The sequence below is a fragment of the Loktanella fryxellensis genome (genome assembly GCF_900110065.1).
GTDB lineage: Bacteria > Pseudomonadota > Alphaproteobacteria > Rhodobacterales > Rhodobacteraceae > Loktanella > Loktanella fryxellensis.
This window is the reverse complement of sequence record NZ_FOCI01000004.1, coordinates 1-111,655: the sequence shown is the minus strand read 5'-3', so window position 1 is coordinate 111,655 and position 111,655 is coordinate 1. Positions and strand designations below refer to the sequence as shown.

102 protein-coding genes, 2 tRNA genes, 1 other RNA gene and 1 riboswitch (1 of these 106 cut by a window edge) are annotated in these 111,655 nt (G+C 67.3%); of the genes, 47 read left to right on the top strand and 58 right to left on the bottom strand.

The annotated features are described in order from the left end of the window. On the bottom strand, window positions 1-377 hold the 5' end (the start) of the coding sequence (locus BMX16_RS04825) for a zinc-ribbon domain-containing protein (RefSeq protein ID WP_089899509.1). It extends 442 nt beyond the left edge of the window; only the first 377 of its 819 coding nucleotides appear in the window; its start codon is at window positions 375-377; the stop codon falls past the left edge of the window. Between the two features lie 172 nt (window positions 378-549). Between BMX16_RS04825 and BMX16_RS04820 the strand changes: the two genes are divergently transcribed. Genes BMX16_RS04820 through BMX16_RS04810 form a run of 3 tightly spaced genes read left to right on the top strand, consistent with a single transcriptional unit; the run spans window position 550 to window position 2,950 of the window. After that, window positions 550-1,221 carry a cell division ATP-binding protein FtsE gene (locus BMX16_RS04820; RefSeq protein WP_089899742.1) on the top strand — a complete coding sequence of 224 codons (672 nt, stop codon included), beginning with the start codon at window positions 550-552 and terminating at the stop codon, window positions 1,219-1,221. A gap of 47 nt (window positions 1,222-1,268) precedes the next feature. Then, complete coding sequence (locus tag BMX16_RS04815; RefSeq protein ID WP_089899738.1) at window positions 1,269-2,162, top strand: cell division protein FtsX; 894 nt, start codon at window positions 1,269-1,271, stop codon at window positions 2,160-2,162. Then, complete coding sequence (locus BMX16_RS04810) at window positions 2,159-2,950, top strand: lysophospholipid acyltransferase family protein (RefSeq protein ID WP_245731332.1); 792 nt, start codon at window positions 2,159-2,161, stop codon at window positions 2,948-2,950. The genes BMX16_RS04815 and BMX16_RS04810 overlap by 4 nt, the downstream gene beginning before the upstream one ends. Before the next feature lie 135 nt (window positions 2,951-3,085). Here the strand turns inward: BMX16_RS04810 and BMX16_RS04805 are convergent, their stop codons facing one another. The 5 genes from BMX16_RS04805 to smpB all read right to left on the bottom strand — a co-directional run bounded on the left by BMX16_RS04805 (window position 3,086) and on the right by smpB (window position 7,995). Beyond that, window positions 3,086-4,048, bottom strand: a complete 963-nt coding sequence (locus tag BMX16_RS04805) for an acetyl-CoA carboxylase carboxyltransferase subunit alpha (protein ID WP_089899507.1) — start codon at window positions 4,046-4,048, stop codon at window positions 3,086-3,088. Window positions 4,049-4,142: 94 nt separating this feature from the next. Further along, window positions 4,143-5,102: an L-malyl-CoA/beta-methylmalyl-CoA lyase gene (locus BMX16_RS04800; protein WP_089899504.1), complete on the bottom strand. Its 960-nt coding sequence runs from the start codon at window positions 5,100-5,102 to the stop codon at window positions 4,143-4,145. A gap of 260 nt (window positions 5,103-5,362) precedes the next feature. Next, window positions 5,363-6,547: an amino acid aminotransferase gene (locus BMX16_RS04795; protein ID WP_089899500.1), complete on the bottom strand. Its 1,185-nt coding sequence runs from the start codon at window positions 6,545-6,547 to the stop codon at window positions 5,363-5,365. A 28-nt stretch (window positions 6,548-6,575) separates the two neighbouring features. Beyond that, window positions 6,576-7,442 (bottom strand): 3-mercaptopyruvate sulfurtransferase, encoded by an 867-nt coding sequence (gene sseA / locus BMX16_RS04790; protein ID WP_089899497.1) that lies wholly within the window; start codon window positions 7,440-7,442, stop codon window positions 6,576-6,578. A 79-nt stretch (window positions 7,443-7,521) separates the two neighbouring features. Next, window positions 7,522-7,995: an SsrA-binding protein SmpB gene (smpB, locus tag BMX16_RS04785; RefSeq protein ID WP_089899494.1), complete on the bottom strand. Its 474-nt coding sequence runs from the start codon at window positions 7,993-7,995 to the stop codon at window positions 7,522-7,524. Between the two features lie 140 nt (window positions 7,996-8,135). On the opposite strand from smpB, the gene BMX16_RS04780 reads away from it, so the two are divergent. After that, on the top strand, window positions 8,136-8,582 hold the full coding sequence (locus BMX16_RS04780) for an ion channel (RefSeq protein WP_089899491.1): 447 nt from the start codon (window positions 8,136-8,138) through the stop codon (window positions 8,580-8,582). On the opposite strand, the gene dapA is transcribed toward BMX16_RS04780, so the two are convergent. After that, entirely contained in the window at window positions 8,579-9,451 is an 873-nt protein-coding gene (gene dapA / locus BMX16_RS04775) for a 4-hydroxy-tetrahydrodipicolinate synthase (protein WP_089899488.1), read from the bottom strand. The genes BMX16_RS04780 and dapA overlap by 4 nt on opposite strands. A 155-nt stretch (window positions 9,452-9,606) precedes the next feature. Between dapA and BMX16_RS04770 the strand changes: the two genes are divergently transcribed. Continuing rightward, window positions 9,607-11,961, top strand: coding sequence for a lytic transglycosylase domain-containing protein (locus tag BMX16_RS04770; protein WP_245731331.1), 2,355 nt, complete (start codon window positions 9,607-9,609; stop codon window positions 11,959-11,961). Here the strand turns inward: BMX16_RS04770 and BMX16_RS04765 are convergent. The 3 genes from BMX16_RS04765 to mnmC2 form a co-directional block, all read right to left on the bottom strand. Then, window positions 11,958-12,983 (bottom strand): sensor histidine kinase, encoded by a 1,026-nt coding sequence (locus BMX16_RS04765; protein ID WP_177174568.1) that lies wholly within the window; start codon window positions 12,981-12,983, stop codon window positions 11,958-11,960. The two genes, BMX16_RS04770 and BMX16_RS04765, sit on opposite strands and share 4 nt — an antisense overlap. A 147-nt stretch (window positions 12,984-13,130) precedes the next feature. Further along, window positions 13,131-14,006 carry a DMT family transporter gene (locus BMX16_RS04760; protein WP_089899483.1) on the bottom strand — a complete coding sequence of 292 codons (876 nt, stop codon included), beginning with the start codon at window positions 14,004-14,006 and terminating at the stop codon, window positions 13,131-13,133. Between the two features lies 1 nt (window position 14,007). Beyond that, window positions 14,008-14,697 carry a tRNA (5-methylaminomethyl-2-thiouridine)(34)-methyltransferase MnmC2 gene (gene mnmC2, locus BMX16_RS04755; protein ID WP_089899482.1) on the bottom strand — a complete coding sequence of 230 codons (690 nt, stop codon included), beginning with the start codon at window positions 14,695-14,697 and terminating at the stop codon, window positions 14,008-14,010. Between the two features lie 49 nt (window positions 14,698-14,746). Between mnmC2 and BMX16_RS04750 the strand changes: the two genes are divergently transcribed. Further along, the gene (locus tag BMX16_RS04750; RefSeq protein ID WP_089899479.1) at window positions 14,747-15,784 is read left to right on the top strand and encodes an NAD(P)/FAD-dependent oxidoreductase; all 1,038 of its coding nucleotides are present in this window, start codon (window positions 14,747-14,749) and stop codon (window positions 15,782-15,784) included. A gap of 11 nt (window positions 15,785-15,795) precedes the next feature. On the opposite strand, the gene BMX16_RS04745 is transcribed toward BMX16_RS04750, so the two are convergent. Continuing rightward, window positions 15,796-16,590: an HTD2 family dehydratase gene (locus BMX16_RS04745; protein WP_089899476.1), complete on the bottom strand. Its 795-nt coding sequence runs from the start codon at window positions 16,588-16,590 to the stop codon at window positions 15,796-15,798. Between the two features lie 105 nt (window positions 16,591-16,695). Between BMX16_RS04745 and BMX16_RS04740 the strand changes: the two genes are divergently transcribed. Then, window positions 16,696-18,333, top strand: a complete 1,638-nt coding sequence (locus tag BMX16_RS04740; RefSeq protein WP_089899474.1) for a thiamine pyrophosphate-dependent enzyme — start codon at window positions 16,696-16,698, stop codon at window positions 18,331-18,333. A gap of 112 nt (window positions 18,334-18,445) precedes the next feature. Here the strand turns inward: BMX16_RS04740 and BMX16_RS04735 are convergent, their stop codons facing one another. After that, window positions 18,446-18,901, bottom strand: coding sequence for a GNAT family N-acetyltransferase (locus BMX16_RS04735; protein WP_245731329.1), 456 nt, complete (start codon window positions 18,899-18,901; stop codon window positions 18,446-18,448). Window positions 18,902-19,163: 262 nt separating this feature from the next. Here BMX16_RS04735 and BMX16_RS17300 point away from each other — a divergent pair, with 262 nt between their 5' ends. Then, on the top strand, window positions 19,164-19,421 hold the full coding sequence (locus BMX16_RS17300) for a hypothetical protein (RefSeq protein ID WP_143057996.1): 258 nt from the start codon (window positions 19,164-19,166) through the stop codon (window positions 19,419-19,421). A gap of 3 nt (window positions 19,422-19,424) precedes the next feature. Here BMX16_RS17300 and BMX16_RS04725 read toward each other — a convergent pair whose 3' ends face one another. Together BMX16_RS04725 and BMX16_RS04720 are read right to left on the bottom strand one after the other, a co-directional pair. Continuing rightward, window positions 19,425-19,883 carry a GNAT family N-acetyltransferase gene (locus tag BMX16_RS04725; RefSeq protein WP_245731327.1) on the bottom strand — a complete coding sequence of 153 codons (459 nt, stop codon included), beginning with the start codon at window positions 19,881-19,883 and terminating at the stop codon, window positions 19,425-19,427. 59 nt (window positions 19,884-19,942) lie between these two features. Further along, window positions 19,943-20,611, bottom strand: coding sequence for an energy-coupling factor ABC transporter permease (locus BMX16_RS04720; RefSeq protein WP_089899471.1), 669 nt, complete (start codon window positions 20,609-20,611; stop codon window positions 19,943-19,945). A 36-nt stretch (window positions 20,612-20,647) separates the two neighbouring features. Continuing rightward, a riboswitch (cobalamin riboswitch) is annotated at window positions 20,648-20,873 on the bottom strand. Window positions 20,874-21,036: 163 nt separating this feature from the next. Between BMX16_RS04720 and smc the strand changes: the two genes are divergently transcribed. Continuing rightward, window positions 21,037-24,492 (top strand): chromosome segregation protein SMC, encoded by a 3,456-nt coding sequence (gene smc / locus BMX16_RS04715; RefSeq protein WP_089899468.1) that lies wholly within the window; start codon window positions 21,037-21,039, stop codon window positions 24,490-24,492. A 168-nt stretch (window positions 24,493-24,660) separates the two neighbouring features. Continuing rightward, window positions 24,661-25,077: a response regulator gene (locus tag BMX16_RS04710; protein ID WP_245731325.1), complete on the top strand. Its 417-nt coding sequence runs from the start codon at window positions 24,661-24,663 to the stop codon at window positions 25,075-25,077. Here BMX16_RS04710 and BMX16_RS04705 read toward each other — a convergent pair. Beyond that, on the bottom strand, window positions 25,057-26,043 hold the full coding sequence (locus BMX16_RS04705) for a glutathione S-transferase family protein (protein WP_089899465.1): 987 nt from the start codon (window positions 26,041-26,043) through the stop codon (window positions 25,057-25,059). The genes BMX16_RS04710 and BMX16_RS04705 overlap by 21 nt on opposite strands. Window positions 26,044-26,276: 233 nt before the next feature. On the opposite strand from BMX16_RS04705, the gene BMX16_RS04700 reads away from it, so the two are divergent. From BMX16_RS04700 to BMX16_RS04690, 3 genes are all read left to right on the top strand, one after another. Beyond that, window positions 26,277-26,873, top strand: coding sequence for a precorrin-8X methylmutase (locus tag BMX16_RS04700; RefSeq protein ID WP_089899462.1), 597 nt, complete (start codon window positions 26,277-26,279; stop codon window positions 26,871-26,873). Further along, on the top strand, window positions 26,870-28,072 hold the full coding sequence (cbiE, locus tag BMX16_RS04695; protein ID WP_089899459.1) for a precorrin-6y C5,15-methyltransferase (decarboxylating) subunit CbiE: 1,203 nt from the start codon (window positions 26,870-26,872) through the stop codon (window positions 28,070-28,072). The genes BMX16_RS04700 and cbiE overlap by 4 nt, the downstream gene beginning before the upstream one ends. A 325-nt stretch (window positions 28,073-28,397) precedes the next feature. Beyond that, entirely contained in the window at window positions 28,398-28,748 is a 351-nt protein-coding gene (locus BMX16_RS04690) for a hypothetical protein (protein ID WP_089899456.1), read from the top strand. 9 nt (window positions 28,749-28,757) lie between these two features. Here the strand turns inward: BMX16_RS04690 and BMX16_RS04685 are convergent, their stop codons facing one another. Further along, entirely contained in the window at window positions 28,758-29,927 is a 1,170-nt protein-coding gene (locus BMX16_RS04685; RefSeq protein ID WP_089899453.1) for a MalY/PatB family protein, read from the bottom strand. Between the two features lie 132 nt (window positions 29,928-30,059). Between BMX16_RS04685 and def (BMX16_RS04680) the strand changes: the two genes are divergently transcribed. The 3 genes from def (BMX16_RS04680) to def (BMX16_RS04670) are packed head-to-tail and all read left to right on the top strand — an operon-like array spanning window position 30,060 to window position 31,569. After that, window positions 30,060-30,581, top strand: coding sequence for a peptide deformylase (gene def / locus BMX16_RS04680; RefSeq protein WP_089899450.1), 522 nt, complete (start codon window positions 30,060-30,062; stop codon window positions 30,579-30,581). A gap of 41 nt (window positions 30,582-30,622) precedes the next feature. Next, a complete protein-coding gene (def, locus tag BMX16_RS04675; protein WP_089899724.1) occupies window positions 30,623-31,078 on the top strand; it encodes a peptide deformylase in 456 nt (151 codons plus the stop codon). Then, window positions 31,075-31,569 (top strand): peptide deformylase, encoded by a 495-nt coding sequence (def, locus tag BMX16_RS04670; RefSeq protein WP_089899447.1) that lies wholly within the window; start codon window positions 31,075-31,077, stop codon window positions 31,567-31,569. The genes def (BMX16_RS04675) and def (BMX16_RS04670) overlap by 4 nt, the downstream gene beginning before the upstream one ends. 187 nt (window positions 31,570-31,756) lie before the next feature. Here def (BMX16_RS04670) and trpA read toward each other — a convergent pair whose 3' ends face one another. Continuing rightward, entirely contained in the window at window positions 31,757-32,548 is a 792-nt protein-coding gene (gene trpA, locus BMX16_RS04665; protein ID WP_089899444.1) for a tryptophan synthase subunit alpha, read from the bottom strand. 102 nt (window positions 32,549-32,650) lie between these two features. Between trpA and BMX16_RS04660 the strand changes: the two genes are divergently transcribed. Then, the gene (locus tag BMX16_RS04660) at window positions 32,651-32,833 is read left to right on the top strand and encodes a hypothetical protein (protein ID WP_089899441.1); all 183 of its coding nucleotides are present in this window, start codon (window positions 32,651-32,653) and stop codon (window positions 32,831-32,833) included. 5 nt (window positions 32,834-32,838) lie between these two features. Here the strand turns inward: BMX16_RS04660 and BMX16_RS04655 are convergent, their stop codons facing one another. Continuing rightward, complete coding sequence (locus tag BMX16_RS04655; protein ID WP_089899437.1) at window positions 32,839-33,252, bottom strand: VOC family protein; 414 nt, start codon at window positions 33,250-33,252, stop codon at window positions 32,839-32,841. A 125-nt stretch (window positions 33,253-33,377) separates the two neighbouring features. Here BMX16_RS04655 and ychF point away from each other — a divergent pair, with 125 nt between their 5' ends. Continuing rightward, on the top strand, window positions 33,378-34,475 hold the full coding sequence (ychF, locus tag BMX16_RS04650) for a redox-regulated ATPase YchF (RefSeq protein ID WP_089899434.1): 1,098 nt from the start codon (window positions 33,378-33,380) through the stop codon (window positions 34,473-34,475). Between the two features lie 31 nt (window positions 34,476-34,506). On the opposite strand, the gene rsgA is transcribed toward ychF, so the two are convergent. The 3 genes from rsgA to BMX16_RS04635 form a co-directional block, all read right to left on the bottom strand. Next, window positions 34,507-35,547 carry a ribosome small subunit-dependent GTPase A gene (gene rsgA / locus BMX16_RS04645; RefSeq protein ID WP_245731323.1) on the bottom strand — a complete coding sequence of 347 codons (1,041 nt, stop codon included), beginning with the start codon at window positions 35,545-35,547 and terminating at the stop codon, window positions 34,507-34,509. Window positions 35,548-35,576: 29 nt separating this feature from the next. Continuing rightward, window positions 35,577-35,674: signal recognition particle sRNA small type (gene ffs / locus BMX16_RS04640), an RNA gene on the bottom strand. A gap of 49 nt (window positions 35,675-35,723) precedes the next feature. Continuing rightward, window positions 35,724-37,652: a 5'-nucleotidase C-terminal domain-containing protein gene (locus tag BMX16_RS04635; RefSeq protein ID WP_177174567.1), complete on the bottom strand. Its 1,929-nt coding sequence runs from the start codon at window positions 37,650-37,652 to the stop codon at window positions 35,724-35,726. Between the two features lie 20 nt (window positions 37,653-37,672). On the opposite strand from BMX16_RS04635, the gene nudC reads away from it, so the two are divergent. Both nudC and BMX16_RS04625 read left to right on the top strand, forming a co-directional pair. Continuing rightward, window positions 37,673-38,617 carry an NAD(+) diphosphatase gene (nudC, locus tag BMX16_RS04630; protein WP_089899429.1) on the top strand — a complete coding sequence of 315 codons (945 nt, stop codon included), beginning with the start codon at window positions 37,673-37,675 and terminating at the stop codon, window positions 38,615-38,617. Window positions 38,618-38,665: 48 nt separating this feature from the next. Then, window positions 38,666-39,133 (top strand): SRPBCC family protein, encoded by a 468-nt coding sequence (locus BMX16_RS04625; protein WP_089899427.1) that lies wholly within the window; start codon window positions 38,666-38,668, stop codon window positions 39,131-39,133. 5 nt (window positions 39,134-39,138) lie between these two features. Here the strand turns inward: BMX16_RS04625 and BMX16_RS04620 are convergent, their stop codons facing one another. Beyond that, on the bottom strand, window positions 39,139-39,984 hold the full coding sequence (locus BMX16_RS04620; RefSeq protein ID WP_089899424.1) for a prephenate dehydratase: 846 nt from the start codon (window positions 39,982-39,984) through the stop codon (window positions 39,139-39,141). Window positions 39,985-40,137: 153 nt separating this feature from the next. On the opposite strand from BMX16_RS04620, the gene BMX16_RS04615 reads away from it, so the two are divergent. From BMX16_RS04615 to BMX16_RS04595, 5 genes are all read left to right on the top strand, one after another. Then, on the top strand, window positions 40,138-40,650 hold the full coding sequence (locus BMX16_RS04615) for a c-type cytochrome (RefSeq protein ID WP_089899718.1): 513 nt from the start codon (window positions 40,138-40,140) through the stop codon (window positions 40,648-40,650). 175 nt (window positions 40,651-40,825) lie between these two features. After that, complete coding sequence (locus BMX16_RS04610; RefSeq protein WP_089899421.1) at window positions 40,826-42,772, top strand: extracellular solute-binding protein; 1,947 nt, start codon at window positions 40,826-40,828, stop codon at window positions 42,770-42,772. Between the two features lie 7 nt (window positions 42,773-42,779). Continuing rightward, the gene (locus BMX16_RS04605) at window positions 42,780-43,859 is read left to right on the top strand and encodes a microcin C ABC transporter permease YejB (RefSeq protein ID WP_089899418.1); all 1,080 of its coding nucleotides are present in this window, start codon (window positions 42,780-42,782) and stop codon (window positions 43,857-43,859) included. A gap of 37 nt (window positions 43,860-43,896) precedes the next feature. Beyond that, window positions 43,897-45,030 carry an ABC transporter permease gene (locus BMX16_RS04600; protein WP_089899715.1) on the top strand — a complete coding sequence of 378 codons (1,134 nt, stop codon included), beginning with the start codon at window positions 43,897-43,899 and terminating at the stop codon, window positions 45,028-45,030. Then, window positions 45,027-46,622 carry an ABC transporter ATP-binding protein gene (locus tag BMX16_RS04595; RefSeq protein WP_089899415.1) on the top strand — a complete coding sequence of 532 codons (1,596 nt, stop codon included), beginning with the start codon at window positions 45,027-45,029 and terminating at the stop codon, window positions 46,620-46,622. The genes BMX16_RS04600 and BMX16_RS04595 overlap by 4 nt, the downstream gene beginning before the upstream one ends. Here BMX16_RS04595 and BMX16_RS04590 read toward each other — a convergent pair. Both BMX16_RS04590 and BMX16_RS04585 read right to left on the bottom strand, forming a co-directional pair. Beyond that, window positions 46,619-47,515: an AEC family transporter gene (locus BMX16_RS04590; protein WP_089899712.1), complete on the bottom strand. Its 897-nt coding sequence runs from the start codon at window positions 47,513-47,515 to the stop codon at window positions 46,619-46,621. The genes BMX16_RS04595 and BMX16_RS04590 overlap by 4 nt on opposite strands. Window positions 47,516-47,630: 115 nt before the next feature. After that, entirely contained in the window at window positions 47,631-48,986 is a 1,356-nt protein-coding gene (locus tag BMX16_RS04585) for a D-alanyl-D-alanine carboxypeptidase family protein (protein ID WP_425434002.1), read from the bottom strand. Window positions 48,987-49,360: 374 nt separating this feature from the next. On the opposite strand from BMX16_RS04585, the gene clpS reads away from it, so the two are divergent. Genes clpS through BMX16_RS04570 form a run of 3 tightly spaced genes read left to right on the top strand, consistent with a single transcriptional unit; the run spans window position 49,361 to window position 51,550 of the window. Next, a complete protein-coding gene (gene clpS / locus BMX16_RS04580) occupies window positions 49,361-49,705 on the top strand; it encodes an ATP-dependent Clp protease adapter ClpS (protein ID WP_089899412.1) in 345 nt (114 codons plus the stop codon). Window positions 49,706-49,729: 24 nt separating this feature from the next. Beyond that, complete coding sequence (locus BMX16_RS04575; RefSeq protein WP_089899409.1) at window positions 49,730-50,707, top strand: class I SAM-dependent methyltransferase; 978 nt, start codon at window positions 49,730-49,732, stop codon at window positions 50,705-50,707. Between the two features lie 30 nt (window positions 50,708-50,737). Beyond that, complete coding sequence (locus BMX16_RS04570) at window positions 50,738-51,550, top strand: SDR family NAD(P)-dependent oxidoreductase (protein WP_089899406.1); 813 nt, start codon at window positions 50,738-50,740, stop codon at window positions 51,548-51,550. Window positions 51,551-51,552: 2 nt separating this feature from the next. Here the strand turns inward: BMX16_RS04570 and BMX16_RS04565 are convergent, their stop codons facing one another. After that, window positions 51,553-51,939, bottom strand: coding sequence for a hypothetical protein (locus tag BMX16_RS04565; protein WP_089899403.1), 387 nt, complete (start codon window positions 51,937-51,939; stop codon window positions 51,553-51,555). Between the two features lie 113 nt (window positions 51,940-52,052). On the opposite strand from BMX16_RS04565, the gene hemF reads away from it, so the two are divergent. Then, window positions 52,053-52,943, top strand: a complete 891-nt coding sequence (hemF, locus tag BMX16_RS04560; protein ID WP_089899399.1) for an oxygen-dependent coproporphyrinogen oxidase — start codon at window positions 52,053-52,055, stop codon at window positions 52,941-52,943. A gap of 1 nt (window position 52,944) precedes the next feature. Here the strand turns inward: hemF and BMX16_RS04555 are convergent, their stop codons facing one another. The 3 genes from BMX16_RS04555 to hemE all read right to left on the bottom strand — a co-directional run bounded on the left by BMX16_RS04555 (window position 52,945) and on the right by hemE (window position 55,193). Continuing rightward, window positions 52,945-53,451, bottom strand: a complete 507-nt coding sequence (locus BMX16_RS04555; protein ID WP_089899397.1) for a cell wall hydrolase — start codon at window positions 53,449-53,451, stop codon at window positions 52,945-52,947. A gap of 90 nt (window positions 53,452-53,541) precedes the next feature. Continuing rightward, entirely contained in the window at window positions 53,542-54,159 is a 618-nt protein-coding gene (locus BMX16_RS04550; protein ID WP_089899394.1) for an FMN-binding negative transcriptional regulator, read from the bottom strand. Continuing rightward, on the bottom strand, window positions 54,159-55,193 hold the full coding sequence (gene hemE, locus BMX16_RS04545; protein WP_089899390.1) for a uroporphyrinogen decarboxylase: 1,035 nt from the start codon (window positions 55,191-55,193) through the stop codon (window positions 54,159-54,161). Before hemE ends, BMX16_RS04550 begins: the two co-directional genes overlap by 1 nt. Before the next feature lie 81 nt (window positions 55,194-55,274). Here hemE and hemC point away from each other — a divergent pair, with 81 nt between their 5' ends. Next, window positions 55,275-56,213, top strand: a complete 939-nt coding sequence (gene hemC, locus BMX16_RS04540; RefSeq protein ID WP_089899387.1) for a hydroxymethylbilane synthase — start codon at window positions 55,275-55,277, stop codon at window positions 56,211-56,213. Here hemC and BMX16_RS04535 read toward each other — a convergent pair. The 3 genes from BMX16_RS04535 to BMX16_RS04525 form a co-directional block, all read right to left on the bottom strand. Next, the gene (locus BMX16_RS04535) at window positions 56,210-57,448 is read right to left on the bottom strand and encodes an MFS transporter (protein ID WP_089899384.1); all 1,239 of its coding nucleotides are present in this window, start codon (window positions 57,446-57,448) and stop codon (window positions 56,210-56,212) included. The genes hemC and BMX16_RS04535 overlap by 4 nt on opposite strands. Then, window positions 57,445-58,857 (bottom strand): FAD-binding oxidoreductase, encoded by a 1,413-nt coding sequence (locus BMX16_RS04530; protein ID WP_089899381.1) that lies wholly within the window; start codon window positions 58,855-58,857, stop codon window positions 57,445-57,447. Before BMX16_RS04530 ends, BMX16_RS04535 begins: the two co-directional genes overlap by 4 nt. Window positions 58,858-59,000: 143 nt before the next feature. Continuing rightward, a tRNA-Met gene (locus BMX16_RS04525) sits at window positions 59,001-59,077 on the bottom strand. Between the two features lie 142 nt (window positions 59,078-59,219). On the opposite strand from BMX16_RS04525, the gene uraH reads away from it, so the two are divergent. Then, entirely contained in the window at window positions 59,220-59,579 is a 360-nt protein-coding gene (gene uraH, locus BMX16_RS04520; RefSeq protein ID WP_089899378.1) for a hydroxyisourate hydrolase, read from the top strand. Between the two features lie 8 nt (window positions 59,580-59,587). Here the strand turns inward: uraH and BMX16_RS04515 are convergent, their stop codons facing one another. The 10 genes from BMX16_RS04515 to BMX16_RS04470 form a co-directional block, all read right to left on the bottom strand. Beyond that, window positions 59,588-60,559 (bottom strand): aldose epimerase family protein, encoded by a 972-nt coding sequence (locus BMX16_RS04515; RefSeq protein ID WP_245731321.1) that lies wholly within the window; start codon window positions 60,557-60,559, stop codon window positions 59,588-59,590. Beyond that, entirely contained in the window at window positions 60,556-62,460 is a 1,905-nt protein-coding gene (locus tag BMX16_RS04510; protein ID WP_089899374.1) for a beta-galactosidase, read from the bottom strand. The genes BMX16_RS04515 and BMX16_RS04510 overlap by 4 nt, the downstream gene beginning before the upstream one ends. A gap of 46 nt (window positions 62,461-62,506) precedes the next feature. Next, complete coding sequence (locus tag BMX16_RS04505; protein WP_089899371.1) at window positions 62,507-63,346, bottom strand: SMP-30/gluconolactonase/LRE family protein; 840 nt, start codon at window positions 63,344-63,346, stop codon at window positions 62,507-62,509. Further along, window positions 63,343-63,951: a 2-dehydro-3-deoxy-6-phosphogalactonate aldolase gene (locus tag BMX16_RS04500; RefSeq protein ID WP_089899368.1), complete on the bottom strand. Its 609-nt coding sequence runs from the start codon at window positions 63,949-63,951 to the stop codon at window positions 63,343-63,345. The genes BMX16_RS04505 and BMX16_RS04500 overlap by 4 nt, the downstream gene beginning before the upstream one ends. Then, window positions 63,948-64,829 carry a 2-dehydro-3-deoxygalactonokinase gene (locus BMX16_RS04495; protein WP_089899365.1) on the bottom strand — a complete coding sequence of 294 codons (882 nt, stop codon included), beginning with the start codon at window positions 64,827-64,829 and terminating at the stop codon, window positions 63,948-63,950. Before BMX16_RS04495 ends, BMX16_RS04500 begins: the two co-directional genes overlap by 4 nt. Further along, window positions 64,826-65,584, bottom strand: a complete 759-nt coding sequence (locus tag BMX16_RS04490) for an SDR family NAD(P)-dependent oxidoreductase (RefSeq protein WP_089899362.1) — start codon at window positions 65,582-65,584, stop codon at window positions 64,826-64,828. Before BMX16_RS04490 ends, BMX16_RS04495 begins: the two co-directional genes overlap by 4 nt. After that, window positions 65,581-67,659 carry an alpha-galactosidase gene (locus BMX16_RS04485; RefSeq protein WP_089899360.1) on the bottom strand — a complete coding sequence of 693 codons (2,079 nt, stop codon included), beginning with the start codon at window positions 67,657-67,659 and terminating at the stop codon, window positions 65,581-65,583. The genes BMX16_RS04490 and BMX16_RS04485 overlap by 4 nt, the downstream gene beginning before the upstream one ends. A gap of 15 nt (window positions 67,660-67,674) precedes the next feature. Further along, window positions 67,675-68,520 (bottom strand): carbohydrate ABC transporter permease, encoded by an 846-nt coding sequence (locus tag BMX16_RS04480; RefSeq protein WP_089899356.1) that lies wholly within the window; start codon window positions 68,518-68,520, stop codon window positions 67,675-67,677. Between the two features lie 3 nt (window positions 68,521-68,523). After that, entirely contained in the window at window positions 68,524-69,441 is a 918-nt protein-coding gene (locus BMX16_RS04475) for a carbohydrate ABC transporter permease (RefSeq protein ID WP_089899352.1), read from the bottom strand. A gap of 62 nt (window positions 69,442-69,503) precedes the next feature. Beyond that, a complete protein-coding gene (locus BMX16_RS04470) occupies window positions 69,504-70,766 on the bottom strand; it encodes an ABC transporter substrate-binding protein (RefSeq protein WP_177174566.1) in 1,263 nt (420 codons plus the stop codon). 142 nt (window positions 70,767-70,908) lie between these two features. On the opposite strand from BMX16_RS04470, the gene BMX16_RS04465 reads away from it, so the two are divergent. Together BMX16_RS04465 and BMX16_RS04460 are read left to right on the top strand one after the other, a co-directional pair. Continuing rightward, on the top strand, window positions 70,909-71,757 hold the full coding sequence (locus tag BMX16_RS04465; RefSeq protein ID WP_245731319.1) for an IclR family transcriptional regulator: 849 nt from the start codon (window positions 70,909-70,911) through the stop codon (window positions 71,755-71,757). Beyond that, the gene (locus BMX16_RS04460; RefSeq protein ID WP_089899350.1) at window positions 71,754-72,815 is read left to right on the top strand and encodes an ABC transporter ATP-binding protein; all 1,062 of its coding nucleotides are present in this window, start codon (window positions 71,754-71,756) and stop codon (window positions 72,813-72,815) included. The genes BMX16_RS04465 and BMX16_RS04460 overlap by 4 nt, the downstream gene beginning before the upstream one ends. Before the next feature lie 202 nt (window positions 72,816-73,017). Here BMX16_RS04460 and BMX16_RS04455 read toward each other — a convergent pair whose 3' ends face one another. After that, window positions 73,018-74,400 (bottom strand): aminotransferase family protein, encoded by a 1,383-nt coding sequence (locus BMX16_RS04455; RefSeq protein WP_089899347.1) that lies wholly within the window; start codon window positions 74,398-74,400, stop codon window positions 73,018-73,020. Window positions 74,401-74,579: 179 nt separating this feature from the next. On the opposite strand from BMX16_RS04455, the gene BMX16_RS04450 reads away from it, so the two are divergent. Both BMX16_RS04450 and BMX16_RS04445 read left to right on the top strand, forming a co-directional pair. Then, a complete protein-coding gene (locus BMX16_RS04450) occupies window positions 74,580-75,194 on the top strand; it encodes an NYN domain-containing protein (protein ID WP_089899344.1) in 615 nt (204 codons plus the stop codon). A gap of 136 nt (window positions 75,195-75,330) precedes the next feature. Next, on the top strand, window positions 75,331-76,416 hold the full coding sequence (locus BMX16_RS04445) for a TRAP transporter substrate-binding protein (RefSeq protein ID WP_089899341.1): 1,086 nt from the start codon (window positions 75,331-75,333) through the stop codon (window positions 76,414-76,416). A gap of 114 nt (window positions 76,417-76,530) precedes the next feature. Here the strand turns inward: BMX16_RS04445 and BMX16_RS04440 are convergent, their stop codons facing one another. The 3 genes from BMX16_RS04440 to BMX16_RS04430 all read right to left on the bottom strand — a co-directional run bounded on the left by BMX16_RS04440 (window position 76,531) and on the right by BMX16_RS04430 (window position 78,776). Then, window positions 76,531-77,922, bottom strand: coding sequence for a TRAP transporter large permease (locus BMX16_RS04440; protein ID WP_089899336.1), 1,392 nt, complete (start codon window positions 77,920-77,922; stop codon window positions 76,531-76,533). Beyond that, window positions 77,922-78,509, bottom strand: coding sequence for a TRAP transporter small permease subunit (locus BMX16_RS04435; protein WP_089899698.1), 588 nt, complete (start codon window positions 78,507-78,509; stop codon window positions 77,922-77,924). The genes BMX16_RS04440 and BMX16_RS04435 overlap by 1 nt, the downstream gene beginning before the upstream one ends. 191 nt (window positions 78,510-78,700) lie before the next feature. Next, window positions 78,701-78,776, bottom strand: a tRNA-Ala gene (locus BMX16_RS04430). A gap of 139 nt (window positions 78,777-78,915) precedes the next feature. Here BMX16_RS04430 and BMX16_RS04425 point away from each other — a divergent pair. After that, window positions 78,916-79,251, top strand: a complete 336-nt coding sequence (locus tag BMX16_RS04425) for a GlsB/YeaQ/YmgE family stress response membrane protein (RefSeq protein ID WP_143057994.1) — start codon at window positions 78,916-78,918, stop codon at window positions 79,249-79,251. A 39-nt stretch (window positions 79,252-79,290) separates the two neighbouring features. On the opposite strand, the gene uvrB is transcribed toward BMX16_RS04425, so the two are convergent. Further along, window positions 79,291-81,501 carry an excinuclease ABC subunit UvrB gene (gene uvrB, locus BMX16_RS04420; RefSeq protein ID WP_089899330.1) on the bottom strand — a complete coding sequence of 737 codons (2,211 nt, stop codon included), beginning with the start codon at window positions 81,499-81,501 and terminating at the stop codon, window positions 79,291-79,293. A gap of 143 nt (window positions 81,502-81,644) precedes the next feature. Between uvrB and BMX16_RS04415 the strand changes: the two genes are divergently transcribed. The 3 genes from BMX16_RS04415 (at window position 81,645) to BMX16_RS04405 (ending at window position 84,487) form a co-directional block, all read left to right on the top strand. Next, window positions 81,645-82,784, top strand: a complete 1,140-nt coding sequence (locus BMX16_RS04415) for a WD40/YVTN/BNR-like repeat-containing protein (RefSeq protein WP_089899328.1) — start codon at window positions 81,645-81,647, stop codon at window positions 82,782-82,784. A gap of 60 nt (window positions 82,785-82,844) precedes the next feature. After that, window positions 82,845-84,083 carry an aminopeptidase gene (locus tag BMX16_RS04410; RefSeq protein WP_089899325.1) on the top strand — a complete coding sequence of 413 codons (1,239 nt, stop codon included), beginning with the start codon at window positions 82,845-82,847 and terminating at the stop codon, window positions 84,081-84,083. 92 nt (window positions 84,084-84,175) lie between these two features. After that, window positions 84,176-84,487: an ETC complex I subunit gene (locus BMX16_RS04405; protein ID WP_089899322.1), complete on the top strand. Its 312-nt coding sequence runs from the start codon at window positions 84,176-84,178 to the stop codon at window positions 84,485-84,487. Window positions 84,488-86,111: 1,624 nt separating this feature from the next. Here BMX16_RS04405 and BMX16_RS04400 read toward each other — a convergent pair. Beyond that, window positions 86,112-87,509 carry a hypothetical protein gene (locus BMX16_RS04400; RefSeq protein ID WP_143057993.1) on the bottom strand — a complete coding sequence of 466 codons (1,398 nt, stop codon included), beginning with the start codon at window positions 87,507-87,509 and terminating at the stop codon, window positions 86,112-86,114. A gap of 224 nt (window positions 87,510-87,733) precedes the next feature. On the opposite strand from BMX16_RS04400, the gene BMX16_RS04395 reads away from it, so the two are divergent. The 3 genes from BMX16_RS04395 to BMX16_RS04385 all read left to right on the top strand — a co-directional run bounded on the left by BMX16_RS04395 (window position 87,734) and on the right by BMX16_RS04385 (window position 92,719). Continuing rightward, window positions 87,734-88,240, top strand: a complete 507-nt coding sequence (locus BMX16_RS04395) for a hypothetical protein (protein ID WP_143057992.1) — start codon at window positions 87,734-87,736, stop codon at window positions 88,238-88,240. A 151-nt stretch (window positions 88,241-88,391) separates the two neighbouring features. Next, a complete protein-coding gene (locus BMX16_RS04390; RefSeq protein WP_177174565.1) occupies window positions 88,392-89,561 on the top strand; it encodes an efflux RND transporter periplasmic adaptor subunit in 1,170 nt (389 codons plus the stop codon). A gap of 35 nt (window positions 89,562-89,596) precedes the next feature. Then, on the top strand, window positions 89,597-92,719 hold the full coding sequence (locus tag BMX16_RS04385; protein ID WP_089899311.1) for an efflux RND transporter permease subunit: 3,123 nt from the start codon (window positions 89,597-89,599) through the stop codon (window positions 92,717-92,719). A 19-nt stretch (window positions 92,720-92,738) separates the two neighbouring features. Here BMX16_RS04385 and BMX16_RS04380 read toward each other — a convergent pair whose 3' ends face one another. The 4 genes from BMX16_RS04380 to rpe form a co-directional block, all read right to left on the bottom strand. Continuing rightward, window positions 92,739-93,350, bottom strand: a complete 612-nt coding sequence (locus tag BMX16_RS04380) for a DUF1190 domain-containing protein (RefSeq protein WP_089899308.1) — start codon at window positions 93,348-93,350, stop codon at window positions 92,739-92,741. Window positions 93,351-93,392: 42 nt separating this feature from the next. Continuing rightward, window positions 93,393-94,586, bottom strand: coding sequence for a glutathionylspermidine synthase family protein (locus BMX16_RS04375; protein WP_089899305.1), 1,194 nt, complete (start codon window positions 94,584-94,586; stop codon window positions 93,393-93,395). Between the two features lie 75 nt (window positions 94,587-94,661). Next, a complete protein-coding gene (gene gph, locus BMX16_RS04370) occupies window positions 94,662-95,348 on the bottom strand; it encodes a phosphoglycolate phosphatase (protein WP_089899302.1) in 687 nt (228 codons plus the stop codon). After that, window positions 95,335-96,024, bottom strand: coding sequence for a ribulose-phosphate 3-epimerase (gene rpe / locus BMX16_RS04365; RefSeq protein WP_089899297.1), 690 nt, complete (start codon window positions 96,022-96,024; stop codon window positions 95,335-95,337). Before rpe ends, gph begins: the two co-directional genes overlap by 14 nt. 187 nt (window positions 96,025-96,211) lie before the next feature. Here rpe and BMX16_RS04360 point away from each other — a divergent pair, with 187 nt between their 5' ends. Continuing rightward, the gene (locus BMX16_RS04360; RefSeq protein WP_089899294.1) at window positions 96,212-96,892 is read left to right on the top strand and encodes a helix-hairpin-helix domain-containing protein; all 681 of its coding nucleotides are present in this window, start codon (window positions 96,212-96,214) and stop codon (window positions 96,890-96,892) included. 27 nt (window positions 96,893-96,919) lie between these two features. On the opposite strand, the gene rimK is transcribed toward BMX16_RS04360, so the two are convergent. Further along, entirely contained in the window at window positions 96,920-98,344 is a 1,425-nt protein-coding gene (rimK, locus tag BMX16_RS04355) for a 30S ribosomal protein S6--L-glutamate ligase (RefSeq protein WP_245731318.1), read from the bottom strand. A gap of 278 nt (window positions 98,345-98,622) precedes the next feature. Between rimK and BMX16_RS04350 the strand changes: the two genes are divergently transcribed. Beyond that, window positions 98,623-100,125, top strand: a complete 1,503-nt coding sequence (locus BMX16_RS04350; RefSeq protein ID WP_089899695.1) for an ATPase domain-containing protein — start codon at window positions 98,623-98,625, stop codon at window positions 100,123-100,125. Continuing rightward, the gene (locus BMX16_RS04345) at window positions 100,122-102,491 is read left to right on the top strand and encodes a hybrid sensor histidine kinase/response regulator (protein WP_245731316.1); all 2,370 of its coding nucleotides are present in this window, start codon (window positions 100,122-100,124) and stop codon (window positions 102,489-102,491) included. The genes BMX16_RS04350 and BMX16_RS04345 overlap by 4 nt, the downstream gene beginning before the upstream one ends. On the opposite strand, the gene BMX16_RS04340 is transcribed toward BMX16_RS04345, so the two are convergent. From BMX16_RS04340 to BMX16_RS04315, 6 genes are all read right to left on the bottom strand, one after another. Further along, window positions 102,481-103,860 (bottom strand): sensor histidine kinase, encoded by a 1,380-nt coding sequence (locus tag BMX16_RS04340; protein WP_089899288.1) that lies wholly within the window; start codon window positions 103,858-103,860, stop codon window positions 102,481-102,483. The two genes, BMX16_RS04345 and BMX16_RS04340, sit on opposite strands and share 11 nt — an antisense overlap. 141 nt (window positions 103,861-104,001) lie before the next feature. Then, window positions 104,002-105,564 (bottom strand): glycerol-3-phosphate dehydrogenase, encoded by a 1,563-nt coding sequence (gene glpD / locus BMX16_RS04335; protein ID WP_089899285.1) that lies wholly within the window; start codon window positions 105,562-105,564, stop codon window positions 104,002-104,004. Between the two features lie 74 nt (window positions 105,565-105,638). After that, window positions 105,639-106,697, bottom strand: coding sequence for an ABC transporter ATP-binding protein (locus BMX16_RS04330; protein ID WP_089899280.1), 1,059 nt, complete (start codon window positions 106,695-106,697; stop codon window positions 105,639-105,641). Between the two features lie 4 nt (window positions 106,698-106,701). Beyond that, on the bottom strand, window positions 106,702-107,478 hold the full coding sequence (locus BMX16_RS04325) for an ABC transporter permease (RefSeq protein WP_089899277.1): 777 nt from the start codon (window positions 107,476-107,478) through the stop codon (window positions 106,702-106,704). Further along, window positions 107,475-108,350 (bottom strand): ABC transporter permease, encoded by an 876-nt coding sequence (locus tag BMX16_RS04320; RefSeq protein ID WP_089899274.1) that lies wholly within the window; start codon window positions 108,348-108,350, stop codon window positions 107,475-107,477. The genes BMX16_RS04325 and BMX16_RS04320 overlap by 4 nt, the downstream gene beginning before the upstream one ends. Window positions 108,351-108,436: 86 nt before the next feature. After that, window positions 108,437-109,492 carry an ABC transporter substrate-binding protein gene (locus BMX16_RS04315; RefSeq protein WP_245731346.1) on the bottom strand — a complete coding sequence of 352 codons (1,056 nt, stop codon included), beginning with the start codon at window positions 109,490-109,492 and terminating at the stop codon, window positions 108,437-108,439. Between the two features lie 263 nt (window positions 109,493-109,755). Here BMX16_RS04315 and BMX16_RS04310 point away from each other — a divergent pair, with 263 nt between their 5' ends. Together BMX16_RS04310 and BMX16_RS17295 are read left to right on the top strand one after the other, a co-directional pair. Continuing rightward, window positions 109,756-110,967, top strand: coding sequence for an acyl-CoA dehydrogenase (locus BMX16_RS04310; protein ID WP_089899267.1), 1,212 nt, complete (start codon window positions 109,756-109,758; stop codon window positions 110,965-110,967). A 185-nt stretch (window positions 110,968-111,152) separates the two neighbouring features. Further along, entirely contained in the window at window positions 111,153-111,638 is a 486-nt protein-coding gene (locus BMX16_RS17295) for a hypothetical protein (RefSeq protein ID WP_143057991.1), read from the top strand. Window positions 111,639-111,655: the final 17 nt, after the last annotated feature.

Sequence of the window (111,655 nt, the reverse complement as noted above, 5' to 3'; positions counted from 1 at the left end):
GCCGACAGCGGCAGCTCGTCCTGCCGTTCGGGCATGTCACGTGTCTCGGCGCGGCGCACAGCCTCTTCACGGGCGGCCTCCTCGCGCAGGATGTCGGCGATCGACGGGTCAAGCTGTTGGCGCATCGCCGTGGGCTGTGGGGGCGTCGGTGACGGCGGCGTTACGGAGGCGCGGGGTGCCGCGTCCGGTGCTGGTGGCGTCTGCGGTATGGCAAAAGGTGTGTCGTCCTGCGCGTCATCCTCGGCGCCCGTCGGTGCATCGGGCGACTCGAACCATGTGTGACCGCAGTTGGAACACTGCACGTCGCGCCCCTCGTCGGGGATGGCATCGTCGGCGACATCGTACTGCGCGCCGCAGTTCGGACAGATCAGCCGCATCGCGTTCGCTCCTTTGCACCAGCCACGGCGCCGGACGGCACCGCAAGCCTGCCTTCTCTATCCCCGTGGCCCGCCGCCGCCAAGGATTTGCGCCGGGTGCGCACGTGATTGCATTGTAACCTGTTGCAGATTTGGGCAAAAGATGGATCAGCGCGCCAAGGAGGACCCCCGGGTGATCGAGCTGCAAGACGTGGCCTACAGCTATGGCGGGGCAGAGCTGTTCGCTGGCCTGACGCTGAGCCTTGCAGCAGGGTCGTTCCAGTTCCTGACCGGGCCGTCCGGGGCGGGCAAGACGACGCTGCTGCGGCTGTGCTACGGCGATCTGCGGGCGACCGCCGGCCGCGTGAACCTGTTCGGCGCGGATGCGCAGGCCATGACCCGCGACGACGTGGCGATGGCCCGCCGCCGGATCGGGGTCGTGCATCAGGACTGCCAGTTCCTGGACCATCTGCCACTGGCCGACAACATCGCGCTGCCCCTGCAGGTCGCGGGCCGCAGCATGGAGGCGCAGGGCAACCTCGACGATCTGCTGGCCTGGGTTGGCCTGACGGCGCAGGCGGCGCAACTGCCGCCGCAACTGTCGGGCGGAGAGCGGCAGCGCGCCGCGCTGGCGCGGGCGGTCATCACCTCGCCCGATGTCATCATCGCAGATGAGCCCACCGGCAACGTGGACTGGGAGATGTCGCAGCGCCTTCTGACCCTGCTGGTGGAGCTGAACCGGATGGGCAAGACGGTGCTGATCGCGACGCATGACATGAACCTGATCCGCGCCGCCAAGGCGCAGGTCAGCGCATCGGTCCTGCGGCTCAAGGATGGGCGCCTGCAGGCGGGGGCGGCGCTGTGACCGGGCGCGTCGACCCCCGCGACCTGGCGATCCGGGCGCTGGGTGCGGTGCAGCGGGCGGCGGCCCTGCTGGTGGGCGATCCGCAGGCGGACCGGACCGTGCCGCCCACGGGCTATACCGCGCGGCTGACGGTGTTCACCGCAGGCGCGATGGCGTTCCTTGCGGTCTTTGCCATCGCGCTGTCGCTGGCCACGGGGCGGCTGGCGGATCGTTGGTCGGCCGAGCTCGCACGCACCGCGACGCTGCGCATTTCCGCACCGGTGGATCAGGCGGACGCACAGGTGCGCTCCGCGCTGACCGTGCTGGAGCAGACCCCCGGCATCGCCAGCGCCCGCGCGCTGACCGACGACGAGACGCGGGTGCTGCTGGAGCCGTGGTTCGGCCCGGACCTGCCGCTGGATGCGCTGGCGATCCCGCAACTGATCGAAATCGTCGAAGATGCGGACGGCTATGACGCCACCGGTCTGCGCGCACGTCTGGCCGCCGAAGTGCCGGGCGCCGTGCTGGACGACCACACCCGCTGGCGGGACCCGCTGGTCGCCGCCGCCAATCGTTTGCGGGCGCTGGGCTGGACCGCGCTGCTGCTGATCGGGGCCGCGACGGCGGCGATGATCACGCTGGCCGCACAATCGGCGCTGACCGCCAATGCGCAGGTGATCCGGGTGATGCGGCTGGTGGGTGCGCGGGACGCCTATATCGCGCGCGCCTTCGTGCGGCGGTTCACCCTGCGGGCGGGGGCCGGGGCGCTGGCGGGCACCGCCGCGGGGATGCTGGCGGTCGCGCTGATGCCGGGCGGGGACGACGCGACGGGGTTCCTGACCGATCTGGGTTTCCAGGGGGCGGGCTGGCTGTGGCCGCTGCTGGTGCCGCCCCTGGCGGCCATCGTGGCCTTCGTGGCGACCCGCAGCGCGGCGCTGCGCACATTGAGGACAGAAGCATGAAACAGTCCGGCCTGGCGTATGGCGTCCAGTGGCTGCGGTCGCTTGCCTTTACGGTCGTGATCTATGCGATGATGGCGGTGGTCGGCGTGCTGTTCCTGCCCTATGCGCTGCTGACCCGCGACGGTGCGATGAATACGTGCAAGATGTATGCGCGCCTCGTGATCCGGCTGGCCCGCCCGATGATCGGTCTGCGGTTCGAGGTGCGCGGCACGCCACCGGTCACCGGCTGCATGATCGCGGCGAAACATCAGTCGTTCATGGACGTGATGTTCATCTATCAGCTGCTGCCGCGTCCGCGGTTCATCATGAAGCGGTTGCTGCTGTGGGCGCCGGTGCTGGGTCTGTTTGCTTACAAGGCTGGGTGCATCCCCGTGGATCGCGGCAAGAAGGGCCGCGCGATCAAGGATATGCTGGCGCGCGTCAAGGCCGGCGACGCGGCCCCCGGACAGCTGTGCATCTATCCGCAAGGCACCCGCGTCGGCCCCGGCCAGATCGCGCCCTACAAGAAGGGGACGGCCGCCCTTTATGCCGACCTTGGCCAGCCGGTGGTGCCCGTGGCCACCAACATCGGCGTGTTCTGGCCCAAACGCGGGATCTATCGCAGGCCGGGCACGGCGGTGTTCCAGTTCCTCGACCCCATCCCGCCGGGCGTGCCGCTGCGGCAGTTCCTGACCGTGCTGGAAGAGGCGATCGAACCCGCTTCCGATACGCTGGCCCGCGAAGCTGGGCTGGCCATTCCAACGCGCCCGGTCGTCGTCATGCCGGACGAGGACGGCGCGCCGGTGTGATGAACGGCGAGGGCAGAGGGGGCGCTGCCCCCCGGCTGCGCCGTCCCCCGGGATATTTATGACCAGAAGAAGCCCGGGGACGGCGCAGCCCGGCTTGCCGTCATGCCAGGGGGCCGCGGCGCAGGCCGTCAGTGATCAGGCCGCGAGACCCTTCTTGCCCAGCGCGAGGTACTTTAGGCGGCGGTCACGGCGGATCTGGTCGGTTGGGGTCTTGTCGAGGTCGGCGAGGACGGCCGACAGCGCCTTGCCCACGGCCGCGATGGCGGTGGCGGGATCGCGGTGTGCACCGCCCAACGGCTCGGGGATGATCCGGTCGCAGACGCCGAGTTCGTGCAGGTTCCGGGCGGTCAGGCGCAGGGCGGCCGCAGCCTCTTGCGTCTTTCCTGCGTCCTTCCACAGGATCGAGGCGCAGCCTTCGGGGCTGATGACGGAATATATGGAGTGTTCCAGCATGAGCACGCGGTTGGCGGTGGCGAAGGCCACCGCGCCGCCGGACCCACCTTCGCCGATCACGACGCTGATCAGCGGCACGTTCAGGGCAAGGCAGGCTTCGGTCGAGCGGGCAATCGCCTCGGACTGGCCGCGTTCCTCGGCGCCCTTGCCGGGATAGGCGCCGGGGGTGTCGACCAGCGTCACCACCGGCAGGCCGAAGCGGTCGGCCAGTTCCATCAGGCGGATCGCCTTGCGATACCCTTCCGGGCGGGCCATGCCGAAGTTGTGGGCAATGCGGGATTTGGTGTCGTTGCCCTTTTCATGGCCCAGCACCACGACACTGCGGCCATCCAGCCGGGCGAGGCCGCCCATGATCGCATGGTCGTCGGCGAAGTTCCGGTCCCCCGCCAGCGGCGTGAACTCCGTGAACAGGGCGGCGATGTAATCCTTGCTATGGGGCCGGTCCGGGTGACGCGCGACCTGGCATTTGCGCCACGGCGTCAGGCCGGCATAGAGGGTCTTGAGCAGGTCACGGCTTTTGCGGTCGAGGGCGGCCGCCTCTTTCTCGACGTCCATGCCGGCGTTGTCGCGCGCCATGGCGCGCAGTTCCTCGGCCTTGCCTTCGATCTCGGCTAAGGGTTTTTCGAAGTCGAGATACTGTGTCATCGGCCTGCCTTGTTCACGGCGCACCTCTGGCGCTGACACCGATATAGGCGGTCCGGGGCGCGGTTTGCAATGGCCGCCCCCCGTGTTGACGCCGTCAGCCGGCGGCGATCATGCGGGACTGGTTCACGATGACCTCGGCCTGCTTGATGCTGGCGATGTCCACGAGGCGGCCCTTGTAGACCGTCGCCCCTTCGCCGCGGGCCTTGGCGGCGGTCATGGCGTCGAGGATCGCCTGCGCTTCTGCCACTTTGGCGTTGGACGGGGTGAAGACCTCGTTGGCGAGCGCGATCTGGCGGGGATGGATCGCCCATTTGCCGACCATGCCCAGCGTGGCGCTGCGGCGGGCCTGCGCGCGGTAGCCTTCGTCGTCGGAGAAATCACCGAAGGGGCCGTCGACGGGCAGCAGTCCATGGGTGCGACAGGCGGCGACGATGGCGGTCTGGCACCAGTGCCACGGATCGCTGTAATGGCGCGCCTCGCCCTGCAGCATGTAGTAGTCGTCCTGCGTGCCGCCGATGCCCGTGGTCTGCATCCCCATGGACGCGGCATAGTCCGCGGCCCCGAGGCTCATGGCCTGCAGGCGGGGGCTGCTGGCTGCGATTTCGTTCACGTTCACGAGGCCCGCTGCGGATTCGATAATGACCTCGAAGGCGATGCGCTTGGCGCGGCCCTTCGCGGCCTCGATCGCGGTGACGAGGGCATCGACGGCATAGATGTCGGCGGCGTTGCCCACCTTGGGGATCATGATCTGGTCGAGGCGGTCGCCCGCCTGTTCCAGCAGGTCCACCACGTCGCGATACCAGAACGGCGTGTCGAGGCTGTTGATCCGCGCGCTGAGGTGCTTGCGGCCCCAGTCGATGCTGCCGATGGCATCGATCACGTTCGCGCGGGCCTGATCCTTGTCGGCGGGGGCCACGCTGTCCTCCAGGTCGAGGTTGATCACGTCGGCGTCCGACGCCGCCATCTTGGCGAACAGTTTGGTGTTCGATCCGGGGCCGAACAGCTGGCAGCGGTTCGGACGGGCAGGGGGCGTTGGCTGCAGGCGGAATGACATGGGAGGGGTTTCTTTGTGTCGTTATGGGTTACCTTTTTGGTATGTTGTTGCGCTGTGGATCGCAAGGCGATTTTGCAGGTGCAGCAGAGGTGGGCGTGCCGCTGCAGGGCGCGCATGTGCGCGGCGGTCCGGCAGGTGGCACGGACGCCTGGGACATGGTGTGAGGGCGCAGGGGGCCAGCCCCCCGGCTGCGCCGTCCCCCGGGATATTTCTGACCAGAGGAAGCCGGGGGACGCGCGGGTGGGCGGAGGTGGGCGGTATCAGATGCCCGCGTCGATGATCGCCTGTGCGAGGATCGGCACGGTGCGGGCGTTGAGGCCCGCGATGTTCATCCGGCTGTCGCTGACCATGTAGATGCCGTGATCGGCGCGCAGCACTTCGACCTTGTCGGCGCTGGTGCCAAGCAGGCTGAACATGCCGCGATGGTGGGCGATGAAGTCGAAGCGGTCGTCGTTGGACAGGCGGCGCAGGTCGTCGGCCAGCGCCTGCCGCAGAGTCAGCATGGTGTTGCGGGTGTCCTCCAGCTCCGCCTCCCACTCCGCCCGCAGGGCAGGGTCGGTGAGGATGGTCGTGACGACCCGCGCGCCGTGGTCGGGGGGGAAGCTGTAATTCTGGCGGTTGAGGAAGTTGAGGTTGGCCTGCGTCAGGGCCGTCTCATCCTTGTCGCGGGTGATACCAAGCAGGATGCCGGTGCGTTCGCGGTAGATGCCGAAATTCTTAGAGCAACTCGCGGCGATCATCAGGTTCGGAAACGCGGCCGCGATGGCGCGGGTCGCCTGCGCATCCTGATCCAGCCCGTCGCCGAAGCCCTGATAGGCGACATCGACCAGCGGCACGGCCTGAACCTGTTGCAGGGTGGCAACGATGCGGGTCCACTGGTCGGCAGTCGGATTGGCCCCCGTCGGGTTGTGGCAGCAGCCATGCAGCAGAACCACGTCGCCGGGGGCGACCGTGCCCAGATCGGCGATCATGCCGTCGATGTCCACGCCGCGCGTGTCGGCGTCGAAGTAGCGGTAGCTGCGCATCGGCAGGCCGAGGAACTTGACGATGGAGGCGTGGTTCGGCCAGCTCGGGTCGCTGATCCAGATGGTGGCACCGGGGGCGGCGAGTTTCACCATCTCCAGCGCCTGACGGATCGCACCGGTGCCGCCGGGGGTGGCGATGGCCGCGATGCGGTCGCGGGGCAGGGTGTCGGCCAAGAGCAGGTCGATCATCGCATCCGCGAACGCCGGATCACCGGCAAGGCCGACATAGGCCTTGGTCGTCTGGTCGGCGACGAGGCGACGCTCCGCCTCCTTCACCGCGCGCATGACGGGTGTGTTGCCGCTGGCGTCCTTGTAGACGCCCACGCCCAGATCGACCTTGGTGTCGCGGGGGTCGGCCCTGTAGGCCTGCATCAAGGACAGGATCTTGTCGGCGGGTTGGGGTTTCAGCGTGTCGAACATGGGGAGGGGTTCCTAGGGAGGTGGCGCGTCAGGCGGCGGGGCCGGTGGCGAGGGGGAGGTCGGCATACATGCCCCATTCGGACCATGAGCCGTCGTAGAGTGCGTGATCGGTCTTGCCGATCCGTTCGAGGGCGAGGTTGACGATCGCCGCCGTCACGCCCGACCCACAGGTGGTGATGACGGGCTTCGTCAGGTCGGCACCCGCATCGGCAAAGACCTTTTGCAGGGCTGGCGCGGCTTTCAGCGTGCCATCCGCGTTCAGCAGCGTGGCGTAGTGGACGTTGCGCGCGCCGGGAATGTGGCCGCTGCGCAGGCCCGCGCGGGGTTCGGGTTCGGTGCCCGCAAAGCGACCGGGGCCGCGGGCGTCGATGATCGTGTGATCGCCAAGCTTGGCCGCGCGGGCGACCTGTGTGACGTCGCGCACCAGCTGGTTCTGGCGGCTGGTGGTCATGTGGCGGTCGCGGATCACCGGGGCGTTGTCGTCCATCGGGTGCCCTTCGGCCCGCCATTTGGGCAGGCCGCCGTCCAGCACCGCCACGTCGCGCTTGCCCATCAGGCGGAACAGCCACCACACGCGGGCGGCGGAAAACAGCCCCGTGCTGTCATAGACCACGACCTGATGGCCGTCGCCGACGCCCATCGCGCGCATCCGCGACATGAACTTTTCCGTGGCGGGTGCCATGTGCGGCAATTCCGACCGCGCATCGCTGATCTCGTCGATGTCGAAAAAGCGTGCGCCGGGGATGTGGTCCGCATGGTATTCTGCGGCGGCATCGCGGCCCGCGTCGGGCATGTGCCAGCTGGCGTCCAGCAGTCGCAGGTCCGGGTCCGACAGGTGGTCTGCCAGCCAGCGGGTGCTGACCAGCGTCTGCGGGTCGTCTGACGTGTCGGCCATGGCGCACCTGTTGCTGAGGATTGGCCCTTGACCTATCGCAGGGGCCGGGGTCGCGCAAGTTGCGCCCCGCGTCGCAGGATCAGTCGTGGGTCTTCATGATCCGGCTCTTCTGCCGGGCCCAGTCGCGCTTGGCGTCGGAGGCGCGCTTGTCGTGGTTCTTCTTGCCCTTGGCGATGGCAATCTTCAGCTTCACCAGCCCGCGGTCGTTGAAATACATCACCAGCGGCACCAGCGTCATGCCCTCGCGCTTGGTGGCGTTCCACAGGCGGGCCATTTCGCGCGACTTGACGAGGAGCTTGCGTTTCGCCCGTGCCTCGTGGCCGAACATGGCCTGTTCATAGGGCGCGATGTAGGAATTGGTCAGCCACAACTCGCCGTTGTCCACGCTCGCATAGCTGTCGGCGATGTTCGACTGGCCGACGCGCAGGGACTTCACCTCTGACCCGTGGAGGATGATCCCGACCTCCAGATCCTCCTGGATCTCGAAGTCGTAGCGGGCGCGCCGGTTTTCGGCGACGACCTTGTAGTTCTTGGTGTCGGATTTGCTGGCCATTGGGCCTAACTATGTCACGGCGCAGCACAGCACAAGGTGACGGCAACCCGCCGCAGGCCATGGCGCCGTGGCGGCTGGCCGGGCGGCCCGTCGCGGTGATAGTATGGGCGCGGGGCATCTGTCGCCTCTTGGAATGACCGATGCTGATCCAGATCGCCTTCGGCAGCGTCCTCGTCCTGACGTCCATCCTGATCGCCGGTGTCAGTTACTGGGCGATGGAGGCGGCGCTGGTCCGCCTGCGACCCTGGCTGGCGCGCAGACCGCATCCGCCCAAGCTGGTCTTCGTGCTTTGCATGACGGCCGTGTGGGTGCTGGCGCAGATGACGCTGGGGGTCTGGATCTGGGCGCTGGCGCTGCGCGGCCTGCACATCTTCGCCACGCTGGAGGAAGCGGTCTATTTCGCGCTTGTCGCTTTTACCACACTCGGGTTCGGCGATGTGCTGCTGCCGATGGAGTGGCGGTTGCTGGCAGGCATGGCCGCGACCAACGGGTTGCTGAACATCGGACTGACGACAGCGCTGATGCTGGACAGCCTGCGCGCGATCCGCGCAGGCCAGCAGGGAGCCCTAACCGGCGCGGGTCCCTAGTTCAGCAGGCCTGCGTGGACCATCGCGGCGCGGATGCGGTCCTTTACGCCGTCGGTCAGGGGGACGAGCGGTGTCCGCACCTCCGGCTCGCCCAGACCCAGCAGGGACAGACCGTATTTCGCACCGACAAGGCCCGGTTCGAGGAAGATCGCCTCGTGCAGGGGCATCAGGCGGTCGGTCAGGGTCAGGGCCGTGGCAAAATCGCCCGCCAGCGTCGCCTCCTGCATGCGGGCGCACAGGGCGGGGGCCACGTTGGCGGTGACGGAAATGCAGCCGACGCCGCCATGGGCGTTGAAGCCGAGCGCCGTCGCATCCTCGCCCGACATCTGCACAAAGTCGGTGCCGCACAGCATCCGCTGTTTCGGCACGCGGGACAGATCACCGGTCGCGTCCTTGACGCCCACGATCATCGGGTGTTTCGCCAGTTCGGCCATCGTGGCCACGGTCATGTCCACGGCGGACCGGCCCGGAATGTTGTAGATCACGACGGGCAGGCCGCAGTCGGCGGCGGCGGTGAAATGCGCGATCAGGCCCGCCTGCGTGGGGCGGTTGTAATAGGGGGTGACGACCAGCGCCGCATCGGCGCCGCTCGCCTTCGCCGCCTCCACCAGCCGCACGGTTTCCACCGTGTTGTTCGAACCGGCGCCAGCGATGACGGGGATGCGACCGGCGGTATGGTCCACCACGGTCTTGACGACCAGATCGTGTTCCGCATGGCTCAGCGTCGGGCTTTCGCCCGTGGTGCCGACCGGCACAAGGCCATGGGTGCCCTGTTCGATGTGCCAGTCCACCAGCCGTTTCAGCCCCGGCAGATCCACCTGTCCGTCCGTGAACGGCGTGACGAGGGCGACGAAGGAGCCTTTGAACATGGGTCTGATCCTGTGGATGGGTAAGCACAGCCGGAGCGGGTCGCGGCGCGTGGCGGACCCTAGACGCCTTTGCCGACAATGCCAAGATTGTGCGTTGCATCAGGGCTCTGTATGGCTAGGTTGCGCAGACCCCATGCCTGACCCGGGACCAGTCGATGCCGTTTCCCAGCTTGCGCCGCCTTGCCGCCGCAGCATGTATGACTGTCTCTGCCGCGCCACTGCTGGCGCAGGTGGATGGCGACGACGTGGCGGCGATCACCTTTGCGGTGCGGCAGGACTTTCTGAACGCCTATGCCCGCGCGGGCACGGACGACGCGGCGATCCGCGATCTGGTGACGTGGCAGCGCCTGCGGTTCGGCGACGCGGTGTTTTCCGATTACGTGGCGTTCGCGCGGGTGCGCGGCGACTGGCCCGGTCAGGACCTGTTGCGCGCCGAGGCCGAGGCGTTGATCCCCGCATCCTATGACCCGCAGATCGTCGTGGACTGGTTCGGCGACACCCCGCCCGTGACCGGGCAGGGGGCGGTGCGGCTGGCGCAGGCCCTGACGGCGCTGCGTCAACTCGACGCCGCCCGCGACGTGGTCCGCAGCGCGTGGTTGACGCTTGAGTTGAGCGAAGCTGGACAGGCCGCACTTCTGCAGGCCTTCGGCAGCGACCTGTCCGACCTGCATGCAGCCCGCGCGGATGCGCTGCTGTGGCGCTGGCTGACGGCAGAGGCGGAGCGGATGCTGCCCCTGCTCGACGACGATCAGGCGGCGCTGGTGCGGGCGCGCATCGCCCTGATCCGCAAGACCGGCGAGCCCGATGACGTGCTGGACGCGGTGCCAGCCGCGCTGCAGGGCGATCCGGGCCTGATCTACGACCGGTTCAACTGGCTGGCCGACAATGGGCGCCAGACCGACGCGATGGCCCTGCTGTCCGCGCAGTCCACCTCGGCCGAGGCGCTGGGTGTGCCATGGCGCTGGGCCAGCTGGCGCCGCAATCTGGCGCGCTGGCAGATGCGCGAAGGAAACGCGCAGGCCGCCTACGATCTGGCCTCTCGGCACTTCGTGACGGCTGACGCGAGTGCGGAATCCTATGCGGACCTCGAATGGCTGTCGGGCTATCTGATGCTGCGGTTCCTCGACGATCCCGCACAGGCGCTGGTGCATTTCGAGGCGATGTCGACGGGTGCACTTGGTGCCATCACGCTGGGCCGTGCCGGTTACTGGCAGGGTCGCGCACTGGAGGCGCTGGGCCGGACCGAGGATGCCCGCGCCGCCTATGCCAGTGGGGCGCAGCACCAGACCAGCTTCTATGGATTGCTGGCGGCGGAAAAGCTGGGGGTGCCGCTGGACCCGTTCCTGACTGGGGCTGGCGATCCGACCGACTGGCAGGACGCGCCCATCCTGCAGGACGATCTGGTGCGCGCGGCCTTCGCCCTGATGCAGGCCGGAGAGCGCGGCAAGGCGGTGCAGTTCTTTGCCGAGATCGGCAGGCGGCTGGACGGACCCGACATCGCCCGCGTCTCGGCGGCACTGGCGGCCAAGGGCCAGACCTATTTCGAGGTGCTGCTGGGCAAGTCCGCCGCCGCACGCGGGATCATCGTGCCCACCGCCTTCTATCCGCTGCATCCGCTGACGACGATGGACCTTCCGGTCGCACCCGAACTGGCGCTGGCGATCGCCCGGCGCGAGTCGGAGTTCAACACCGAGGCCGGCAGCCCCGTGGGCGCGCTGGGGCTGATGCAGCTGATGCCCGGCACCGCGAGCGACGTGTCGCGCGGGCTTGGCCTGCCTTACGACAAGGCGCAACTGACAGCCGACTGGCGTTACAACGCGACGCTGGGTGCGCGGTATCTGGCGGACCTGACAGAGCGGTTCGGCGACAGCCCCGTGCAGATCGCCGCAGGCTACAACGCGGGGCCGGGGCGGCCCCGCGACTGGATGGCCGCGCGTGGCGATCCGCGCAACGGCGACGTCGATGTGATCGACTGGATCGAGCTGATCCCCTTCAACGAGACCCGCAACTACGTGCAGCGGGTGACGGAATCGCTGCCGATCTATGCCGCAAGGCTCAGCGGCGAAACCGGCCCGGTCCGTTTCACCGACCTGCTGATCGGCGAAGGGTCCGTCGTGCGCCCGACCGCCAGCCCCGGCGGTGCGCTGTCGGTTCCGGCCCCCGTGACGGGCCCCACCGCCGAGGTCGATGCCACCGCAGCCTTGCCGCGCCCGGTGGCGCGCCCCGTGCGCGATGCAACCGTGGCGACGGCGGGGCCCGTTGCGACCCCCGGCACCGCGCCGACCGCTGAGGGCGAGACGGTCGTGGCGACGACGGCACCCGCCGCAGCACCCCCGTTCCGCCCCGTCGCCCGTCCCGTGCGGGCGGACGGCGTGCAGACCGTCGCGGCCGATGCAACAGCTGTGCCCGCCGCGACTGTCCCGCAGGCGACGGCGGCTGCCGTGCCCGCGATCGGACCCGCCACGGGGCCGCGTGTCACCTTGCGGCCCATCCTGCGCCCCGGCGGCTAGCGGGCGGGTGTCAGACCCGGCTGCTTTCGACGATGCGCGCAAACGGGCAGACCATGGTCCAGCGGACCCCCCCCGGCGCGATGATCCAGCGCCACATCGGCACACAGCGCGGCCTCTGTCATGGATTGCAGCACGGTCGAGCCGAATCCGCGACGGTCCGGCGGCACCACCGCCAGACCGCCCGTTTCCACGCAGGACAGGGTCAGCGCGTCGTCCGCGACCCGCCATGTCACCGCCACATGGCCAGCCGCGTTGGACAGGGCACCGTATTTCATTGCGTTCGTCGCCAGTTCGTGCAGGGCAAGCCCGATCGGCTGGATCGCGTTGAACCGCAGCGGCACGTCCGGGCCGCCGATGCTGATCCGGGCGGTTGTGCCGCCGGTGAACGGATGCAGCTGTTCGCACACCAGGGCCTCCAGCGTGACGCCAGCCTCGCCGCGCGTCACCAGCAGGTCCTGATTGTGCGCCAGCGCCCTGATCCGTGCGTCGAACCGCGCGATGAAATCGTCGGGCTCGCCCGTCCGGGCCGTCATGCGGGCGATGCTCTGGACGACGGTCAGCAGGTTCTTCAGCCGGTGGTTCATCTCTCGCATCAGGTCCTGCACCTGGCGTTCGGCCACCTTGTGGGCAGTCACGTCCATGATCGCGACCAGACCGCTGACGGGGCGGCGCTGGCCGTCGTCCCCTGTCTCGAACGTCACCTGCTTGCGCGCGCTCAGCCAGCGCGGTGTGCCGTCCGTCGTTTCCACCCGGTGCACCAGATCGACGAAATCCGCACCATCCACGGCCAGCATCGCCGCGATGCAGGCGTCCACGTCGGGGCGGTCGTCGGGATGGATGCACGCGTGCAGGTCGGTGCGCGGCATCGCCGTCATGGCGGTCAAGCCAAAGAGCTGGGCCGCACGGGCGTCCAGCGTGATCGTATCCGCGTGATAATCGATGCTGCCCAGACCCAGACCGGCGACCCGCACCCCGAGTGGCAAGAGCGGTGTCGGATCGGCGACGAAGGGGAGGCTGGACATGGATGCGGACATGAAAATGCTCGGACACTGAATTGTGAAAAAGTAGCGATGCCGCAACCGCGAATCAATCGCGCTGATACGGAAGCATATCAGGACCTGACGCGTTTCGCGCCAGCGCGACGTGTTTCAAACAGGCAGCGGGGCCGGTCAGGATGCGTTTTGCACCCGGCGGTTGCGCAGCAGGGTGAACACACCCGCCGCGACGACGATTCCCGCTCCGACGGCGACATGCGTCTCCAGCACCTCGCCGAACACGAACAGCCCGATCACGGCCGCGAAGGGCAGTTGCAGATAGGCAAAGGGTTGCACGGCGCTCGCCTCTGCCACCTCGTAGCAGCGGATCAGCAGCCAGTGACCAGTGACGCCGGTGACGCAGAGCGCGGCCATCCAGCCCCAGTCGGGGGCGGTCATCGGCTCCCACCCCCACAGGCCGACGCAGGTCATCGCCGCCGCACCGCTGATGCCGGTCCAGAAGAAACTGGTGGCGGTGGTGTCGGCGCGGGCGACGTAACGCGTCAGAAGGCCATACAGCGCGAACATGCAGGCCGCCGCGAAGGGCAGCATGGCTGCGGGCGCAAAGACCCCGAACCCCGGTTGCAGGATCACCAGAACGCCGACGAAGCCCACGCCGATCGCCAGCCAGCGCCGCCAGCCGACGCCTTCGCCCAGCACCGGGCCTGACAGGGCGGCGACCAGCAGCGGATAGCAGGCAAAGACCGCGTGGCTCTCGATCAGGCCCAGCACGACGAAGGCCGCGACCATGATGCAGATCTCGGCCGCCAGCAGCAGCCCGCGGAACGCCTGCAGCACGGGCTGCGTGGTGGCGGCGGCGGCGCGGATCGAGCCTGCCTTCGCCTTGGCGATGGCGATGACGAAGGCCGCAAAGAACCAGTAGCGGATCATCACGATCATCAGCACGTTGTATTCGCTGGCCAGATGCCGGGACAGCCCGTCCTGCACCGCAAAGACGAAGGTGGTGGCGATCATCAGGCCGACGCCAAGGCGGGTGTTGCTGGTCTGCATGTCAGTCCAGCCGCGCCGTGGTCATGTGCCGCTTGCTGGCGAACCCCGGCACGCGGGCCACGGTGAACCCCGCACGGGCCAGGCTGTCGCGCACATGGCCCGCCGCGGAATAGGTCGCCGCCGTCCCGCCCGGCACCGTATGCGCCGCCACCTGCGCGAGGATCGAGGGCGTCCAGAGCGCCGGGTTGCGGGCGGGCGAGAAGCCGTCGAGGAACCACGCATCCGCCATCCCCTGCCACAGGGGCAGGGTGTCGGTGGCGTCGCCGGACACGATGGTCAGGTCAAAATCGGGGCCGCTTTGGTCGGCCACCGCAGGCAGCAGGTTTACCGGCAGGGCATCGGCAAACGGGGTCAGTGCCCGCGCCAGCGCAGTGGGGTCTAGCGGGTAGGCCTCGAAACTGGTGAAGCGCAGTTTGCCGGGGATGCCCGCGTCGCGGAATGCCTGAAGGGTGGTCAGGAAGTTCAGCCCCGTGCCGAACCCCAGTTCCGCGATGTGGAACCCGTCGCGGAAGCGCGCGGGCAGATCGTTGCCAGACAGGAAGACGTGGCGCGTCTCCTCCAGCCCGCCCTGCAGGGAATAGAACGGGTCGTCGAACTGCAGCGACACGGGCACCGGGCCGTGCGTCGTGTCGCGCCAGTCCAGTGGATGATTGGCCAGCGGGTGCGGCGGTTTGGGGATCTGGCCGGTCATGGGGGATTGCCGTAAGGGTCTGGTCAGGTTGTGGAACGCGGGGCGGGGAATGGCAACGGCGGATGTGACGGTGATGGGGGCTGGCGTGTTCGGCCTGTCCATCGCCTGGGCCTGCGTGCAGCGCGGCGCTGTCGTACAGGTCATCGACCCTGCGGGCGTGGCGGCGGGGGCGTCCGGCGGGATCGTCGGCGCACTGGCCCCGCACGTGCCGGAACAGTGGAACGCCAAGAAGGCGTTCCAGCGCGACAGCCTGCTCGCCTCTGCCGATTTCTGGGCTGGCGTGACCGCGGCAGGCGGTTTGCCCACGGGATATGTCCGCAGCGGGCGGGTGCAGCCGCTGGCGGATGCGGCGGCGGTGGCGCTGGCAGAGGCGCGGGCGCAGGGCGCGGCCGCGCTGTGGCTGGGGCAGGCGGACTGGCGCGTGGTGGCGGCAGAGGCGGATGGCTGGACGCCGCACAGCCCCACGGGGCTGATGGTGCAGGACACGCTGTCGGCGCTGCTGCATCCGCGACAGGCGACCCATGCGCTGGCCGCCGCCGTGACCGCGCTGGGCGGGCGGATCGTGGCCGAAGGCACGCCGCAGGGGGCCGTCGTCTGGGCGACCGGCGTGGCGGGTCTGGTGGCGATGACCGACCGCCACACCCGCAGCGTCGGCGCTGGGGTCAAGGGACAGGCGGCGACCTTGCGGCACGGGGCGGCGGGCCTGCCGCAACTGTTCGTGGACGGGCTGCACATCGTGCCGCATCTGGACGGCACCGTGGCGATCGGATCGACGACCGAGCGTGACTACGACGACCCCGCCGCCACCGATGCGCAACTGGATGCGCTGATCGCCCGCGCCCGCGACGCGGTGCCAGCCCTGCGCGATGCCCCCGTGGCCGAACGCTGGGCGGGCGCGCGTCCGCGCAGCCGCAGCCGCGCGCCGATGATCGGGCCGCATCCGTTCCAGCTGGGGGCCTTTGTGGCGAACGGCGGGTTCAAGATCGGCTTCGGCATGGCCCCCGGCGTGGCTTTGGTCATGGTGGACCTGATCCTCGACGGTGTGGACCGCATCCCGGACGATTTCCGGCCCGTCGTCTCGCTCTAGCCCGCCGCGCTCTAGCCTGCCTGGCCGCTCATGCACAGCCGCCCGCCTTCGGCGCGGACCCATGTCGCACCGTCGTCGCGCCAGCAGACGGTCGCAGGTTCGCCAAGGATCAACGGCGCTGTCGCGCGGTAGTCGAACTGCCGCAGCGTGCCCTGCGCCCGCGTCGCCAGCCGCATCATCAGATGTGCCAGCAGCGGGCCGTGCACGACAGGGCCTGCATACCCTTCGACCTGACGCGCATAATCGGCGTCGTGGTGGATGCGGTGTCCGTTGAAGGTCAGCGCGGAGTAGCGGAACAGCAGGGTGGCGTCGGCGACCAGCGGGTCCGACAGGGTTTCGTCCGTGGGGGCGGGTGGCGGTGCTGCGTCTGCCGCGTCGCCCCGGTCCGGGCGATAGACCAGATCCTGCCACTCGGTCAGCGCCAGCGCCTGCCGCTGGCGGATGTCGTGGCGCAGCCGCACGAAGGCAAGCGGCCCGCTGCGTCCGTCCTTGCGGGTGATCCCCTCGATCCGCGTCAGGCGTTCGGCCCGGACCCCCGCCAGCAGGGGGCGGTGGAACACCAGCCGCCCCGCTGCCCACATGCGGCGCGGCAGGCCGAGGTCGGGGATGAACCCCCCCGTCGCCGGGTGCCCGTCGCGGCCGAGCTGCGCGGGCGGCTGCGGGTCCCAGAAATAGACGTGGTGCGCGAAGGGCGGCAGGGGGTCGCCCGTTGCGATCACCGGGTCCTCGCCCAGCGTCGCCTGCAGCGCCCGCGCGCGGGCGGGGTCCATCGGATCGGCACTGCTGTGGCTGTTGTCGGGGATCATTCCACATCCTTGCCTGCAAACCGGGTCGCGCGCAAACCGCATCGCCTTGCAGGGGACGGGTCCGGGGGTCATGGTGCGCGCGACGGACGGGCAGGAGGGCACGACATGCGGCACGGTGGGCAGATCCTTGTGGATCAACTGGTGAAACTGGGCGTGCGGCGCGTGTTCTCGGTCCCGGGCGAGAGTTTCCTTGCCGCGCTCGACGGGCTCTACGACAGCGGCATCCGAAACGTCGTGTGCCGTCACGAGGGCGGGGCCGCGATGATGGCCGAGGCGCATGGCAAGCTGACCGGCACCCCCGGCGTGTGTTTCGTCACCCGCGGGCCGGGGGCCACGAACGCCAGCGCCGGCGTGCACGTGGCGATGCAGGACAGCACGCCGATGGTGCTGCTCGTGGGCCAGATCGACAGCTGCCACACCGACCGCGAGACGTTTCAAGAGGTGGACTACAAGGCGCATTTCGGCGGGTTGGCCAAATGGGTGGCGCAGGTGAACGATACCGCGCGCCTGCCGGAATACATCGCCCGCGCGTTCCGCGTGGCCATGGCGGGCCGCCCCGGCCCGGTGGTGCTGGCGCTGCCCGAAAACGTGCTGAGCGCCTCCGCCGACGTGGCGGATTTCCACGGCGGCTGGCAGGTGCCTGTGAGCCTTGATGCGGGGGTCTGGGACGACGTGCTGACCCGCCTGCGCGGGGCAAAGGCGCCGCTGATGGTCGTGGGCGGGCCGCACTGGTCGCAGGTTGCGGCCGACGATCTGGCGGCGTTCGCGGAGGCCGCAGCGATCCCCGTCGCGGTGTCGTTCCGCCGTCAGGATTACATGGACAACCGCCACCCCTGCTATGCGGGCGATCTGAACGTCGGCGTGAACCCCGCGCTGGCGCAGCGGGTGCGGGACGCGGATGCGCTGCTGCTAATCGGCACGCGGTTCGGCGATATCGAGACGCAGGGCTATACGCTGTGCGATCCTGCCGATCCGCAAAAGACGATCCTGCACGTCCATGCGGACGCGGACGAGATCGGGCGCGTGTTCGGTGCGGACATGGGCGTGGTCTGCCCCGGCGACGTGGCGGTGGCGGGCCTGCGCGCGGCGCTGGGCCGTCAGGCGGACTGGCCCGGCTGGCCCGATGCGGTCGGCCCTGCGCGCGCCGCCTATGACGCGTGGCAGGTGCCGGTCGGCAGCCCCGGCGACCTGCGGCAGGAGGAGGTGATCCGCTGGCTGTCGGACACGCTGCCGGACGATGCCATCGTGACGAACGGCGCTGGCAACTATGCGGCGTGGCTGCACCGCTATTACCGGTGGCGGCAGTATGGGACGCAATTGGCCCCCACCTCCGGCTCGATGGGATACGGATTTCCGGCCGCCATCGCGGCGGCGCTGGAGCATCCGGGGCGGCAGGTGGTGTGCCTTGCGGGCGACGGCTGTTTCCAGATGACCTGCAACGAGCTGTCCACCGCCGTGCAGCATGGGGCCGCCCCCATCGTCGTGGTGATGAACAACGGCCGCTACGGCACGATCCGCATGCATCAGGAACGCAGTTATCCGGGACGCGTGTCTGGCACGGTGCTGGCAAATCCCGACTTTGCCGCCCTCGCCCGCGCCTATGGCGGGTTCGGCGCACGGGTGGCGACGCAAGACGCGTTCGCGGACGCCTTCGCGCAGGCGCAGGCGGCGGGGACGGTGGCAGTCATCGAATGCGTGCTCGACAGCCGCGTGCTGTCGCCGGGGGCGTCGCTGCCGGGGTGAAGGTGCGACGCTGGCGGAGGTCGGGGCGGTGTCCTTGGGGCTCTGCCCCAAACCCCGGGATATTTGCGACCAGAAGAAGGGCTGGACCGGCGTGTGAGAGGAGACAGGCGCGTCAGACCGTACGCCGGTAGGTGATCGTCGTGAGCCTGTCGAAACCCGCATGCGCCGTGCGGGCGATCTCCTCGAACCCCAGGCGGGTGAACGCGGCGTGGTTTTCCGTGAGTTCCACGCGGGTCTGCAGGGTGACGCTGGGATGGCCCAGTGCCGCGGCACGCATCAACGCCTGTGCGATCAGGCGGCGGGCATGGCCTCGTCGCTGTGCCGCTGGCACGACGGCGAGTTTGCCCAGATAGAGCGTATCCGCCCGCGGCGTCAGAACCATGCAGGCCAGTGGCGGCTGCCCGATCACCCAGACCTCGCGGCCCGGCAGGGCGAGGTCGGCGCGCGTCAGGCGATGCACCGAGGACGGCGGGTCGATCCGCCCGTCCATCCCGGCAAATGCGGTGCGGATCAGGTGCAGCACGGCGGACAGGTCGCTGTCTGTCGCGCGGTATGGCGTTTCGGTCACGGTGCCGTCCGCATCGCGTCATGGGGCGGAACCGATCGGCGGCTGCGGCCTTGTGCACGGCCTTCGGTTTTCATGAAAGTCCGCCCCATGCGTCTGTTCGTCCTGTGCCTCTTCACGTGTTACATCGCGACGGCGGCCCTCGCCACGGGGTTGTGACGCCGGCATCGGGCAGGGCCACGGCGTCCGGGGTTTGGTTCGCGCAGGCTTGACCTTTGCCACCGTTCACCCACATGAGAGGCTGAGCGATTCAGGAGCATGACCCATGGATTACGGCAAGCAAGGAGCGGCGAAAGTGGCGAAAAAAGGCCCCAAGCACACCGAGCACAACCAGTATGGCAGTGACAAGACGCCGTTCGGCAGCCGTCCGTCCAAGGAGGAGCTGCTGGCCCGGATGAAGGACGCGCAGGCCAAGGGCGGCGCGTCGACCAAGGATCTCGACCGTCCGGCGGACGCGTCCGAGCATGCCGCCGAGGACGAAGGCCCCGTGCGCGCGCCCGCCAAGCCGGATCAGGTCAACTGATCGCTACAGGCATTTTTGCATGAAGACGGAATGCGGCCCCGCGACGTAACTGCCGAACGGGCCGCACACCACGAAGCCGTGCCGCGCATAGAGCCGGTGCGCCGCATAGAGGTCGTCGCCGGTTTCCAGCCGCAGGCACCGCAGGTTCTGCGCCCGCGCCTCGTCCTCCAACCTGTGCATGAGAGCTGCGCCCGTCCCTGTGCCGCGGGCGGCAGGGGTGACGAACATCGACTTGATTTCTGCGTAATCGCCCATGTGCGCCAATGCGGCGCAGCCCAGCGCTGCACCGTCGGATTGGGCCAGCAAAAAGCGGATGTGCGGTGAGGCCAGCTCATCCGGGTCGAGCGCGAAGATCGCCTCGGGTGGATAGCGGGATGCCAGATGGGCGTGGCTGGCCTGCAGCAGGCCCAACGCGGCACCGTGGCGCGGATCGGCGATCGTTATGGTCAGCGGTGCAGTCACTGTTGTCTCGTCAGGGTGGGCGGAACGGGCCGGTGCGGTGGCCCGTTCCGTGGGTGGCGTCAGCCGTAGACGCGGGCGTCGAGGAGCGGGGTGCCGTGGGCGCGCAGGCGCTTGGCCAGTGCCAGCACCGCCAGATCGACCAGCGGTTCGGCCAGCACGACGGTCATGTAGGCCGCGCCGAACGTGCCGAGCGAGGCCAGCGTCGCCATGCTGGCGCCCTGTCCCCACAGCACCCAGAACGCGACCCAAGCGACGATGCCCGCCTGATAGGTCGTCGACAGCTTCAGCGCCTGCACATAGGTCAGATCGACGTAAGCCGTGCCGCGGGCCACCACGCGGCGGGTGATCCAGTGCAGCGCCAGCAGCGGCATCAGCAGCGTGGTGACGTTCATGCCGTATTGCGGCAGATCGAACGGGGCCATCAGCAGCCCCTGCAGCAGCAGGCCCAGCGCCAGACCGATCGCGGCGGGGGCGGTGCCCAGCATCAGCAGCAGGGTCGAGCCGAGGATCAGGTGCACTTCGGACGGGCCGACCGCGACATGCGGCAGCAGCTCGAAGAACACCACGGTCGCGGCGGTCGCCATCGCGCTGCGTGCCAGAAGGGACAAGGCGCCACGGTCGCGCAACGTCTCCCACGCCAGTTTGGCAGAGACGGTGGCGGCACCGGCGGCGGTGAATGTGCCAAGGGCCAGTTTCGCGCCTGTCACAACGCCCGGTTCGATATGCATGGATCTTCTCCTGTCGCCCGTCGCACCCGACGGGTCTTGGTTACGTCACGCAAGGCCGGTCTCCTGGCTCGCGGATAAAGTGTGTGGCGTCGCCTTCCCGGGGTGGACCCCAGTGGCATCGTGACGCCGCACTCTCCGCTTACAGTCGCGGGGGCGGCTGTGGCGCGGGGTCGTTGCACGTGGCAAGGACCCGTTCCACATTCCCAGTTTCATCCCACGCCACCGGATGGTGCCGCATGATACCTTGCCTCATCCTTGTGCGCCGCGGGCTAGTGCCGGGTCAACCCCGCATGGGGATCGGGATGCCTGCCATATCTTGTGGATAAGCCAGCGGATTGCCGCAGATGCGGTGCGGTTGCGTTGACTTGGGGGTGCAGGGGCCTGCATCATCGAGCGTCTAGGGAATCGACGGATCACCACAGCCCATGCGGTTCACGCGCCTTCGCCTCAACGGTTTCAAGAGCTTCGTCGATCCGACGGACCTGATCATCGCCGATGGTCTGACCGGCGTCGTCGGCCCGAACGGCTGCGGCAAGTCCAACCTGCTGGAGGCGTTGCGCTGGGTCATGGGCGAAAACCGCCCGACCGCGATGCGCGGCGGCGGGATGGAGGATGTGATCTTCGCGGGCACCGCGACCCGGCCCGCTCGCAACTTTGCCGAAGTGGCGCTGATCGTCGACAACGCCGAACGGCTGGCGCCCGCCGCCTTCAACGATGCCGATCAATTGGACATCGTGCGGCGGATCACCCGCGACGCGGGGTCCGCGTACAAGGTGGGAACGCGCGACGTCCGCGCCCGCGACGTGCAGATGCTGTTCGCCGATGCCTCGACCGGGTCGCAGTCCCCCGCGCTGGTGCGTCAGGGGCAGATCAGCGAGCTCATCAACGCGCGGCCCACCAGCCGCCGTCGCATCCTGGAGGAAGCGGCGGGGATCAGCGGCCTCTATCAGCGCCGCCACGAGGCGGAACTGAAGCTGCGGGGTGCGGAACAGAACCTCGGCCGCGTCGATGACGTGGTGGCGCAACTGGCCGGGCAGTTGGCGGGTCTGACCCGGCAGGTGCGGCAGGCCGCCCGCTACCGCGAAATCGGGGCCTTGCTGCGGCTGGCCGAAGGGATGCTACTGCTGCGCCATTGGCACGACGGGCAGATGGGGCTGGCCGGCGCTGCGGCGCTGGCCGACCGCTGCGCCGCCGCAGCCACCGTGACGGAGCGCGCCGCCGAAGCCGCCGCCGCCGCGCGCGCGGAGGCCGAGGCGGCGCTGGCGCCGCTGCGTGACGAGGCGGCCATTGCGGCGGCGGTCGTGCAACGGCTGCTGGCGCAGGGCGAACGGCTGGACGAACAGGCGGCGGCTGCGGATGCTGCGATCCGCACGCTGACCGGGCGCGTCGACCAGCTCGACCGCGACATGGCGCGAGAGGCCAGTCTGAACGCGGATGCCACAGCCACGATCCTGCGGCTGACCGAGGAGCGGACAGAGCTGACTGCGATGGACGACGGTCAGGCCGAGGCGCAGGATCTGGCCGATGCCACAGCCGAGGCAGCAGCCGAGGCGTTGGCCGCTCTCGAGCAGGACCTTGCGGATGGCACCGAATCCGTAGCCCGCCTGTCGGCGCGTCACCAGTCCGCACGACGCCTGCTGGATGACAGCACCAAGGCCGCGACACGGGCAGGTGCAGAGGCGGACCGCGCCCGCGCGGCGATGGCAGAGGCAGCCACCACCCGCGACCGGGCGGACGCCAATCTGGCCACCGCGACCGAAGGCGAGGAGATCGCCGCAGCGACGGCGCAGAACGCCGAGGATACCCTGCGCGAGACCGAGGCGGCCCGCGCCACCTGCCAGACGCGCGAGGGCGAGGCGCGGGCCAGCCGTGCCACCGCCGAAGGCGAGGCAGCGGCCCTGCGCGCGGAAGTGGCAGGCCTGACGCGTCTCGTGACCCGCAGCGCGGGCGCGGGCGATCAGGTGCTGGACCGGATCACCGTCGCGCGCGGGTTCGAGGCGGCGCTGGGGGCTGCGCTGTCCGACGACCTGACGGCACCTGCGGTGACGGAAGCCGACGCCTCGGGCTGGGTCACCCTGCCGGACTATGCCGCACCGCAGGCGCTGCCGGATGGTGTGCGGCCGTTGGCGGGTGTGGTGGATGCACCCGTCGCGCTTGCGCGCCGCATCGCGCAGGTGGGCGTGGTGAATGCCACGCAGGGGGCCGCTCTGCAGGCGGGCCTGCTGCCGGGCCAGCGCCTTGTCAGCGTGGCGGGCGACGTGTGGCGGTGGGACGGTCTGCGCACGGCGGCGGCAGATGCCCCGTCGGCTGCGGCCCTGCGGTTGCAGCAGATGAACCGTCTGGCCGACCTCGGTCGGGATCTGGCAAGCGCCGAGGCGGTGGCGGCCAGCGCCGCGGCGGCGCATGCGGCGCTGGCGGACCGGCTGGCCGCGCTGACGCAGGCCGACCAGACCGCCCGTCACGCCCGCCGTGACGCCGAGGTGCGTGTGTCGCAGGCACAGCGCGCCGCATCGCGGGCCGAGGCGGAGCGGCATCTGGCCGATGGCCGTGTCGAAACGCTGGCCTTCGCCGCGGCGCGCCATGCGGAAGACGCCGCGGCGGCGCGCCTGCAACTGGATGCGGCACAGGCACAGATCGCGGACCTGCCCGATCTGGCACTGGCGCGCGCAGCGGTGGACCGCGCGCGCCTGACGGTCGAGGCGGCCCGTCTGACCCTGATCGCCCGGCGTGCCGCCGCGGACGACCTGCGCCGCGCCGCAACCGCCCGCGACCGGCGTGTGACCGAGATCGCCCGGGACATACAGGCGTGGACCGACCGTCTGGATAATGCCGCGCGGCGCGGTGCGGAACTGGAGCAGCGCGCCGCGACGGCGCGGGTCGATCTGGCGGCAGCACAGGACGCACCCGCCCGGCTGGCCGCCGAACGCGCCGCGCTCGCAACGCAGCTCGACCGGGACCGTGCCCGTCAGGCGGACGCCGCCACGGCGCTGCAGACCGCCGAGGCGTTGCACCGCGATGCCACCCTTGCGGAACGCAGCGCCGAGCGCGACGCCGCCGATGCGCGCACGGCACGCGCCGCCGCCGAGGCCCGCCGCGAGGCCGCCGCCGAGATGGCCGCAGCCGCCGCCCTGCGCATCGGCGAGGACCGCGAGACCACGCCGGAGGCCCTTGCCGCCGACCTTGGCTGCGATCCCGCCGACCTGCCCCCCGTTGCCACGCTGGAGGCGGACATCGCCACCCACCGTCGCCAGCGCGACGCGCTGGGCGCGGTCAACCTGCGCGCCGAAGAGGATGCGACCCGCGTGCGGGACGAGCATAACGCCCTCGTGACCGAAAAGGCCGATCTGGAGGCCGCCATATCCGCCTTGCGGGCGGGTATCGCGGGGCTGAACCGCGAGGGCCGCGAACGCCTGCTGACGGCGTTCGAGCAGGTCAACGCCAATTTCGGCACCCTCTTTCGCAGCCTGTTCAATGGTGGTGAGGCGCGTCTGGAACTGGTGGAAAGCGACGACCCCCTCGACGCGGGGCTGGAAATCATGTGTCAGCCGCCGGGCAAGCGGCTGTCCACGCTGAGCCTGCTGTCGGGGGGCGAACAGACACTGACGGCGATGGCGCTGATCTTTGCGGTGTTTCTGGCAAACCCCGCGCCGATCTGCGTGCTGGACGAGGTGGACGCACCGCTGGACGACGCCAACGTCACGCGGTTCTGCGACCTGCTGGACGAGATGACGCGACGCACCGACACGCGGTTCCTGATCATCACCCACCATGCGGTCACGATGGCCCGCATGGACCGGCTGTTCGGCGTCACGATGGGCGAACAGGGTGTCAGCCAGCTTGTCAGCGTGGATCTGAAGAAGGCCGAGGCGATGGTCGCCTGACGCGCCGATGGCTGCGATTGTATTCGGCCGGTCCGGCCACGCGTCGTGGTTGCATCGGCGCGGCGGTTGCGCCCAGCAAACCGGCGTTCGGCATGGCACCGGGCGAAAAAACGCCGGCATGGTCCGCGACCCTGTGGCTATTTGCGTGGTGTGGGCTACCTTTCGGACATGTCACAACCCTCAGCGCACCCGGACCACGATCAGCTTCTGCACGTCCTGATCGTGCAGAGCCATCCAGAATTGGGTGCCGTCTGGCGCAACCATCTGGCACGTCAGGGTGCCGTCGTCACACTCGTGACGACCGCCGAACGCGCGGTGGCAGCAATCGAGGCCGACCCGTTCCACGTCATCGTGCTGGATATCGTGCTGGACGACGGCAATGCCCTCACCGTCGCAGACATGGCGGCATTCCGGCAGCCACAGGCGAACCTGATCTGCGTCACCGACAACAGTTTCTTCTCGGACGGCTCAATCTTTGCCCACAGTGCGACGGCTAGGTTGATGCTGCAGCGGGCGACGCCGCCAGACGAGCTGGCGGCGATCGTGTCCCATTACGGCGAGCGGTCAGCCGCGTCCGTGCGCTAGGGTAAAGTCCGGCCACGGGTTGATCGGGATGATCCGGTAGGGGTTCACCGTCTCATGGCTGTAGTGATAGTGGCGCACGATGTGATCCATGTTCACCGTATCCGCGACCGCACCATCCGGCGTCTGCCACTGATAGAGCTCTCGCGTGAAGCCCCACAGCGCGGGATAGTCGCTGATGAAGGCGCGGTTGCACTTGAAGTGCGTGTGATAGACGTTGTCGAACCGCACCAGCGTCGTCCACAGCCGCCAGTCCGCTTCGGTAATCCGGTCGCCTGTCAGGTAGCGGTTCTGCGATAGGATCCCTTCCAGCCAGTCGAGGCTGTCGAACAGTGGATGCACCGCTGCGTCATAGGCGTCCTGAGATGTGGCGAAACCGGCCTTGTAGACGCCGTTGTTCACCGTGTCGTAGATCCGCGCGTTCAGTGGCGCGATGGCATCGCGCAGCGCGGTGGGCCAATAGTCGTCCGTATTGCCTGACAGCCCGTCGAAGGCGGAATTGAACATGCGGATGATCTCGGAGGATTCGTTGGACACGATCCGGCCCAGTTCCTTGTCCCACAGCAGCGGCACGGTGACGTGACCGGTCATGTCCGGCGTATCCTTCAGATACACGTCGCGCAGGAACGGCAGGCCGAACAGGTCGTCGCCAGTGGCCCCCGGATAGTCGTCTGACAGCGTCCAGCCGTCCGACAGCATTTCGGGGTGGACGACCGACACGGTGATGTGGTCGCGCAGGCCTTTCAGCAGTCGGAACACCAGCGCCCGGTGCGCCCAGGGGCAGGCGTAGCTGGCATAGAGGTTGTAGCGTCCGCTCTCGGCCTTGAATCCCGCATCGCCCGTGGGCCCTGCGCTGCCGTCGGCGGTGATCCAGCTGCGGAAACGGGCCTCGTCGCGTTTGAACGACCCCCCGGTTTTCTTGGTGTCGTACCACTTGTCTTGCCACGTTCCATCGACCAGCAGGCCCATCGGTTCACTCCCTTTTTGTCTGTAAGTGGAAAGTTAGGCCGTCTGCGGCCCGCCACCACCCAAGGCGGCTGCACGGCCCCCCTGCGCTGACGCAGGGGGGGCGTCACCCACGGGTGCCGCCTTCACAAACCGGGTGCAGTCGCCTATCCCGGCAGCACCGGATGCATCATCTTGCCCGAAATACCCCCCCCTCGGAGGGTCCGACCCCTCACCCTGCCCAGAGGCCCGCCCGCATGAGACCCTTCCGCGACGATCCCGCAGCGATCCGGGTCCAGGCCGAGGTCATCGCCATGGCCGAGGGCCGGCTGGCGCGGTTTCCCGCGGACCAGCGATCCCTGATGGCGCAGGTCATCGCCGCCTGCGGCATGGTGGAGGTTGCCGACCGTCTGATCGTGTCGCCGGCGGCCGTGACTGCGGGGCGCGCAGCCCTCGCGGCGGGTGCGGCGATCCTGTGCGACGGTCCCATGGTGGCCGCCGGGATCGCGCCGCAGCGACCCGCGCGGAACCCGGTGATCGCCCCTGTGCAGGAGGCGGCGGACGGTGCCATCGACCTGTGGCTGCCGCATCTGGCGGGCAGCGTCGTGGGGATCGGCACGCAGCCGCTGGCCCTGTTCCGTCTGCTCGACCACCTCGACCGGGGTGGGCCGCACCCCGCGCTGATCGTCGCCTGTCCCGCCGGATTGGTCGATGCGGCGGCGGCCAAGGCGGAACTGGTCGCCCATCCGCGCGGCTGTGCGGTCATCGTCCTGCGTGGGCGCCGGGGCGGTCCGGCACTGGCTGCCGCCGCCGTCACGGCCCTGCTGGACCCCGACGCACAGGATCACCCATGACATCCCCCTGGCTGCATATCGTCGGCATCGGCGAAGACGGCATGGACGGCCTGACCCCCGCCACCCGCGCGGTGGTCGAGGCGGCGGAGGTCGTCATCGGCGGCGACCGCCACGCCGTCCTGTCGCCCGCCGTCACCGCCGAGCGGCTGGCCTGGCCCGCCACGTTCGACGCGATGATTGCGCTGATCCGTGCGCAGCGCGGGCGGCGCGCTGTGGTGCTGGTGACGGGCGATCCGCTGTGGTTCTCGGTCGGCGCGCGGATCGGGCGGGCCATCGATCCGGCCGAGATCGTGTATCATCCGCAGCTCAGCGCGTTCCAGCTGGCCGCCGCCCGCATGGGGTGGAGCCTTGCTGACGTCGAGACGGTCAGCGTGCATGGCCGCCCGGTGGCGCAGATGGTGGCCTTCGTGCAGCCCGACGCGCGGCTGCTGATCCTGACGACGGGCGCCGACACGCCCGCGCAGATCGCGACCTATCTGACGCAGCGCGGCTTCGGCCAGTCCCGCATGACGGTGTTCGCGGCGATGGGCGGGGCGGACGAGGCGCGGTTCGACGGGATTGCTGCGACATGGGATCACGTGGTCCCGCCCTTCAATACGCTGGCGGTGGAATGCCTCGCCGCCCCCGACGCGGCGCTGCTGCCGCGTGTGCCGGGGCTGGCGGATGCGCTGTTCCAGTCGGACGGCACCCTGACCCGGCAGGAGGTGCGGGCCGCGACGCTGGCCAAGCTGATGCCGATGCGCGGCGCGCTGTTGTGGGATATCGGTTGCGGGTCGGGATCGGTCGCCATCGAATGGATGCGCGCCGCCCGCTATGCCCGCGCCATCGGGATCGAGCCGTTGGGCGATCTGCGCGCCATGGCCGCCGCCAACGCGTTGGCGCTGGGCACGCCCCGGCTGGACCTGATCGACGGGACAGCACCGGAGTGTCTGGCCGGGCTGCCCGCGCCGGATGCTATCTGCATCGGTGGCGGCCTGAGCGACGTGACCTTCGCCGCCGCTTGGGACGCGCTGCGCCCCTTGGGGCGGCTCGTCGTCAACGCGACCACGCCGCAGGCCGAGGCGGGGCTGGCGTCCCTGCACGCCAGCCGGGGTGGCGATCTGGTGCGGATTGCGGTCAGCCGCGCCGTTCGGGAGGAGTCTGGCGTCGTCTGGGACGATGCCATGCCGGTCCTGCAATGGAGTGCCGTGAAGCGGTGACGGGTCACCGTCCGGCGGTGCCGGACCCTCCGGGGGGAGTATTTCCTAAAAAGCGAGTGGTTGGCGGCATGGACGGGACCGGGGCGATTCGGGGCCGGCAGGGGTGTCGGGTCGCGGGTGAGGGCCCCGGGCAGGCTTGCCGCGTGATCGCAACGCCACAGCCGACCGGATGTCTGCGGGGCTTTTCGCCGATGAAATGTCAGTCGTGGCAAGGTGTTGCGGGCGGATGGGGCATTTGCCGCGCCTGCGCTGCCGCAATGCGGCGGATTTTCGCCTGAACAAATACACGATTTGATCGTTAGGCTGTCAGCAACGGAGGACCATCATGACCCATTTTCTGCCGGATGCCGTTTTTCAGGGCCTGCGCGATGCGCGGCGCGCCTCGGTTCAGCGGGGCAATCGTCTGAGCGTGCGCGACGGCGAGACGGTGATCCGCATCCGCAGGCTGTGGGCCGAGGGGATGGCGATGGACGCCGGCGCCAGCGAGCAGCTGCGCGGTCGCGTCGATATCTATGACGGCGTGCGCCACCTGTATCAGGCGCTGATCGTCGGCACGCAGACCGACGGCGGCGAATGCGTCGTCGAGTTCAAATGGCTGCATCTGGTCAGCGAAACGGCGCCCGTCGACTATGACAGGCTGGACGTAGTGCCTGCGGGTCTGCTGCCGCGCGCCTGATCGGGGCGGTTATTGCAGGTCGGCGAAAGCTGCATGAAGCCGCGCCACAGCCTCTGCGACCTGCGCGCGCGGCGCGCCGAGGTTGAACCGCAGGAACGTGTCCCCGCCCGGACCGAAGGTGGGACCGTGGTTTGGAGCGATGCGGGCATCCTGCTGGACGCGGCGCAGGATTTCTTCAGTCGTCATGCCGGTTCCTGCGAAATCGACCCAAGCGAGGTAGGTCGCCTCCAGCGTCATCGACCGGACGCCGGGGATGGCATTCAAGCCGTCGTCGAACAGGCGGCGGTTGCCGTCGAGGTAAGCGCACAACGCGTCCACCCACGCGGCCCCGGCGGACGAATAGGCCGCCGTCACCATGTGCAGGCCGAAGCTGTTCGGCGACAGGCCCAATGCGTTCATCCGCGCGGCGAAGCGGTCGCGCAGCGCGGGGTCGGCGATGATGACGTTCCCCGTATGGCTGCCCGCGATGTTGAACGTCTTGGTCGCTGCCGTCATCATCACCAGCCGGTCCGCGATGCCGTCGAGCAAGGCCATGGCCGTGTGGGTCTGACCCGGCATCAGCAGGTCGTGGTGGATCTCGTCCGACACGAGGATCAGGTCATGACGGCGGGCGAAGGCTGCGACCTTCTCCAGCTCCGCGCGGGTCCAGACGCGGCCACCGGGGTTGTGTGGCGAGCAGAGGATCACCATGCGCTCCGACCCGGTCATCTGGGCATCGTAGGTGTCGAAGTCCATCGTGTAGCGGCCATCGGTGTTGACCAGTTCGCAGGACCGCACCTCTCGCCCCGCGGCTGTGATGACGCGGGCGAAGGCGTGATAGACCGGGGTAAAGATCACGACCGCATCGCCGGGTGCGGTGAAGGCATCAACACACAGGCCCGTGCCGTTCACGAGGCCATGGGTGGTGAAGATGTCGCCCGCCGCCACGTCCCAGCCGTGGCGGTGCCGCATCCACCAGCGGATCGCATCGGTGTAGGGGGTCATGTTGCCGAAATAGCCGTAGACGCCGTGGTCGCGCATCGCCTGCACCGCGTCCTGAATGACCGGCGCCGCGGCGAAATCCATGTCGGCCACCCACATCGCGATTCCGTCCGCCGGGTCGACGCCATAGGCCGCCTGCATCCCGTCCCATTTGACGCAGTGCGTGTCGCGGCGGTCGATGGGCGTGTCGAAATCCATGGGCTGTCCTGTCACGGCTGTTCGGCGCGACTCTAGCAGGCAGGGGCGCGGGGCCAAGGCGAAAATCCGGCCATGAACCCTTGGTGCGGCGGTGTCCTTGGCAAGCGGCGGGGCAGGGGTTACATCGGGCCCATGACCATTCGCCCCATCCTGATCCACCCGGATCCCCGCCTGAAGAAGCCCGCAGATCCGGTGGCGGAGGTGACGCCTGTGCTGCGCCAGCTTGCCACCGACATGCTGGAGACGATGTACGACGCCCCCGGCATCGGGCTGGCCGCGCCGCAGGTCGGCGTCATGCTGCGGGTCATGGTGATGGATTGCGTCAAGGACGACGCCACCCCCGCCCGCCCGATGGTCCTGCTGAACCCTGAGGTGACGTGGGAGAGCGACGAGCTGAGCACCTACGAGGAGGGGTGTCTGTCGATCCCCGAGCAATACGCCGACGTGGAGCGCCCTGCGCAGGTCGAGGTGCGGTGGATGGACCTTGACGGTGTGACGCAGACCGAGAGGTTCGCGGGCCTGTGGGCGACCTGCGTGCAGCACGAGATCGACCACCTGGAGGGCAAGCTGTTCATCGACTACCTCAAACCGCTGCGGCGGCAGATGATCACCCGCAAGATGCAGAAGCTGAAGCGCGAGCGGGCGAGAACATGAGGCGGTGGGCATGAGGCGGTGGGCGTGATGCGGTGGGCGTGATGCGGCCCATTCTGACGGACCCCGATCCGGCCCTGCGCACGGTCTGCGCGCCCGTGACGGCGTTTGACACGGACCTTGCGGTGCTTGCCGCCGAGATGCTGGACGTGATGTATGCCGCGCCCGGTCGCGGTCTGGCGGCGCCGCAGATCGGCGTGCTGAGCCGGGTCTTCGTCATGGATGCCGACTGGAAGACGGGCACGCCCGCGCCGCAGGTGTTCGTCAATCCGCAGATCGTGGCCAGCGGTGAGACACTGGTCGCCTGCGACGAGGCATGCCTGTCGATCCCCGGTCGCACGGTGTCGGTCACGCGGCCCGGTCAGGTGACGCTGCGCTGGCAGGGTCTGGACGGTGCGGTGGCGGAGCGCGTGTTCGACGGGGTCGAGGCGGTCATCGTGCAGCATGAGCGCGACCATCTGGACGGTGTGCTCTGCACCGATCTGGGGGTGGACGTATGACACGGGCAATCCTGCAGTGGCCGCACCCGATGCTGCGCACGGCGGCGGCGGATGTGGCTGCGGTCGACGACAGCGTGCGCGGCCTCTGGGACGAGATGATCGCGGTGATGGAAGCGATGCCAGGCGTGGGCCTTGCCGCGGTGCAGATCGGCGTGCCGCTGCGCCTTGCGGTGGTGGATGCCAGCACGGCGCGCGGGCAGGCGGTGCGGATGGCCAACCCCGAAGTGCTGCATGCCAGTGTGGAGTTCCGCGACCACGAGGAGGCGAGCCCCTGCCTGCCCGGTGTCTCGTCTCTGGTGAACCGGCCCCGCGCCGTGACCGTGCGGTTTCTGAATGCGGAAGGCGTGGTCGAGGACCGCGATTTCGTGGGGTTGTGGGCCGTGTCGGTGCAGCACCAGATCGACCATCTGGCGGGGCGGATGTATGTCGACCGGCTGACCCGGTTGAAGCGCGACATGCTGCTGCGCAAGGCGGCGAAGCTGCGTGGCTGACGCATTTGTTGCATGAGATGACGAAACGCCGGGACTGACGCGGGCGTTGCTGGGGGCGCTGCCCCCCGGCTGCGCCGGCCCCCGGGATATTTTCGACCAGAAGAACGGGGGACCGTGCGGCTGGCGGCCGTCGGAGCGGCGCGACGGGCCGGTCGTGTGGGGGGCTGCTGCGATCAGCCCGGTGCCGTCACACGTCGTGGCATCCATCGGCAAGGGATTTCACGAAGGCGAGGATGTCCTCGACGCTGTCGCCCGCGGCGATCCGGTCCACGATGGCGGACCCGACCACGGCCCCGTCCGCCACCTGTGCGATCGCGCGCGCGGCGTCCGGTGTCTTGATACCGAAGCCCACGATCACCGGCAGGTCGGTCTGCGACTTGATCCGTGCCACCTTTGGTGCCACGTCGGCGGTCTGGGCGCTGGCGGTGCCGGTGATGCCCGTAACCGAGACGTAGTAGAGGAAACCGGAGGTGTTCGTCAGCACGCGCGGCAGACGCGCGTCGTCGGTGGTGGGGGTCGCGAGGCGGATGAAGTTCAGACCGGCCTTCTGCGCGGGCAGGCAGAGTTCGTCATCCTCCTCCGGCGGCAGATCGACGACGATCAGACCGTCGATGCCCGCGTCGCGGGCCTGCTGCAGGAACAGGTCCACGCCGCGCGAATAGATCGGGTTGTAGTAGCCCATCAGCACGATGGGCGTGGTGTCGTCGGTTTCCCGCAGGCTGCGCGCGATGTCGAGGGTGCGGTCCAGCGTCATGTGACCCGCCAGCGCGCGCTGTCCGGCCAGCTGGATCGTCGTGCCGTCCGCCATCGGGTCGGTGAAGGGCAGGCCCAGTTCGATGATGTCCACGCCGGCGGCGGGCAGGCCGCGCACGATCTGCAGGCTTTTGTCGTAGGTGGGATCGCCCGCCATGACATAGGCCACGAAGGCCTTGCGGTTCCGGGCGCGCAGGGCGGCGAAGGTGGCGTCGATACGGGACATGGCGGCAACTTTCATGGATCACCGCTTTCTGCTGCAAGGGCTGCGCGATTGCAATGGTGCGGCGGGGTTTGAAATCCGCGCGTGCGCCCCCATATCGGGGTCATGAATTACATCCTCGCGCTTCTGCTGCCCCCGCTGTCGATCCTGTTCGCAGGCCGACCCATCGTCGCCATCCTTGCGTTCCTGTTCTGGGTGCCCGCCATCATCTTCAGTGGCGGCCTTGGTCATCCGGCGTTCGTCATCCTCGCCTGGATCCTGATCTGGGAAGGGCGCAACCGCGCCTGATGCGATCAGGCCGGGTCGGCGGCGGTGTCGATCATCCAGCGGATGCCGAAGCGGTCGGTGAAGGCCCCGAAGCCCGGCGACCAGAACTGCGGCGCGAACGGCATGCGGACCTCTCCTCCCTCTGACAGGGCGTCGAAACAGGCGCGGGCGCGGTCCTCGTCGGGCAAGGCGATCATCACGTTGCAGCCCGCCATCGCGGGACCGGGTGTGTCCGACAGGTCGTCTGACCCGTTCAGCGCACCGTCACCCACCACGAGGTGGGCGTGCATGATGCCGTTCACGGCACTTGGCGGCAGGTGCTCTTCCATGGGAGAGCCCTTGACCCGCATGAACTGCGGTGTCGTGCCGAAGACCTTGCCGTAAAAGGTGAACGCCTCTTCGCAGGTGTCATGGAAGAAGAGATAGGGGATCGGTGTCATGGGCTACTCCTATGCAACGATGCTCCTGATCCTAGCAGAGGTGCGGCCAGCGGCCAAAGCCTTTGGCTTGCACGACGGGGGCCACCCGTTTAAGGCCGGGCGGACACCGGGACAGGAGATGCGTCATGGGCTTCAAGATGGGGATCGTGGGTTTGCCGAACGTCGGCAAGTCGACGCTGTTCAATGCGCTGACGCGCACTGCAGCCGCGCAGGCCGCCAACTTTCCGTTCTGCACGATCGAGCCCAATGTGGGCGACGTGGCCGTGCCCGACGCGCGGCTGGACAAGCTGGCCAGCATTGCTGGCAGCAAGCAGATCATCCCGACGCGCATGACCTTCGTCGATATCGCGGGCCTCGTGAAGGGTGCCAGCAAGGGCGAGGGGCTGGGCAACCAGTTTCTGGCCAACATCCGCGAATGCGACGCCATCGCCCATGTGCTGCGGTGCTTCGAGGATGACGACATCACCCATGTGGAAGGTCGCGTGGATCCCGTGTCGGATGCCGAAGTGATCGAGACGGAACTGATGCTGTCCGATCTGGAAAGCATCGAGAAGCGTCTGGTCAACCTGCAGCGCAAGGTGCGCGGCGGCGACAAGGATGCAGGCCAGCAGGTCCGCCTGCTGGAAGCCGCACAGGCCGCACTGGAGGCGGGCCGTCCCGCCCGCACCGTAGACGTGGACCCCGAGGACGCCAAGGCGTGGCGGATGCTGCAACTGCTGACGACGAAACCCGTCCTTTACGTCTGCAACGTCGAGGAGGCGGCGAGCGCCACCGGCAACGCCCAGTCGGAGCGCGTGCGCGCCATGGCCGAGGCGGAGGGCAATTCCGCCGTCGTGATCTCCGCCCGGATCGAGGAGGAGATCAGCCAGCTCGACGCGGACGAGGCGGAGATGTTCCTGTCCGAGATGGGTCTGGCCGAGGCGGGTCTGGATCGCCTGATCCGTGCGGGCTATGCCCTGCTGCACCTGCAGACCTATTTCACCGTGGGCCCGAAAGAGGCGCGCGCGTGGACGATCAACGCGGGCACGAGTGCGCCCAAGGCTGCCGGCGTGATCCACGGCGATTTCGAGCGTGGCTTCATCCGCGCCGAAACCATCGCCTATGATGATTTCGTGACGCTTGGTGGTGAACAGCCCGCCAAGGAGGCTGGCAAGATGCGGTCTGAAGGCAAGACCTATACCGTCAAGGACGGTGACGTGCTGCATTTCCTGTTCAACACCTGACGCCCATGCGGGCCGCGATCCGGGGCGGCCGTCAGCGGCCCCGGCGGGCGGGCGGTTTGCCGGACTTCGCGGTGCGCTGCTTGCGCGCCATGGTGGCTGCGATGCTTTCGGTCGATTGCGCATCCTCTGCCCGCAGCTTGCGGTAGCGGCGCAGACGCTCCGGGTCGATGTCGCCGGCATCCACCGCCGCCTGCACGGCACAGCCCGGCTCGCCCCCGTGCAGGCAATCGCGGAACCGGCACGCGCCGGTCAGGGCGCTGATCTCTGGAAAGGTCGCGTCGATGCCGGCGGTGACGTCGGCCACGGCCAGCCCGCGCATGCCCGGCGTGTCGATCAGCCAGCCGCCCGTGGGCAGGGCATGCAGGCTGCGTTTGGTGGTGGTGTGACGGCCACGCGCATCATCCTCTCGGATCGCCTGCGTGTCGTCGTTACGGCCCGTCAGGGCGTTGGCCAGCGTCGTCTTGCCCACGCCGGAGGAGCCGACGAGTGCCACGGTCTGCCCCGGCCCGCACCACGGCGCCAGCAGGGCAGCCACGTCCGGCCCCTTGGCGTTCAGCGCGATCACCGGCAGGTCGGGGCCAAGGGCGCGGGCCTGCGCGATATAGTCGGCGGCATCGGACTGGTCCGCCTTGGTCAGCACGATCGCGGGCAAGATGCCAGCATCATGGGCGAGGGCGAGGTAGCGTTCCAGCCGTGCCACGTTGAAGTCCGCATTGCAGGACGTGACCACGAACAGCGTGTCGAGGTTGGCTGCGATCAGCTGCCGCTGGCCGCTGTGGAACTCTGCCCCGCGCTGCAGCAGGCTGCGCCGGTCGAGGCGGCGGACCAGATGCGCCGACGCGGTATCGCACAGCACCCAGTCGCCGACGGCGAAGCTGGCGGTGGTGATGCCCGGATCGGCGACCAGCGTCAGCGGGCCTGTGGCAGTCAGGGCACCGACGTTGCGGCGGTTCACGGTGCTGATGCGGGCGGGGGTCAGGGCGGCGTCATCGGACGACATCTGGTCCCGTTCGAACGCGGACCAGCCAAGGTGGGTCAGGGCGTCGGCTTGCGCGTCGGTGGTGGGGTTCAACGCGGGACTGCCCTGACTGGCGGGAAATGGGGTGAGAGGCTGACAACGACCCAAGCGGGGCTCGTTATGGCTGCTTCCTTCCGGACCTGACCAGGTTGGCGAGGCGCTCGCCCGCGCCAACCTCTCTCCCCTGATATAGCGGTGGGTGCGGCGGGGTGCAAGGCCGCGCTGTGGCGTCAGAGCGTCAGACGGAACCGGGCATATCCGTCGGTTCCGAGGCCGAGGGGTTCAAGGCCCGCCACGGGCCGCGGCGTGTGCAATGCCGCAGGGCTCGTCTCGAACACCGCGCTGGCGCCCGGCAGGGTGGCGAAGGACCACGGCGGGGGGGCGCCGGGCGGCACGTGGCCGTCCCGTTGCAGGGTGCGGGTCAGCAGGGTCAGCAGGCCGTCCTGCGTCGTGTGCAGCAGATCGGCGTCCGTTGCACGGACCATGCCACCGCCGCCGCGGGCGCGGTAGGTGCTGGTGGCCACGATGCAGCGGTCGGTATCGGCCAGCGGTCTGCCGTCCACGGACAAATCCGCGATGCGGCCCGGTTGGCCCGGTGCCAGCGACAGGTCGATGCGATAGGCGACACCATGCAGCGTGTCGAAATGATAGGGTGGGATGCTGCGGTCGATCAGCGGTTGATCCGCGACGCCCGGCACCAGCGTCCGGTAGAACGCCGACGTGACGTCGAGCCATGTGCGGATCTGTCGGCCGGTCCGCAGCACGGCGCAGATCCGGTTGTCGAAGGGCACCATGGCGGCGCAATCGCGCAGGCGCAGGATGCCGGGGGGAATGCACAGGTAATTCTGCGGGCCGCCGTGCCCGCCGGCGCGGAACGGCGCGGTGCTGGCCAGCACCGGCAGGTCGGCCCAGACCGTGTCCTTCAACGCCGGTTTCACGGCGGCGATCTGCACCTGCGCCAGCAGCAATGCGGTATCGTCGTGGCCGATCGCGGCAAAGTGGCTGGTCAGCGCATGGCCCGCCCGCCCGACAGGGCTGTGCAACCGCTTCAGCGTCGCTGCGTGCGGGGCGGACAGGACGCAGTCCATCTGGCGCGACAGGGCCGAGGGGGCGTGATCGCCACGGTCGGGGGCGCGCAGGGCGGCGTGGTGCCCCGTCACCGTCCAGCGCCGGGCGGCACCGGATGGAGCCACGCGCAGGTCCAGATCCAGCACACCGATCTTCTGGCCATAGGATGCAGCCATGACGGCAGGTGTCCCCGCCAGCAGGCCAGCGGCGCTGTCCGCGTCGGGCAGACCCGCAAAGCAGGGCCCCGGAAAGCTGCCGTGCATGTGGCCCATCAGCAGCGCATCGATGCCCGCCAAGCGGGCCAGCGACAGGGCCGCATTCTCCATCCGCGGCTGGTCGGGACCGGCGACCGGCCCCCCGTGGCACAGGGCGACGATCAGGTCAGCGCCGGCGGCCTGCAGCAGCGGCAGGGTCAGGCGGGCGGCCGTCAGGATGTCCTGCGTCTGCAGCGCCTCGTCCAGGATGTCGGCGTTCCAGTCCACGATCTGCGGCGGCGCGAATCCCATGATCCCGATTGCCAGTGGACGCACACTGTCGTCCGAACACGGGACGCTGCGGTGCAGGACTGTCCACGGCAGGATCAGCGGCGCCGGACCGGTGACGGTCAGGTTGGTGCCGACCACCGGCGCATCCAGATCCTGCAGCACCCGGCCCAGCCAGGGCATGCCATAGTCGAAGTCGTGGTTGCCCAGCGTCACCGCATCGTAGCGCAGCGCGTTGAAGGCCTGCACCATGGGATGCGGCAGCACGTCGGATGCGGCGATGTGATCGGCCAACGGCGAGCCCTGCAGGAAATCGCCGCTGTCGCACAGGATCGTGGCCGCACAATCGGCGCGGGCGGCGGCGATCAGGGGGGCAAGGCGCGTCAGGCCGCCGTTGCCAAAAGGCTCGTCGCGCAGATAGTCGTAGGGTGTCAGCTGCATGTGCAGGTCTGTCGTGCCGATCAGGCGCAGACGTCCCGTGATCGTCGCGTCGTCCGGCACCGGGATACGTGTCGCTGGAACGTCCAATCGCAGGCCCTGATGCAACCGCAGGTTTACCATCTCGTGACGGAATGTTTCCACCGTTGCAAGCAATTGCGCTTTCATCATGGCCGTGCGATGCCCGGTGCATGAATTTGGCGGAAACTGTGACATTTGGCGGTGGCCGCTTGAACCGCGCGGCGCATCTGCGCGGCGATGCGGCCCTGCCGACATCGCCTGATTCGCGCATTATCGTCCTGTGGCGCGGCAAGCCGCTGATCGACCGTGGTGGGCTGGTGCGGCTGACCCCGGATCACCCGATGCTGGCGGACGCCGGACCGAACCGGGTGCTGCTGGGGCTGGTGGACGGCACACCCCTGTCGGCCGCCGACCTGTCCCGCTGGATACCGGACGGCGATGACGCCCCCGTCGACGGCTTTGCCGACACGACGCGGCAGGTGCATCCCACCTTGCCCGAGGGTCCGGCATTCGCTGAACTGCGCAGCGTGATGACCGACCTGTCGCCGCTGGACGCGGAACTTGCTGCGACGGCGCGGGCGCTGGTCACATGGCACGGCAGCCACGGGTTCTGTGCCAACTGCGGGGCGGCCACTGCGATGGCGCAGGGCGGCTGGCAGCGCAACTGCGCCCCGTGCGGACGGCACCATTTCCCGCGCACCGACCCGGTGGTCATCATGCTGGTGACGCACGGCAATTCCGTCCTGGTGGGCCGGTCGCCGGGCTGGCCTGCGGGGATGTATTCGCTGCTCGCGGGCTTCGTCGAACCCGGCGAGACGCTGGAGGCCGCCGTGCGTCGCGAGGTGTTCGAGGAAACCGGCGTCCGCGTCGGCCCGGTCCGGTATCTGGCCAGCCAGCCATGGCCGTTTCCCGCGTCGCTGATGTGCGGCATGGCGGGCGAGGCCACCAGCACCGCCATCACCATCGACCCCGTCGAGATCGAGGATGCCCGCTGGGTCACGCGCGAGGAGATGGCCGATGTGTTCGCCGGACTGCACCCCGACATCCGCCCCGCGCGACCCGGTGCCATCGCGCACCACTTGCTGCACGGCTGGCTGGCGGACAGGCTCGATTAATCCTTACATGCGACAGTGCCGGGTGACCGGATCAGATAGGCGTTCCAGATGAAGTTCAGTGCCCGCGAAGATATCGAAGCTCCGATCCAGCAGGTGTACGCCCGCGTGACCGATTTTGCCGGCTACGAGCGTCAGATGCTGCGCCGGGGTGCGGACGTCAAACGGCTGGACACCGGGCAGCCCGTGGTGGTCGGGTCCGCATGGGACGCCACGTTCACCTATCGTGGGCGCGAACGTCGCGTTCAGGCCCGCATCGCGCGACTCGACGCGCCGACCGATCTGGTCGTGTCGATTGTGGCCAACGGTCTGGATGGTGCGACGACCGTCGAACTGGTCGCTCTGTCGCCGAAACGGACGCGGCTGTCGGTCACCATCGAACTGTCCGCCAGGTCGATTCCCGCCCGCCTGCTGCTGCAATCGCTGAAACTCGCCAAGTCGAATCTGACCGCGCGGTTCAAGAAACGGGTCTCGGAGTTCGCCAAGTCCGTTGAAGGGCCTGCGACCGGCAATCCCTGACCTTATCAGGTGGCGCGTTCGTGGCGGCGCGGGGCTGCGGGGAACACGCCCATCAGCCGCACGTGGTCGGTGAAGTAATCCAGCTCTTCCAGCGCCAGTTGCACGCTGCGGTCGTCGGGATGGCCCTCGACCTCGGCATAGAACTGGGTCGCGGTAAAGTTGCCGCCGACCATGTAGCTTTCCAGCTTGGTCATGTTCACGCCGTTGGTCGCAAAGCCACCCATCGCCTTGTAAAGTGCTGCGGGGATGTTGCGCACGCGAAAGACGAACGCCGTGACCATCGGCCCGCGCCCGCGCCGCCGCAGGTCCGGATCGCGCGCCATGATGACGAAGCGTGTGGTGTTGCGGGCGTGATCCTCGATATGTCGCGCAAGGATCTTCAACCCGTAGATGCCGGCGGCCAGTTCGGACGCCAGTGCGCCTTGTGTGGGATCGCCCCGGCTGGCCACTTCGCGTGCGGCGCGGGCATTGTCGCTGCTGACCACGCCCCGGATGCTGTGTTCGCGCAGGAACCCCGCGCATTGCGGCAGGATCACCACGTGGCCGTGGGCATGGGTCACGTCCTTGACGGTTGCGCCCTGCACCCCCAGCAGGTTGACGTGCACCCGCACGAACGCCTCGTCCACGATGTGCAGACCGCTTTCGGGCAGCAGGGAATGCACGTCCGCGACCCGGCCATAGGTGGAATTCTCGATCGCGATCATGCCCAGATCGGCGTCGCCCTTGCGGACCGCCTCTATCGTGTCCTCGAAGGTGGCACAGGGCAGGGGCGCGTGGTCGGGGCGCGTCTCGACGCAGGCCTGATGGCCATAGGCGCCCAATTCGCCCTGAAAGGCGATGTGCGATGTCATGTCATGTCCCCCCAGACATTTCGCCGGACCTTTGGCCGGGCATTCGGCAGTCGTCACGACACGGCAGTCGTTTCGTCGCGCCACTATAGCTTGCGCAGGGCCGCGCGAAACGGATAGTAGGGCGCAACTGATCCAAGCGGGGTGGAACGCGACATGTTCGACACAATGACATTGACCAAGGTCATCGGCGGCTTCTGCGGCGCGTTCCTTGTCTTCATGCTGGGCGGCTGGGCGGCCGAGGCGATCCTGCATCCGGGCGGGCATGGCGAAGGCGAGCAGGCCTACATCATCGAAGTGCCCGAAGCCGGTGGCGAAGCGGCCCCTGCGGAAGAAGCCGTGCCCTATGACGTGGCGCTCGCCGCAGCCGACGCGACCGCTGGCGAAGGCGTGTTCCGCAACTGCCGGTCTTGCCATGCTCTCGACGGCGCGGACGGCGTCGGCCCGCACCTGAACGGTGTGGTGGGGCGTCCCGTGCAGGCGGTTGACGGCTTCGGTTATTCCGGCGCGCTGATCGAGGTGGCCGATGCCTGGACCGAGGAGAACCTCTACAACTTCCTCGAGGACCCGCAGGGCTGGGCGCCCGGCACGTCTATGGGCTATGCCGGTCTGTCGGACCCCGCCGACCGCGCGAACCTGATCGCCTATCTGGCGACCACCGGCGGCTGATCGCCGCAACCGTGCAATGCCATGAACCGCGTCCCCACCGGGCGCGGTTTTTCGTTGCGCCGGATGGGGTTCACGCAGAGATTACATTTTCGCAACTTGCGGCCCCATCCCCGCTGCGACTAGCGTGATCCGAACGCCAGCGTCCCGCCCCCTGACCCGACCGGAGATTGCACCGATGATCCACGCCCCGCGCCGCCCCATTGCCACCGCGCAGGCGAAAGCCCGGTTATCGCAGGGTCCGTCATGGCTGGCGGGATCGGCGCTGCTGGTGGGGCTGGCGCTGCTGGCCGGGCAGGCACGTGCGCAGGACGCGGCACCTGTCGCAGCACCGGCCGCATCGGACGACGTGGTCGTCACCCACGGCTATTCCTATTTCGGCGATCTGAACTATCCCGCCGACTTTCCCCATCTGGACTACGTGAACCCCGACGCGCCCAAGGGCGGCGAGATGTCCCAATGGTTCGCGGGCACCTTCGACGGCTTCAACCCCTACACGCGCGGCGGCAACGCCGCCGTGCTGTCCCAGACCCCGTTCGAGGCGATCGTGACCACGACCGCCGACGATCCGACCGCGCTCTACTGTTATCTGTGCACGACGATGGAATATCCCGCCGACCTCGCATGGGTGATCTTCAACCTGCGCGACGACGTGACCTTCAGCGACGGCACGCCGATGACCGCCGAGGACATCAAGTTCAGCTACGACACCTTCATGTCGCAGGGCCTGCCTGAATTCCGCGCCGCATTTGACGGGCAGATCACGCAGGTGGAGGTGCTGGACCTGTTGCGCATCCGCTTCTCCTTTGGCGCGGATGCCCCGCGCCGCGACAGGATCGGTCTGGCCGCAACGTTTCCGCCCTTCTCGCAGGCCGAATGGACCGAGTCGGGCCGCCGTCTGGACGAGACTTGGCAGACCCCGCCGCTGGGCACCGGGGCCTACCTGCTGGGCGATTTCGACTATGGCCGCACACTGACCTACGTGCGCAACCCGAACTTCTGGGGCGCCGACCTGCCGATCAACGTGGGCCGCAACAACTTCGACAGCATCCGCATCGAATATTTCGCCGACGGCGATACCGCGTTCGAGGCGTTCAAGGCGGGTGAATACACCTTCCGCAGCGAGAATTCGGCCCTGACATGGGCGACGGGATACGATTTTCCGGGGGTGCAGAACGGCAGCGTGATCAAGACGGAACTGCCCGACGGCAACCTGCCACGGGCGCAGTCCTTCATCTTCAACCTCAACGATCCGGTCTTTCAGGACCCGGCGGTGCGGGCCGCGATCCGGCTGATGTTCAATTTCGAGTGGTCGAACGAGACACTGTTCTATGGCCTATACGAGCGGACGACGTCGTTCTGGGCCAATACCGAGATGGAGGCCACGGGCGTCCCCACCGCGGAGGAGGCGGCGATCCTGCAACCGCTGGTGAATGAGGGGCTGCTGGATGCGACGATCCTGACGGACGAGGCGGCGATACCGCCGGTCTCCTCGACCGGCCAGCTGGACAGGGGCAACCTGCGTGCGGCGTCCGCCCTGCTGGAAGAGGCGGGTTGGGTCGCGGGCAGCGACGGGATTCGTCGCAAGGATGGCCAGTGGCTGGACGTGACCTTTCTCGAAAGCAGCCCGGCGTTCGACCGGGTCATCAACCCCTATGTCGAGAACCTGAAACGACTGGGCGTGAACGCGGTGCTGGACCGTGTCGATCCGGCGCAGGAACAGGAACGCACAAGGTCCGGCGACTGGGACGTGGTCACCCACAGCTTTTCCATGTCGCTGGAACCGGGGACAGAGCTGAAACAGTGGTTCGGGTCGGAGACCGCCGAGGACAGCAGTCGCAACCTGATGGCGCTGCGCGATCCCGCGGTGGACAGCCTGATCGACACGGTCATCGCCGCCGATACGACCGACGACATGCACGCCGCCACCCGCGCCCTGGACAGGGTGTTGCGGGCGAACGGGTTCTGGGTGCCGCAATGGTTCAAGCCGACCTACACGGTGGCCTATTACGACATGTTCGAGCATCCTGCGGACCTGCCGCCCTATGCGCTGGGCGAGACGGACTTCTGGTGGTTCAACGCGGACAAGGCCGAGGCGCTGCGGGCCTCCGGCGCGCTGCGCTGATCCGCTGATGGGCGCCTACATCCTACGCCGGCTGCTGCTGGTGATCCCCACGTTGCTGGGGATCATGGTGCTGAACTTTTCCCTGACGCAATTCGTGCCGGGCGGTCCGATCGAGCAGATCATCGCCCAGATGGAAGGCGGCGGCGACGTGTTCGAGGGGATCGCCGGTGGCGGTGGCGGCGAGATCGTGGATGGCGGCGGTGGCAGCGACTACATCGGCGCGCGCGGGCTGCCGCCCGGTTTCATCGAGGATCTGGAACGCGAGTTCGGCTTCGACAAGCCGCCGCTGGAACGCTTCCTGACGATGATGTGGAACTACGTCCGGTTCGATTTCGGCGACAGTTATTTCCGCAACATCAGCGTCTTCGATCTGGTGATGGAGAAGATGCCCGTCAGCATCACGCTCGGCCTGTGGACGACGCTGATCGCCTATGCCATTTCCATCCCGCTGGGCATCCGCAAAGCGGTGCGCGACGGGTCCAAGTTCGACACATGGACCAGTGGTGCGATCATCGTGGGTTATGCGATCCCCGGTTTCCTCTTTGCGATCCTGCTGATCGTGCTGTTCGCGGGCGGCAGCTATTACCGCATCTTTCCGCTGCGCGGGCTGACGTCGGCCAATTTCGATGACCTGTCGCTGTTGGGCAAGATAGGCGACTATTTCTGGCACATTGCCCTGCCGGTGCTGTCCATGACCATCGCCAGTTTCGCCACGCTGACGCTGCTGACCAAGAACAGCTTTCTGGACGAAATCAAGAAGCAGTACGTTCTGACCGCCAAGGCCAAGGGTCTGGGCGAGCGGACGATCCTGTATCGTCACGTGTTCCGCAACGCGATGCTGATCGTGATCTCGGGCTTTCCGGCACTGTTCATCTCGGTCTTCTTCGGCGGCTCTCTCATCATCGAGACGCTGTTCAGCCTCGATGGTCTGGGGCGTCTGGGGTACGAGGCGGCGGTGGCGCGGGACTATCCGGTGGTGTTCGGGACACTGTTCGCGTTCTCACTCATGGGGCTGGTCGTCGGTATCCTGACCGACCTGACCTACATGTTCATCGACCCACGCATCGACTTCGAGGCGAGAGGCTAGGCCCGTGACCAACATCGACCCCAACACACAGGCCCTGATGGGGGCGGCCAAGCGCCGCGCGCCGTTCCTGTCGCCGTTGAACCAGCGCCGCTGGCGCAACTTCAAGCGCAACCGCCGCGCGGTCTGGTCGCTGTGGATCTTTGCCATCCTGTTCGGCCTGTCGCTGTGCGCGGAGTTCATCGCCAACGACAAGCCGCTGCTGGTCAGCTATCGCGGCGAGTTGCGGATGCCGATCTTTCAGTTCTATTCCGAGGCCGACTATGGCGGCGATTTCCTGACCGAGGCAGGCTATACGGACGTCGAGGTGAAATGCCTGATCGCCACCGGCGGTCTGGTCGATCTGTGTTTCGACGATCCGGACGGCACCATCGCCGCGTCCGATGCGGGCACCCTGAGCGAGGCGGATTACGACAAGGGCTGGATGGTCTGGCCGCTGATCCCCTACAGCTACAACACCATCGTCGACATTCCGGGCGTGGCCCCGTCGGCACCGGACAGCAACAACTGGCTGGGCACGGACGACACGAAACGCGACGTGGTGGCGCGGGTGATCTATGGGTTCCGGCTGTCGATCATCTTCACCCTGATCGTCACCATAGCATCCAGCGTCATCGGCATCATGGCAGGGGCGGTGCAGGGCTATTTCGGTGGTTGGGTCGACCTCGCGTTCCAGCGCGTGATCGAGATCTGGTCGGGCATCCCGTCGCTGTATGTCATCATCATCATGTTCGCCATTCTGGGGCGAAGTTTCTGGCTGCTGGTGTTCCTGATCGTGCTGTTCGGCTGGACGTCACTTGTAGGCCTCGTGCGGGCCGAATTCCTGCGGGCGCGCAATTTCGAATATGTCCGCGCCGCCCGCGCGCTGGGGGTGCGGGACCGCACGATCATGATGCGCCACATCCTGCCCAACGCGATGGTGGCGACGGTGACCATGCTGCCGTTCTTGATCACCGGGGGCATCTCGACGCTGGCGACGCTCGACTTCCTTGGCTTCGGACTGCCGTCCTCGGCACCGTCGCTGGGCGAACTCACGTTGCAGGCGAAACAGAACCTGCAGGCGCCATGGCTCGGGTTCACCGCCTTCTTCACCTTCGCAATCATGCTGTCGCTGCTGGTGTTCATCTTCGAGGGGGTCCGCGACGCCTTCGATCCCAGAAAGACCTTCGCATGACGCCTCTGCTCGATGTGCGCGACCTGACGGTGTCGTTTCGTCAGGACGGCGACGTGACGCAGGCCGTGCGTGGCGTGTCGTTCCAGATCGCCCGCGGCGAAACATTGGCCATCGTGGGCGAAAGCGGGTCGGGCAAATCCGTCACCGCCCTGTCCACGGTGCAGCTGTTGGGCGACAGTGCCACGGTGACGGGCTCGATCACCTACGACGGCACGCAGATGGTTGGCGCGCCCGAACGTGACCTGATGCGGGTGCGCGGCAACGACATCAGCTTCATCTTTCAGGAGCCGATGACCTCGCTGAACCCGCTGCACACGATCCAGCGGCAGTTGGGCGAGTCCATCGAGTTGCATCAGGGCCTGCGCGGCGACGCGGTGCGGACCCGCGTCATCGAACTGCTGACGCAGGTCGGCATCCGCGAGCCGGAGGAGCGTCTGGAGGCGTTTCCGCACCAGTTGTCCGGCGGGCAGCGGCAGCGCGTGATGATCGCCATGGCGCTGGCCAACGGCCCGGAACTGCTGATCGCGGACGAGCCCACGACCGCGCTCGACGTCACCATTCAGGCGCAGATCCTCGATCTGCTGGCTGACCTGAAGGCGCAGCAGGGCCTGTCGATGCTGTTCATCACCCACGACCTGACCATCGTGCGCAAGATCGCCGACCGCGTCTGCGTGATGAAGGACGGCGTGATCGTCGAAACCGGCCCTGCCGCCGAAATCTTTGCCAACCCGCAGCACCCCTATACGCAGACGCTGCTGGCCGCGGAATCGGTGGGGCAGCCGGGGCCGGTCGCGAAGGGTGCCCCCATCATCGCCGAGGCCGCGCATCTGAAGGTCTGGTTTCCGATCCGGCGCGGTCTGCTGAAACGCACCGTGGGCCACATCAAGGCGGTGAACGACGCGAGCTTTACCGTCCGGGCGGGCGAAACGCTGGGCATCGTGGGCGAATCGGGGTCTGGCAAGACCACATTGGCTCTGGCGATGATGCGTCTGATCGGGTCCGAAGGGCGGATCGTGTTCCAAGGGCGGGACATCGGCGACTTCAACCAGCGCCAGATGCGCCCCCTGCGGTCCGACATGCAGATCGTCTTTCAGGACCCGTTCGGCAGCCTGTCGCCGCGCATGACCGTGGAGCAGATCATCAGCGAAGGCCTGACCATCCACCACATCGACCCCGGTACGCCGCACCGCGGCCAGGTCGCCGCGATCATGACCGAGGTGGGCCTGAACCCCGCGCTGATGGACCGCTATCCGCACGAATTCTCGGGCGGCCAGCGGCAGCGCATCGCCATTGCCCGTGCCATGATCCTGCGACCAAAGCTGGTGGTGCTGGACGAACCGACGAGTGCGCTCGACATGACGGTGCAGGTGCAGATCGTGGACCTGTTGCGTGACCTGCAGGCGCGGCACGGGCTGGCCTATATCTTCATCTCTCACGACCTGAAGGTGGTGCGCGCCATGTCCCACACGGTGATGGTGATGAAACAGGGCGACGTGGTCGAGGCGGGGACGGCGGCGGCGATCTTTGACGCGCCGCAGACCGCCTACACCCGTGCCCTGATGGCAGCGGCGTTCGAGGGGCGGACGGTCTAGACCCCCAGCAGCGCCAGAACGAGGGGCAGGGTCAGGGCCGACGCGAGCGTCTGCGCGGTGATGAGGCCCGCCATGAACGGCCCGTCGCCGCCCATCGCCCGCGTCAGCACATAGGCCGTGGTCGCGGTGGGGATGGCGCTGAACACCACCAGCACCTGCAACTCCACCCCCGTCAGGCCGCAGGCGCGCCCGACACCCCACGCAAGCCACGGCATCGCAGCCAGCCGCAGCGCGCTGTTGATCCCCAGCGCCGCCACATCGCGCCGCATGGCCGCGGGCTGCAGGGCGGCGCCCACGCACAGCAGGCCCAGCGGCAGGCTGGCCTGCGCCAGAAACCCGAGGAACGTGCCGCTGCCCCATGGCAGGCCCGTGCCCGTGACGGCCAGTGCCAGCCCGCATGCACAGGCAAGGATCAGGGGATTGCGCAGCACCTGCAGCAGCAGGGGGAGGGGGCGCGCCCCATTGCTGAGGGCCATGATCGACAGCACGTTGACCAGCGGCACGGCGACGGCCAGGAACACGGCGGCGCGCGTCAGGCCTGCGGGCCCCGCGATGCCGCCGACGATGGCCAGTCCCAGATACGTGTTGAACCGCAGCACCCCTTGCAGGGCAGGGCCGAACCGTGCGGGCGTCGCAGGCCAACGCAGGCGCAGCAATGCCAGCAGGCCGGCGGCAACCCCGATGCTGAGCGCCGTGGCACCACCCAGCCGCAGCAGGGCCGGATCATCGACCGGGGCCACCGCGAGGCTGGCGACCAGCAGCGCCGGGAACAGCAGGACATAGTTGATGCGCTCTGCCGCCGGCCAGAACCCTGCGCCCGGAAACCCGCGCCGGGCAAGCGTGTAGCCAAGCACGATCAGGGCAAAGACGGGCCACAGCGTCTGGATCAGCACGTTCGACCGACCGCGTACCCCGGACATGACAACGCCGCCGGTTTCCCGGCGGCGAAGGTCTCGGTTGGCTGACGATCGTCCAAATCCGCCACCCGATCGGCAAGGAGCGAGGGGCTCAGCCCTCGGACCCGATCATGAAACAGGACTGGTCGCGTGCCTGCAACCTGCGGCAGGCGAGGTCGGCGCCTTCCCGCGTAAGTCCCATGAAATTGGCGTCGAAACCGCGCGTGGTCTCGGTCACGCGGCGCACGGCCCCGTCCAGCGTGCTCATCTCGTTCAGCGCGACGCGGAGCAGCACCTTTTCCGCTTCATAGCGGGAATTGAACCGCCCGACGTTCACGCCCCAGTGCCGCCCGCCAGAGGTCGAGATGCGGGTCACGACCTCGGGTGCGGCGGGAACCACGGGTGCGGGGGCCACGGCTGCGACCTGCACCGCCTCTGCCAGCACCGAGTTGATCATGTCCGTGTCCACCGACAGGCCCGCGACGGCTGCGGGTGCCGCCAGTGCGGGCCGCAGCGCCGGGCGCAGGCTGCGGGTCACGCGACCTGACACGCGCACGGTCTTGCCCGCACCGCCGTTGGTGGCGGGCCCGGTGTTCTCGCTTAGCAACATCGGGGCGACGGCGGGGGCGTCTGCGGCGGGCACGTCGGGGCGCTGCAGTGTGGCCGTGCTGGGCGCGCGGTTGAAGCCGAGGTCCATCAGCTCTGTCACCTTGGCGTTGCGCTGCGCGGTGGACGTGCCGCCGAAGACGGTCGCGATGATGCGTTCCTGTCCGCGCTGCGCCGATGCAGTCAGGTTCAGGCCCGCCGCGTTGGTGAACCCCGTCTTGATCCCGTCCGCACCCGGATAGCTGTCGAGGAACCGGCTGTTGGTGTGGCGCACCTCGGCCACGCCCGCATCGGCGGTGCGGCGCGAGAAGAGGTTGTAGTACTGTGGGAAGTCATAGATCACGTGCCGCCCCAGCACGCTCATGTCCCGCGCGGTGGATAGATGCCCCTCTGCCGTCAGGCCGTGGGCATTGCGGAACGTGGTGTTGGTCATGCCCATCGCGGCAGCGGTGCGGTTCATCCGGGTCGCGAACGCGTCCTCGGAGCCCGAGATCGCCTCGCCGATGGCGGTGGCCGCATCGTTGGCGGATTTCACGGCGGCGGCGCGCAGCAGATAGCGCAGCTTGATCCGCTGACCGGCGCGCAGGCCCAGCTTCGACGGGGGTTCATTTGCGGCAAGGCTGCTGATCGTCACTTCGGTATCCAGCGTGATCTCGCCGCGCTGGATCGCTTGAAAGGCGATGTAGAGGGTCATCATCTTGGTCAGCGACGCGGGGTGCAGCCGCGTGTCTGCATTCTCGGCAAACAGGACCTCTCCGGTCCGGGCATCCATGACGAAACCCGCATAGGGCGCCGCAAAGGCCATCAGCGGGGCCAGCATCAGCAGGATCGACAGGAACAGAGCGCGCAAAGCGCGGGTCATCGGACGGTTTTGCACGTCGCTCGCCTTTTTTTATTGGACTGCTTTTCGACTGCCTCTTGGTCCCGGTTTGTCCGGTGACCGCATTGTTGCACAAGTGCTAGCACACCTCTGCCCCTGACGAAAACATCAAAGTTTCAAAGGCTTTGACTGTGGTCTTTGTGCACATTGTCCAGATGTTGTGCACCATTCCGGCCGCGCCCCCACATGTTGAGAAATCATGGCAATATCGTGCGCCGGGACGTGGCGGCAGCCATGTGCAGCATTCCGCTGCCCGTGACGCCGTGGCACGGCGCGGCGGCCCGTTCAGGGGGTTTTCATGCATCGATTTGCCATTATATAGGGGCGATCAAGGACATGGCAGGATCTGGGTCACGATGCGGACGCGACATTACCTCATGGCGGCCAACGACGACGGCGACGGGCAGGACGATGTCGGCGTCGTCCTGAAGACACGCGAGAAGACCAAGCGACCGCCGCTGTACAAGGTGCTGATCCTGAACGACGATTTCACGCCGATGGAATTCGTGGTGATGGTGCTGGAACGCTTCTTCGGCATGACTCATGCGCAGGCCTTCGACATCATGCTGACCGTCCACAAGAAGGGCGTCGCCGTCGTCGGCGTCTACAGCCACGAGATCGCCGAGACGAAGGTCGCGCAGGTCATGGACTATGCCCAGCGGCACCAGCATCCCCTGCAATGCACGATGGAGAAGGAATAGCGCGCCGCGCTGTTCCCCCGACCGATGGCCGCCACATCCCGCCTGCAAACCGTCATCGACGACGGGCTTCTGACATTGCCCGCCGGTCCCGTGACCGTGATGCGGCCAACCGCCGACTACGACCTCTCGCCGCTGGCGGGGCACGAGATCCGTATCGCGCAGGGCTTTGCCCCCGATGCCGCCGCCTTTGCGCAAGCCGGGTTTGCCGTGACGCAGGTGGCCACCGCCGCCCCCACCATGATCGTCGTCGTGCCACGGTCGAAGGCCTTGGCCCGGTCGATGATCGCGCAGGCCTGCGCTGGCGCGGAGCTGGTCATCGTCGATGGCCAGCGCACGGACGGCATCGACAGCCTGCTGCGCGACGTACGCGCCGTGCTGGGGGAAGTGCCGTCGCTGCCCAAGGCCAAGGGGCGGCTGTTCTGGTTTGCGGCGACACCGGCCTTTGCCGATTGGGCGGCCCCTGCGCCGGTGCAGGGCGATCATGGCTTCTACACCACGGCCGGCGTGTTCTCGGATGGCGCGGTCGATCGCGGCTCTGCGTTGTTGGCCGCCGCGTTGCCGGAAAAACTGCCCGCCCGCATGGGCGATCTGGGCGCGGGCTGGGGGTATCTGGCCCATGCGGTTCTGGCGTGTGACGGCGTGAAATCCCTCGACCTGATCGAGGCGGAGGCCCTGTCGCTGGACTGCGCGCGCCTGAACGTGACCGACCCGCGGGCGACCTTTCATTGGGCCGATGCGCTGACCCATACGGTCAAGCCGAAGTGGGACGGCATCGTGATGAACCCGCCGTTCCACACGGGATCCAAGGGCACGCCGGCGCTGGGGCAGGGGTTCATTGCGGCGGCATCCCGCCTGCTTGCGCCGCACGGCAAGCTGTGGATGGTCGCCAACCGCCATCTGCCCTACGAGGCGGCCTTGCGCGAACGGTTCCGCAACGTGGGCGAGTTGCCCGGCGACGGGGCCTACAAGCTGTTCCACGCCACGCGGCCCATCGCGGGCTGAGGCCATCCTGTCCTGACAAGGGAAACCGCCATGTCATTTTCCATCAAGGGCCGCACGGCCATCGTGACCGGGGCTGCGAACGGCATCGGGCTGGCGGTGGCCCGCCATTTCGTCCGCGCCGGGGCGAACGTCATGATGGCCGACAGCGACGAGGCGGCGCTGGACCGCGAGGTGGCCGAACTGTCCGCCGACAGCGAACGGGTGCGCATGTTCGCAGGCGATCTGCGGCAGAAACTGGCGGTGGCGAACCTCGTCTCGGCGACCGTCGATGCGTTCGACGGCGTCGATATCCTGGTGAATGCGGCGCGCCAGATCGGGCCGACCGCGCCGCTGGACCCCGACGACACGTCAGTCGCCGATCTGCTGGAGCAGAACCTGACACTGCCGCTGCGCCTGTCGCAGTCCATCGCAAGGCGTTTCGTGAAACAGGCCGAAGGCCTGTCCGACGACGACGACCGGATCATCGGCACGATCGTCAACCTGTCCTCCATCGCCGGCAGGCGTGCGCATCCCGAATTGCTGGGCTATGGCATGGCGAACGCCGCGCTCGATCAGATGACGCGCAGCATGGCGGTGGCGCTGGCGCCGCACCGGATTAGGATGAATGGGGTCTGCGTGGGATCCGTGCTGTCCAACAGCCTGAACCTGTGGCTGCGCGATCACGGCGCGGCCCGCGCGGCGATCCTCGGCGCGACGCCGATGGGCCGGATCGCCAATGCCAGCGAGGTGCCGGACACCGTGCAATACCTTGCGTCAGACGCATCGGGGTTCGTGACGGGCCAGATCATCGTCATCGACGGCGGCCGCACCCTGCTGGACGCAGGTGCGGTCGCCGCACACTAGCGTCATTCGGGATAGAGCGTCCGGCACTGCGCGGTCGCGGCGGCGGTCCGGCGTTCCAGATTGGCACGGGTCGCCAGCAACTGGTTCAGCGTGTCGCGTTCCACGGTCAGGTTGATGGCCTGCGGCACGTTCACCGTGCGGACCTTCTGGACAGGGCACAGGCGGGTGTCGATGCTGCCGTCGCGGTTCCGCTCGCGGCACATGTCGAACCCCCGGCTGACCCGTTGCTGGCGGTCGATGGCGAAACCGCGATCCAGATTGGCCTGCGTCTGCGCGATCAGAAAGGCATTCACCCGCAGATCCTGCGTCACGTTCGACAGGCACTGCTGCTGCGGCGTGGCACAGGCCGCCAGCAGGACGAGGGGGGACAAGGCAATCAGGAACCGCATGGGCGCACTCTTTCACGACTGGGGACGGACAGGCCACGGGGAGGTCCGCTTGCGTCCACCTCCGCACGGTTCTAGATGATATGCAATAACACGCAGACACGCGGGGGGGCGGCATGACCGATCGGATGGACGACGAGAAGGCACAGGCGAGCGCATGGTTCGAAACCCTGCGCGACACCATCGTCACCGCCTTCGAGGGGTTGGAGGACAGCCAGACCGCCGGTCCCACGGCAGGCCTGCCCGCCGGCCGGTTCGAGCGGACCTTGACCCACCGCAGCAGTGACGACGGGTCGGACGCAGGCGGCGGTATCATGTCGGTGATGCGCGGTGGCCGCGTGTTCGAAAAGGTCGGCGTGAACACGTCCACCGTGCACGGCGTGCTGGGCGCGGCCGCGCAGCGCGCGATGGCCGCCCGCGGCGTGCCCGGCATGGACAGCGATCCGCGCTTCTGGGCGTCGGGCATCAGCCTTGTGGCGCACATGCAGAACCCGCATGCGCCCGCCGTCCACATGAATACCCGCATGTTCTGGACGCCGCATGCGTGGTGGTTCGGCGGCGGGTCCGACCTGAACCCCTGCATCGAATATGCCGACGACACGGCGCATTTCCACGCCACGCAGCAGCGGCACCTCGACCCGCACGGGATGGACCTGTATCCCCGGCTGAAGGCGTGGGCGGACGAGTATTTCTACATCCCGCACCGCAACCGGGCGCGGGGCGTCGGCGGCATCTTCATGGACGACCACTGCACCGGCGACTGGGCGGCGGATTTCACGCTGACGCAGGACATCGGCCGCGCATTCCTGCCCGCCTATCAGCCGCTGGTGGAACTGCGCCGCGATACGCCGTGGACCGACGCCGACAAGGACACGCAGCTGATCCACCGCGGGCTCTATGCGGAATACAACCTCGTCTATGACCGGGGGACAAAGTTCGGCCTGACCACCGGGCACGACGCCAACGCGGTGCTGATGAGCTTGCCGCCGCTGGCCAAGTGGACGTGACCTAGCGCCCGGTCAGCCCTTCCATGTTGGTCAGGGGGACGGGCTGAGTGACGAGGTGGCTCTTGCGGCGCTCGTAGAACGCGTTGCCTCCCGCCGTGACGACATAGTGCATGTTGTCGTAGCCCGCCCGGTAGCTGGCCGCGTGAAAGAATTCGGCCCGACCGACCAAAGGATGCCGTTCGCCGCGCATCACCGCGCGGGCCGCGGCCTGCGCCAGCGGCGCGCCCCGGTCGTCCATGCGCTTGGACAGCACGCCGGAGGCGAACTGGTTCTTCTGGCCCACGACGGCGCAGACGGTGTCGGGATATTGCGGCGACTGCACCCGGTTCATCACCACCGTCCCCACTGCGATCATCCCGTCGCGGCTGGAGCGGTTGGATTCGAAATACATCGCGCGGGCCAGACATTCTTCCGGACCCTGGCGCTTGAAGATGCCGCATCCCGTGAGCGTGGTCAGCGCCAGCCCCGCGCATATGGCAAGCCGCAACCGCACCGTTCCTGTCGTCATGTGATCAATCCTGCTGCCTGCCGCGCCGCCCGTTTGCCGGGCTTGTCACTCCATCCTAGCAGAAAACAGCACGTCTGCTCAACAGGGGTGTCAGACCTCTGGGCGCAACACGCGGGCCAGCGCCGCACCTTGCGGGCCGCTTGCGGCCAGACCCCGCGCGGTGCCGTCGCGGTCGGCCTGCGGTTTGTGCTGGTTGACCTTCCATGCGCCCTCCAGCCGGTCCACGGTCAGGCGCAGGCCGACGATGCCGCGCTGCAACCCGGCGATATAGTCGGCGGGTGCGTCGGACACGGCCCATGGGGCGGGGCGGTCAGCCTCCATCCGGTCACTGATGGTGGTGACATGGGCGTGCAGCCAGTCGGGATCGTCCACGACCCGCAATGACCCGTGGGCATGGACGCTGATATAAGTCCACGTGGGCACGACCTTGCCCGTTTCGGCCTTGGACGGGTAGAACGAGGGCGAGACATAGGCCTGCGGCCCCTGAAAGATCGCGATGCTTGGCCCCGGTGTCCGCCAATGCGGATTGGCGCGGGCGACGTGGGTTTCCAGCACCAGCGCATCGTCCGGGCCGGTCAACAGCATCGGCACATGTGTCGCGACGGGGCCGTCCGCGGTCTGCGTGACGAGGGCGGCCAGCATGATCTGCCCCACGGCGGCGCGCAGCACGTCCACCCGATCCTCGCGGAAGGCGGGCGGCGCGTACATCAGCCGCCGCGCACCGTGTCGATCATCAACTGCACGTTGTCGGGGTGTGCGTCGGGCGTGATGCCGTGGCCAAGGTTGAAGATGTGCGGGCCGTGCGCGAAGGCATCCACCACACGCCGCGTCTCGCGCACCAGATCGTCGCCGCCCGTGACCATGTGGCGCGAGGCGAGGTTGCCCTGCACGCAGCCACCCGGCTGCACATGGGCGGCCGCCCATTCCGGCGTCACGCCGTCGTCGAGTGCGATGCAGTCCGCGCCGATGGCGGCGTGCAGGCCCGCGTATTTTTCGCCCGCGCCACGGGGGAACGCGATGACGGGGACGTGGGGGTATTTCGCCTTCAGCGCCGCCGCGATCTGGCGGGCGGGCTCGACCGCGTATTTTGCGAAATCGTCGCCCTGCAGCGATCCGGCCCAGCTGTCGAAGATCTTGACGACCTCGGCCCCCGCCTCGATCTGGCGGGACAGATAGGCGATGGTGCCCGTCGTCAGCGTGGCCATCAGCGCGTCGAACACCGCGGGATCGCTGGCCTTCAGCGCATGGGCCGGGGCCTGATCCGGCGTGCCCTGACCCGCGATCATATAGGTGGCGACGGTCCACGGCGCACCGGCGAAACCGATCAGCGTCGTATCGCTGGGCAGCTCCCGGCGCAGGATGCGCAGTGTTTCATAGACCGGCGACAGCACCGCGTCGATCTCGTCCACGGGCTTCAGCTTGTCCAAGCCGGACTGGTCGGTGATGGTGGACAGGCGCGGGCCTTCGCCGGTCACGAACCACAGGTCGGCCCCCAGCGCCTGCGGCAGCAGCAGGATGTCCGCGAACATGATCGCCGCGTCGAAGCCATAGCGGCGGATCGGCTGCAACGTGACCTCGGCCGCCAGTTCGGAGTTGTAGCACAGCGACAGGAAATCGCCTGCCTGCGCTCGCGTCGCCTTGTATTCCGGCAGGTATCGCCCGGCCTGACGCATCATCCAGATCGGCGGGGTGGGCAGGGTTTCACCCGCAAGGGCACGGAGGATGGTCTTTTGGCTGGTCATCGGGGGTCCTTTGGTTTGGCCATTTCGTCGCAATGCGCTGGCCTGTTGTCAACCCGGATTGACACCGCTAACACTGCCCTCATGACGCTGACATTGCCCACACCCGCCCAACCCCTGCGTATCGGAACCCGGGGATCGCCCCTCGCCCTCGTGCAGGCGCACGAGACGCGCCGCAGGCTGGCGGAGGCGTTCCAGCTGCCCGAGGCGGCGTTCGAGATCGTGGTCATCAAGGTGCTGGGGGACCAGATCCTCGACCGTGCGTTGAAGGAGATCGGCGGCAAGGGCCTGTTTACGCGCGAGATCGAAGAGGCGCTGCTGGACGGCGGCATCGACATCGCGGTCCATTCGATGAAGGACATGCCGACGCTGCAACCGGACGGGCTGCTGCTGGACACCTATCTGCCGCGAGAGGATGTGCGCGACGCCTTCGTGTCGCGCCACGCCACCCGCATCGCCGATCTGGCGCAGGGGGCCACGGTCGGCTCCTCCAGCCTGCGCCGTCGGGCGCAGCTGCGCGCGCGACGCCCCGACCTGAACGTTGTGGAATTCCGCGGTAACGTGCAGACGCGGCTGAAGAAACTGGACGACGGCGTGGCCGTCGCCACGTTCCTCGCGAAGGCGGGGTTGAACCGTCTCGGTATGGGCGACGTGCCGCATCATCCGATCTCCGTCGACGACATGCTGCCCGCCATAGCACAAGGCGCCATCGGCATCGAACGGCGGGCGAACGACGCCCGCGTGGCCGATCTGCTGGCGGCGATCCACGACAGTCCCACCGGGCAGCGGCTGGCGGCGGAACGCGCGCTGTTGCAGGCGCTGGACGGGTCCTGCGAGACGCCGATCGCCGGTCTGGCCGAGATCGAGGGCGGCAACCTGCGCCTGCGCGGCGAGATCCTGCGCGAGGATGGCAGCCGCGTCCTGTCCGACGACATGACCGGCCCCATCGCCGACGGCCCCCAGATGGGTCGGGAGATGGCGGCGAAACTGCTGGACCGCGCGGGGCCGGGCTTCTTCGCCTAGGCGTCCAGCGGGGCGTTCCTGTCGAGCCACAGGATCGCCACCATCGCCGCCGACATCACCACCGCCCCCAGCACCGCAGCTATGCCGTAGCCACCCAGCGCCGCACCAAGGGCGAATGCCGCGGCGCTGATTCCCTGCGCCGCGATCTGCTGCAAGGCCAGCAGCGATGCACCAGCCCCGGCGCGGCTGCCCAGAAGATCCTGCAGATAGCCGATGGCCAGCGCGTAGACCATCGCACCACCGACGCCCAGCGGCAGCGTCAGCAGCCACAGGGCCGGGGTGCCGACCGCCAGCGGCAGGGCAGCCAGCGCCAGCGCATAGACGAAGGTGCCAACGGCGATGATGTGCAGCCTGCGGGCGAACTGCCGCAACCAGCCGACCGACAACGTGGCCGCGATCTCGAACACGACGAAGATCGCGATGAACATGCCCGCAGCCCCCGCGCCCGCAGAGGCATCCGCGTCCGCACCGGCGCCCGCACCGCTGGCCGCATGCAGCAGCAGCGCCAGCACCACGCCCAGCAGCGCCGATCCGCTGTGCACCGCGCCCACAAGGACGACACGCAGCAGGACGGGACCGTGCATCATCTCGGCCAGTGACGCGCGAAAGCCGAGGCCCGATGGCACGTCGGTCCAGGGCGTGCGGGCATCGTGCGGCCAGCGTCGCAGGATCAGCACCATCAGCACAGCACCGGTCAGCGTCGTCCAGCCATAGACCGACAGCAGCGACACGCCGCGGTCGAACAGCAGGCCCCACAGGGCCAGCATGACCACGAAGGGCACCGCATAGATCGCGCGGACGGTGGCCATAATGCCGTCGCGCTGCGCGCGCGGATAGTCCGCCGTCACCAGCCGCACGACCGCGAACAACTGACCAAACAGCGTGCCCGCCACCGGCAGCAGCAGCACATGCGCCACCACGAAGGCCACGGCGTTGTCGCCCGCCAGCACCAGCACCGCACCCGCCGTCATCGTCACTGCCGCGCACAGCGCCAGCGCCCGACGGCTGGGCCGCTGGTCGGTGATGATGCCGACCCCAATGGACGCCGCCACCGAGACGATCAGGGACGCCACCAGCACAAGCGCATAGGCGCCATCGCTCAGCCCATAGAGGGTGACGGCGATCAGCGACTGGAACGTGCTGACCGAGGCCACGAAGCTGCCTTGCAGCAGCATCGCCACGACCATCAGCCGCAGGCTGGGATCGCGCCACAGCGCCGTGATCGCGGGTGTCATTGGGGTATCGTCTTTCCGGGGTTCAGGATGTTGTGCGGGTCCAGCGCCGCCTTGATGGCGCGCATGGCGTCCAGCGCGACGGGGTCCTTGCGGCGGGTCATGCTGCCCAGCTTGGACAGGCCGATGCCGTGTTCGGCGCTGAACGATCCGGACAGGTCCTGCACCACATCCTCGACCATCTCGCGGATCGCGGCGATCAGGGCGGGGTCGTCCCGGCTGGGGCAGGCGGTGTAGTGCACGTTGCCGTCGCCCAGATGCGCGACGGCGATGTCGGTGGCGGCGGGATCGAGGATCAGGAGGCGGCGCTTCGCCTCCGCCATGAATGTGGCGACATCCGGCAGCGCCAGCGCCACGTCGGTGTCGACGAAGGGCTGCATGGCGAACATCACCTCCGCCGCGGCCTCGCGCCGGGCCCACATGGTGCGGCGCTGCGCCTCGGTCTGGGCCACGACCGCATCGAGGACGAGGCCTTCGTCCATCATCTGCGCCAGCGTGTCCTGCAGCAGCGCCACGACGGGCAGGCTGCCGTCGGCCAAGGGGGTGGCGTCGCGGGGGGCGGTGGCGCCGACCTCGATCAGGATGTTCACGTCGTGGGGGTGTGCAAAGGGGGCCTTCGCCCCGGCGATCACCGCAAGGTGGCGGGCGATATAGGTGGCGGGCATGTACTCGAACGCCTCGACAGCGCCACCCGTGGCGTCCTGCATCCGGTGCAGCAGGGTCAGCGCGGCAGGCAGGCTGGCGGCTGCGACCATGGCCGTGGCATAGGCACGGGGGCGCTGGAACAGCTTCACCGTGGCTGCGGTGATGATGCCGAGGCTGCCTTCCGCCCCGATCAGCAGGTGTTTGAGGTTGAGCCCGCTGTTGTCCTTGTGCAGGCGGCCCGACAGATCCATCACCCGGCCGTCCGCCATGACCGCGGTCAGCCCCAGCACCAGATCGCGGGTGTTGCCATAGCGCAGCACGTTCGATCCGCCCGCGTTGGTGGACAGCACGCCGCCGATCATCGCGGACCCGCGCGCGCCGAAGGTCAGCGGAAAGATCAGGTCGTGGTCGGCAGCCGCGTCGTGCAGGCGGGACAGGATCACCCCCGCCTCGACCGTGGCCGTGCGGGCGGCGGCGTCGATGTCGCGGATGGCGCACAGGCGGTCCAGCGACAGCACGAGGCCGCCCATCGCCGACGCCCCGCCGTTCAGGCCCGTGTGTCCGGACACGGGCACCACGGGTGTGCCGGTTGCATGGCAGGCCGCGACGACGGCGCTGACCTGTGCGGTCGTGGCAGGGCGGGCGACCGCCAGCGGCGTGCTGACATAGCGTCCGGTCCAGTCGCGGACCCACGGGGCCATGTCGACGGGATCGGTCAGCAGGGCGCCGGGCCCGAGGAGCGGGGCGAGCGTTTCGAGGAGTGTCATGTGGCGATCCGAGGCGGTGGGACGCCGCGACCCTGACCGCGACCGCGGCGGGTTGCAAGATGCCGAAAGCCGCGCCGCAAACGATTACGGTGCAGTGTCGCAATGAGGCCGTTCAGCACGCAATGAGGGGAGGAGGAGGTGTGTGGTGGCGTGGGGGAGACTTGAACTCCCGACCTATCGATTATGAGTCGATCGCTCTAACCAACTGAGCTACCGCGCCTTGCCGTGGCGCTTCCGATAAGCGGCCCGGCGGGTGGTGTCAAACCGATTTTTGCAACGATCGCCATCACGGGGTGCCCCGCTTGACAAGCGTCGGGCGTAACCGTTCTGTGGTGCGTCACCGCCAAGAGGAGCGCCGCATCATGTCCACAGGTTTCCTGACCACCCATGTCCTCGATACCGCGCGGGGGATGCCTGCGGCGGGGCTGGTGATCGTGCTCTTAAGGCTGGACGGCGATACGGCGCAGGAGCTGGCGCGCATGACCACGAACGCCGACGGGCGCACCGATGCGCCGATCCTGCCGCAGGGCCGGTTCGCTGCCGGCACCTATGAGCTGGTGTTCCATGCGGGGGATTATCTGCGCGCGACGGGGCAGGACGGCGATGCGCCGCTGTTCCTCGATACGGTGCCGATCCGCTTCGGCATCAGCGACGCGGCGGCGCATTACCATGTGCCGCTGCTGCTGTCGCCCTATGGCTATTCCACCTATCGCGGCAGCTGACGCGCCGCTCAGCTCCGCGTGAAACTGAACGTGGTGAACTGGCGGTAAGGCGCGTCCTCGGTCACGCGGATCGAGGGGAAGCCGTCGTGGGTCGGGGCGTCGGGCCAGTTCTGCGCCTCGAACACCAGACCCTCGTAGGTGCCCTTGCCGAGACGGATCGCCCAGCGGCCGTCGAACAGCTGCATGCCCGGCTGGTCGGTCGCCAGCGTCAGGGTGACGCCGGACTGACCCGTCAGCCACAGCACGTCGCGCAGGGCGGTGGGGGCGTCGGACAGGCAGACGTTGTGATCCATGTCCGGATTGCCGGGCGTCACGACGCGGCCCGCGCGCAGATCCAGCGGCGATCCGGTGATGTCGGCGATCTCGCCCGTGGGCGTGAAATCGGGCGTGGCGGGCAGGTAGCGGTCTGCCGCGACCCGCAGCGTGTGACCCGCCCAGGTCGGGGTGTTGTCGAGGTTCCACATCGCATGGTTGGCGAAGTTCATCAGCGTCGGCTGATCGGTCTTGCCGGTGATTTCCATCGTCAGGGTCGCGGGGGCGATCAGCGTGTAGACCACGCGGATGTGCCGGTCGCCGGGCAGGCCGCAGTCGCCGTCGGGCAGGTGCAGGGTCAGGGTCACGCGGTCAGGTGTCGCCTCGGCGATCTTCCACGGGCGCAGATGCGTGGCACGGCTGCCGGAATGCAGGTGGATGCCGTTCGGCGCATTGCGTTCCAGCTCGTACATCATGCCGTCGATGGCGACGCGGCCGGTGCTGATGCGGTTCACGATGGGGCCGATGACGGACCCGGAATAGCGCATCTCGCCTTCGTAGTCCGCCAGATGGTCGGACCCCAGGGTCAGAGGGTAGTCCACGCCGGACAATCGGACGTCCTGCACCACCGCGCCCCACGTCAGGATGGTGGCGGTCAGATCGCCCGCCCGCAGCGTCACTGCGTCGATATCAAGGCCGTCTGCCGTGGTGCCGAAGTGTGCGATCATGCGAGGCTCTCCCAATGGACCCCGGCCGCCGGGATCGTCGTGCCCTGCCATGTGACAGGCTTGGGTCCGTAATTGAAGACAAAACGATGCCGCGCCGTGTCGCGGATGCGCAATCCGTCCGGCAGTTGCAGCGTGGCAAGGCCCGCCGCATCGCACAGCCCGCCGACGATACCATCGAAGGTCGCATCATCCGGCCAGCCCGCCAGATAGCGCAGGTGATCGCCGCCCATGATCGCAGGCTGGCCGTCCCTGGTGGACAGATGAACGGGCGCGGTGCCTTCCAGGTGTTCGAACCAGTGGCGGAAGCGACCACCGCCCTGCAGCTTGATCTTGTCGCTGGGCGGCAGGCTTTCACATAGGACGACGGTCACGTCAGTGTCGGGCAGGTCGGGGCCCATCGGCACCGGGATCGCCATGTCGCGCGTCTTCAGATCGCTGCGCGGCCCGATCAGGGCGGTGCCCTGAAAGCGCGCGAGCGCGGCGCGGAGGGGATCGGAGATCGTCATCAGGCCGGGGGCGAGGACGAGCTTGTAGGGCGCCAGGTCGGCGGTGTCGGGGGGCAGGATGTCGATGGACAGTCCCGCCCGCCGCAGCGCGCGGTAGGCGGCGAAGGCGAGGCGGAACATCTCGAAATCCGCGCCCTGCGGTTGCGTGTCCCACGCCCATGCGGATTCGTAATCGAAGATCAGCGCCACCTGTGCCGCGACCGGATCGCAGTCGGGCATCGCGGCGATTTCCGCCGCCACCTGCGCCGCCTCGGCCAATGCAGGCGCGGGCTGGCTGTCGGGGCGCAAGAGGCCTGCGTGCATCTGTTCCTGCGCGAAGGGGGCTTGCCGCCAGCGGAAATAGCAGACCGCCTCGGCGCCGTGGGCGAACGCCTCCCACGCCCAAAGGCGGGCCATGCCGGGCAGGGGGGCGGGATTGTAGGGCGCCCAGTTCACCGGGCCGGGCTGTTGTTCCATGACCCACAACCGGCCCTTGCCCACGGCGCGGTAGAGGTCGTGGTGGAACGCCTGATTGTCCGGGTGGCCCTGCCGCAGGAAGGTCTGCTTTTCCTTGGGCGAACCTTCGATCCGGTCCGACAGAAAGCCGATCGGGTAACTGTCCCATGACGCAATGTCGAGGTCGGCCCCTACCGCGTAGTGATCGAACGTCAGCGTGCGGCCCATGTAGTTGTGAATGAGCGGCGCATCGGTCAGCGGGCGCAGCGCATCCACCTGCACCCGGTTGAACGCCACCACCTGATCGGAACTGTAGCGGCGGAAGTCCATGACATGCGACGGATTGGGTTCGGTCACGGTCAGGTTCGGCAGGTCGATCCGGTCGAAGTCGTCGTATTGCATCGACCAGAACACGTTGCCCCACGCGCGGTTCAGCGCATCGGGCGACTGGTATTTCTGTGCCAGCCAGTCACGGAACCCGCGGCGTGCGGCGTCGGAATAGCTGAGTGTGGTCGCATGACAATCGTATTCGTTGTCGATCTGCCAGGCGGCCACATGCGGGTTGCGGCCATAGCGTTCGCCCATCGCCTGCGCGATGCGGCGACATTCTTCGCGGTAGCCCTGATGGCTGAAGTCGTAGTGGCGGCGCGACCCAAAACCGCGCGGGCGGCCTTGCGCATCGACGGGCAGCATGTCGGGCAACTTGTCCAGCATCCAGCGCGGCGGGGTCGCGGTGGGGGTGCCCATCACGACGCGCAGCCCCGCGTCGCCCAGCGTCTGCACCGCCCGGTCGAGCCACGCCCAGTCATAGGTGCCGGGGCTGGGTTCCATCAGGCTCCACGCGAATTCGCCGATGCGGATCCAGGTCAGGCCCGTTTCCTTCATCCGGGCAGCGTCGGTGGCCCACTGCGCCTCTGGCCAGTGTTCTGGGTAATAGCAGACGCCGAGGGTGCGGGGCATGTTGCGCTCTTCTTTTTGAGTATTTGGGGAAAAAGCGAGGACAGGGTCAGAGGATGACGCGGTGTTCCCGCTGGCCGGTATAACGGGTGCGGACCGCATAGGTCGCGCCCTGTGCATCGTCGGGATCGGTCAGGCCTTGCCGGGCGCTGGTGACGTAGAGCGTGTACAGGTCCGTGCCGCCGAACGCCGGGCAGGACGTATGCAGGGCGGGAAAGGCGAAGTGTTCGATGAACGCGCCCCGCGGGTCATAGACCGCCACGCGGCCCGTGCCCCATTGTGCCGAAAACAGGTTGCCTGCCGCATCGACCACGGCCCCGTCCGGGTGGAAGTCGGTGCCGGTCAGATCGATGTGGACCTGCGGGTCGCCAGCAGGCCAGCCATGCGCGTCGAGCGCCACGCGCATGATCTGCTGCGTCGTGGTGTCGGCGAAATAGGCGGTGGTGCCGTCGGGGGCGAAGCTGATTGCGTTGGTGATGGCGAGGTCGCGGTAGAGGTGCCGCAGCTCGCCCCGGTAGTAGCGCCAGATGCTGCCGTGACCGGCCTCAGCGCCGAGGCCCATGGTGCCGATCCAGAACCCGCCCTGCGGGTCGGCGCGGCCATCGTTGGATCGGGTGCCCGCCATGTCGTGTTCCAGATCCATGATCTTGGTCCGGTCGCCCGACGCGATGTCGAAGCGCATCAAGGCGACTTCGGACGCGACCAGCAGCGTGTCGTAGTCGATCCAGCCCGCCGCCGAGACATGACCGTCGAAGTCCCAGTGCTGGCCGCGCGTGTGCATCCGGCGGGTGATGATGTCGAACCAGAACAGCTGCTCACGCTCCGGGTGCCAAAGCGGCCCTTCGCCCAGAATGCAGGGGGTGGGGTCGAAGACGATGGCTTCACTCATGCGATCGCCCCGTCGTAGGCCGCAACGATGCTGCGCGCGCGGGTGGCGATCTGTTCCGTGTCCAGACCGGGGACATAGAGCGCCGTGCCGATCCCGAACCCGTCGGTGCCGGCGGCCAGCCATTCGGCGAAGTTGTCGGGGCCGGCACCGCCGACCGCATAGACCGGGCAGGCGGCGGGCAGGACGGCGCGCATCGCGCGGATCCCCGCAGGACCGATCAGGCTGGCGGGAAAGATCTTCAATCCGTCGGCCCCGGCGGCAAGGGCCGCGAAGCATTCGGTGGGCGTCATCACGCCGGGCCAGCTGGCCATGCCTGCGGCCTTGGCGGCGCGGATCACGTCCGTGTCGCAGTTGGGCGAGACGATCAGGGTGCCGCCCGCATCGGCCACGCGGCCCACGTCGGCGGTGGTCAGCACGGTGCCTGCGCCGATTTCGGCCACGTCGCCGTGGGCGTCCGCCATGCGGCGGATGCTGTCGAAGGGGGTGGGCGAGTTCAGCGGCACCTCGATTCGGGTGATGCCCGCTGCGATGCAGGCGGCGGCGGCGGCCACGGCCTCTGCGGGCGTGATGCCCCGCAGGATGGCGATGATGGGGCGGTGGGTCACGGGCGGTCCTTCCAGCGGCGATGGGCGGCCGTCAGGCCTGCAAGGGTGGCACGGTCGGCGTTCACCTGCGTCGCCGGTGCAGCCTGCGCGCCCAGGGCCGCCACGTAAAGCCCCGCCAACGTGCCTGCGCCGATGACGGCGATCTGCTGCCCAAGCCAGTAGGCGCGGGTCGCGGCAAGTTCCGCGCCGATCAGCAGGCCCGACAGACGCGCGCGGGCGGTGGCGTCGGGCAGCGCGTTCAGCAAGCCTTCGGCCCGCAGGGAGAAGAGCCGCGTGGCAAGGCGTTCGGGGTGCGACAGCGCCTCGTCCACGCCCAGCAGGAAGCCCGCATCGTCCCAGCCCGCGGCGGTGGAATGGCGCAGCACCGTATGCCCGGTGATGGCGGCGAACAGATCACCGGTCATGGCGGTCTGGAAACTGACGACCTCGCCCGCGCTGACATGCGCCCATTTCGTGTGGGTGCCGGGCAGGCAGATCACGCCGTCCCAGCCGGGGTTGAGCGCAAGGAAACCTGCGACCTGCGTCTCTTCACCGCGCATCACGTCGGCGGGGGCGGTCTGTTTCAGGCCGGGGATGATGTGGGTCCGGTCGCCCGCCGCCGTCAGATCGTCCGCCAGCGGCGGACAGGGAACCGCTGCATAGGCCGCCTCGACCCAGCCCTGACGCGAGCCCACCATGCCGCAGGCGATGACCGGCACGCGGGGCCAGTCTGCCGTGAGGCGGTCCAGCGCCGGGGCAAAGCCGTCGCGGGTCAGGCGGCCCATTCCGTCGTCCGACGTGGCCTGCGCCAGCACGGTGCCGCTGGACGACATCGCCCAGACCCGCAAGTGCGTCGTGCCCCAATCGGCGGCGATCCATGTGGCAGACGTGGGACTCATCCGGTGAACGCCAGCCCGCCGTCGATGAACAGGCACTGCGCCGTCATCATCCGCGACAGGTCCGAGGCGAGGAACAGCGCCGTCCCCGGCACGTCGCCCGGATAGAGGTTCTCCGGCAGGCACTGCCGTTCGCGGAACGCGGCGAGATCCTCTTCGGTGTGCACCTCCTCGATCTGCTTTTTCGTCAGCACGAGACCCGGCGAGATTGCGTTGACGCGGATGCCCGTGGGGCCGAAGTCGCGGGCCAGTGCCCGCGTCAGGCCGATGATGCCCGCGTTGGAGGCGATGTAGGGGGCCAGCTTGTCACCGGCGATCTGGTAGCTGGCGGAGGAGAAGTTGATGATCGAACCGCCCTTGCCCATCAAGGCGGCGGCCTTCTGGCAGGCAAAGAAATAGTGGCGCAGGTTGATCGCGATCTGGTCGTCCCAGTCCTGCACGGTGATGTCCGCAGGCGCCATGCGGGTGTCGGTGGCGGCGTTGTTGACCTGGACGCGCAGCGGGCCCTGTTCGGCCACGGCGCGGTCCATCGCGGCATGCAGCGCCGTGGTGTCGGTCACGTCGCATTTGATGAACAGCGGCGTGTCGCCGGTCTTGTCGCCCATTTTGGCGGCGAAATCGGCGTAGTCGCCACGCCCGACGAAACTGACCTTGGACCCCTGACGCAGAAACGCCTCGGTCAGGGCGGCGCCGATGCCGGACCCGCCCCCGGTGATGAAGACGTGGGCACCTGCAAGGTCGGTGAATGTGGCGGTCATTGGCGGTGTCCTTCGAGAATCCAGATGGATGAGGGGACCGCATAGGGTAGGGCCACGCCCTGCGACAGCAAACTTTGACCCGTCAGGGTGAGGGTGCCGGTCTTGAGCGCCGGTGCGCCGCGCGAGAGGGAGGAGATATCCTCCTTGTTGGTCAGCGACACGGTATAGACAGCCTCCGGGTCCAGCCCGGTCAGGCGCAGGGGGCGTGGCGAGATCTGGGCGCTGGTCGCCGCCTGTCCCGCCCAGACGGCGAACCGTGCTTTGTCGTCGGACAGATGCTGTTCGGCGATGACAGAGGCGTCGGCGCTGTCCAGCCGCAGGATGCAGGCCGTGCGCAGCCAGTCGCGGTTGGCCTTGAACCAGCCGGTGACGCGGGTCAGCGTCGCGGCCTCGTCCCCTGTCAGCTCGCGCGGGTCCATCTCGAACCCCATATGGCGGCTGGCGGCGACCCAGGCGCGGAAGGCCATGGTATGAATGCGGCCCGTGGTGTGGCAGGTGCGCGGGCCGACGTGACTCCCGGTGACGCAGGCGGGCAGGAACATCGCGGCGTCCGACTGGATGCGCAGCCGTTCCGCGGCGTCGTTGCAGTCCGACAGCCAGACCCGCTGGGTTTGCGCCATGATGCCGAAATCGATGCGCCCACCACCCGAGGCGCAGCTTTCGAACTCTACCCCCGGATGTGCGTCGCGCAGGCGCTGGAACAGGTGCAGCACGCCGCGCGTCTGGTTCGCGTCCACATGGGGCAGGACGCGGTTGTGGTCCCATTTCACATAGTCGATGTCGTGCGCGGACAGCACCGCGTCGATCTGCGCGAAGAGGTCGTCGCGCACGGCAGGATTGGCCAGATCGAGGACATGCTGCCCGCGGCCCAGCGGCTGGTCCACCGGCCCCAGCACCCAGTCGGGGTGCGCGCGGTAGAGGTCGCTGTCCGTGTTCACCATCTCCGGCTCGAACCACAGACCGAAGGTCATGCCGAGGCTGTGGACATGGTCGATCAGCGGGCCGAGGCCGTCGGGCCACTTCGCTGTGTCGATGGTCCAGTCGCCGAGGCTGCTGGTGTCGTCATGACGCCCCTTGAACCAGCCGTCGTCTAGCACGAAACGCTCTGCCCCCAGGGCCACTGCACGGTCGGCGATGGCGGTCAGATCGGACAGCGTGTGGTCGAAATAGATCGCCTCCCAGCAGTTGTAGTGCACGGGGCGCGGGCGGTCGGGATGCGGCCACGTCACGATCCGGTCGCGCAGATGGCGCTGATAGGCGGTGGCGATGCCGTTCAGCCCGCTGTCCGACCAGGCGAGGTAAAGTGGTGCTGTCTGGAATCGGGTGCCGGGGCGCGGGTCGCTGCGGCTGGCATGGCCGAACTGCACCTGACGGCGACCGTCGGGCAGTTCCTCGGCAAGCATCCGGTGGCCGCCGGACCAGCCATAGTGCAGGGCGTGGGCCTGACCGGCGGTGTGCGTGCAGCCATGGGCAGGCAGGATCAGGGCGGGGAAATGTTCGTGCCCGGTGCGGCCCGTCGGATTGTCGCGGCTGCGGATGCCGGGGATCCAGGGCGTCGTGACGGGCTGGAACTCTCCGTTCCAGCGCCCGGCATAGTCGATCATCGTGTCGGCCAGTTGCGGGCCGGGCAGGACGGGTGCTGCCAGCCAGTCGCACAGCACGGGATCGTCGCTATCGAGGGTCGTCTGCGCCGTGACGATGCCGGTGGCGGGGTCGGCTGTGAACTGGAACGTCAGCGTCAGCGCCAGATCGGCATCGCGCGCGATCAGCGCGAGGCCTTCGTCGGTCGCCAGCGCCTCTGTCACGAAACGGGGGTGCAGGGGCGTGCCGTCCACCCCCCGCACCACCAGGCCTGCTTGCCCCGGAAAGGTGTCCGCCAGCTGCGGGGACAGCGTCAGCGGGGGCAAGGCGTCCAGCATCCCGCCGGTGATGTCCAGTGCCGCAGCCGCAGCGACCTGCGCCAGATCGGCATGGGCGGGCAAAGGCGCGCCCCAATGGGTGCACACGGGCAGGCCCGTGGCGGGGACCGACAGCACGAGGGTCTGCCGGGCGGCGTCGATGCGATGATGGGACATGTGGGGCTTTTCAGTTTATTTCACGGCGCCCAGCGTCAGGCCCGCGATGAAGTGTTTCTGCATCAGAAAGAACATGGCGACCGGGGGCAGGGCGGCGACGATGGACCCCGCCGACACCAGATGCCAGGCTGCGACCCACTGGCCGTTCAGCGACGACAGGCCCGCCGTGACGGGCCGGGTGTCGGCGCTGGTGGTCAGCACGGTGGCCCAGAAGAAGTCGTTCCACACAAAGGTGAAGATCAGGACCGACAGCGCCGCGATCGCGGGCTTCATCAGCGGCAGCACGATGTACCAGAAGATCTGCCAGTCGGCGACGCCCTCGACCCGCGCCGCCTCGATCAGTTCGCGCGGCAATGCTGCGATGAAGTTGCGCATGAACAGGGTGCAAAACCCGGTCTGGAACGCGATGTGGAACAGGATCAGCGCCTGCGGCGTGTCGTAGATCCCCAGATCCAGCGTCAGATCGCGGACGGGCACCATCAGGATCTGGAACGGCACGAAGTTTCCGGCCACGAACATGAAGAAGATCAGCAGGTTGCCCTTGAACCGGTAGATGCCCAAGGCGAAGCCCGTCAGGCACGACAGCGCCACCGCACCCACCACGGTGGGAATCGTCACGACGAACGAATTGCGGATGTATTTCCACAGGTCGTACTCGAACAGCACGCTCCAGTAGTTTTCGAACGCGAGGTAGCTCGGCAGGCCGAAGTAGTTGCCGGATGCGAGGTCCGACGACGGTTTGATCGAGGTCAGCGCGATGCCGAGCAGCGGCAGCAGCCACAGGATCAGCGCGATGGGCAGCATGGCCGAATAGGACCACTGGGCGACAGCACTGCGCTGGGCGATGGGACGTGGAAACATGACTCAGTGACCTCTCTCGTCGCGGACCATCTTCCAGACGAAGCCGGTGATGAAGACCATCATGATCAGGAACAGGACGACGGCGATGGCGGCGCCATACCCCATGCGGAAGCCGTATTCGGACAGGGCGCGTTCGTACATGTAGAACGACAGCACGCGGGTCTGCCCGAAGGGTCCGCCGTTGGTCATGATCGACACCAGATCGAAGCTGCGCAGCGCGCCGATGACGGTGACGACCACGGCGATGAACGTGGCGGGGCGCAGTTGCGGCAGCACGACATACCACAGCATCTTCAGCCCCTTGGCACCGTCCAGACGGGCCGCCTCGATCTGGTCGGGGGCCACGTTGTTCAGGCCGGTCAGATACAGGATCATGCAATAGGCGATCTGCGGCCAAAGCCCGGCCACGATGATGCCGTATGTCGCGTATTCCGGGTTCGCCAGCACCGCCGTGCCAGTGCCGGTCAGCCATTCGGTCAACTGAAAGAACAGGCCGAAGTTCGGCGCATAGAACCACGCGAACATCAGGCCGACGACGACCTGAGATATTACGAAAGGAAAGAAGAACAGTGACTTATAAAGCCGGATGCCCGTCACCGTCTGGTTGAGAAAAATCGCAAGGCCCAGTCCCGCCGGCACGGCCAGCATATACAGGACCAGCCAGACGATGTTGTTCTTGAGCGAGATGATGAAATTGCGGTCCGACCACAGTTCCACATAGTTGCCCCAGCCGACCCATTCCATCGGCGACAGCCCGTCCCAGTCGTAGAAGCTGAACCGGAACGACGCGGCAATGGGCCAGATCACATAGACCGCGAACATGAACAGGCCGGGGGCGAGGAACAGCCACGGCGTCACACGCTGCTGATTGCTTTTCCACCACGACCGCTTGGGTCCGTGGGCGTCTGGCAGTGCGGTCATGGCGATTTCCCCCGGCAAGTCAGATGGCGGCCCCTGTGACGGGACCGCCAATGGTGTGGCCGTTACTGCGCGTAGATGCGCTGACGGTCGCTTTCCAGCCGGTTCAGGATGTCCTCGAGGTTGGCCGGATAGGCCATGAACTCCTGGAACCCTTCCATGCCGCTGGCGGCCATTTCGGCCGTTGCGTCACGGTCAAAGAACTGGGCAAGGCCCGACGCCTCGGACAGCATGGTGAAGCCTGCAGCGAGGTAGGGATCATTCTGGTCCACGGTCGACTGGTTGTTGACCGGCAGCTGACCCAGTGCGGTGTTCAGCTTGGTCTGCACATCGGCCCGCGCGAGGTAGGCGAGGAACAGCTTGGCATCCTCGGGGTTCTTGGCACCCGCGGGGATGTGGACCGTGTCGGTCGGCGCATCCTCGGCCCGTTCCACGTCCGGGTTGATCGTCGGGAACGGGAAGAAGCCCAGCGTCTCGTCGGTCATGCCGCCGTCGCGGAACGTCGCCACGGCGAAGTTGCCCATGACATAGTTGGCGGCCTCGCCCTGGCTCATCAGGGCGGCGGCGTCCTGCCAGTCGATGGCGGCGGCGTTGGCGGTGATGAAACCCGGCTCGACCAGACGGTTCCACTGGGCGAACGTCTCGCGCACGCGCTCGTCGGTCCACGGGATCTCGCCCGCGGTCAGCTGCATGTGGAAATCGTAGCCGTTGGTGCGCAGGTTGAAGTAGTCGAACAGGCCTGCGGCGGGCCACATCTGCGACGTGCCGGTGGTCAGGCAGTCGATGCCCGCATCCTTGAACAGCTGGCAGTTCTCGACGAACTGGTCGTAGGTTTCGGGCACTTCGGCGCCGACCTGCTCGTAGAGCGCTTTGTTATAGTACACGCCCCACTGGTAATAGGTGTAGGGGACGCCCCACTGCTTACCGTCGATGGTCATCGACGATTCGGCGGATGCCAGCTGCGTGGTCAGGTCGTTGTCGGCCCACACGTCGGACACGTCCATGAACTGGCCCGCATCGACGAAGGGTTTCATCCGGTTGCCCGCATACCAGTTGGCCAGATCCGGGCTGTCGGCGGTCAAGAAGTTGCGGATCGCCGTCTTGTAGCCTTCGTGGTCGAACAGGTTCACCTGCACGTCAATCTCGGGGTATTCGGCCTCGAAGTCGGCGATCAGCGCCTCGAACGCGGCCTTGGGCGCGGGGTCGGACGTATCGGTGTTGAAGACGAGTGCCCGCTGCTGTGCCATGGCCGACGTGGCCCCCAGCAAGGCCGCGGTCAGGATCAGGCCGGTGCCCAGCGGGCCGGTCAGACGAGAAGTGCGCAACATGGTTTCCTCCCTGAATTGCGATGCACGTGGTTCCATTATGTGAAACTCAGTTTTGCATATTGATACCTAATCGCGAATCTCCTAGGCTTGTCAACAGTCGCGTCAGCGGCATTCAGACGGGGCGCAGGGAAGGGCATCCGACGTGGCAGACACCGCATCCATTGCCGCACCCGATCGGACGGCTGTCTTCGACGGCACCGTGGGCAAGGCCCTCGACGTGCTGGATCAGGTGGCAGGCTTCGGGCGGCCCGTGCGGTTCTCGGACGTGCTGGCGGCCAGCGCCTATCCGAAGCCGACGCTGTATCGCCTGCTGCAAACCCTCGTCAGCCAGAACATGCTGGCCTATGATCCGGACCATCAGACCTATGCGCCCGGTGCGCGTCTGGTGCGTCTGGCGCACGCGGCCTGGGCGCAATCGAGCCTCGTGCAGGTCGCGAGCCCGCATCTGGTGCGGCTGTCGCAGGCGACGCAGGAAACCGTGCACCTGGCGCAGCTCGATCACGCGCAGGTGCTGTATCTGGCGAAACGCAATGCCGCCCGTCCGGTCGAGATGTTCAGTCAGGCCGGCAAGGTCGGCCCCGCCTATTGCACCGGCGTGGGCAAGGCGATGCTGGCCTGCCTGCCGGATGCGGAAGCCGAGGCGATCATCGCCCAGCAATCCTTTCACCGCTTCCAGCCCGGCACCCTGACGACGCCCGCCGCCCTGCGCCGCGAACTGGCCGAGATCCGGGGACGCGGCTACGCCTTCGACCGCGAGGAACACGAGGCGGGCATCATCTGCATCGCGGCCCCGATCCTGACGCCTGCGGGCCGGGTTCTGGGCGCGGTATCGGTGACCAGCACCACGGCGCGCACGGATCTGGACGGGCTGGCAGGCATCGCGCCGCAGGTCTGCGCCGCAGCCCGCGCCATCGCATCCGAGGCGGCCAACTGGTCGTTCCCGGATGCAGCGCCGAGACAACCGAACACGACAGGGGGGACGCGACCATGACGGGCGTGACGTTGAACAATGCGATCAAGACCTATGGTGACGTGACCGTCATCCACGGCATCGACCTGGATGTGAAGGACGGCGAGTTCTGTGTCTTCGTTGGCCCTTCGGGATGCGGGAAATCCACGCTGCTGCGCATGATCGCCGGGCTGGAGGAAACCACCGCAGGCCGCATCGGCATCGGGGCCCGCGACGTGACCCGCCTCGATCCATCGGACCGGGGCGTCGCGATGGTGTTCCAGACCTATGCGCTCTACCCGCACATGACGGTGAAGGAGAACATGGGCTTCGGTCTGAAGATGAACGGCCACCCCAAGCCCAAGATCGCGGCCAAGGTGGCGGAAGCCAGCCGCATCCTGAAGCTGGACGACTACCTCGACCGCAAACCCGCCGCCCTGTCGGGTGGTCAGCGCCAGCGCGTCAGCATCGGGCGCGCCATCGTGCGCGGGCCCGAGGTGTTCCTGTTCGACGAACCGCTGTCGAACCTCGATGCCGAGTTGCGGGTCGAGATGCGGGTCGAGATCGCGCGCCTGCACAAGGAGATCGGCGCGACGATGATCTACGTCACCCACGATCAGGTCGAGGCGATGACGCTGGCCGACAAGATCGTGGTGCTGCGCAAGGGGCGAATCGAACAGGTCGGCGCGCCGATGGACCTGTACCGCGACCCGGACAACAGGTTCGTCGCCGGCTTCATCGGCAGCCCCGCGATGAACTTCATGATGGGCGAGGTCATGGACGGCACGGTGATCGTGCCGGGGATGAAGGCGCGGTTCGACCTTGGCCTGCGCAACCACACGGGGCCGGTCACGGTGGGCATGCGGGCCGAACACCTGATGACCGATCCCGCCGGCGACACGCATACGGTCGATCTGACCGAAAGCCTCGGCGGTGTGTCCTATGTCTATCTGCTCGGCGACACCGGCGAGCGTCTGGTGATCGAGGAACGCGGCGACCACCGCTCGCGCCGTGGCGACCGGGTCGGCGTCACCATCGATGCAAAACGGGTCTATCTGTTCGACCCTGCGTCCGAGGCGCGCATCCGCACCACGGCCTGAGGTAGCGTCCAGGTCCCCCGTTCTTCTGGTCTCAAATATCCCGGGGTGCGGGGCAGCGCCCCGTGACTTGGCTGGTGGCCAGACCGACGTCGCGTATGGTCGCACCGGGGAAGGGGGGCCAGCCCCCCGTCGCAAGCGACTCCCCCCGGGATATTTAGGACCAGAAGAAGCCGCAGGCGGGGACGGCGCCCCGCCGCAGGGGTCAGCCCAGAACGCGGGTCAAGGCGCGGTCGACCGCATCGGTGATCTGGTCGATGTCGTCCTTTGTCGCGATCAGGGCGGGGGCGAACAGCAGCGTGTTGTTGAACCCGGGGACCGAACGGTTGGTGGCCCCGATGATGACGCCCTGCGCCATGCAGTCGGCGGTGATGGCCGCGACCTGCTTTTCGCTCAGCGGCTCCTTCGTGGCGCGGTCGGTGACAAGCTCTGCACCGCAGAACAGGCCCTGACCGCGCACGTCGCCGATCACCGCGTGCTTGTCCATCAGCGCGTGCAGGTTCGCTTTCAGATGCGCGCCCATGGCGGTGGAGTTGTCGAGCAGACCTTCCTCTTCGATGATCGCCATGTTCTCGATCGCCGCCGTCGGCCCTGCGGTGCAGCCGCCGAAGGTCGAGATGTCGCGGAAATAGGACAGCGGGTCGGTGTCGTCCTTGAACTGTTCGAACACCGCATCCGTGGTCACGCAGCACGAGATGGCGGCGTAGCCGGACGCCACGCCCTTGGCCATCGTCACGATGTCGGGCTTCACGCCATATTGCTGATAGCCGAACCATGTCCCGGTGCGGCCAAGGCCGCAGACGACCTCGTCGATGTGCAGCAGGATGTCGTATTTCGCGCAGATCTCCTGCACGCGGTCCCAGTAGCCTTGCGGCGGCGTGACGATGCCGCCACCGGCGGTCATGGGTTCCAGGCACAGCGCGCCCACGGTGTCGGGGCCTTCGCGCAGGATTACCGCCTCAATGGCGTCGGCAGCACGCTGGCCGAACTGGTCGTCGGTCATGCCGTCCCAGCGGCGGTATGCGAGGCAGTGCGGCACCTGTACGAAACCGGGGGTGAAGGGGCCGTATTGCGCATTGCGCTCGGCCTGACCGCCCGCCGACAGGTTGGCGATGGTGGTGCCGTGGTAGTCGCGTTCGCGGAACAGGATCTTGTGCTTGCGCCCGCCGTGATGCTTGTGCGCGATCTGGCGCACCATCTTGAAGGCCTTCTCGTTCGCCTCCGAGCCGGAGTTGGCATAATAGACGCGGTCGAGGCCCGGCATCTTGTCCACCAGCATTTCGGCGAACTGCGCGCCGGGGATGGTGCCGGAGGCGCCTGCGAAGAAGCACATCTTTGTCAGCTGCGCCGCGACCGCGTCGGCGATCCGCTTGCGCCCGTAGCCCACGTTCACGGTCCAGACGGCACCGGACACGGCGTCGATGTGTTCCTTGCCCATGATGTCCCAGACGCGCAGGCCCTTGCCCTCGACGATGATGCGGGGATCGACGGTCTCGAACGGCTTGTGCTGGATCAGGTGGTGCCACACATGCGCGCGGTCGGCGGCGACGATGGCGGCAGGGTCATTCGACAGGACATGCTGGTTCATGGGGCGGCTTTCGCGGATTGCGGGGATTTGGCGCGAGTGTGGCCCCGCATCCGGCCCATTGCAAGGTCTCTGACAGGGCACCTGAGTCCTGTCGCCCGATCCACTTGCGGTGCCGGGTCTGTTGCGCATGATGGCGATACACGGGCTGGTTGCAGCCGACGCAGCAGGAGCGCACGGGAATGGGTCTGACATCTGCACTGGCCGCGCTGATCGTGCTGCTGGTCATCGGCGGGGCAGACCCTGCCAGCTTGCAGGGGCTGGTCCTGATCCTGCTGGCGGTGCTGGCGCTGGAGGTCGTGGCGGGCCTTGGCACTTTCGTGCGAAAGCTGTCGCGCGGACCGTCGCAACTGCCCCGTGCGGCCCGGCAGGCAGAAGGTGCGCCGACCATCGTGGTGGACGGGTCCAACGTCATGCACTGGAACGGCGAGCCGTCGGCGCTGGTCCTGACCCGGGTGGTGGTGGCGCTGACAGCGCGCGGCGAACGGCCTCACGTCTATTTCGATGCCAACGTGGGGTACAAGCTGCAGGACCGCTTTCTGAATGCCACCGCCATGGCGTTCCTGATAGGTCTGCCGCCCGCGCGCGTCACCGTGGCGGACAGGGACAACCCGGCCGACCCGCTCTTGCTGGATTACGCCATCCGCCTTGGTGTGCGGGTATTGTCGAACGACCGGTTCCGCGACTGGCGGCAGGCCTATCCGCAAATCGCCGCGCGCGGCTTTCTGGTGCGGGGACGGTGGCAGCAGGGCACGGTGATCCTCGATCTGCCCGACGTCCCCGCGCAGGCCGCATGATACCGAAAAAGCAATCCTAATCCGAGGCCTGCGCGTGTCGGTTGTGGACATGGGCGCGCTGGGCTGCTTTCTATTCCCCCGGAGGGGGTCCGCGTGTCGCGCGGGCCTTTCTCACATTGCCACAGGAGGACATGCAATGGACCGTCGTTCTTTCATCCGTACCGGCACGCTGGGCGCCGGGGCCGCCATGCTGGCCGCCCCCGCCATCGCGCAGGGCAACATCACATGGCGCATGGTCACGACCTGGCCCAAGAACTTTCCCGGCCTCGGCGTCGGCGCGCAGCGTCTGGCCGACCGCATCACCGCCGCCAGCGGTGGTCGTCTGACCGTGCAGGTCTTTTCCGCCGGCGAAATGGTCCCGCCGCTGCAGTCGCTGGACGCCGTGATCGACGGCACCGCCGAGATGAGCCACGGTGCCGCCTACTACTGGCAGAACAAGTCCGCTGCCCTGTCGTTCTTTACCGGCGTCCCTTACGGCATGACTGCGAACGAGCTGGCGGGCTGGGTCCGCTTCATGGGCGGGCAGGAGATCTGGGACGAGGTCTATGACCAGTTCGGCGTGCAGGGCTTTCTGTCGGGCAACACCGGCACGCAGGCGGGCGGCTGGTTCAAGACCGAGCTGACCGGCGTCGAAAGCCTGCAGGGCGTCCGCTTCCGCACCCCCGGTCTGGGTGGTCAGGTCTGGGAGAAACTGGGTGCCACCGTGACCAACATGGCGGCCGGTGAAATCTTCCAGGCGCTGCAGTCGGGCACGCTCGATGCGGCCGAGTTCGTCGGGCCCTACAACGATCTGGCGCTGGGCTTTTACCAGGTGTGCAAGAACTACTACTTCCCCAGCTTCGTAGAACCGGGCTTGGCGACGGAACTGGTCGTGGACAAGGCCAAGTATCAGGCGCTGCCCGCCGACCTGCAGGCCATCGTGCGCGATTGTAGTCAGGCGGAATACGACATGGTCGCCAGCGACTTCATGGCCAACGACCCGCGCGCGTTGCAGACCCTGATCAACGACCATGGCGTGAACGTGCTGCAGTTCCCCGAAAGCATCCTCGAGGCGGGTGCCGTCGCCTCGCTCGAGGTGCTGACGGAACTGCGCGACAGCGGTGACGCGCTGACCAAGAAGACCGCCGAAAGCTTCGTCGAGGCGCTGAACATCATGCGCACTCGCACGCAGGACAACGACAGCGCGTTCGTCCGCGCACGGGCGCAGTACTTCACGCTCTGACGGATCGACATGCGCAAACGAAAGGCGGCCCCGGCACGATGCCGGGGCCGCCTTTTTCTTTGGGCTTCTTCTGGTTTCAAATATCCCGGGGGTTGGGGGGCTGGCCCCCCTTCCTTACCCCGCGATCAACCGCGGCAGCCAGGTCACGATGCCCGGGAAGGCGAACAGGATCGCGATGGCGATCATCTGCAGGAAGACGAAGGGGATGATCCCCTTGTAGATCGCGGATGTCGGCAGGCTCGCCGGGGCGACGCCGCGCAGATAGAACAGCGCGAACCCGAATGGCGGCGTCAGGAACGAGGTCTGCAGGTTCACGCCCACGATCACGCCCAGCCACACCGGGTCCACGTCCAGCGCGAGCAGGACCGGCGCGGTGATCGGGATCACGATGAAGATGATCTCGAACGTGTCCAGGATGAAGCCCAAAACGAACATGATGAGCATGACCACGGCCACGGCCGTCATGGTTCCGCCAGGCAGGTTCGCCAGGAATTCGTGCACCAGGTTGTCGCCGCCCATCAGGCGGAACACGACCGAGAACACGGCAGCACCCAGCAGGATCACGAAGACCATAGACGTGATGGTGGCCGTGGCGATCACCGTCTGGTGCAGCACCTTGAACGACAGCCGCCAGCGCAGCGCCGCCAGCACCATCGCGCCCACGGCGCCCACCGAAGCCGCCTCGGTCGCGGTGGCGATGCCACCCAGGATCGAGCCCAACACGGCGAGGATCAGCAGCAGCGGCGGCACCATCGCCGTCATCACGTCGCGGCCCAGTGTGGCGCGGTCGGCGGCAGAGACGGGCGTTGCGGGCATCGACGTGGGGTTCATGTAGGCACGGAAGATCGTATAGCTCAGATACAGTCCTACCAGCATCAGGCCCGGCAGGATGGCCCCGGCGAACAGGTCGCCGACGCTGACCGGGGTGGGGGCGAAGTTGCCCTTTTCCATCTGCACCTGCGCATTGATCCCCGACAGCATGTCGCCCATGAAGATCAGCACCGTGGACGGCGGGATGATCTGCCCCAGCGTGCCGGAGGCGCAGATGACGCCCGTCGCCATCTTGGGGTCGTAGCCCGCCCGCAGCATGGCGGGCAGCGAGATCAGGCCCATCGTGACGACCGTGGCACCGACGACGCCCGTGGACGCCGCCAGCAGCGCACCCACGATGATGACCGAAATCGCAAGGCCGCCGCTGAGGTTGCCAAAGAGCTTGCCCATCGTCAGAAGCAGTTGTTCCGCGATCTGGCTGCGTTCCAGCATCACGCCCATGAAGATGAACAGCGGCACCGCGACCAGCACCTCGTTCGTCATGAAACCGATGTAGCGGTTGGGCAGAGAGCCGAAGTTCGACACGTCGAACACGCCGAAGAACATGCCGATCGCCCCGAAGCCGAGCGAGACGCCGGCCAGCGAGAAGGCCACCGGAAAGCCCAGCAGCAGAAAGCCGATGATGCCGAAGAACATGAGACCGGCGAGGATCTCTCCGAGCAGGATGGGGTCCATCAGTTCAACCCTTCGGCGATCTGGGCCGCGGGATGGGCCTGTGTTTCGGGATAGGCCATCATCGGCGGCACGAGGTCGGTGCGCCCAGCCAGGACGAGGATGGACCGGCAGATCATGGCGATGCCCTGCAGCGCGATCAGCACGACCATGGCGATGATGAACGACTTGAGGATGAACAGGCCCGGCATGCCGCCGACGTTGGAAGACGCCTCGAAATAGGACCAGGCGCGCAGGACGAACGGCATGGAATAGATGTAGACGATCCAGCAGAACGGCAGCAGGAACAGGATCGTGCCGATCAGATCGACGATCGCGCGGGTGCGCATCGTGGCGGGGCGGTAGAAGATATCGACCCGCACATGGTCGTCGCGCAACAGGGCAAAGGCCGCCACGGCGGTGAACATCGCGCCGTTCAGCCAGATATAGAGGTCCTGCAACCACACGAAGCTGGTCGCGAAGACATAGCGCAGCACGACGACGCTGAAGCAGACCAGCACAATCCCCAACGCCAGCCATGAAAAGATCTGGCCCACCAGCCAGTTCAGGCGGCTGATCGCACCTGCCACGACACTCAGACCACGTAACACGACGGCACCCCTCCCCGGTATGGCGACATGATGCAGGTTCACTGCATCGCGCGTCCGTCATGCATAAGCATCGGGAAACGCACGTCAACCTGTCTGACAGGGCGAAAGCTGCGGTGTCGCGGTGAAAATCGAGGAAACCAGCGCCGGACGTGACGCCGCAAGGCCGCGTCGGTGGTTCCATGACGGTGGTCTGGTGGAGACGATCGGGATCGAACCGACGACCTCGTCGTTGCGAACGACGCGCTCTCCCAACTGAGCTACGTCCCCACTCGAGCGATTAGATGGCGCGGCGCGGATGGGGTGTCAAGCGGTGCTGCGTTTCGGCCACAGGGGCCCTGAAATGCGCGGGGCCCATGGAACGCAGGCCGCGCCCGTGGTGTTCGACGGCGAAACAAAGGAGACGACGATGGAACCGACAGTTACAAACGTGGATACGCAGGCCGTCCTGCAGGTCATCGGCTGGAGCGCCGTCATCCTGCTGGCCATCGTCGGTCTGGTCGCGGGGCTGATCGCCGCCGTCGTCACGGGCGGCAGCAAGGCGAAGTTCATCCTCGGTGGCATCGTGGGCGCAGTGGCGCTGCCGTTCGTTCTCGCCCTTCTGGGCGTGACCGCCATCATCGGCACGGGCCTGCTGGTGATCCTCGTGATCGGCGTCGTGGGGGCCGCGATCCTCGTGGCGCTGATCGGGGCCATCGCCGGCAAGCGCGACCGGCGCAACCAGCCCGTCGACCGGCGGTTCTGATACGATCCGCCCCGCCCGACCGGGCGGGGCACAAGGGTCCTAGCGCTTTTTCCCGCCATACCGCGACTTGCCGCCGCGCATACCGCCGCGACCACCGGTCGAGCGGCCTGACGCGGCCGTGCTCTCCTCCACCGCCTTGTCCACCGCCTGCTGACGGGCCAGCGGATCGTCGGCGATGGCGAGTTCGACCGCTTCCAGCCGCTTCAGCTCGTCGCGCAGGCGGGCGGCGGTCTCGAACTCCAGGTTTTCGGCGGCCTTGCGCATGTCGGTGCGCAGACCGTCCAGCACGGTCTTCATGTTGCCGCCCTGCCGCTCGACCTTGGCTGTGACACGGTTCATGTCCACATCGCCCTTGTAGAGGCCGGCGAGGATATCCTCGACGTTCTTCTTCACCGTGGTGGGCGTGATGCCGTGTTCGACGTTGTAGGCGGTCTGCCGGGCGCGACGCCGCTCCGTTTCCTTCATCGCGCGTTCCATGCTGCCGGTGATCCGGTCCGCATACATGATGACGCGGCCTTCGGCGTTCCGGGCCGCACGGCCGATGGTCTGCACGAGCGACGTTTCCGACCGCAGGAAGCCTTCCTTGTCCGCGTCGAGGATCGCCACGAGGCCACATTCGGGGATGTCCAACCCCTCGCGCAGCAGGTTGATCCCGATCAGCACGTCGAACGCGCCAAGGCGCAGATCGCGCAGGATCTCGATCCGCTCGATCGTGTCGATGTCAGAGTGCATGTAGCGGACGCGGATGCCCTGTTCGTGCATGTATTCGGTCAGATCCTCTGCCATGCGCTTGGTCAGGGTGGTGCAGAGCGTGCGGAACCCTGCGGCGCTGACCTTGCGCACTTCGTCCAGCAAATCGTCGACCTGCATGCCCACCGGGCGGATCTCGATGATGGGGTCGATCAGGCCGGTGGGGCGGATGATCTGCTCGGTGAACACACCGCCGGTCTGCTCCAGCTCCCACGCGGCAGGCGTCGCACTGACGAACACCGACTGGGGCCGCATCGCGTCCCATTCCTCGAACTTCAGCGGGCGGTTGTCCATGCAGCTGGGCAGGCGGAAGCCATGCTCGGCCAGCGTGAACTTGCGCCGGTAGTCGCCTTTGTACATCCCGCCGATCTGGGGAACCGAGACGTGGCTTTCGTCAGCGAACACGATGGCGTTGTCGGGAATGAACTCGAACAGGGTGGGGGGCGGCTCTCCCGGTGCGCGGCCCGTCAGATAGCGGGAATAGTTCTCGACCCCGTTGCAGACCCCCGTCGCCTCGAGCATCTCGAGGTCGAAGTTGGTGCGCTGTTCCAGCCGCTGCGCCTCCAGCAGCTTGCCTTCGTTCACCAGCTGATCGAGCCGCATCCGCAGCTCTTTCTTGATGCCGATGACGGCCTGCTGCATCGTGGGTTTCGGCGTGACGTAGTGGCTGTTTGCGTAGACGCGGATCTTGGGAAAGGTGCCGGTCTTTTCCCCCGTCAGCGGATCGAACTCGGTGATCGCCTCCAGCTCTTCGCCAAAGAAGCTCAACCGCCATGCCCGGTCGTCGAGGTGGGCGGGCCAGATTTCGAGGCTATCACCACGTACCCGGAAACATCCGCGCTGAAAGCCCGCATCGTTGCGACGGTACTGCTGGGCGATCAGATCGGCCATGATCTTGCGCTGGTCATAGGATTTGCCGGTGTGGATGTCCTGCGTCATGGCGCCATAGGTTTCCACCGACCCGATGCCGTAGATGCAGGACACCGACGCCACGATGATCACGTCGTCACGCTCCAGCAGCGCCCGGGTGGCCGAGTGGCGCATCCGGTCGATCTGTTCGTTGATCTGGCTTTCCTTCTCGATATAGGTGTCCGACCGGGCGACGTAGGCCTCCGGCTGATAGTAGTCGTAGTAGCTGACGAAATATTCGACGGCGTTGTCCGGAAAGAACCCCTTGAACTCGCCGTATAACTGCGCCGCCAGCGTCTTGTTGGGCGCAAGGATGATCGCGGGGCGCTGCGTCTCCTCGATGATCTTGGCCATGGTAAAGGTCTTGCCGGTCCCCGTCGCGCCCAGCAGCACCTGATCCCGCTCGCCGTTGCGCACGCCTTCCGACAGCTCTGCGATGGCCGTAGGCTGATCGCCTGCGGGTTCGAAATCGGTGCGCAGGACGAAGCGACGACCGCCCTCCATCTTCTCGCGCTCGCGCACATTGGGGGCGGGGTTCGACAGATAGGCGGCGTCGGCGATCTCGCGCTTGTCGGTCTGGGCGTAGGCCATGGGGCATCCTTCGGGGTTGGATCATATTTGACCCCTCTGCCGCGCGGTTCAAGGGGCGTGACGGTCGAACCGCTGCAGGTGACCGGCGACGGGTGCACCCGGATATGCTAGGGTGCGACATATTGGCATGCAGGGGGGCTGCGATGGGTCTGTCGATACTGCTGGGCACCTCGAAAGGCGCGTTCGTCGTAAGCGAGGGTGTCAGGGTCGCCACGGGGCCGTTCTGCCACGGCTGGCCGATCAACCATGTGATCGGCGATGCGGCGACGGGTATGCTCTGGGCCGGTGGCGGCGGCGACTGGCACGGCGCCGGCGTGTGGCGCAGCGGGGACGGCGGTGCCACGTGGACGCTGTCCAAGCTGACGACGGGCCAGATGGACGATTTCGCCGCGAACGATCCGGGTTTCGCGCAGATGATCGGCTGGACCGACACGCCGGTGCCGTTCGGGCGGGACTTCACCCAGGTCTGGTCGCTGCACCATGCGCATGGCGTCCTTTATGCAGGCACGAAACCCGCGCGCCTGCTGGCCAGCCGCGACAATGGCGCGACATGGGAGATGGTGAAAGGCCTGACCGAGGATCAGGGCGTGAACGACTGGCAGGCGGGCGGGGCGGGGCTGACGCTGCACAGCATCGTCACCCACCCGGCCGATCCGGACCGCATGTGGGTCGGCATCAGCGCCGAAGGTGTCTTCGCGACCGAGGATGGCGGTGCCACATGGGACCGCCGCAACCGCCTGTCGAACGCGGGGGCTTGCGCCGATCACTACCACCCCGCCGGGCCGGAAGGGGGAGAGGTCGGGCATTGCGTTCACAACGTGATGCGCGCGCCGGGCGATGCGGACGTCATCTATCAGCAGAACCACCACGGGGTCTGGCGCTCCGCCGACGGCGGGCGGTCGTGGGATGACGTCACGGCGGGCCTGCCGTCCACATTCGGCTTTCCGATCCGGGTGCATCCGCGCGATCCCGACACGATCTGGACCCTGCCGCTGAACGGCGACAGGACGGGACGCTTCCCGCCCGACGCTGCCTGTGCGGTCTGGCGGTCGCGCGACGGCGGCGCGACATGGGACGACCTGCGTCACGGCCTGCCGCAGCAGGGCTGCTATTTCACCGTGCTGCGGCAGGCGATGGCGGGCGACGCGCGCGACCCGGCGGGGCTCTATTTCGGGACCAACTCCGGCTCCGTCTTCGCCAGCCGGGACGAGGGCGACACCTGGACGGAGGTCACGCGCCACCTGCCCACCATCCTGTCGGTGGAGGTGCTGGAGACCGCATGAGCCGTGGTTGACGCGGGCGGGCAGGGGCGTAGGGTCGCGGCCAAACCATAGGAGAGCCCCATGTCCGACCATCTGGACCCCGTGAAACTCGACCGTCTGGCCGAAGTTGCCGTGCGCACCGGCGTCAACCTGCAGCCGGGGCAGGACCTGATCATCACCGCCAACATGTCCGCTCTGCCGCTGGTGCAGCGCATCGCCGTGCACGCCTACAAGGCAGGGGCCGGGCTGGTGATCCCGTTCTTCACCGACGACGCCATCACGCTGGCGCGGTATGAAAACGCCGCCGACGACAGCTTCGACCGCGCGCCCGCGTGGTTCTACGAAGGGTTGGGCAAAGCCTACAAGGCGGGCGCCGCGCGCATGGCGATCACCGGCGACGACCCCATGCTGCTGGCCGAACAGGACCCGGCACGCGTCGCCCGCGCATCGAAGGCGGTGTCCATCGCCGCCAAACCCGCCATGCAGCCCATCGTGGGGTTCGAGGTGAACTGGAACATCGTGGCCTTCCCCGGCGCCGCCTGGGCGGCCCGCGTGTTCCCCGACCTGCCCGTGGATCAGGCGCAGGGCAAACTGCTCGACGCGATCTATGACGCGTCGCGCCTTGGCGGTGACGACCCGGTGGCGAACTGGGCCGACCACACGACAGAGCTGAAAAAGCGCGTGACGTGGCTGAACGACCAGAACTTCACGGCACTCCACTACACCGGGCCGGGCACCGACCTGCACCTCGGTCTGGCGGAAGGACACATCTGGAAGGGCGGCGCATCCCCCGCGCTGAACGGCGTCGTCTGCCAGCCCAACATCCCGACCGAAGAGGTGTTCACCTGCCCGCACGCCTACAAGGCGGACGGCACCGTCGCCGCGACGAAACCGCTCGCCTATCAGGGCACCGTGATCCGCGACATCGCCGTCCGGTTCGAGGCGGGCCGCATCGTCGCGGCGACGGCATCGTCCGGCGAGGCCGTGTTCCGTGACCTGCTGAAGGTCGACGACGGGTCCAGCCGCATCGGCGAGGTGGCGCTGGTGCCCCACTCTTCGCCGATCTCGCAATCCGGCACGCTGTTCTACAACACGCTGTTCGATGAAAACGCGTCCTGCCACATCGCGCTGGGCCAATGCTATGCGGACACGATCACGGGCGGGTCCGACCTGTCCGAGGACGAGTTGAAGCAGAAGGGCGGCAACCAGTCGCTGATCCACGTGGACTGGATGATGGGCTCCGACGCGGTGGACATCGACGGCATCGGTCGTGACGGCGTGGTGGTGCCGGTGATGCGCCGCGGCGAATGGGCGTTCTGACCGCTGCGGGCAAGGGGGCTGCGACACGTCTCCCCCTTGCCCTTCGCCTGCGATTTTCCGATACAGACAGGGCCTTGTTCAGGAGTGTCGCCATGCAGGCCCGCATCTATCGTCCCGCCCGGACCGCCATGTCGTCCGGCACGGCCAAGACCCACACCTGGGTGCTGGATTTCGTGGCCGACACCGCACGCGAGATCGACCCCCTGATGGGCTGGACCAGCTCCGGCGACACGCAAAGTCAGGTGCGACTGACCTTCGCCACCAAGGAAGAGGCGCTGGATTACGCGCGCGCAAACGGCATCGACGCGGTGGTGACGGAGCCTCAATCGCGCCGTGCCAATGTGCGCACGGGCGGCTACGGCGAGAACTTTGCCACGAATCGCCGTGGGGTGTGGACCCACTGATCGGTTGGTACTGACGCCGGGCGCCGCCCTGTGCCGTGCTGGCGGGCGCATGGTCGGATCTTCGAATTGGGTGCGACCCGACAGGCGGATGCGGCGCGACCGTGCCGCTGATTGCGCTTGGGACTGATGCAGCGTCAAGGCATCTGCCCGGGGCGATACCGTGACATCCGTGACGATGCAGCGGTCCGCACCATCGCATTGCGGCACCCTGCCTCCGGCCTCCGAGCCGCATGTGGCGTCTTCGGCGGCTTCTCCATCACGTCGGTGCCTGTAACGGCGGTGTCGCGTCCCGCCCGATGACCCTTGCATCATGGCGTGATGCCGGTCCCGGGGGCCGACCCTGTCGCGTCATTCCCGGACAGTTGGTTCGCATTGGGACGCGACGTGTCGGTTCAGTCAGCCCATGTCGCCGTATCAAAGCACCGAGCAGGCCCCGCGCACAGGTGTCCCCGACCGTAGCCGTGGGCGGGTTGCCCCGGTTTCGCGCGGGCAACATTGGGAACTGGCTGCATCGCGCCCTAGTTAGGCTACGCGCCGCAACGGCACGCATGGCGCAGCCGACGAACTGCAACTGCCATTGCAAGTGAGGTTGGCCGCCCTCGGGCGCCTGTGGCTTTCGGCGTCTGGCAGGACGGGGCGGGAACGATGCCTTCGGCCTCGTATCCAACCGACACGGTGGTCATGCCCCTTCGATGCGTGATCAGAACCGCACGATCGCCGCAGCGACGCCCGGCATCAAGCGACGGACCGGCAGGATCGCAGGATCGCACGGAGCGTGGCGTCACCCGCCGACCCTTGGGGTTTGACGGCGCTGGACGATTCTTCGGCCCGCGATTTGCAACTGGGTGGTCGGATCGTTGGCAAATGGCCTGCCGCACGTCGGGCCTGCGCCGTCATGGCCAAGGGCCATTGCAAGGCAGAGCTGGTCGCGGCCCCGGGAAACTGCGCGAAGGGTGCCTGCGTCACGCACTCCACCTTGGCCCCCTGACACCCCCGACGAGCGGGATGCATCGCTGGAGCGGTGCATCGTTCTGGCTGGTCGCCATTTGATTCTCTATGGTCGCATCAAGTTTTGCCTCCGTTGCCGTTGCCGTTGCCGTTGCCGAGGACATGGACGACCGCCCGATCTTGAAGGTGTCGGACGTCGACCATAATCGCGTCACTCGCCTGCCGATCAGGATGCGCCCGGGGAAATTGAAGCCGCATCTCGGATGATCGAGCAAGCCGGTCAGACGGGCGGTGCAGGCGCAATCAAGCAGCCAGGGTTCACAGTTGGGGTTCGTGAGTGGGACAAGCTTTTCCTTGCCCGGACCTGCTGACAACGACCCGCCGCCACGGGAGTCAGTTGCATGGCATCAAAATCCCCCCCGGCTTCGGCCCGGCGGCGGTATTTTGAAGAGACCTCGCGGTGTCTTTCCACCGTTTGTCCCGTCTACCGGGTCGACCTCTCATCGTCGGTCCGATCCGCACCGCTTGGTGCCGTTCTGCGACAAATTCCAAGGCAGCACCAACCGATGCGCGACGTCACAGCCCGAACGCCTGCCGACGCGCGGACTGGCTCGAACACGTTCTACTCTGGGCACGTGGGCATGACCTGGATCTGGCCGGGGTATTGCGCACCGGATCAGGCTTCGGCCGCCTGCTGCATCCGTCCCGCGATGAACTCGGCGATTTCAAGTCGGGTCGTGCCATCAAGTGAGCCGAGGCGATTGCGCCAGATGTCGTATCCCAGGCCAACCCACGCGTCGGCACCGTGATCGGCCGATGTCTGTGCCGAGGTGGCTCCCGATGTCTCCAGTGCCCCCATCAACCGATCCAGTTTTCGCAGCAACTGACTTTGAACCAGACCCTGCCGCACGATGTGTTGGCGCAGGCTGGCGTTGTCTGGCTCACCCGACGGCACGGCTGGCGCGGTCGGTGTTGCCACCGCCGACGCGGAGATGTCCCGGGACAGTTGATTCACAGCGGCCGTCAACGCCGTGACGGCATCGGCGGTGCCTGCAATTCCATCCAGCGCGACCGACATGTCCTGTATCTTGTCTATCAGTCCGGCAGAAACATCCTGCGCGGACGCAGCCTCTTGACGGGTGAGAATCCGTTCGGTCACGTCCGCCTGGCGACCCAATGCCGTCGTCAGCCAAGACAGGTCCTGCGCAGCCGACTGTTGCCACAGATCGTCCAGACGACCGACGATGGTCTGATGCGCAACATCGGACCGCAGCGCATTGGAGGCCCGGTCTGCGCGGATGCTGGCGACCACGTCGTCCACGGCCGTTCGCAGGTCAGCGTGCGACGGCACGTCGGCGCGGTCCCGTTCAATGTCGCCCTGCAAGGTGCGGATTGCGTGGCCGAGGTCGCTGATCGAGTTCGTGACGATACTGGTCCGGTCGTGCGAAAACCGTTGCATCAGGTGATCCAGTTCCGCGGCGATCCTGATGTCGACAGTGGCGGCATGGGCATGTGCCACCTGCAGGCCGGCGTCGATCCGGTCCAGTCTCGCAAGAATTGCGACCCCCTCCTCATCGGGTGCAGCACCGCGTTCCGGGGGGGCGGTCGGATCATCCGTTGCTTCGACCGCCGCGCGCGCGTCCGCTCCTTCGACGGTCTCCGGCTGCGGCACACCTGATCCCGTGGTTTCGTGGGCTTTGGGCAAGGACGGTTGCAGGCCAGACGGACCGGCAGCGTCCGCCTCTTCTGCGTCAGGCAAAGGCGGTGCGGTATCGCACGCGGGATCGAGGGATGTCGCCATGCCGTCCAACACCGCAGGCAGGCCGTCGGGACAGCCAACGGCGACGGTGCCGTCGTCGCAAATCACCAGAAGCGTCAGACCATCCAGATCGCGCACGGATTGCGGGTCGATGGACCAGACGATGCCATCCGCTGGGGGGGACAGCACATGCGTGACGAATCCCTGCTGGTGCAAGGTGGTGATCCGGTCCGGCCAAAGTGTACGTCCATGGCTCACGGTGTATCCTGTCACACAATATCGCAATTCAGGTCGACGGAACGAAACCGCGATCAACCGACCACCTTTGCTTGCCTAAACCCCCAGCCCTTAAGCGAGGATTAACGCCGTACCGCAGGATCGGTTTTTCCTTCGCACGTACCGCGTGCTGAAAGGTTTTGATAACCTGTCCGGGGTTAGATCGTGGCACCGCGGGCATCGTGCCCGCGGCACATCGGGCGCGGGGTCGCATGGCACAGGGTCGGAATCGAACGGCAACGGCGCGGTCGTTGCGTCTTGACATGCGCGCCGCGCTGCGGACCCACCGCGAGGATCGCGTCCTGCACCTGTTGGCGCGCAGGCAATTGCAGGATGCGCGAGTGACGCCCGGGGTGGAGGCTGCGACCGTCGATCCCGATATCGCGACGGACATCGCCGGGGACATCCTTGCGACCGCGCACGCACCGCGCATCAGCGATTCTCACCAACCGATTGCGACAATCGGGTTGACGCTGTCCATGACCCCCGACGACCTGCCGGTCGTCTTTCGCTCGACCCGTGTCGATACTGATCAATGGGACACGGCCCCGGCCGCGCGCGCCGAGAAGGCGCTGTTGGCGCTTACGCGTTTGCCGGACGTCCAGCCCCGGCTCATCTGGGTTCTGCAGCAGTGCGGCATAGCCGACTTGTCCGATCTGGCTGCCGCAGACCTGGTGCATCTCGAAGGCAGACTGGGCCTGTTCGCCGTCCTGCTGCCCCTTGCCGATTGGCAGGACGTGGCGAGGCGGTGTGTCCATCTGCCTCTTTAGCAGGCAATTCGTGCCATCCGACACACGGCATGACGTATTCGTGACGCAAAACAGGGCTGTCGTTTGGCGACGGGACGCAGGCGCGGGCTAACATTGTTTCAGCAAATCATGCCGAGGCATGGCGTCCCGCGTTCATCCAAGAGGCCTATCGATGTCGATCTTCAAGCAATGTCTTCTGGGGATCGGCATTCTTGCTGCGGCCTTCGTGGCGTGGATCCAGCTCGTGCCGACCGCCCGCACGACGCTGGACGGCATGGGACTTGGCCGGCTGGCAGCCATGGCGCCGGATCCTGCTGCAAACGCCACGCCGGATGCGGCACCCGGGGGCGGCAGGCCGGGCGGTGGAAGTGCGACAGTGGTGGCAATGCCGGTCACCATGGGTGCGATCGACAATTCGGTCATGGCGCTGGGCGATGCACAGGCCATCCGGTCCGTGACCGTCCGGTCGGAGGCCGCAGGCCTGATCCAGACCCTGAGCGTCACCGACGGCAGCCGCGTATCGGCGGGAGACGTTCTGGTGTCGCTGGACGATGCGGCACAACAGATCGCCCTGCAGCAGGCACAGGCCACGTTGAACGACGCGCAGGCGGAACTCGACAGGCAAACGCAGCTTCGCCAAAGCGGGGCAGCGGCAGCTGTCACGCTGCAAGCGGCCGAACTGGAACTTCAAACGGCTGCGCTGGCCGTCGAGCAGGCGGAATATAACCTCGAACAACGCACCATCACGTCGCCGATCTCTGGGCGCATGGGATTGCTGGAGGTCGAGGCGGGCGCACGGATCGCGGCGCAGGATCCGATCGGCGTCATCACGGATCAGTCCGAAATCCTGATCGATTTCCGCGTCCCCGAGCGTGCGGTGGGCCAGATGACCGTGGGGGCGCCAATCACGGTGATGCCGCTTGCCGTGACCGATGTCACCATCGCCGGCGAAATTCGTGCGGTCGACAACATCGTCGATCTGGCAAGCCGGACGCTGCGCGTGCAGGGCGTGGTGCCCAACGACGACAATCTGCTGCGCGCGGGCATGTCGGCCACCGTCACCGTCGCCTTCGACGGTGACGAATTTCCGACGATCGATCCGCTGGCGCTGCAGTGGTCGAACGAAGGCTCCTACGTCTGGGTGGCGGTGGACGGTCAGGCCAAGCGGGTGCCGGTGGTGATCCGCGAGCGCAATGCCGACAGCATCCTGGTCGAGGGTGATCTGGCGGATGGCGATCTCGTCATCACGGAGGGTCTTGCGACCCTGCAGGACGGCGATGCCGTGGTGTTGGCCCCGAATGATGACGCGCAGGCTTCGGTCGCGCCGGCACCCAGCCTGTGACACGCGAGGATGATGCCTCACGGAAAGGCCGTGCCATGACCCAGACTGCGCCGGATACCGATCAGACCTTGCCGACGCCCGGTGGCATCGCCCTGTTCGTGCGACGCCCGATCCTGGCCTTCGTCTTCAGCGCGCTGATCATCATCGCGGGCCTCGCGGGCTTGCTGGGGGTCGAAGTGCGCGAGTTGCCGAACGTGGATCGCCCGGTCATCACCGTGCGCACCAATTTCGACGGCGCGTCGCCGGAAACCGTTGATCAGGAACTGACCAACCAGATCGAAGGTGCCGTGGGCCGGGTCTCCGGCATCTCCAAGATCGCCTCCGCATCGGAATTCGGCAGCAGCCGCGTGACGCTGGAGTTCGGCGATGGCGTCGATCTGGACGTGGCCGCCAGCGATGCCCGCGATGCGATCGCCCGCATCGCGAACAGCCTGCCAGAGGGTGCGGACGAGCCAAGCATCGTCAAGGCCGACGCCAACGCACAGCCGATCATCCGCCTTGCCATTACCTCGGCCACCCGGTCGCCACAGGATCTGACGGCGATTGTGCAGGATCAGGTGGAGGATCGCATCATCTCGATCGGCGGCGTGGCCGATCTGCAGATCTACGGTGAACGCACCCCGATCTTTCGCGTCGATATCGACACGGCGGCACTGGCCAGTCGGGGTCTGACGCTGGCCGACATGCGCGATGCGCTGTCCGACGTGTCCTTCGACGTGCCTGCCGGCGATCTGAGCGGCACACGGCAGAGCGTCAACGTGCGCACCACTGCGACCGTCAACACGCCGGAGGCCTTCGGCGATCTGGAACTGGCCGACAACGTGTTCATCCGCGACGTGGCGACGGTCACGCTGGGCCCCGCACCCGGCGAGACGGTGTTGCGCGCCAACGGCCAGACGGGTCTGGGGCTGGGCATCATCCGGCAGGCGACCAGCAACACGCTCGACATTTCGCGCGATGTGCGGGCCGTCGTGGCGGATCTGGACGCGGTGCTGCCAGACGATGTGAGCATCTTTGTCACGTCGGACGATGCCGTCTTCATCGAAGGCGCGATCCGCGAGGTGATCCTGTCGCTGCTGCTGGCCACCGCCATCGTCGTGGTCGTCATCTTCGTGTTCCTGCGCGATTGGCGCGCCACGTTGATACCCGCCCTGACCCTGCCGGTGTCCTTGATCGGCACGCTGGCGGCAATCTATCTGATCGGTTTCTCGGTCAACATCCTGACGCTGCTGGCCCTCGTCCTTGCGACCGGCATGGTGGTCGACGACGCGATCGTGGTGCTGGAAAACATCGTGCGCCGCAGATCGCAGGGCATGGGCGCACGGGCCGCCGCAGTGCTGGGCACGCAGGAGGTATTCTTTGCGGTCGTCACCACGACGGCGGTGCTGGCCGCCGTGTTCATCCCGCTGTCCTTCCTGCCGGGTCAGGCTGGCGGGTTGTTCCGCGAGTTCGGCTTCACGCTGGCCATTTCGGTCATGCTGTCGTCGGTCGTGGCGCTGACGCTGTGCCCGGTGCTGGCCAGCCGGTTGCTGACGCGCGACACGCAGGGCGTCGTGCAGCGGGGGCCGCTGGTCTGGCTCGGCGCGCGTCTGGAGGATCTCTATGCCGCCACGCTGCGCGGCGCGCTGGCGGCACCGCTGGTCGTGATCCTCGTCGCCGGATTGTTCGCAGCGGCTGCGGTCGTGGCATCCGCAAGCATTCGGTCAGAACTGACCCCGCAAGAGGATCGGTCCGTCGCACTGCTGCGCATCTCTGTGCCGCAGGGGGTGTCGGTCGACTACACCAACACCAAGATGCTGGAGATCGAGGGCCTTCTGGACCCTTTGCGGGAAAGCGGCGAGATCACGTCGGTCTTCGCGATCAGCGGTCTGGGCGGCAACGGCGGCTTCATGGTGCTGAGCCTCGCGGGCTGGGAGGAGCGAGAGCGCAATCAGGCCGAGATCGTGACCGAGATCAACGGCAAGCTGCGGGGCATCGTGGGCGTCCGTGCCTTTGCGGTCCAGCCGAATTCGCTGGGCATCCGGGGCGGCGGCCAAGGGCTGAACTTCGCCATCACCGGCGGCAGCTACGAGCAGTTGGGCGAAGTGCAGGCCGCGATGGCCGAACGGATGCGGCAGGTGCCCGAACTTGGCGATATCGAGGTCGGCTACGAGACGACGCAACCGCAGCTTTTCATCGACATCGACCGCAGGCGCGCCGCCGATCTGGGCATCGACATCAGCGGCCTCGGCCCGGCGCTGCAGGCAGTGCTGAAAGGCGCGCCTGTGGGGTCGGTCTTCATCGACGACACCAGCTATGACATCGAGATGCTGTCGACCCTCAACCCCGTGGACGACCCGGGCGATCTGGAGAACATCTTCATCCAGACCGGCGAAGGGCAGATGGTGCCGATGTCCACCTTCGTCACGCTGGAGGAACGGGCCATCGCACCCGAGTTGAAGCGCGAGGAACAGAACCGCGCCGTCGACATCAGCGCGTCGCTGACCGACGACATCTCGTTGGGCGACGCACTGACGATGGTGGAGGAGATGGCCGACGAGGTGTTCGAGGAGCAGAACACGCTGATCCCGCTGGCCGAGGCAGCGACGCTGGACGAGACGGCGAACGGCCTGATCATCACCTTCGGCTTCGCCCTGCTGATCGTGTTCCTCGTGCTGGCGGCGCAGTTCGAAAGCTTTGTGTCGGCCATCGTGGTCATGGCGACCGTACCGCTTGGCGTGGCCTGCGCCATGTTCGCGCTGCTGCTGTCGGGGCAAAGTCTGAACGTATACAGCCAGATCGGATTGGTGATGCTGGTCGGGATCATGGCCAAGAACGGCATCCTGATCGTCGAATTCGCAAACCAGTTGCGCGACAAGGGACAGGATGTGCGCAGCGCGATCATGGATGCGTCAACGATCCGGCTGCGGCCAGTAATGATGACGATGGTGTCCACGGTGCTGGGGGGTGTGCCGCTGATCCTGTCGTCCGGTGCGGGTGCCGAAGCGCGGGAGGCGCTGGGTTGGGTCATCGTGGGCGGCCTGGGCCTGGCCACGATTTCGACCCTCTATCTGACGCCGGTGGCCTATCTGCTGCTTGCGGGTTTCAGCAAGCCGAGGGTCGAGGAAGAAGCCCGCCTGAAGCGCGAATTGCGCGACGCCCAGTCGCTGGGCGTCTGAGCCGGCGCAAGCGGCGCCGTCAGCCACCCAGCGACGTGCGTCCCGCCGGTGCAGCGGACGTGCGGGACGACCCGAACCCCCCCGTAGCGTTGACGCTGGCACGCGTCATGGGTGCCGCCGCGGCGGGCGCTGCACGGAAACTGTCCGGCGACAGGCGCGTGGTGCCGCGGTTGCCGTTCAGCACCGTCGATCCGCCCGCCGTCGCATAGCGCCCGGTGTTGTCGCGATACAGCGGCTGGGTCGCCGCCCGGTTGCCGTTCAGCATGTTGCCGATCAGATAGCCCGCCATCAGCGGCATGAAGATCGACCCGCCGCCGCCGCCGGTGCCTTCCTGTGCCACGCATCCGCCGCCATGCTGTTCCTCGCACAGGGCCTGATCGTCATAGCGCGGGGCGGAGCGTTCGTATTCCACCAGCGCCTCCTGAAACGTGGCGTCGCAATCGGCCGCCGAAAACAGGACCGTTCCGGATGCCGCCGCCTGTTGACAGGCTTGCAGATCCGGAAAGGCGCTGGCCTCGACCTCTTCGTCCTGACAGGCGGACAGGGCAAAGGCGGCAGCCCCCAGCAGAACGGCTGGCATGACCCGCGACCGTTTCGTGCGGCGGATCGGTGTCGTGACGGATGCGGTCATGGCTGGCTCCTGCGATGTGGCGTGCGTGACAGATAGGGTCTGTCAGTCGGTGATGTAATGGGGTTTGAAGCGGCTCAGATCCTGCGTGATGCGCGAAGGGTCCTCACGCAGGCCCATGCCCACGCAGGTCTCGCCCACGATCCATGCGCCGATCACCGGACGGAATGCGTCGAAGACGGGCATTTCCGCATAGGCCTGTACGACCTGCGGGTGCGCGTCGTATTCGGTGTTGTCGGAAGCTTCCAGCACCGCGCCGCCCTGGCGGATGGTGACGCCTGCGCCTTCGCGCCCGAACACCGGTTTCGTCACGGTGCCGCGCGACAGCGCATCGGCGGCGCGGGTCACGGCGGGCGATCCCGCCGCTACTTCGTCGGCAAAGAACGCGGGCAGCAGGTTGGGATGGCCCTCATACATCCGCCACAGCACGGGCAGCAGACCCTTGTTCGACACGACGGCCTTCCACGCGGGCTCCAGATAGGTGCACTGCGCCGATCCCAGATGCGGGGCGAAGTTGTCGCGCAACAGGTCTTCCCACGGATAGAGCTTGAACAGGTGCCCGATGATCCGCTTGTCGGCATCGGCGAACTGGCCGCGGTCGGTCAGGCCGATCTGCGACAGATCGACGAAATGCGCGCCAAGGTCGGCAGCGCGGGCGGCATAGGCCATCATCTCGACGGTGGCGTAATCCTCGACGTTGCTCTCGAACGCGGTGAAGTGGATGTCCGTGTTCGGTGCGAACAGCGCGCGGAATCGCGCGGTCAGCGCCTCGTGGATGCCGTTGAACTGGTCCGATCCGGCGGGCAGGGCGCCGCTTTCGATCATGTCCTCCAGCCAGGTCCACTGGAATGCGGCGCTCTCGAACAATGCGGTGGGGGTGTCGGCGTTGTATTCGATCATCCGTGCCGGCCCTGTGCCGTCGTAGATCAGATCGAACCGGCCATAAAGCTCCGGCTGGCCGGTCTTCCACGACTGCGCGACCAAATCCCAGTGGGCGCGGGGGATCGCCAGACGCTCCATCAGTTCCTCGTCGTCCACGATTCGGGCCGCAGCCTCGCGGCACATGGCGTGCAGTTCGGTCGCCGGGTCCTCGATGTCGGTCTCGACCTGCGCGAGCGTAAAGGCGTAGGCCGTCTCTTCGTCCCAATAGGGCTCGCCATACATCGTGTGGAACGTGAAACCTGCCGCTTCGGCCTTGGCAGGCAGGTCGGGACGGGCGCCTGTCGCGATGCGCTGCATGGGTCTGGCCTTTGCGTGTCATGGGTGTCGCGACAGACCTAGCCGGGATCGCCGCCGCCGGAAACCCGGGTTGGTTCAGCATTGCGTCAGCGCGTGCTGCAGATCCGCCACGTGGGCGGGTAGGTCGGCGAAATCGTCGAACGCCACGACATGTGCAAGGTCCGCCACCGGCGACTTGCGATAGCCGCGCGTGAACAGGGCAAAGGGGACCTGCGCCGCATGGGACGTCTGCGCATCGACCTCGCTGTCGCCGACATAGACCAGCCGGGCGGCGGGCAGGGCGGCAAAGGCGGCGTGCAGCGGGGCGGGATCGGGCTTGCGCACGGGCAGGCTGTCGCCACCGATCACGGCGGCAAAGAACCGCGACAGGTCGAGTGCGTCGAGGATCGCATGGGTGGCCGCGACGGGCTTGTTCGTGCACAGGCCCAGCGGATGGCCTGCGGCCTGCAGCCGCGTCAGCGCCGCCACGACACCCGGATAGGGGCGGGTCAGGGCGACGGGGTGCGCCGCGTACTGCGTCATCATCGCGGCCAGCATGCGCGGCTGTTCGCCCGCATCGATGCCGTGGTGCGCCCGCACCAGCCCGACCAGATGCGGCAGCCCGTGCCCGATGAAGGACACGACCGTGGGCATGTCCAGCGGGGCTGCGCCGATCCCCGCCAGCATGCGGTTCACCGCCGCGTGGATGTCGGGTGCGCTGTCGATCAGCGTCCCGTCGAGGTCGAAGACGATCCCGCCGGGCCGCGCGTCATGCACCGGCATGTTGCACCGCATCGCGGATCGCGCGGATGTTGGCGCCATAGACGTGTGGTGCGTCGACCGACCCGCCACGGAACACGGCAGAGCCTGCGACCAGCACATCCGCCCCTGCCGCCACGACCAGCGGTGCCGTGACCGGATCGACGCCGCCGTCGATCTGGATGTGGACCGGGCGGTCGCCGATCATGGCGCGCAGGGACCGCACCTTGGCGGTCATGTCGATGAACGACTGCCCGCCGAAACCGGGGTTCACGGTCATCACGCAGACCAGATCGACCATGTCGATCAGGTGGGCTGCCGCCTCGGCAGGCGTGCCGGGGTTCAGGGCGACGCCGGCCTTCATCCCCGCCGCACGGATCGCCTGCACCGTGCGGTGGATGTGGGGGCCCGCCTCGACATGCGCGGTCAGGATGTCGGCGCCCGCGTCTGCATAGGCGGTGATGAACGGATCGACCGGCGCGATCATCAGGTGCACGTCCATCACCGTCCTGACATGGCGGCGGAACGCCTTGACCGCCGGCGGACCGAAGGTGAGGTTCGGCACGAAATGCCCGTCCATCACATCCACATGGACCCAGTCCGCGCCCTGATCCTCGATCGCGCGGATCTCGCGGCCGAAGTCGGCGAAGTCGGCGGACAGGATCGACGGTGCGATCAGGATCTGGCGTGTCGGGGTCATGGGGCGGTCCTTGCGTGTCAGGGGGCTGGCACACGTGGTGATAGCCTGCGCGGCTGCGTCCTGCTATGCCAAACGCGCAGGGTGTGCGGCGCCGGGTGGGCGACGGCGTGCCGCGCCCTAGCTTTTGCGCAAAGGCCCGCTGGGGTGGGCCGCCACCGCCGCGCGACGCGGCCCCTTGAGAGAGATCATGATGACATCGCTTCAGACCGTGCCGGGGATCGGCCCCGCGCTGTCCCGCACCTTCACCTCTCATGGCATCGCGACGGTCGCCGATCTGGCCGGTGCGTCGCCCGACATGCTGGCGGCTATCCCGCGGGTCAGCCCCGCGCGGATGCAGGCAATGCAGTCGGCGGCGCAGGCGCTCGCGGACGGGTCCGGTGGCCGATCCGCCTCCGACGTGCCGCTGTCTGACGCGATCCCGGCCGCCGCCGCACCCGTCGCAGCCAAGACCCTGACCGCCGCCACCGCCGACGCGGTCGAGGATGACGCCCGCATCGCCAAGCGCCCGGGCAGCGGCAAGTCAGAGGCGTATGATAGGCCCGCCAAGGCGAAGGCAACGAAGGCCGCTCAGAAGCCGAAGTCGGAAAAGGCCAGGTCGGAAAAGTCCAAGCCACAGCAGGCATCTGCGAAGAAGGACGGCAAGACGCCCAACAAGGATGTCGACCCGGCGAAAAAGGCCAAGTCGGCGAAGACCGACAAGAAGGACGGATCGTCCAAGGCAAAGGCCGATCCGAAGTCCGGCAAAGGCAAGAAGGCCACGTCGATCAAGGCCGCTGGCAAGGCCGCTGGCAAGGCCAAGGCCGCTGAAAAGGCCAAGCCCAAAGCGAAGGCCAAACCCAAGCCCAAGTCGAAATCCGGCAAGTCCTGACCCTGGACGCGCCGATCTCGTCCCCGGTCAGTCGACGACGGCCTTGACGCGCCGGATCATGCGGCGCGGGACGGACGGCCTGACCTTGCGCTCGATCTCGTCGAACAGCAGGCCCGCCACGTTCCGGCCCGTGGCACCTTCGATCCCCTCGAACCCCGGCGAGGAGTTCACCTCCAGCACCTGCGGGCCATCGTGCGCGCGCAGCAAATCGACGCCTGCCAACCCAAGCTGAAAGGCCCGCGCGGCGCGGATTGCCGTGTCCCGTTCGGCCTTGCTGATGCGCACGGGCTCCGCGCTGCCGCCTTGATGCAGGTTCGAGCGGAACTCGCCCGCCTCGGCCCGGCGCAGCATGGTGGCGACCACGCGGCCACCGATCACGAGGCAGCGGATATCCTCGCCCGCCGCCTCCTTGACGAAATGCTGCACGAGGAAATTGGCCTTGAGCCCGCGAAAGGCGGAAATCACCGACTGGGCCGCGCGGCGCGTCTCGGCCAGCACGACGCCCTTGCCCTGCGTGCTTTCCAGCAGCTTGACCACGAGGGGTGCGTTGCCGACCAGCGCGATCAGGTTGTCGGTATCCTTGGGCGATGCGGCAAAGGCCGTGGCGGGCATCCCGATCCGGCTGCGCGACAGGATTTGGTGGGCGTGGAGTTTGTCCCGGCTGGCGACGATGCCGTCGGCGCCGTTCACGCAATACGTGCCCTGCGCCTCGAACTGGCGGATCAAGGCGGCACCATAGGCGGTGACCGAGGTGCCGATGCGCGGAATGACCGCGTCATAGCGCGGCAGACGTGCCCCGTCGTAATGGATCTCGGGCTGCAGGCGGTTGATGAGCATGTAGCAACGCGTCGTGTCGATCACCTCGACGACATGGCCGCGTGCAGCCCCCTCGGCCACGATGCGGCGGGTGGAATAGGCCCCCCCTTCGCGCGACAGGACGGCGATGCGCAGGGTGCGGGCGGGGGCGGTGCCCGGGGCCGTGGGCGCATGATAGGCGGAATAGTCGCGCGGCGTCTGGCAGCAGCTTTCGCCGGGAACGATCACCATGTCGTCGGTCAGCGCCTGACGGCCCAGCAACATGCGATAGGCCATGCTGCCGCGGTCGGTCAGCGTCACCTCGATCGGCCATGTGCGGTCGCCAAGGGCAATGTCGGTCCCGATGACATAGCGCCACTCCGTCTCGCCGTTGGACGACGTGACCTCGCGTCGGTCGCGCACGGCGGCGGAACAGGCGATGGTGATATCCTCGCGCCCCGGAATCGGATGCACCGAAAAGCGGACATGCGGCGCCTGCGCCGGGCCGAACGGTTCGATGTCGAAGGCATGCAGCGCCGAGGTGCGCGCGCCCGTGTCGATCTTGGCCTTCAGGGCCGGCAGGCCAAGGCCGGGCAGGGCGACCCACTCTTCCCATCCCAGCCTGAACGGCGGGGCCGGTTCCACATGGTCTGACACCGGATGCTCCTTTGGTCTTGTCTGACGGGCCGCGCCGGGCTGGGGCCGGGCAAGGCGCCGCAGCGCAGACCGGATTAACGCGCCAGTGTCAATTATTTGCGACGCCTCGCGTGGCGTCAGCGGGCGCATGCGCGGCCATGCCCATGCATCCGCGCGGACCTCTGGCGGATCGGACCCTGTCCGGGCTTGTCAAAGCCGAAAAACATGACATCTGCATAGAGCACATGCGACGGATCGCATGCTGTCGGTTGCATACGATCACGACGGAGACCGCGCCCATGCCGGAGACGACGACGCCTGTTGCAACCGAACGTTTGCAGACAGGAACCCCGGGTCTGGACGACATCCTGAACGGCGGTCCGACGCCGGAACGTCTGTATCTGGTCGAAGGCACGCCGGGCGCAGGCAAGACGACACTGGCGCTGCGGTTCCTGCTGGTCGGGCGCGATGCGGGCGACCGCGGTCTCTATTTCACGCTGTCCCAAACCGAGAGCGAATTGCGCGCCGTGGCCCAGACGCACGACTGGTCGCTGGACGGGATCACCCTGCGCGAGATGGTGGGCGAGGATGCCTGTGGCGCGGCGCATGATCAGACGCTGCTGCACACCAGCGAGCTGGAGCCGGGCAAGACGGTGCGCGGCATCATCGAACTGGTCGAGCGGACCGAACCGACGCGGATCGTCGTGGACAGCCTGTCCGAATTGCGTCTTCTGGCGCAGAACCCCCTGCGCTACCGCCGTCAGATCGTTGCGCTGAAACACTTCTTTGCGCGCAGGCGCTGCACCGTGCTGCTGCTGGACGACCGCACGTCCGACGTCGACGACCTGCAGCTGCATGCGATCGCGCATGGCGTGATCTGTCTGGAACAGCTGTCCAACGATTTCGGGGCAGAGCGGCGGCGGCTGCGCGTGGTCAGGAAGCGCGGCATGACGTATCGCCGCGGCTTTCACGATTTCACCATCGCGACCGGTGGTATGCGCGTCTATCCGCGTCTGGTCTCGGCAGAGCAGGCCACCACCTGCGATGCGACGCCGGTGACGACGGGCCTGGCGGGGCTGGATGCGTTGTTGCTGGGCGACGGCCTGTATCCGGGAACCAACGCGCTGCAGGCGGGGCCTGCTGGCATCGGCAGGGCCACGACGGCGGTCCGTTGCATGATCGCGGCCCTCGACCGGGAGCAGCGGGCGGCGTGTTTCCTGTTCGACGAACGGCGCACCACCCTCAAGATGCGCTGCCGGGCGCTGGGCATTGACCTGCAACCCTACATCGACGACGGGCGGCTGACGATCCGCCAGATCGACCCCACGGAACTGTCGCCGGGCGAGCTCTCCAACGCGGTCCGCGTCAGCGTGGAGGAGGGTGGCACGCAGATCGTCGTGCTGGACAGTCTGAACGCCTGTCTGCATGCGATGCCGGGCGACACCTTCCTCGTGTTGCAGATGCACGCACTGCTCGGCTATCTGGCGCAGAGGGGTGTCGTGTCGCTGCTGATCCTCGGTCAGCACGGCGCCACCGGTGACCTGCGGTCCGACGTGGACATCAGCTATCTTGCGGATCCTGTGCTGCTGCTGCGGTTCTGCGCGGCGGCGGGCGCGGTGCGCAAATCCATCGCCGTCGTCAAGACGCGCACATCGGATCATGAACGCACCATCCGGGCGCTGTCGCCCGACCACGACGGTCTGCGGATCGGCGCGCCGATCCGCAGCTTTACCGGGCGGCTGTCTGGCACGCCGGTGTTTCAGCAGCAGACCGTGGCACATCAGGCGGGCGGGCCGTCGTGAGCCTGCTGGCGGATACCGCCATGGCGGCTGCATCGGTGACCGCGCAGCAGGTCACCATCCTCGCTCCGCGCGGTCGCGATGCGGATGTGGCCCGCGAAGTGCTGGAGGTCGAAGGGATCGACACCCGCGTCGTCGGCAGCCTGGCCGAACTGGCCGGCACCGTGATCGACAGTCTGGGCATCGTGCTGGCCACCGAAGAGGCGTTGATGGGCGACGGGCGCGACGCCCTCGACGCCGCATTGGCGGCGCAGCCCGCATGGTCGGATGTGCCGTTCGTCGTCCTGTCGAACGGATCGGTCAGCGGTTGGTCGTTCACCGCAGGACAGGGGATCGAGCGGTTGAACAACGCGGTGCTGCTGTCGCGTCCGCTGCATTCGCAGGAACTGCTGCGCGCGGTCCGCTCTGCCCTGACCGCGCGCTTGCGCCAGCACGTGGCGCGCGATCAGCTGGAGGCGCTGCACCTGCGCGAGCGCCAGTTGCGCGAGAGCGAGGCCAAGTTCCACGCCATCGCCGACAGCGTCGATCAGATGATCTGGTCCACGCTGCCGGACGGCTATCACGACTATTACAACCGGCGCTGGTACGAATTCACCGGCATGCCGGAGGGATCGACCGACGGTGCCGCATGGAACGGGATGTTCCATCCCGACGATCAGGATCAGGCTTGGGCGGTGTGGACGGAATGTCTGCGGACCGGCGACACCTACGAGATCGAATACCGTCTACGGCACCACACCGGCGTCTATCGCTGGGTGCTGGGCCGTGCGCAGCCCGTGCGTGGCGAGGATGGGACCATCATGCGCTGGTATGGCACCTGCACCGACATCCATCACGAAGTGTTGGCGCGGCAGGCCACGCTGACCGACATCACCCGCCAGCGGGACGTGGTCTGGGACATGGCCATCGACCTGATCGCCGTGGTGAACCGCGATGCCACGCTGGTCAACGTCAATGCCGCATGGACCCGCATCCTCGAACTGACACCGGCAGAGGTACTGGGGCGGTCCTTCCTCGACTGGGTGCATCCCGATGACGTGGACCGGACGGTGGAAAAGTTCATCTCGGTGTTCCAGTCGCCGCTGATCGACCCCTACGAATTCCGGTTCCGGCACCGGGATGGCAGCTATCGCTGGTTCGCGTGGACCGCCTCGGCGCATGGCGGGCAGGTGTATGCGATCGGCCGCGACGTGACCGATCGTCTGGAACGGGCGCGGACGCTGGCCGAGACCGAAGCCGCCCTGCGCCAAAGCCAGAAGCTCGAGATGATCGGTCAGCTGACGGGGGGCGTGGCGCACGATTTCAACAATCTGCTGATGGCGACCCGTGCCAGTCTGGATCTGTTGCGACGCCACCTGCACGATGCCGATGATCGCAGCATGGCGCTGATCGCCAATGCGACCAAGGCCGTCGAACGCGGAGCGGCACTGACACAGCGGATGCTGGCCTTCGCGCGCAAGCAGGATCTGCACGCGGTGGCGGTGGACATGGCGACGGCGATCCCCGACATGCGTGACCTGCTGGTCCGTGCCATCGGGCCAGAGGTCGAAATCGCGATGACCGTGGCCCCCGACCTGCCCCATGCGGACGTGGACCTGAACCAGTTCGAGATGGCGCTGCTGAACCTTGCCGTGAACGCCCGCGACGCGATGGACGGGGCCGGCCAGTTGCAGATCGACGTCGATGCAGTCGAAGGCGACGGCGTCGCCGAGCTGAAGCCCGGCACCTATCTGCGCGTGGCGGTGACCGACGACGGCTGCGGCATGGATGCAGCGACGCTGGCGCAGGCGACGGAGCCGTTCTTTACCACCAAGGGTGTCGGCAAGGGCACGGGGCTGGGCCTGTCGATGATCCACGGGCTGGCCAAGCAGTCCGGTGGCACGTTCACCCTGTCCAGCGAAGTCGGTGGAGGGACCACGGCGCTGCTTTATCTTCCGGCCGCGACGGCCGAGACGCAGCTTGTCACCGAGGTGAGCGCACCCGCCCCGGCGCCCGCCCCCACCGCCAGCGAACGCCGGACGCTCGTCATCCTTGCGGTGGACGACGACGTGCTGGTGTCGATGGGCACGGTCGGCCTGCTGGAGGATCTGGGCCACGAGGTCATCGCCGCCTATTCCGGTGCCGAGGGGCTGGCCCGGCTGGCCGAGCGGGCCGACATCGACCTGATCCTGACCGATCAGGCGATGCCCAAGATGACCGGCGTGGAAATGGCCTGCCAGATCCGCCTGACGCGCCCCGACATCCCCATCATCCTTGCCACCGGCTACGCGGACATGCCGGACGGGGCTGCGGGTCTGATCACCGAACGGCTGGAAAAGCCGTTCTCGGATGCGGCGCTGGAACGGCTGCTCGACCGCTTCATGGTGTGACGCCCGGCACCGCCGGGGACCGCACCGCCGCAGCCGTGGCGGTGTCCGTTATGGCCGGTATGTGGATGCGCACCGTCGTGCCATAGGGCGTGCTGCGCAGATCGAGGCCGCCGCCCAACCCGTCTGCCAGGCCATAGACCATCGACAGGCCCAGCCCGGTGCCTTTGCCCACTGGCTTGGTGGTGAAGAACGGCTCGATCACCTGAGCCGTGATGTCGGCCGGAATGCCGGTGCCCGTATCGGTGACGTCGTAGACCACATAGACGCCCGGGGGCAGAACCTTTGGCCCTGCGACCCGCAGGGGTGTCGCAAGGTGCGCCACCTCGACCGACAGCCGGATGCGTCCGTTGGCGGGGGTCGCATCGACGGCGTTCACGATCAGGTTCAGCAGCGCGGAGGTCAGATGGTTCACGTCGGCCCGGATCTGCACCGGACCGGGCAGGGGCCGCATGGTCAGCGTGATGCGCCGCGGGATCAGGTGATCGGTCAGCGACCGCAACCCGTGCAGCGGCGCATTCGCATCGGTCAGCAACAGGGTCTGCGGCGACTGGCGGGCAAAGATCGTGATCTGGCTGACGATGCCGGCGCCGCGTTGGCTGGCCATGTGGGCGGCGGCCACCACCTCGTCGCGTTCCGCCGGGTCCGACAGGACTTCGTACAGCTGCAGGTTGCCGGAGATGGCGGTGAGGATGTTGTTGAAGTCATGGGCGATTCCGCCCGCCAGCCTGCCGATCGCCGAGATCTTTTCCGCCTGTGACGCGCGGGCGTTCGCCCGGTCGCGGTCCAGTCGCCGGTCGCGCGCCGCCAGCATGGATTGCGCGAAATACAGCAGCAGCGCCAGCCAGCTGCCAAAGATGCCCAACCGCATCAGCGGGTCCGTCATCTGCGGCCACAGGGCGACGTAGGCCACCGCAAGGACGGCACCGAAGATCGCGATGTTGCCGATAGTGACGAAGCGTGACGCGTCGGATCGCTGCAAAAGATGCACCAGTTGCGCCCCGATCAGACCAGCCCCGAACAGCCACAGGTCGCGGTCCGGCTGCACGACGGTCCAGACCGGCAGCCACACGAAGGTCAGCGTGTTCACGAGGACCGTCGCCTCTGCCAGACGGCACTGACGTTCGGTCACCACGGCACCCAGCGTGCGGACATAGGCGACCGATGCGGCGAAGGAGGTCAGATAGAGCACGGGCCAGATCACCGCATGGATGCTTTCGGTGCGCAGCCAGATCAGCGCGGCGGCCAGCGGGATACCCACCATGCGGACCACCACGTCCATGATGGCCCCCTGTTCCAGCCGGATCAGCCGGTCGATGTCGGGACGGTGGTTCAGCGGTCCGGATGGACCGGGCATGATCCTGTATGGCATGTCACGCGACTACATCCTGTCAAAGGTCAACGGAACGGCGCAAGGGCCGACGCCACAGACAGGACCATCGCCTGCCGCTGCACCGCAGGCGTGATCGTGACGAAAACCCGCGACAACGCAAGCTTTTCCGGTCCGTCGCCGTCAGGCCCGCGTCATCATGTGGCGGGTAAGGGCCGCCGTATCGACCTGCCGCAGGCCCAGCTTGCTGCGCCGCCACAGCACGTCATCCGCGGTGCGGGCGAATTCGTGGCGCATCAGCCAGTCCACCTCGGCCCCGGTCAGGGTCGCACCGAAATCCGGACCCAGATCGGCGGGACTGGTGGCCGTCCCCAGGATCAGACGTGCCTCGGTGCCATAGGCGCGGATCAGGCGGCGCGCCCAGCGATCGGTCAGGAACGGATAGTCGGCCCGCAGGTCAGCGATCAGCCGGTCCACGTCGCCCACCGGAAAATCGCCGCCGGGCAGGGCCACCCCAGCCGTCCACGCCCCCTGCCGCAGGGGCAGCCGCTGGCCGATCTTCTCCAGCGCGCCTTCCGCCAGACGGCGATAGGTCGTGATCTTACCGCCGAAGACATGCAGTGCGGGCGCGCCAGCGCTGTCGTCCAGCTTGAGCGTATAGTCGCGGGTCGCGGCGGTGGCGGATCCGCCCCCCGCGTCATAGAGCGGGCGGACGCCGGAATAGCTCCAGACCACGTCGTCGGCCGTGACGGGCGTGCGCAGATAGGCGTTCACGAAATCCAGCATGTAGGCCTGTTCCGCAGGCGTGCAGACCGGTGGCGTATCCACGTCGGCATGCTCCTGATCGGTCGTCCCGATCAGGGTGAAATCCGTCTCGTAGGGGATGGCGAACATGATCCGCCCGTCGGCGCCCTGAAAGAAATAGCATTTGTCGTGGTCGAACAGGCGGCGGGTGACGATATGGCTGCCACGCACCAGCCGCACGTCGTCGGCGCTGTTCGATCCGATCCGGGTGCGCAGGATCTGACCGACCCACGGCCCGCCCGCGTTCACGATCATCCGGGCGCGGATGGTCCGGGTGTTGCCGGTCTGCGCATCCTCGACCGTCACCGCCCAGATGCCGTCCGTCGCATGGGCCTGCGTCACGCGCGTCCGGGTCAGCACCTGCGCGCCCCGCTGCACCGCGTCGCGTGCGTTCAGGGCGACCAGTCGCGAATCCTCGATCCAGCAGTCGCTGTACTCAAAAGCCTTGTGGATGCCGGTGCGCAGGGCCGCCCCCTCTGGCCCTGTCGTCAGGTCCAGCGTCGTCGTGCCGGGCAGGATCTGCCGCCCGCCCAGCGTGTCGTACATCAGCAGACCTGCGCGGATCAGCCAGTCGGGCCGCCGCCCGCGCAGCCACGGCATGACCGTGCCCAGCAGTTTCGCCACCGGGCTGTCGCCCTCGAACCGCATCCCGGGGTGCAAGGGGAGCACGAAGCGCAGGGGCCAGCTGATGTGCGGCATGGCGCGCAGCAGCGTCTCACGCTCGATCAACGCTTCGCGGACCAGACGGATTTCCAGATATTCGAGATACCGCAGACCGCCGTGGAACAGCTTGGTCGACGCCGAGGATGTCGCCTGCGCCAGATCCGACATTTCAACCAGCGTCACGGTCAGCCCGCGCCCCGCCGCGTCCCGGGCGATGCCGCAGCCGTTGATGCCGCCGCCGATGACCAGAAGGTCGCGGATGTCGTCGTTGTCCAAGATGATGTGCCTTTTGTTTGCGGGCGCACCATGCCGCCGGGGTGCCGGAATGGAAACCCGGCACCATGTCGCGGCCCTTACGCGACCAGCACGACAAGGCCTGCGGGCGGCATGCTGATCGTGACCGGTGCGCCCACATCCGGTGGCGGCGTGCTAGCCCGGTTGAAGGTGTCGAGGGTCAGGCTGTCGCCGCCCAGATCCGCCGTCACGCGGATGATCGCGCCCAGGAACTGCACGTCGCTGATCCGCGCCCGCAGCACCACGTCACCGGGTTCACCGATGCCCAGCGTGGCCGTTTCGGGCCGCATCGCCAGCGTCACGGTGGTGCCAGCGGCGGCATCGACAGGGCGGTGCAGCGCGATGGGGGTGTCGCCCAGCGTGACGGTGCCTGTGGCCGGATCGGTCACGACCGCCTGAAACGTGTTCAGCGTGCCGACGAAGCCTGCGACAAAGCGGGTCGCCGGGGTATTGTAGATCTCGAACGGGGTGCCGATCTGGTCGGCGCGCCCGCCGTTCATCACGACGACGCGGTCGGACATGGACAGCGCCTCCTCCTGATCGTGGGTGACGAAGATCGTGGTGATGCCCAGCCGCTGCTGGATCGCGCGGATCTCGCGCCGCAGGCTGGCGCGGATCTTGGCGTCCAGCGCCGACAGCGGCTCGTCCAGCAGCAGCACCTTGGGCCGCACGGCCAGCGCGCGGGCGAGCGCCACGCGCTGCTGTTGCCCGCCCGAGAGTTGGTAAGGATACCGACCACCCAGATCGGGCAGGCCGATCAGGGCCAGCATCTCGTCCACGCGGGTCTGCGTCTCTGCCCGTGCGACGCCCGCCACCTTGAGGCCGAAGGCGACGTTCTGCGCCACGGTCAGGTTGGGGAACAGGGCATAGGCTTGGAACACCATGCCGATGTTGCGCTGGTTCGGGCGCAGGTGGGTCATGTCCTGCCCGTCGATGCGGATCGCGCCGGAGGAGGGTGTTTCGAACCCGGCCACCATGCGCAGCACGGTGGTCTTGCCGCAGCCCGAGGGGCCGAGCAGGGATACGAATTCGCCCTGCGCGATGCTCAGGTCGAAGTCCTTGACGACATGGTTGGGGCCGAACGACTTGTTCAGCTGCGACAGGTCGAGGAATGCCATGGGCTCAGGCCCCCTTGTGTTTGGACAGGCGGGCGATGGTGCCGATCAGGCCCATGCAGACCCATGTGATGGCGAATGCGATCACCGCGAGGGCGGCGGGTTCATAAGCGCGGTTCGCCCCCAGCACCTGCATGTAGGGACCGAAGGCGGGCCGGTCGAGCAGGGCCGCCATGGTGAATTCCCCGATCACGATGGCCAGCGTCAGGAACGCACCGGACAGCACCGCACCCAGCACGTTGGGCAGGATCACCGTCGCCATGATCCGCAGCCACCCCGCGCCCAGCGATTGCGCCGCCTCGGTCAGGGTGGCCACATCGACGGTGCGCAGTCCCGTGTCGACCGCCCGGTACATGTAGGGCAGGGCGAGGGTGGCATAGCCGAACATCAGCAGGATGTTGGTCCCTGTCACGCTGCCCGTCAGCGGCAGCCAGCCCGACGTGTTGTAGAGGCGGATATACCCGAACACGATGACGATGGCGGGAATGACCAGCGGCAACAGGGTGATGAACTCCACCACCGGGCGCAGGCGCGGCATCTTGAGCTGGACCCAGACGGCGGTCGGCACGACCAGCAGCACGCCGAACACGATCGTCACCAGCGCCATGGCCAGCGAGAACAGGAACGTCGCCTGAAACCGCGGGTCCGCAAGCACCACGCGGTAGGCGTCGAGGGAATACGCGTCGCGCCGCATCGACAGCGAAAACTCTGCCATGCCGATCATCGGCAGCGCGAAATAGAGGCAGCCCAGCAGAATGGCCGTCCAGGCAAGAAACTTGGTCATTTCAGCCACCGTTCGGCGCGGAACCGCAGCACGATATAGATCGCATTGGCCAGCCCGGTGATGACGATCATTCCGAACGCCAAGGCATAGCCGAGGTTCGGATTGCCCAGCACGTCGCCCCTGATCTGCGCATAGAGCAGGATCGGCGCGATGTTCAGCGACGGCCCCGTCAGCGCGATGGCCGTGGCGACCGCACCGAAGGCGTTGGCGAACAGCAGCGCCATGGTGCCGAGGATCGCCGGAAACAGGATCGGCAGGGCGACCATGCGCCAGTATTGCGCGCCCGTGGCGCCAAGGATCGCCGCCGCCTCGCGCCACTCGCGCTTCAGCCCCTCCAGCGCGGGGGTGATGATGAGGATCATCAGCGGGATCTGGAAGAACAGATAGGTGACGATCAGCCCCCACGTCGACAGCAGGTTCCAGCCATAGGCGCGCAGGTTGATCCCGAACTCTGTCCGCAGATAGGCGGTGATCAGGCCCGCAGGGCCGATGGTCGCGATAAAGGCGAAGGCCAGCGGCACACCCGCGAAGTTGGAGGCGACGCCGGAAAAGGTCAGCAGCGGTCCTTTGATCCGGCGGGTGACACCGCCCAGCACCATCGCCGCCGCCATGGCGAAGCCGATCAGGCAGCCCAGCAGCGCGGACAGGAAGCTGACCTTGATCGACACCCAATAGGCGGACCGGATCGTAGGCGTGTTCAAATCGAGGATGTTCTGGATCGTGAATTCACCATCGGTGCCACGAAAGGCACCGATCACGATGTGCAGCGTCGGCAGGATCAGGAACAGCCCGGTGAACAGCACGAAAGGCGCAAGGCCGATCCAGCGTCCGGCAAGGCCCGCGATGGCGGAAGGGCGGGGGGATGCGGTCATGCAGCGCGGATCATGGTGGGGGCCTTCTTGCACGGATGCGCCCCCCGGACCGGGTCCGGGGGGCGCTTTGGGACGGTCTGACAGGCTTACTGGACGTTCGCGCCCACGACGCTGTCCCAACCTGCGACGACGGCGGCGTTGTTGGCGTTCACCTGATCCAGCGTCGGGAACACGGCGGCTTCATAGGCCTCTGCCGGGGGCAGCGCCTCCAGCAGTTCGGCGGGGACGGCATCGTTGGCGACCAGATCGTTGAAGCGGATCGGGTGGCAGTAACCGGCCAGCCAGCCCAGCTGCCCTTCGTCGGAATAGAGGTATTCCATCCACAGCTTGGCTGCGTTCGGGTTCGGGGCATAGGCGCTGATCGCCTGCACATACACACCCGCCAGCACCGCATCCGACGGCACCACGACCTCGACCGGCGGGTTGCCCGCCAGCGTGTCGCGCGACGACAGGGCGTTGTAGTCCCATTCGATCACGATGGGCGTCGTGCCCTGTGCCAGCGTTCCGGCCTTGCCGATCACGGGGACGAAGTTGCCCGCGGCATTCAGCTCCGCGAAATACTCCAGCCCGGCCTGTGCGGCGGCTTCGCCCGGTTCGGCACCGCGCGCCATGCCTGCGGCCATGACCGCCAGGATCGCCTGGTTCGAGGCGCGGGGATCACCGGCCAGCGCCACCATGCCAGCGTATTCCGGCTTCAGCAGATCGGCAAAGCTGGTCGGCACGTTTTCCACCAGATCGGTGTTCACCAGAAACGACATCACGCCATAATAGTCGCCGTACCAGTGACCCTCGGCATCCTTGGCGTCTGCGGGAATCGTGTCCCAGGTGCTGACCTGATAGGGCTGTAGCAGCCCTTCTTCCTGTGCGGCGGGGCCGAAGGACAGGCCCACGTCCAGCACGTCTGGTGCCTGCGGGCCGGTGTTGCCCTTGTTGGCACGCACGGCTTCCAGCTCGTCGGCAGAGCCCGCGTCAGGGTTCAGTTCGTTCACCTCGATGTCGGGATACTTGGCCTTGAAGCCTGCGATCACTTCGCCGTAGCCGCACCAGTCGTGGGGCAGGGCGATGGTGGACAGGCGGCCTTCGGCGTTCGCGGCGGCGATCAGCTCGTCCGATTGGGCCTGTGCGATGGGTGCCACGGTCATGGCGACGAGGCTGACACTGGCCAGCAGGGTGGTGCGGGAATTCATGGGATGCTCCGGGATCATGGTTGCGGTGGGACGTTGGCGGCAGCAGGTAGTCCCGCCACATGACATTCGTGTGACGAACGTTAACGGCGCGCGATCAAACCGCAAGAGTTTTGCGGTCCGACTGCGACGGGGCTGCACCTTGCCCTCTGGCTGCGCAGGGCGGATAGTGTGCCGGACTTCGGCCCCGGCGTGGGGCGGCACAGCAGGGGACATACGCGATGGCCAAGGATCTGATCGGCATGGGACCTGACCTCGGTCCCTTCGACTGGGCGGATGCCCTGCTGCTCGAACAGCAACTGTCCGAGGACGAGCGCATGCTGCGCGACGCCGCCCGCGACTTTGCGCAGTCCGTGCTGCAACCCCGCGTGACGCAGGCCTACCGCGACGAGGCGGCGGCCCCCGACCTGTTCCCCCTGATGGGCGAGGCGGGTCTGCTGGGCTGCACCATCCCCGAGGAATACGGCGGCCTCGGCGCATCCTACGTCACCTACGGCCTGATCGCGCGAGAGGTCGAGCGCGTCGATTCGGGGTATCGGTCGATGATGTCGGTGCAGTCGTCGCTCGTGATGTATCCCATCCACGCCTACGGGTCAGAGGAGCAGCGCCGCAAATACCTGCCCGGTCTGGTCAGCGGTACGCTCATCGGCTGCTTCGGTCTGACCGAACCGGATGCGGGCTCCGACCCTGCGGGCATGAAGACCGTGGCGAAGAGGACCGCCGACGGTTACGTGCTGAACGGGTCCAAGATGTGGATCTCCAACGCGCCGTTCGCCGATGTCTTCGTGGTCTGGGCCAAGTCAGAGGCGCATGACGGCAAGATCCGCGGCTTCGTCCTCGACAAGGGCACGCCGGGGCTGTCCGCGCCCAAGATCGGCGGCAAGCTGTCGTTGCGCGCCTCCACCACCGGCGAGATCGTGATGAAGGACGTGGCGGTGGGCGAGGATGCCCTGCTGCCCGGCGTGCAGGGGTTGAAGGGCCCCTTCGGCTGCCTGAACCGTGCCCGCTATGGCATCGCCTGGGGCACCATGGGTGCGGCGGAGTTCTGTTTCCACGCAGCAAGGCAATACGGTCTGGACCGCAAGCAGTTCGGCAAGCCGCTGGCGCAGACGCAGCTCTATCAGAAAAAGCTGGCCGACATGCAGACCGAGATCACGCTGGGCCTGCAGGCCGCGCTGCAGGTGGGCCGCCTGATGGATGCAGGCCACGCCGCCCCCGAGATGATCAGCCTGATCAAGCGCAACAATTGCGGCAAGGCGCTGGAGATTGCCCGCCACAGCCGCGACATGCACGGCGGCAACGGCATCTCGGACGAGTTCCACATCATGCGCCACATGATCAACCTCGAGACGGTGAACACCTACGAGGGGACGCACGACGTGCATGCCCTGATCCTCGGGCGGGCGATCACGGGACTGCAGGCGTTTTTTTAAAGGGGCCGGGGGGCAAATAGTAACTCGGAAAAATCCGCTGTGAGAAAACGATTTTGCGCCGCAATCACGCTGACGACAGATGCCAAGAATTGCTCAAAACACTATCTTTTTTCGTAAATTCACAATGATTATGCCATCTATTTTAATTTTAAACGATGGAGGCTAGTGTAAGGAAATACTGTCGAATGATGAAGCCCGATCAGTATAAGGTACAGATTGTTGAGGTGCTTTTCCAACGTCTCAAAGAAATGCCCAACGACCTTCCAAGTGCTTTTAGCCTCATATGGGCAATTGATGTGTATGCCGTTCACGTTGCTTGCCACGTAGAGAAGCCTGAAACATCTTTTAAAGATTCCATTTGCGACGGCGGAGGATGGCAGTTCAGAATTTTACGTGAAGCAAGTAACGCAACCAAACATGCGATCCGTCGAGGTAATCAGACAGACGTTGACGCAAGTGACAAAGTCAAGACATCTCCTTATCTGTTAGGTTGGGCTGCATGGTGCGCGGGGTCAAGATATCTTGGACAGCAGATTTGTATTGATGTTGTTTGGAAGAAACCTCGGCTTAATTCCACCAGTTGGATTGACATTAAGGGACTCTGTTGCGCAAATCAGCTGACGGACGGTTTTCCCCTTACCCCAGACGGATTTATGCCACTGCCTTTGTGACGGGGATGCCAAGGGCG

What these genes read in the sequence shown, in the direction of transcription:
- BMX16_RS04810 (WP_245731332.1), top strand. Translation starts at nt 2,159, where the DNA reads ATGAAACAGTCCGGCCTGGCGTATGGCGTCCAGTGGCTGCGGTCGCTT.
- BMX16_RS04805 (WP_089899507.1), bottom strand. Translation starts at nt 4,048, where the DNA reads ATGACACAGTATCTCGACTTCGAAAAACCCTTAGCCGAGATCGAAGGC.
- BMX16_RS04800 (WP_089899504.1), bottom strand. Translation starts at nt 5,102, where the DNA reads ATGTCATTCCGCCTGCAGCCAACGCCCCCTGCCCGTCCGAACCGCTGC.
- BMX16_RS04795 (WP_089899500.1), bottom strand. Translation starts at nt 6,547, where the DNA reads ATGTTCGACACGCTGAAACCCCAACCCGCCGACAAGATCCTGTCCTTG.
- sseA (WP_089899497.1), bottom strand. Translation starts at nt 7,442, where the DNA reads ATGGCCGACACGTCAGACGACCCGCAGACGCTGGTCAGCACCCGCTGG.
- smpB (WP_089899494.1), bottom strand. Translation starts at nt 7,995, where the DNA reads ATGGCCAGCAAATCCGACACCAAGAACTACAAGGTCGTCGCCGAAAAC.
- BMX16_RS04780 (WP_089899491.1), top strand. Translation starts at nt 8,136, where the DNA reads ATGCTGATCCAGATCGCCTTCGGCAGCGTCCTCGTCCTGACGTCCATC.
- dapA (WP_089899488.1), bottom strand. Translation starts at nt 9,451, where the DNA reads ATGTTCAAAGGCTCCTTCGTCGCCCTCGTCACGCCGTTCACGGACGGA.
- BMX16_RS04770 (WP_245731331.1), top strand. Translation starts at nt 9,607, where the DNA reads ATGCCGTTTCCCAGCTTGCGCCGCCTTGCCGCCGCAGCATGTATGACT.
- BMX16_RS04765 (WP_177174568.1), bottom strand. Translation starts at nt 12,983, where the DNA reads ATGTCCAGCCTCCCCTTCGTCGCCGATCCGACACCGCTCTTGCCACTC.
- BMX16_RS04760 (WP_089899483.1), bottom strand. Translation starts at nt 14,006, where the DNA reads ATGCAGACCAGCAACACCCGCCTTGGCGTCGGCCTGATGATCGCCACC.
- mnmC2 (WP_089899482.1), bottom strand. Translation starts at nt 14,697, where the DNA reads ATGACCGGCCAGATCCCCAAACCGCCGCACCCGCTGGCCAATCATCCA.
- BMX16_RS04750 (WP_089899479.1), top strand. Translation starts at nt 14,747, where the DNA reads ATGGCAACGGCGGATGTGACGGTGATGGGGGCTGGCGTGTTCGGCCTG.
- BMX16_RS04745 (WP_089899476.1), bottom strand. Translation starts at nt 16,590, where the DNA reads ATGATCCCCGACAACAGCCACAGCAGTGCCGATCCGATGGACCCCGCC.
- BMX16_RS04740 (WP_089899474.1), top strand. Translation starts at nt 16,696, where the DNA reads ATGCGGCACGGTGGGCAGATCCTTGTGGATCAACTGGTGAAACTGGGC.
- BMX16_RS17300 (WP_143057996.1), top strand. Translation starts at nt 19,164, where the DNA reads ATGGATTACGGCAAGCAAGGAGCGGCGAAAGTGGCGAAAAAAGGCCCC.
- BMX16_RS04720 (WP_089899471.1), bottom strand. Translation starts at nt 20,611, where the DNA reads ATGCATATCGAACCGGGCGTTGTGACAGGCGCGAAACTGGCCCTTGGC.
- smc (WP_089899468.1), top strand. Translation starts at nt 21,037, where the DNA reads ATGCGGTTCACGCGCCTTCGCCTCAACGGTTTCAAGAGCTTCGTCGAT.
- BMX16_RS04710 (WP_245731325.1), top strand. Translation starts at nt 24,661, where the DNA reads ATGTCACAACCCTCAGCGCACCCGGACCACGATCAGCTTCTGCACGTC.
- BMX16_RS04705 (WP_089899465.1), bottom strand. Translation starts at nt 26,043, where the DNA reads ATGGGCCTGCTGGTCGATGGAACGTGGCAAGACAAGTGGTACGACACC.
- BMX16_RS04700 (WP_089899462.1), top strand. Translation starts at nt 26,277, where the DNA reads ATGAGACCCTTCCGCGACGATCCCGCAGCGATCCGGGTCCAGGCCGAG.
- cbiE (WP_089899459.1), top strand. Translation starts at nt 26,870, where the DNA reads ATGACATCCCCCTGGCTGCATATCGTCGGCATCGGCGAAGACGGCATG.
- BMX16_RS04690 (WP_089899456.1), top strand. Translation starts at nt 28,398, where the DNA reads ATGACCCATTTTCTGCCGGATGCCGTTTTTCAGGGCCTGCGCGATGCG.
- BMX16_RS04685 (WP_089899453.1), bottom strand. Translation starts at nt 29,927, where the DNA reads ATGGATTTCGACACGCCCATCGACCGCCGCGACACGCACTGCGTCAAA.
- def (WP_089899450.1), top strand. Translation starts at nt 30,060, where the DNA reads ATGACCATTCGCCCCATCCTGATCCACCCGGATCCCCGCCTGAAGAAG.
- def (WP_089899724.1), top strand. Translation starts at nt 30,623, where the DNA reads ATGCGGCCCATTCTGACGGACCCCGATCCGGCCCTGCGCACGGTCTGC.
- def (WP_089899447.1), top strand. Translation starts at nt 31,075, where the DNA reads ATGACACGGGCAATCCTGCAGTGGCCGCACCCGATGCTGCGCACGGCG.
- trpA (WP_089899444.1), bottom strand. Translation starts at nt 32,548, where the DNA reads ATGTCCCGTATCGACGCCACCTTCGCCGCCCTGCGCGCCCGGAACCGC.
- BMX16_RS04660 (WP_089899441.1), top strand. Translation starts at nt 32,651, where the DNA reads ATGAATTACATCCTCGCGCTTCTGCTGCCCCCGCTGTCGATCCTGTTC.
- BMX16_RS04655 (WP_089899437.1), bottom strand. Translation starts at nt 33,252, where the DNA reads ATGACACCGATCCCCTATCTCTTCTTCCATGACACCTGCGAAGAGGCG.
- ychF (WP_089899434.1), top strand. Translation starts at nt 33,378, where the DNA reads ATGGGCTTCAAGATGGGGATCGTGGGTTTGCCGAACGTCGGCAAGTCG.
- BMX16_RS04635 (WP_177174567.1), bottom strand. Translation starts at nt 37,652, where the DNA reads ATGATGAAAGCGCAATTGCTTGCAACGGTGGAAACATTCCGTCACGAG.
- nudC (WP_089899429.1), top strand. Translation starts at nt 37,673, where the DNA reads ATGAATTTGGCGGAAACTGTGACATTTGGCGGTGGCCGCTTGAACCGC.
- BMX16_RS04625 (WP_089899427.1), top strand. Translation starts at nt 38,666, where the DNA reads ATGAAGTTCAGTGCCCGCGAAGATATCGAAGCTCCGATCCAGCAGGTG.
- BMX16_RS04620 (WP_089899424.1), bottom strand. Translation starts at nt 39,984, where the DNA reads ATGACATCGCACATCGCCTTTCAGGGCGAATTGGGCGCCTATGGCCAT.
- BMX16_RS04615 (WP_089899718.1), top strand. Translation starts at nt 40,138, where the DNA reads ATGTTCGACACAATGACATTGACCAAGGTCATCGGCGGCTTCTGCGGC.
- BMX16_RS04610 (WP_089899421.1), top strand. Translation starts at nt 40,826, where the DNA reads ATGATCCACGCCCCGCGCCGCCCCATTGCCACCGCGCAGGCGAAAGCC.
- BMX16_RS04605 (WP_089899418.1), top strand. Translation starts at nt 42,780, where the DNA reads ATGGGCGCCTACATCCTACGCCGGCTGCTGCTGGTGATCCCCACGTTG.
- BMX16_RS04600 (WP_089899715.1), top strand. Translation starts at nt 43,897, where the DNA reads ATGGGGGCGGCCAAGCGCCGCGCGCCGTTCCTGTCGCCGTTGAACCAG.
- BMX16_RS04595 (WP_089899415.1), top strand. Translation starts at nt 45,027, where the DNA reads ATGACGCCTCTGCTCGATGTGCGCGACCTGACGGTGTCGTTTCGTCAG.
- BMX16_RS04585 (WP_425434002.1), bottom strand. Translation starts at nt 48,986, where the DNA reads ATGACCCGCGCTTTGCGCGCTCTGTTCCTGTCGATCCTGCTGATGCTG.
- clpS (WP_089899412.1), top strand. Translation starts at nt 49,361, where the DNA reads ATGCGGACGCGACATTACCTCATGGCGGCCAACGACGACGGCGACGGG.
- BMX16_RS04575 (WP_089899409.1), top strand. Translation starts at nt 49,730, where the DNA reads ATGGCCGCCACATCCCGCCTGCAAACCGTCATCGACGACGGGCTTCTG.
- BMX16_RS04570 (WP_089899406.1), top strand. Translation starts at nt 50,738, where the DNA reads ATGTCATTTTCCATCAAGGGCCGCACGGCCATCGTGACCGGGGCTGCG.
- BMX16_RS04565 (WP_089899403.1), bottom strand. Translation starts at nt 51,939, where the DNA reads ATGCGGTTCCTGATTGCCTTGTCCCCCCTCGTCCTGCTGGCGGCCTGT.
- hemF (WP_089899399.1), top strand. Translation starts at nt 52,053, where the DNA reads ATGACCGATCGGATGGACGACGAGAAGGCACAGGCGAGCGCATGGTTC.
- BMX16_RS04555 (WP_089899397.1), bottom strand. Translation starts at nt 53,451, where the DNA reads ATGACGACAGGAACGGTGCGGTTGCGGCTTGCCATATGCGCGGGGCTG.
- BMX16_RS04550 (WP_089899394.1), bottom strand. Translation starts at nt 54,159, where the DNA reads ATGTACGCGCCGCCCGCCTTCCGCGAGGATCGGGTGGACGTGCTGCGC.
- hemE (WP_089899390.1), bottom strand. Translation starts at nt 55,193, where the DNA reads ATGACCAGCCAAAAGACCATCCTCCGTGCCCTTGCGGGTGAAACCCTG.
- hemC (WP_089899387.1), top strand. Translation starts at nt 55,275, where the DNA reads ATGACGCTGACATTGCCCACACCCGCCCAACCCCTGCGTATCGGAACC.
- BMX16_RS04535 (WP_089899384.1), bottom strand. Translation starts at nt 57,448, where the DNA reads ATGACACCCGCGATCACGGCGCTGTGGCGCGATCCCAGCCTGCGGCTG.
- BMX16_RS04530 (WP_089899381.1), bottom strand. Translation starts at nt 58,857, where the DNA reads ATGACACTCCTCGAAACGCTCGCCCCGCTCCTCGGGCCCGGCGCCCTG.
- uraH (WP_089899378.1), top strand. Translation starts at nt 59,220, where the DNA reads ATGTCCACAGGTTTCCTGACCACCCATGTCCTCGATACCGCGCGGGGG.
- BMX16_RS04515 (WP_245731321.1), bottom strand. Translation starts at nt 60,559, where the DNA reads ATGATCGCACACTTCGGCACCACGGCAGACGGCCTTGATATCGACGCA.
- BMX16_RS04510 (WP_089899374.1), bottom strand. Translation starts at nt 62,460, where the DNA reads ATGCCCCGCACCCTCGGCGTCTGCTATTACCCAGAACACTGGCCAGAG.
- BMX16_RS04505 (WP_089899371.1), bottom strand. Translation starts at nt 63,346, where the DNA reads ATGAGTGAAGCCATCGTCTTCGACCCCACCCCCTGCATTCTGGGCGAA.
- BMX16_RS04495 (WP_089899365.1), bottom strand. Translation starts at nt 64,829, where the DNA reads ATGAGTCCCACGTCTGCCACATGGATCGCCGCCGATTGGGGCACGACG.
- BMX16_RS04490 (WP_089899362.1), bottom strand. Translation starts at nt 65,584, where the DNA reads ATGACCGCCACATTCACCGACCTTGCAGGTGCCCACGTCTTCATCACC.
- BMX16_RS04485 (WP_089899360.1), bottom strand. Translation starts at nt 67,659, where the DNA reads ATGTCCCATCATCGCATCGACGCCGCCCGGCAGACCCTCGTGCTGTCG.
- BMX16_RS04480 (WP_089899356.1), bottom strand. Translation starts at nt 68,520, where the DNA reads ATGTTTCCACGTCCCATCGCCCAGCGCAGTGCTGTCGCCCAGTGGTCC.
- BMX16_RS04475 (WP_089899352.1), bottom strand. Translation starts at nt 69,441, where the DNA reads ATGACCGCACTGCCAGACGCCCACGGACCCAAGCGGTCGTGGTGGAAA.
- BMX16_RS04470 (WP_177174566.1), bottom strand. Translation starts at nt 70,766, where the DNA reads ATGTTGCGCACTTCTCGTCTGACCGGCCCGCTGGGCACCGGCCTGATC.
- BMX16_RS04460 (WP_089899350.1), top strand. Translation starts at nt 71,754, where the DNA reads ATGACGGGCGTGACGTTGAACAATGCGATCAAGACCTATGGTGACGTG.
- BMX16_RS04455 (WP_089899347.1), bottom strand. Translation starts at nt 74,400, where the DNA reads ATGAACCAGCATGTCCTGTCGAATGACCCTGCCGCCATCGTCGCCGCC.
- BMX16_RS04450 (WP_089899344.1), top strand. Translation starts at nt 74,580, where the DNA reads ATGGGTCTGACATCTGCACTGGCCGCGCTGATCGTGCTGCTGGTCATC.
- BMX16_RS04445 (WP_089899341.1), top strand. Translation starts at nt 75,331, where the DNA reads ATGGACCGTCGTTCTTTCATCCGTACCGGCACGCTGGGCGCCGGGGCC.
- BMX16_RS04440 (WP_089899336.1), bottom strand. Translation starts at nt 77,922, where the DNA reads ATGGACCCCATCCTGCTCGGAGAGATCCTCGCCGGTCTCATGTTCTTC.
- BMX16_RS04425 (WP_143057994.1), top strand. Translation starts at nt 78,916, where the DNA reads ATGGAACCGACAGTTACAAACGTGGATACGCAGGCCGTCCTGCAGGTC.
- uvrB (WP_089899330.1), bottom strand. Translation starts at nt 81,501, where the DNA reads ATGGCCTACGCCCAGACCGACAAGCGCGAGATCGCCGACGCCGCCTAT.
- BMX16_RS04415 (WP_089899328.1), top strand. Translation starts at nt 81,645, where the DNA reads ATGGGTCTGTCGATACTGCTGGGCACCTCGAAAGGCGCGTTCGTCGTA.
- BMX16_RS04410 (WP_089899325.1), top strand. Translation starts at nt 82,845, where the DNA reads ATGTCCGACCATCTGGACCCCGTGAAACTCGACCGTCTGGCCGAAGTT.
- BMX16_RS04405 (WP_089899322.1), top strand. Translation starts at nt 84,176, where the DNA reads ATGCAGGCCCGCATCTATCGTCCCGCCCGGACCGCCATGTCGTCCGGC.
- BMX16_RS04395 (WP_143057992.1), top strand. Translation starts at nt 87,734, where the DNA reads ATGCGCGCCGCGCTGCGGACCCACCGCGAGGATCGCGTCCTGCACCTG.
- BMX16_RS04390 (WP_177174565.1), top strand. Translation starts at nt 88,392, where the DNA reads ATGTCGATCTTCAAGCAATGTCTTCTGGGGATCGGCATTCTTGCTGCG.
- BMX16_RS04385 (WP_089899311.1), top strand. Translation starts at nt 89,597, where the DNA reads ATGACCCAGACTGCGCCGGATACCGATCAGACCTTGCCGACGCCCGGT.
- BMX16_RS04380 (WP_089899308.1), bottom strand. Translation starts at nt 93,350, where the DNA reads ATGACCGCATCCGTCACGACACCGATCCGCCGCACGAAACGGTCGCGG.
- BMX16_RS04375 (WP_089899305.1), bottom strand. Translation starts at nt 94,586, where the DNA reads ATGCAGCGCATCGCGACAGGCGCCCGTCCCGACCTGCCTGCCAAGGCC.
- gph (WP_089899302.1), bottom strand. Translation starts at nt 95,348, where the DNA reads ATGCCGGTGCATGACGCGCGGCCCGGCGGGATCGTCTTCGACCTCGAC.
- rpe (WP_089899297.1), bottom strand. Translation starts at nt 96,024, where the DNA reads ATGACCCCGACACGCCAGATCCTGATCGCACCGTCGATCCTGTCCGCC.
- BMX16_RS04360 (WP_089899294.1), top strand. Translation starts at nt 96,212, where the DNA reads ATGATGACATCGCTTCAGACCGTGCCGGGGATCGGCCCCGCGCTGTCC.
- BMX16_RS04350 (WP_089899695.1), top strand. Translation starts at nt 98,623, where the DNA reads ATGCCGGAGACGACGACGCCTGTTGCAACCGAACGTTTGCAGACAGGA.
- BMX16_RS04340 (WP_089899288.1), bottom strand. Translation starts at nt 103,860, where the DNA reads ATGCCATACAGGATCATGCCCGGTCCATCCGGACCGCTGAACCACCGT.
- BMX16_RS04330 (WP_089899280.1), bottom strand. Translation starts at nt 106,697, where the DNA reads ATGGCATTCCTCGACCTGTCGCAGCTGAACAAGTCGTTCGGCCCCAAC.
- BMX16_RS04325 (WP_089899277.1), bottom strand. Translation starts at nt 107,478, where the DNA reads ATGACCAAGTTTCTTGCCTGGACGGCCATTCTGCTGGGCTGCCTCTAT.
- BMX16_RS04320 (WP_089899274.1), bottom strand. Translation starts at nt 108,350, where the DNA reads ATGACCGCATCCCCCCGCCCTTCCGCCATCGCGGGCCTTGCCGGACGC.
- BMX16_RS04315 (WP_245731346.1), bottom strand. Translation starts at nt 109,492, where the DNA reads ATGACCGTGGCACCCATCGCACAGGCCCAATCGGACGAGCTGATCGCC.
- BMX16_RS04310 (WP_089899267.1), top strand. Translation starts at nt 109,756, where the DNA reads ATGGCCAAGGATCTGATCGGCATGGGACCTGACCTCGGTCCCTTCGAC.
- BMX16_RS17295 (WP_143057991.1), top strand. Translation starts at nt 111,153, where the DNA reads ATGATGAAGCCCGATCAGTATAAGGTACAGATTGTTGAGGTGCTTTTC.